This window comes from Azospirillum formosense (assembly GCF_040500525.1).
GTDB classification, from domain to species: domain Bacteria; phylum Pseudomonadota; class Alphaproteobacteria; order Azospirillales; family Azospirillaceae; genus Azospirillum; species Azospirillum formosense_A.
The window spans coordinates 1,213,110-1,326,697 of the sequence record NZ_CP159403.1; the positions used below are offsets into that span (position 1 = coordinate 1,213,110).

98 protein-coding genes, 2 pseudogenes, 2 CRISPR repeat arrays and 1 riboswitch (2 of these 103 cut by a window edge) are annotated in these 113,588 nt (G+C 68.5%); of the genes and pseudogenes, 60 read left to right on the top strand and 40 right to left on the bottom strand.

From position 1 onward, the window contains the following. Positions 1-99 carry the 5' end (the start) of a hypothetical protein gene (locus ABVN73_RS18690; RefSeq protein ID WP_353859761.1) on the bottom strand. 363 nt of this gene lie to the left of the window's left edge, so the window shows 99 of its 462 coding nt (coding positions 1-99); its start codon is at positions 97-99; its stop codon lies off the left edge, out of view. A 133-nt stretch (positions 100-232) separates the two neighbouring features. Between ABVN73_RS18690 and ABVN73_RS18695 the strand changes: the two genes are divergently transcribed. From ABVN73_RS18695 to ABVN73_RS18730, 8 genes are all read left to right on the top strand, one after another. Then, positions 233-610 carry a hypothetical protein gene (locus tag ABVN73_RS18695; RefSeq protein ID WP_353859762.1) on the top strand — a complete coding sequence of 126 codons (378 nt, stop codon included), beginning with the start codon at positions 233-235 and terminating at the stop codon, positions 608-610. Between the two features lie 176 nt (positions 611-786). Further along, the gene (locus ABVN73_RS18700; RefSeq protein ID WP_353859763.1) at positions 787-1,914 is read left to right on the top strand and encodes a helix-turn-helix domain-containing protein; all 1,128 of its coding nucleotides are present in this window, start codon (positions 787-789) and stop codon (positions 1,912-1,914) included. 147 nt (positions 1,915-2,061) lie between these two features. Then, positions 2,062-2,778: a hypothetical protein gene (locus tag ABVN73_RS18705; RefSeq protein WP_353859764.1), complete on the top strand. Its 717-nt coding sequence runs from the start codon at positions 2,062-2,064 to the stop codon at positions 2,776-2,778. After that, positions 2,775-3,158: a hypothetical protein gene (locus tag ABVN73_RS18710; protein WP_353859765.1), complete on the top strand. Its 384-nt coding sequence runs from the start codon at positions 2,775-2,777 to the stop codon at positions 3,156-3,158. The genes ABVN73_RS18705 and ABVN73_RS18710 overlap by 4 nt, the downstream gene beginning before the upstream one ends. Then, a complete protein-coding gene (locus ABVN73_RS18715) occupies positions 3,155-3,394 on the top strand; it encodes a hypothetical protein (protein ID WP_353859766.1) in 240 nt (79 codons plus the stop codon). The genes ABVN73_RS18710 and ABVN73_RS18715 overlap by 4 nt, the downstream gene beginning before the upstream one ends. A gap of 9 nt (positions 3,395-3,403) precedes the next feature. After that, positions 3,404-4,171: a hypothetical protein gene (locus ABVN73_RS18720; RefSeq protein WP_353859767.1), complete on the top strand. Its 768-nt coding sequence runs from the start codon at positions 3,404-3,406 to the stop codon at positions 4,169-4,171. Next, complete coding sequence (locus tag ABVN73_RS18725; protein ID WP_353859768.1) at positions 4,168-4,620, top strand: hypothetical protein; 453 nt, start codon at positions 4,168-4,170, stop codon at positions 4,618-4,620. Before ABVN73_RS18720 ends, ABVN73_RS18725 begins: the two co-directional genes overlap by 4 nt. After that, positions 4,617-7,586 carry a tape measure protein gene (locus ABVN73_RS18730; RefSeq protein WP_353859769.1) on the top strand — a complete coding sequence of 990 codons (2,970 nt, stop codon included), beginning with the start codon at positions 4,617-4,619 and terminating at the stop codon, positions 7,584-7,586. The genes ABVN73_RS18725 and ABVN73_RS18730 overlap by 4 nt, the downstream gene beginning before the upstream one ends. Positions 7,587-7,765: 179 nt before the next feature. Here the strand turns inward: ABVN73_RS18730 and ABVN73_RS18735 are convergent, their stop codons facing one another. From ABVN73_RS18735 to ABVN73_RS18760, 6 genes are all read right to left on the bottom strand, one after another. Then, entirely contained in the window at positions 7,766-8,704 is a 939-nt protein-coding gene (locus tag ABVN73_RS18735; RefSeq protein ID WP_353859770.1) for a hypothetical protein, read from the bottom strand. After that, a complete protein-coding gene (locus ABVN73_RS18740; protein ID WP_353859771.1) occupies positions 8,691-9,404 on the bottom strand; it encodes a hypothetical protein in 714 nt (237 codons plus the stop codon). Before ABVN73_RS18740 ends, ABVN73_RS18735 begins: the two co-directional genes overlap by 14 nt. A gap of 114 nt (positions 9,405-9,518) precedes the next feature. Then, positions 9,519-9,770: a hypothetical protein gene (locus tag ABVN73_RS18745; protein WP_353859772.1), complete on the bottom strand. Its 252-nt coding sequence runs from the start codon at positions 9,768-9,770 to the stop codon at positions 9,519-9,521. Between the two features lie 342 nt (positions 9,771-10,112). After that, on the bottom strand, positions 10,113-13,244 hold the full coding sequence (locus ABVN73_RS18750) for a type I restriction endonuclease (RefSeq protein ID WP_353859773.1): 3,132 nt from the start codon (positions 13,242-13,244) through the stop codon (positions 10,113-10,115). Next, positions 13,241-14,578, bottom strand: coding sequence for a restriction endonuclease subunit S (locus ABVN73_RS18755; protein ID WP_353859774.1), 1,338 nt, complete (start codon positions 14,576-14,578; stop codon positions 13,241-13,243). Before ABVN73_RS18755 ends, ABVN73_RS18750 begins: the two co-directional genes overlap by 4 nt. Continuing rightward, positions 14,575-16,317, bottom strand: a complete 1,743-nt coding sequence (locus ABVN73_RS18760) for a class I SAM-dependent DNA methyltransferase (RefSeq protein WP_353859775.1) — start codon at positions 16,315-16,317, stop codon at positions 14,575-14,577. Before ABVN73_RS18760 ends, ABVN73_RS18755 begins: the two co-directional genes overlap by 4 nt. A 766-nt stretch (positions 16,318-17,083) precedes the next feature. On the opposite strand from ABVN73_RS18760, the pseudogene ABVN73_RS18765 reads away from it, so the two are divergent. Then, positions 17,084-17,833: pseudogene (locus ABVN73_RS18765) on the top strand (IS630 family transposase); the annotation flags it as partial. Between the two features lie 114 nt (positions 17,834-17,947). Here the strand turns inward: ABVN73_RS18765 and ABVN73_RS18770 are convergent. Beyond that, positions 17,948-18,862: a hypothetical protein gene (locus ABVN73_RS18770; RefSeq protein ID WP_353859776.1), complete on the bottom strand. Its 915-nt coding sequence runs from the start codon at positions 18,860-18,862 to the stop codon at positions 17,948-17,950. 483 nt (positions 18,863-19,345) lie between these two features. Further along, positions 19,346-20,350: a CRISPR direct-repeat array (repeat unit 29 nt; unit sequence GGTTCCCCCGCACCTGCGGGGATAGACCC). A 150-nt stretch (positions 20,351-20,500) separates the two neighbouring features. On the opposite strand from ABVN73_RS18770, the gene cas3 reads away from it, so the two are divergent. From cas3 to ABVN73_RS18820, 10 genes are all read left to right on the top strand, one after another. After that, entirely contained in the window at positions 20,501-23,140 is a 2,640-nt protein-coding gene (gene cas3, locus ABVN73_RS18775) for a CRISPR-associated helicase Cas3' (RefSeq protein WP_353859777.1), read from the top strand. 40 nt (positions 23,141-23,180) lie between these two features. Next, complete coding sequence (locus ABVN73_RS18780) at positions 23,181-24,782, top strand: CRISPR-associated protein Cse1 (protein WP_353859778.1); 1,602 nt, start codon at positions 23,181-23,183, stop codon at positions 24,780-24,782. Then, complete coding sequence (locus ABVN73_RS18785) at positions 24,766-25,338, top strand: hypothetical protein (protein ID WP_353859779.1); 573 nt, start codon at positions 24,766-24,768, stop codon at positions 25,336-25,338. The genes ABVN73_RS18780 and ABVN73_RS18785 overlap by 17 nt, the downstream gene beginning before the upstream one ends. Continuing rightward, positions 25,338-26,483: a type I-E CRISPR-associated protein Cas7/Cse4/CasC gene (gene cas7e / locus ABVN73_RS18790; protein WP_353859780.1), complete on the top strand. Its 1,146-nt coding sequence runs from the start codon at positions 25,338-25,340 to the stop codon at positions 26,481-26,483. The genes ABVN73_RS18785 and cas7e overlap by 1 nt, the downstream gene beginning before the upstream one ends. Next, positions 26,480-27,283, top strand: coding sequence for a type I-E CRISPR-associated protein Cas5/CasD (gene cas5e, locus ABVN73_RS18795; RefSeq protein ID WP_353859781.1), 804 nt, complete (start codon positions 26,480-26,482; stop codon positions 27,281-27,283). Before cas7e ends, cas5e begins: the two co-directional genes overlap by 4 nt. Then, positions 27,280-28,056 (top strand): type I-E CRISPR-associated protein Cas6/Cse3/CasE, encoded by a 777-nt coding sequence (locus ABVN73_RS18800; RefSeq protein ID WP_353859782.1) that lies wholly within the window; start codon positions 27,280-27,282, stop codon positions 28,054-28,056. The genes cas5e and ABVN73_RS18800 overlap by 4 nt, the downstream gene beginning before the upstream one ends. Further along, positions 28,050-28,958, top strand: coding sequence for a type I-E CRISPR-associated endonuclease Cas1e (gene cas1e / locus ABVN73_RS18805; protein ID WP_353859783.1), 909 nt, complete (start codon positions 28,050-28,052; stop codon positions 28,956-28,958). Before ABVN73_RS18800 ends, cas1e begins: the two co-directional genes overlap by 7 nt. Continuing rightward, entirely contained in the window at positions 28,958-29,263 is a 306-nt protein-coding gene (gene cas2e / locus ABVN73_RS18810; protein ID WP_353859784.1) for a type I-E CRISPR-associated endoribonuclease Cas2e, read from the top strand. The genes cas1e and cas2e overlap by 1 nt, the downstream gene beginning before the upstream one ends. 49 nt (positions 29,264-29,312) lie before the next feature. Continuing rightward, positions 29,313-30,378: direct repeats of the CRISPR family, unit length 28 nt; unit sequence GGTTCCCCCGCACATGCGGGGATAGACC. Positions 30,379-31,213: 835 nt separating this feature from the next. Next, positions 31,214-32,494, top strand: coding sequence for a formyl-CoA transferase (gene frc / locus ABVN73_RS18815; protein ID WP_353859785.1), 1,281 nt, complete (start codon positions 31,214-31,216; stop codon positions 32,492-32,494). A 133-nt stretch (positions 32,495-32,627) separates the two neighbouring features. After that, a complete protein-coding gene (locus ABVN73_RS18820) occupies positions 32,628-34,784 on the top strand; it encodes an acetate--CoA ligase family protein (protein WP_353859786.1) in 2,157 nt (718 codons plus the stop codon). 1,664 nt (positions 34,785-36,448) lie between these two features. Here ABVN73_RS18820 and ggt read toward each other — a convergent pair. Continuing rightward, positions 36,449-38,065, bottom strand: coding sequence for a gamma-glutamyltransferase (gene ggt / locus ABVN73_RS18825; RefSeq protein WP_353860825.1), 1,617 nt, complete (start codon positions 38,063-38,065; stop codon positions 36,449-36,451). 255 nt (positions 38,066-38,320) lie between these two features. On the opposite strand from ggt, the gene ABVN73_RS18830 reads away from it, so the two are divergent. Then, positions 38,321-39,091, top strand: a complete 771-nt coding sequence (locus ABVN73_RS18830; protein ID WP_353859787.1) for an FCD domain-containing protein — start codon at positions 38,321-38,323, stop codon at positions 39,089-39,091. Positions 39,092-39,109: 18 nt separating this feature from the next. Here the strand turns inward: ABVN73_RS18830 and ABVN73_RS18835 are convergent. Further along, positions 39,110-39,350, bottom strand: a pseudogene (locus tag ABVN73_RS18835) (IS3 family transposase); the annotation flags it as partial. A 254-nt stretch (positions 39,351-39,604) separates the two neighbouring features. Here ABVN73_RS18835 and ABVN73_RS18840 point away from each other — a divergent pair. The 5 genes from ABVN73_RS18840 (at position 39,605) to ABVN73_RS18860 (ending at position 42,803) form a co-directional block, all read left to right on the top strand. Continuing rightward, positions 39,605-40,621, top strand: a complete 1,017-nt coding sequence (locus ABVN73_RS18840) for a calcium-binding protein (protein WP_353859788.1) — start codon at positions 39,605-39,607, stop codon at positions 40,619-40,621. After that, a complete protein-coding gene (locus ABVN73_RS18845) occupies positions 40,618-41,127 on the top strand; it encodes a hypothetical protein (protein ID WP_353859789.1) in 510 nt (169 codons plus the stop codon). The genes ABVN73_RS18840 and ABVN73_RS18845 overlap by 4 nt, the downstream gene beginning before the upstream one ends. A 144-nt stretch (positions 41,128-41,271) precedes the next feature. Further along, the gene (locus ABVN73_RS18850; protein WP_353859790.1) at positions 41,272-41,460 is read left to right on the top strand and encodes a hypothetical protein; all 189 of its coding nucleotides are present in this window, start codon (positions 41,272-41,274) and stop codon (positions 41,458-41,460) included. A 321-nt stretch (positions 41,461-41,781) separates the two neighbouring features. Continuing rightward, on the top strand, positions 41,782-42,288 hold the full coding sequence (locus ABVN73_RS18855; protein WP_353859791.1) for a DUF6790 family protein: 507 nt from the start codon (positions 41,782-41,784) through the stop codon (positions 42,286-42,288). 308 nt (positions 42,289-42,596) lie between these two features. Further along, a complete protein-coding gene (locus tag ABVN73_RS18860; RefSeq protein WP_353859792.1) occupies positions 42,597-42,803 on the top strand; it encodes a hypothetical protein in 207 nt (68 codons plus the stop codon). A 351-nt stretch (positions 42,804-43,154) separates the two neighbouring features. On the opposite strand, the gene ABVN73_RS18865 is transcribed toward ABVN73_RS18860, so the two are convergent. The 3 genes from ABVN73_RS18865 to ABVN73_RS18875 form a co-directional block, all read right to left on the bottom strand. Then, the gene (locus tag ABVN73_RS18865) at positions 43,155-43,571 is read right to left on the bottom strand and encodes a hypothetical protein (protein ID WP_353859793.1); all 417 of its coding nucleotides are present in this window, start codon (positions 43,569-43,571) and stop codon (positions 43,155-43,157) included. A gap of 181 nt (positions 43,572-43,752) precedes the next feature. After that, entirely contained in the window at positions 43,753-44,841 is a 1,089-nt protein-coding gene (locus tag ABVN73_RS18870) for an IS5 family transposase (protein WP_353859794.1), read from the bottom strand. 33 nt (positions 44,842-44,874) lie between these two features. Further along, on the bottom strand, positions 44,875-45,138 hold the full coding sequence (locus ABVN73_RS18875) for a hypothetical protein (RefSeq protein WP_353859795.1): 264 nt from the start codon (positions 45,136-45,138) through the stop codon (positions 44,875-44,877). A gap of 349 nt (positions 45,139-45,487) precedes the next feature. On the opposite strand from ABVN73_RS18875, the gene ABVN73_RS18880 reads away from it, so the two are divergent. Then, positions 45,488-45,760, top strand: a complete 273-nt coding sequence (locus ABVN73_RS18880) for a ribbon-helix-helix domain-containing protein (RefSeq protein ID WP_353859796.1) — start codon at positions 45,488-45,490, stop codon at positions 45,758-45,760. 119 nt (positions 45,761-45,879) lie between these two features. On the opposite strand, the gene ABVN73_RS18885 is transcribed toward ABVN73_RS18880, so the two are convergent. The 7 genes from ABVN73_RS18885 to ABVN73_RS18915 form a co-directional block, all read right to left on the bottom strand. Next, a complete protein-coding gene (locus tag ABVN73_RS18885; RefSeq protein WP_353859797.1) occupies positions 45,880-46,665 on the bottom strand; it encodes a 3-hydroxybutyrate dehydrogenase in 786 nt (261 codons plus the stop codon). Between the two features lie 68 nt (positions 46,666-46,733). Further along, on the bottom strand, positions 46,734-48,713 hold the full coding sequence (locus ABVN73_RS18890; RefSeq protein ID WP_353859798.1) for an acetoacetate--CoA ligase: 1,980 nt from the start codon (positions 48,711-48,713) through the stop codon (positions 46,734-46,736). 47 nt (positions 48,714-48,760) lie between these two features. Then, on the bottom strand, positions 48,761-49,747 hold the full coding sequence (locus ABVN73_RS18895; RefSeq protein ID WP_059399142.1) for a branched-chain amino acid ABC transporter permease: 987 nt from the start codon (positions 49,745-49,747) through the stop codon (positions 48,761-48,763). A 3-nt stretch (positions 49,748-49,750) separates the two neighbouring features. Next, positions 49,751-50,638: a branched-chain amino acid ABC transporter permease gene (locus tag ABVN73_RS18900; RefSeq protein ID WP_014197554.1), complete on the bottom strand. Its 888-nt coding sequence runs from the start codon at positions 50,636-50,638 to the stop codon at positions 49,751-49,753. Between the two features lie 128 nt (positions 50,639-50,766). After that, positions 50,767-51,969, bottom strand: a complete 1,203-nt coding sequence (locus ABVN73_RS18905; protein WP_353859799.1) for an ABC transporter substrate-binding protein — start codon at positions 51,967-51,969, stop codon at positions 50,767-50,769. A 60-nt stretch (positions 51,970-52,029) separates the two neighbouring features. Next, positions 52,030-52,752 (bottom strand): ABC transporter ATP-binding protein, encoded by a 723-nt coding sequence (locus ABVN73_RS18910; RefSeq protein WP_353857368.1) that lies wholly within the window; start codon positions 52,750-52,752, stop codon positions 52,030-52,032. Next, a complete protein-coding gene (locus ABVN73_RS18915; RefSeq protein WP_353859800.1) occupies positions 52,745-53,509 on the bottom strand; it encodes an ABC transporter ATP-binding protein in 765 nt (254 codons plus the stop codon). Before ABVN73_RS18915 ends, ABVN73_RS18910 begins: the two co-directional genes overlap by 8 nt. Before the next feature lie 290 nt (positions 53,510-53,799). Next, a riboswitch (cobalamin riboswitch) is annotated at positions 53,800-54,016 on the top strand. 38 nt (positions 54,017-54,054) lie between these two features. Here ABVN73_RS18915 and cobW point away from each other — a divergent pair. From cobW to cobJ, 6 genes are all read left to right on the top strand, one after another. Further along, on the top strand, positions 54,055-55,113 hold the full coding sequence (gene cobW, locus ABVN73_RS18920; protein WP_353859801.1) for a cobalamin biosynthesis protein CobW: 1,059 nt from the start codon (positions 54,055-54,057) through the stop codon (positions 55,111-55,113). A 162-nt stretch (positions 55,114-55,275) separates the two neighbouring features. Further along, positions 55,276-58,677, top strand: a complete 3,402-nt coding sequence (gene cobN, locus ABVN73_RS18925) for a cobaltochelatase subunit CobN (RefSeq protein WP_353859802.1) — start codon at positions 55,276-55,278, stop codon at positions 58,675-58,677. Continuing rightward, positions 58,674-60,071 (top strand): precorrin-3B synthase, encoded by a 1,398-nt coding sequence (gene cobG / locus ABVN73_RS18930; protein WP_353859803.1) that lies wholly within the window; start codon positions 58,674-58,676, stop codon positions 60,069-60,071. The genes cobN and cobG overlap by 4 nt, the downstream gene beginning before the upstream one ends. Continuing rightward, on the top strand, positions 60,061-60,702 hold the full coding sequence (locus ABVN73_RS18935) for a precorrin-8X methylmutase (RefSeq protein WP_353859804.1): 642 nt from the start codon (positions 60,061-60,063) through the stop codon (positions 60,700-60,702). Before cobG ends, ABVN73_RS18935 begins: the two co-directional genes overlap by 11 nt. Then, a complete protein-coding gene (locus ABVN73_RS18940) occupies positions 60,699-61,439 on the top strand; it encodes a precorrin-2 C(20)-methyltransferase (protein WP_353859805.1) in 741 nt (246 codons plus the stop codon). Before ABVN73_RS18935 ends, ABVN73_RS18940 begins: the two co-directional genes overlap by 4 nt. Continuing rightward, a complete protein-coding gene (gene cobJ / locus ABVN73_RS18945) occupies positions 61,436-62,215 on the top strand; it encodes a precorrin-3B C(17)-methyltransferase (protein ID WP_353859806.1) in 780 nt (259 codons plus the stop codon). The genes ABVN73_RS18940 and cobJ overlap by 4 nt, the downstream gene beginning before the upstream one ends. 161 nt (positions 62,216-62,376) lie before the next feature. On the opposite strand, the gene ABVN73_RS18950 is transcribed toward cobJ, so the two are convergent. Further along, positions 62,377-63,111, bottom strand: a complete 735-nt coding sequence (locus tag ABVN73_RS18950; RefSeq protein ID WP_353859807.1) for a cobalt-precorrin-6A reductase — start codon at positions 63,109-63,111, stop codon at positions 62,377-62,379. A 23-nt stretch (positions 63,112-63,134) separates the two neighbouring features. On the opposite strand from ABVN73_RS18950, the gene cbiE reads away from it, so the two are divergent. Genes cbiE through cobM form a run of 3 tightly spaced genes read left to right on the top strand, consistent with a single transcriptional unit; the run spans position 63,135 to position 65,538 of the window. Beyond that, positions 63,135-64,373: a precorrin-6y C5,15-methyltransferase (decarboxylating) subunit CbiE gene (gene cbiE / locus ABVN73_RS18955; protein WP_353859808.1), complete on the top strand. Its 1,239-nt coding sequence runs from the start codon at positions 63,135-63,137 to the stop codon at positions 64,371-64,373. Next, positions 64,370-64,780 carry a cobalamin biosynthesis protein gene (locus ABVN73_RS18960; RefSeq protein ID WP_353859809.1) on the top strand — a complete coding sequence of 137 codons (411 nt, stop codon included), beginning with the start codon at positions 64,370-64,372 and terminating at the stop codon, positions 64,778-64,780. Before cbiE ends, ABVN73_RS18960 begins: the two co-directional genes overlap by 4 nt. Then, positions 64,777-65,538: a precorrin-4 C(11)-methyltransferase gene (cobM, locus tag ABVN73_RS18965; protein ID WP_353859810.1), complete on the top strand. Its 762-nt coding sequence runs from the start codon at positions 64,777-64,779 to the stop codon at positions 65,536-65,538. The genes ABVN73_RS18960 and cobM overlap by 4 nt, the downstream gene beginning before the upstream one ends. A 5-nt stretch (positions 65,539-65,543) precedes the next feature. Here the strand turns inward: cobM and ABVN73_RS18970 are convergent, their stop codons facing one another. Beyond that, positions 65,544-66,686: a cobalt-precorrin-5B (C(1))-methyltransferase gene (locus ABVN73_RS18970; protein WP_353859811.1), complete on the bottom strand. Its 1,143-nt coding sequence runs from the start codon at positions 66,684-66,686 to the stop codon at positions 65,544-65,546. On the opposite strand from ABVN73_RS18970, the gene cobA reads away from it, so the two are divergent. Genes cobA through bluB form a run of 3 tightly spaced genes read left to right on the top strand, consistent with a single transcriptional unit; the run spans position 66,685 to position 69,486 of the window. Next, a complete protein-coding gene (cobA, locus tag ABVN73_RS18975; RefSeq protein WP_353859812.1) occupies positions 66,685-67,491 on the top strand; it encodes a uroporphyrinogen-III C-methyltransferase in 807 nt (268 codons plus the stop codon). The genes ABVN73_RS18970 and cobA overlap by 2 nt on opposite strands. Continuing rightward, positions 67,484-68,830, top strand: a complete 1,347-nt coding sequence (locus tag ABVN73_RS18980) for a cobyrinate a,c-diamide synthase (protein WP_353859813.1) — start codon at positions 67,484-67,486, stop codon at positions 68,828-68,830. The genes cobA and ABVN73_RS18980 overlap by 8 nt, the downstream gene beginning before the upstream one ends. Further along, positions 68,827-69,486: a 5,6-dimethylbenzimidazole synthase gene (gene bluB, locus ABVN73_RS18985; protein WP_353859814.1), complete on the top strand. Its 660-nt coding sequence runs from the start codon at positions 68,827-68,829 to the stop codon at positions 69,484-69,486. The genes ABVN73_RS18980 and bluB overlap by 4 nt, the downstream gene beginning before the upstream one ends. A 183-nt stretch (positions 69,487-69,669) precedes the next feature. On the opposite strand, the gene bdcA is transcribed toward bluB, so the two are convergent. Continuing rightward, on the bottom strand, positions 69,670-70,383 hold the full coding sequence (gene bdcA, locus ABVN73_RS18990) for an SDR family oxidoreductase (RefSeq protein ID WP_353859815.1): 714 nt from the start codon (positions 70,381-70,383) through the stop codon (positions 69,670-69,672). Between the two features lie 73 nt (positions 70,384-70,456). Here bdcA and ABVN73_RS18995 point away from each other — a divergent pair, with 73 nt between their 5' ends. Further along, positions 70,457-71,056, top strand: coding sequence for a helix-turn-helix domain-containing protein (locus ABVN73_RS18995; RefSeq protein WP_353859816.1), 600 nt, complete (start codon positions 70,457-70,459; stop codon positions 71,054-71,056). 127 nt (positions 71,057-71,183) lie between these two features. Beyond that, positions 71,184-71,633: a carboxymuconolactone decarboxylase family protein gene (locus ABVN73_RS19000; RefSeq protein ID WP_353859817.1), complete on the top strand. Its 450-nt coding sequence runs from the start codon at positions 71,184-71,186 to the stop codon at positions 71,631-71,633. A gap of 16 nt (positions 71,634-71,649) precedes the next feature. Here ABVN73_RS19000 and ABVN73_RS19005 read toward each other — a convergent pair whose 3' ends face one another. Further along, a complete protein-coding gene (locus tag ABVN73_RS19005) occupies positions 71,650-73,095 on the bottom strand; it encodes a PLP-dependent aminotransferase family protein (RefSeq protein WP_353859818.1) in 1,446 nt (481 codons plus the stop codon). A 450-nt stretch (positions 73,096-73,545) separates the two neighbouring features. Here ABVN73_RS19005 and ABVN73_RS19010 point away from each other — a divergent pair, with 450 nt between their 5' ends. Together ABVN73_RS19010 and ABVN73_RS19015 are read left to right on the top strand one after the other, a co-directional pair. Continuing rightward, positions 73,546-75,081: a 5'-nucleotidase C-terminal domain-containing protein gene (locus tag ABVN73_RS19010; protein WP_353859819.1), complete on the top strand. Its 1,536-nt coding sequence runs from the start codon at positions 73,546-73,548 to the stop codon at positions 75,079-75,081. A 7-nt stretch (positions 75,082-75,088) separates the two neighbouring features. Continuing rightward, positions 75,089-77,572 carry a PAS domain-containing sensor histidine kinase gene (locus ABVN73_RS19015; protein ID WP_353859820.1) on the top strand — a complete coding sequence of 828 codons (2,484 nt, stop codon included), beginning with the start codon at positions 75,089-75,091 and terminating at the stop codon, positions 77,570-77,572. Positions 77,573-77,597: 25 nt separating this feature from the next. Here the strand turns inward: ABVN73_RS19015 and ABVN73_RS19020 are convergent, their stop codons facing one another. Next, on the bottom strand, positions 77,598-77,930 hold the full coding sequence (locus ABVN73_RS19020; RefSeq protein WP_014197577.1) for a DUF1491 family protein: 333 nt from the start codon (positions 77,928-77,930) through the stop codon (positions 77,598-77,600). A 66-nt stretch (positions 77,931-77,996) separates the two neighbouring features. Between ABVN73_RS19020 and ABVN73_RS19025 the strand changes: the two genes are divergently transcribed. Then, positions 77,997-79,460, top strand: a complete 1,464-nt coding sequence (locus tag ABVN73_RS19025) for a tetratricopeptide repeat protein (protein WP_353859821.1) — start codon at positions 77,997-77,999, stop codon at positions 79,458-79,460. On the opposite strand, the gene ABVN73_RS19030 is transcribed toward ABVN73_RS19025, so the two are convergent. Further along, complete coding sequence (locus ABVN73_RS19030; RefSeq protein ID WP_353859822.1) at positions 79,433-79,717, bottom strand: hypothetical protein; 285 nt, start codon at positions 79,715-79,717, stop codon at positions 79,433-79,435. The genes ABVN73_RS19025 and ABVN73_RS19030 overlap by 28 nt on opposite strands. A gap of 280 nt (positions 79,718-79,997) precedes the next feature. Between ABVN73_RS19030 and ABVN73_RS19035 the strand changes: the two genes are divergently transcribed. From ABVN73_RS19035 to ABVN73_RS19045, 3 genes are all read left to right on the top strand, one after another. After that, positions 79,998-83,432, top strand: a complete 3,435-nt coding sequence (locus tag ABVN73_RS19035) for a flagellar hook-basal body complex protein (RefSeq protein ID WP_353859823.1) — start codon at positions 79,998-80,000, stop codon at positions 83,430-83,432. Positions 83,433-83,524: 92 nt separating this feature from the next. Then, the gene (flgK, locus tag ABVN73_RS19040; protein WP_353859824.1) at positions 83,525-84,931 is read left to right on the top strand and encodes a flagellar hook-associated protein FlgK; all 1,407 of its coding nucleotides are present in this window, start codon (positions 83,525-83,527) and stop codon (positions 84,929-84,931) included. Beyond that, positions 84,928-86,994, top strand: a complete 2,067-nt coding sequence (locus ABVN73_RS19045) for a hypothetical protein (protein WP_353859825.1) — start codon at positions 84,928-84,930, stop codon at positions 86,992-86,994. The genes flgK and ABVN73_RS19045 overlap by 4 nt, the downstream gene beginning before the upstream one ends. A gap of 42 nt (positions 86,995-87,036) precedes the next feature. Here ABVN73_RS19045 and ABVN73_RS19050 read toward each other — a convergent pair whose 3' ends face one another. From ABVN73_RS19050 to ABVN73_RS19085, 8 genes are all read right to left on the bottom strand, one after another. After that, entirely contained in the window at positions 87,037-87,567 is a 531-nt protein-coding gene (locus ABVN73_RS19050; RefSeq protein WP_353859826.1) for a flagellar biosynthesis regulator FlaF, read from the bottom strand. A gap of 92 nt (positions 87,568-87,659) precedes the next feature. Further along, entirely contained in the window at positions 87,660-88,688 is a 1,029-nt protein-coding gene (locus ABVN73_RS19055) for a glycosyltransferase family 9 protein (protein WP_353859827.1), read from the bottom strand. Positions 88,689-88,705: 17 nt separating this feature from the next. Then, complete coding sequence (gene lptF / locus ABVN73_RS19060; RefSeq protein ID WP_353859828.1) at positions 88,706-89,827, bottom strand: LPS export ABC transporter permease LptF; 1,122 nt, start codon at positions 89,825-89,827, stop codon at positions 88,706-88,708. Between the two features lie 135 nt (positions 89,828-89,962). After that, positions 89,963-91,675 carry a methyl-accepting chemotaxis protein gene (locus ABVN73_RS19065; RefSeq protein ID WP_353859829.1) on the bottom strand — a complete coding sequence of 571 codons (1,713 nt, stop codon included), beginning with the start codon at positions 91,673-91,675 and terminating at the stop codon, positions 89,963-89,965. Positions 91,676-91,827: 152 nt separating this feature from the next. Beyond that, on the bottom strand, positions 91,828-92,553 hold the full coding sequence (locus ABVN73_RS19070; RefSeq protein ID WP_353859830.1) for an ABC transporter ATP-binding protein: 726 nt from the start codon (positions 92,551-92,553) through the stop codon (positions 91,828-91,830). After that, on the bottom strand, positions 92,553-93,542 hold the full coding sequence (locus ABVN73_RS19075) for a branched-chain amino acid ABC transporter permease (protein WP_035677175.1): 990 nt from the start codon (positions 93,540-93,542) through the stop codon (positions 92,553-92,555). The genes ABVN73_RS19070 and ABVN73_RS19075 overlap by 1 nt, the downstream gene beginning before the upstream one ends. Further along, entirely contained in the window at positions 93,539-94,408 is an 870-nt protein-coding gene (locus tag ABVN73_RS19080) for a branched-chain amino acid ABC transporter permease (protein WP_353859831.1), read from the bottom strand. The genes ABVN73_RS19075 and ABVN73_RS19080 overlap by 4 nt, the downstream gene beginning before the upstream one ends. A gap of 98 nt (positions 94,409-94,506) precedes the next feature. Beyond that, entirely contained in the window at positions 94,507-95,460 is a 954-nt protein-coding gene (locus ABVN73_RS19085) for a L,D-transpeptidase (RefSeq protein WP_353859832.1), read from the bottom strand. A gap of 74 nt (positions 95,461-95,534) precedes the next feature. On the opposite strand from ABVN73_RS19085, the gene ABVN73_RS19090 reads away from it, so the two are divergent. After that, a complete protein-coding gene (locus ABVN73_RS19090; protein ID WP_353859833.1) occupies positions 95,535-97,328 on the top strand; it encodes a tetratricopeptide repeat protein in 1,794 nt (597 codons plus the stop codon). Between the two features lie 70 nt (positions 97,329-97,398). Here ABVN73_RS19090 and ABVN73_RS19095 read toward each other — a convergent pair whose 3' ends face one another. After that, positions 97,399-98,673, bottom strand: a complete 1,275-nt coding sequence (locus tag ABVN73_RS19095; protein WP_353859834.1) for an ABC transporter substrate-binding protein — start codon at positions 98,671-98,673, stop codon at positions 97,399-97,401. 114 nt (positions 98,674-98,787) lie between these two features. Between ABVN73_RS19095 and ABVN73_RS19100 the strand changes: the two genes are divergently transcribed. From ABVN73_RS19100 to ABVN73_RS19110, 3 genes are all read left to right on the top strand, one after another. After that, positions 98,788-100,194: a tetratricopeptide repeat protein gene (locus ABVN73_RS19100; protein ID WP_353859835.1), complete on the top strand. Its 1,407-nt coding sequence runs from the start codon at positions 98,788-98,790 to the stop codon at positions 100,192-100,194. Positions 100,195-100,401: 207 nt separating this feature from the next. Next, positions 100,402-101,094: an endonuclease III gene (gene nth / locus ABVN73_RS19105; RefSeq protein ID WP_353859836.1), complete on the top strand. Its 693-nt coding sequence runs from the start codon at positions 100,402-100,404 to the stop codon at positions 101,092-101,094. A 104-nt stretch (positions 101,095-101,198) separates the two neighbouring features. Continuing rightward, positions 101,199-101,441: a DUF1178 family protein gene (locus tag ABVN73_RS19110; protein WP_353859837.1), complete on the top strand. Its 243-nt coding sequence runs from the start codon at positions 101,199-101,201 to the stop codon at positions 101,439-101,441. Between the two features lie 32 nt (positions 101,442-101,473). On the opposite strand, the gene ABVN73_RS19115 is transcribed toward ABVN73_RS19110, so the two are convergent. Next, positions 101,474-102,400, bottom strand: coding sequence for a peptidoglycan-binding domain-containing protein (locus ABVN73_RS19115; RefSeq protein WP_353859838.1), 927 nt, complete (start codon positions 102,398-102,400; stop codon positions 101,474-101,476). Between the two features lie 255 nt (positions 102,401-102,655). On the opposite strand from ABVN73_RS19115, the gene ABVN73_RS19120 reads away from it, so the two are divergent. Next, complete coding sequence (locus ABVN73_RS19120; RefSeq protein ID WP_114861872.1) at positions 102,656-102,916, top strand: hypothetical protein; 261 nt, start codon at positions 102,656-102,658, stop codon at positions 102,914-102,916. Between the two features lie 7 nt (positions 102,917-102,923). Here ABVN73_RS19120 and ABVN73_RS19125 read toward each other — a convergent pair whose 3' ends face one another. Then, complete coding sequence (locus ABVN73_RS19125; protein WP_353859839.1) at positions 102,924-103,361, bottom strand: hypothetical protein; 438 nt, start codon at positions 103,359-103,361, stop codon at positions 102,924-102,926. Between the two features lie 33 nt (positions 103,362-103,394). Next, positions 103,395-104,843 (bottom strand): GH1 family beta-glucosidase, encoded by a 1,449-nt coding sequence (locus ABVN73_RS19130; protein ID WP_353859840.1) that lies wholly within the window; start codon positions 104,841-104,843, stop codon positions 103,395-103,397. 143 nt (positions 104,844-104,986) lie between these two features. On the opposite strand from ABVN73_RS19130, the gene ABVN73_RS19135 reads away from it, so the two are divergent. The 6 genes from ABVN73_RS19135 (at position 104,987) to ABVN73_RS19160 (ending at position 109,341) form a co-directional block, all read left to right on the top strand. Beyond that, complete coding sequence (locus ABVN73_RS19135; protein WP_014197605.1) at positions 104,987-105,181, top strand: twin transmembrane helix small protein; 195 nt, start codon at positions 104,987-104,989, stop codon at positions 105,179-105,181. Positions 105,182-105,202: 21 nt separating this feature from the next. Beyond that, positions 105,203-105,772: a cob(I)yrinic acid a,c-diamide adenosyltransferase gene (locus ABVN73_RS19140; protein WP_353859841.1), complete on the top strand. Its 570-nt coding sequence runs from the start codon at positions 105,203-105,205 to the stop codon at positions 105,770-105,772. Positions 105,773-105,917: 145 nt separating this feature from the next. Next, complete coding sequence (locus ABVN73_RS19145; protein WP_353859842.1) at positions 105,918-106,667, top strand: electron transfer flavoprotein subunit beta/FixA family protein; 750 nt, start codon at positions 105,918-105,920, stop codon at positions 106,665-106,667. Positions 106,668-106,702: 35 nt separating this feature from the next. Next, positions 106,703-107,641, top strand: a complete 939-nt coding sequence (locus tag ABVN73_RS19150) for an FAD-binding protein (protein ID WP_353859843.1) — start codon at positions 106,703-106,705, stop codon at positions 107,639-107,641. Positions 107,642-107,696: 55 nt separating this feature from the next. Then, positions 107,697-108,575: a 3-hydroxybutyryl-CoA dehydrogenase gene (locus ABVN73_RS19155; protein ID WP_353859844.1), complete on the top strand. Its 879-nt coding sequence runs from the start codon at positions 107,697-107,699 to the stop codon at positions 108,573-108,575. A gap of 154 nt (positions 108,576-108,729) precedes the next feature. Beyond that, positions 108,730-109,341, top strand: coding sequence for a DUF4142 domain-containing protein (locus ABVN73_RS19160; protein ID WP_353859845.1), 612 nt, complete (start codon positions 108,730-108,732; stop codon positions 109,339-109,341). Between the two features lie 2 nt (positions 109,342-109,343). Here ABVN73_RS19160 and ABVN73_RS19165 read toward each other — a convergent pair whose 3' ends face one another. Both ABVN73_RS19165 and ABVN73_RS19170 read right to left on the bottom strand, forming a co-directional pair. Beyond that, on the bottom strand, positions 109,344-110,174 hold the full coding sequence (locus ABVN73_RS19165; RefSeq protein WP_353859846.1) for an alpha/beta fold hydrolase: 831 nt from the start codon (positions 110,172-110,174) through the stop codon (positions 109,344-109,346). A 67-nt stretch (positions 110,175-110,241) separates the two neighbouring features. Further along, complete coding sequence (locus tag ABVN73_RS19170) at positions 110,242-110,913, bottom strand: TlpA disulfide reductase family protein (protein ID WP_353860826.1); 672 nt, start codon at positions 110,911-110,913, stop codon at positions 110,242-110,244. 114 nt (positions 110,914-111,027) lie between these two features. On the opposite strand from ABVN73_RS19170, the gene argH reads away from it, so the two are divergent. The 3 genes in view from argH to lysA are tightly spaced (each overlapping or abutting the next) and all read left to right on the top strand, a layout consistent with a single transcriptional unit that may run on beyond the window. Then, on the top strand, positions 111,028-112,395 hold the full coding sequence (argH, locus tag ABVN73_RS19175) for an argininosuccinate lyase (protein ID WP_353860827.1): 1,368 nt from the start codon (positions 111,028-111,030) through the stop codon (positions 112,393-112,395). Next, positions 112,392-112,577 (top strand): hypothetical protein, encoded by a 186-nt coding sequence (locus tag ABVN73_RS19180; RefSeq protein WP_174441325.1) that lies wholly within the window; start codon positions 112,392-112,394, stop codon positions 112,575-112,577. The genes argH and ABVN73_RS19180 overlap by 4 nt, the downstream gene beginning before the upstream one ends. Continuing rightward, positions 112,574-113,588, top strand: the 5' portion of a protein-coding gene (gene lysA / locus ABVN73_RS19185) for a diaminopimelate decarboxylase (RefSeq protein WP_353859847.1). 251 nt of this gene lie beyond the right edge of the window; only the first 1,015 of its 1,266 coding nucleotides appear in the window; the start codon lies at positions 112,574-112,576; the stop codon falls past the right edge of the window. The genes ABVN73_RS19180 and lysA overlap by 4 nt, the downstream gene beginning before the upstream one ends.

Here is a 113,588-nt window from a genome sequence, read left to right on the forward strand (position 1 = left end):
ATAGTCGTACCGGATCGCGCCCATCACGACCGACAACGGCGGCGTCTGCCCCGCCGCGATCATTCTCAGCGCCGCGCGCTGATGCTTATCCATGAACATGTTGTACCCCCTGTGTTTAGCGTGCGCTGTACATTTGCGTCGCAAAAGCGTATCGCTCATGGCTTGCCTAATGTCAAGCCTCGTGTTAAGCATTCGCGACGCAATTGCGCATCAACGCGCTATGGGAGATACCATGGAGGACAGGAAGCTTTCGCAGTGGGGCGTTCGAGGCATTTCGGCGGACCTCGCCGAACGTGTCTCGGCCGCCGCAAAGGCAAGCGGCATGACGCTCGGCGGGTGGGTGACTCGTGCGCTGGAGGCCGCGCTCTCGCAGGAAGGTGGCAAACCGCCACTCGAAGGAACCGACCTACGCGCTGAGGTCGACCAGCTCAAGGAGGAGGTCCGACAACTCCGCATGAAGCACGAGGAAATGGCCTTTGTCCTCACACGCGCCGTTCAACCGACGGCCCCGCTTACGACGAACGCCGGGAAAGGCAGGACCGAAGCTCAAGAGAAGGAAATTCAGGAATTTCGCGACAGCCGGGAGTACGGGAGTCCCGATAGAACTTGATGACCGTGACCACCCTACCGTACAAATGAAAAAGGCAGCCGGCCAGGGCTGCCCTCTTCTGCGCAGCGGCACCACGCTGCGACATCACCGATTGATGATGATTGAGGCGAGTATATCGCCCGGATTGCTGTCGCGCAATGGCTCCCTGCGCTCCACCTAACCTGGAGTGCAAGGCTATGAGTGCTTTTGAAGTTTCAAAACCTCTCTCGATCAACGGGAGCGATACTAGTTCACCGGAGGATTGGGAGGCAATCCAGCCGACCAACTGGCCCCAGTTGTGGCTGTGGCTCGACTGCATCCCGTTCGCCGAAAGGGCCGGTCATCCCCCGGCATCGGGCGCGGTGGTCGCCGTCGCGGCCCGGCTGGCGCGCCACTACAACACCGACAAGGGCACCTGCTACCCCAGCGTCGCGAAGCTCAGCAGGGATGCGTGCGTGTCGTCCACGATGGTCCGCAAGGCCCTCCGGTGGCTTATCTCAGTCAGTCTGATTACGAAGACTGGCCGGGGGAAGGGCATTCATACCCTGTCGAACCTCTACCGGCTGACCTTCCCGGAATGGTGCGTGCAGTTCGACAGTGAGGAGCCGGGGGAACTGAACATCTCCAAGCTGAAGCCCGAGCTGCTGAAGCGCCAGCCCTCCGCCACCCCCCTGCACAGTGTGCAGACCCCCCTGAATATAGTTCACCCCCCTCTGCACATAGTTCACCCACCCCTGCACATAGTGCCGCGTAACGGAGAAGGTAACGTAGAAGGGAAGATTGAAGGGAATGATGAAGCTTCAGGAGATATGACTTATAAGTTGAGTGCCGCCGGGTCGCTGCGCTCCCTGGCGGCACCCGAGATTTCGGGACCGGAGGAAGGGAGTGGGGAATCCTCCGGCCTAAAGGGCGAGGAGCAACCCGCCGGCTCGACCTTGGGTGCGGCTGCGCCGCACCCGGCTTCCGTCTGCCTGCCGCCCGGCCCTTCCGAGACTCCCGCCGGCCCGGCGGGAGTCATCGACCAGGAGGCCGCGCCCCAGGTCGAGCAGCCGGCGGCCTCCTTGGCGCCGCTCTACGCCGACCAGCACGTTCAGATCATCGCCGACGCGATCAAGGCCTGGACGAAGGGCGACCTCTCCAAGCCGCTCGTCACCCGCCCCGGCGACAACTGGCGCCCCGCCGAGTGCCAGAAGATCATCACCCTGCTGAACGAGCAGTACCAGTTCGGCGTCGAGCCGAGCGAGGCGAACGCCGAGGCGATCAAGCCCTTCGTCACGAAGGCGCAGCAGCGCTTGTTGAGCGACAAAATCAAAACAAGGAAATGAAAGAGATAAGGTTTCCATTTATTTATTCATCCGTGAACTAACGCTGGTTGATTCGCAGTATTAATAGCGCAATTCTCAGTCGGCGATTTGACTTCTGACAAGTCGACACCTAAAATTCGCTCCAGGAATACCACCCTGGAGCGGATCATGAACTTCGCCAAGTCGCCCATCATCGGCACGACGAGCGCCCATCACTTCTTCGAGGGCGTGCCGTTCGTCGCCGGCATCGGCCTGCAACCCGTCCCGTCGTCGCAGCTCGCGAGCTGGCGCGTGCGCGTCGGCTGCGAGGCGCTGACGGCGACCGAGGCCGCCGACCAGCTCGCTGGCTTGGTGAGCGAGGCCGTCGCCGAGCTGACGACCTTCAACACCGGCTACGCCAAGCGCACCGCCGACCTGAAGGCGCTCGTCGCCGACGCGGTGAAGCTGGCCGAGCTGCCGGTGGACCCGACCGGCGACCGCGAGGTGATCGAAGCCTACGTCGGGCAGGCCGCCGCGCTGGCCGCCGAGCAGCCGCCGGCCTCGACCGCGCTGAAGGACGCCGACGCGCTCTCCAGGTGGATCGACCGCTGCGAGGGTCTGGACCGCACCCCCATCCAGGCCGCGCTCGACGCTCACGAGAAGGCGCTCGCCACCATCGGCAAGACCCGCGGGATCGCCGAGAAGGCGCTCGCCGACCTCCAGGCTGCGCTCGCCCGGCTGGACGCGCCCGAAACCCTCGCGCGCCTCGCCTCGATGAAGCTCCAGCGCGACCTGTCGCGCGCCTTGCCGGTGATTCAGGAGTTCATCCAAGCCGAGGCCGAGGCCGCCGCAGCCCTGGCCCGCATGCAGGCCGCCGGGCTGAAGCTGAAGGCGCTGGCCCAATGACGGCGCCCCGCTACCTGTCGCCGCTGGTCCGCGCGGTCTTGCGCTATATCCGGGCGGAGTGCGGCATCGTCCCTGTGGGCCTGTTGGCATTCGCCTTCCGGCGATCCCGCCAGCAGATTCATAATCTGGTCGCCCGCGCCGGCATCACGCCCGGCGCCGGCGCCGAGCTGCAAGACGACCTGTTGCGCATCGCTTATCAGGTGGACACCGGGACGAAGCTCACACCGCTGGAGTGGCGCCGCATGTCCCGCCTGATCGAGCAGGAGGCCGCCGACGTGCTCGTTCGGCTCATACCCCGCCCCAAACCGAACCCGGAGTTGGACCGCGCAATGGCCGAGCTGGAGGCCACCCTCAAGACTCAGATGCAGGAGTGGGGATGATGACGCTCTCGAAAGCCGACCAGGACCAGCTCGACGACCTCAAGGCCAAGCTCGACCGCGCGCTGGCCGGGGGAGACGACACGCTCACCGACCGGGAGATCGACCGCTTGGGCGAACTCCGCGCCAAGGAGCGCGCCGGCATCATCGCCGCCGCGGAACAGCGCCAGCAGCGTGACAGCGTGCGCGGAGTGAGCCGGATCGCGCTCGCCCTCAAGCGCGCCCATCGCCGCTCGTAGGGGCCGACCATGGCGTTCGCGGACATCCCGGCTGACGACATCGAGGCGTACCGCGACGGGCGCAAGACGCTCGACGACCTCGCCGCGACCGCGGGCGTCAGTAAGCAAGCCGTTTCCGCCGCGCTCCGCCGCCGCGGGATTCGCCGTGGTGCGTCGGAACCCTCGCTGGCCACCTCGGCACCCGCCAACTCGCAGAACGCACCCACGACGCTCCAGCCGGCCCTGGCGACGGTTCCCTTTGAGGAGCAGGCCGAAGCTCTCGCCCAGCACGCCCGGATCACCGCCGCCAACGCGGTCTTGGGCGTACTGGTCGAGGCCGAGAAGCTCTCGCGGGGCCAGACGTCGCACCTTGGCGCCTCGGCACTGAAGGCCGCCGCCGCCGCGGTCGCCGGATCGCTCGACGTGCTGAGCCGCCTCGGCTTCCTCGACGACGAGCACGCCGAGTTGGAAGCCTTCGACATCAACATCATGAGCGAGGAGCAGGCGCGCGCGCACCAGGACTCGCTTGACCGGGAGGACGACCCGGATGAGCTGGAGGCGCTAGACCCGGTTGACGACCCCGACGACCCCGCCCCGGCCCTCCAGGCGGACGACCTGGAGGCGCTCCGCGTCCCGCTCCAGTCCATCGCCAGCGCCCGCGGCGCCGCCGGCCTCCGCGCGCTGGCCGTGCGCATTGGCGCCCCACCGGGGCGCACCGCCGAAGCGCTGATCGCCAGTCTCCTCCAGCACGCGCAGCAGCACCCCGAAGCGCTGGCCGCCATCCGGGAGGTCGCATGATGCAGACCAGATTGAAGCTCGACCTCGCCCGGCTCACCCTCGACGCGGCGGCCCGGCAGATCATCAGCGCCGCCAAGGCCGAGGCCGTCATCGTCGCGCGTGATGTGGAGCAGACCAGCCGCGCCCGCGCCCCGGAGCTGACCGGCGAGCTGGAGGCCAGCCACCGCACCCAGATCGCCACCGACAACGGCGACCGGCTCACCGTCGCCGTGTCCGCCGGCCCGGCTATCAATCAGGTGACGGGCGAGGATTACAGCATCCCTATGCATGAGGGCCTGCCGCCAACCGGACGCCCGTACAACCTCGGCCCGGTCAGCAGCGCCAAGAACGCCGGCCCCCCGCACCAGGGCGAGGGAGTCGGCTGGAAGTTTCTCGAACGGGCTCTCCAGGATTGCGGCCCCGCGCTCGCCCGTCGCATCGCCGCCGCTATCCGCAGGATCACACCATGAGCATCAACGCCGGTTCCGTCGTCGCTACCCTCGACCTCGACACCCGCAGCTTCCGCGCCGGCATCCGCACCGCCGAGCGCGACCTCGCCGCGTTCCAGCGCCAGATCGGCAGGATCGGGACGGGCAGCGTCACCAACCTGACCCGGAGCTTCGCCGGCCTCAATGCTGTCATCGGCACGCTGGCGCTCGCCACCGTCACCAAGAACGCCGTGGATGCCGGCGAGAGCATGATTGCCCTCCAGCGGCGCCTGGAACTGGTCGCCTCGTCGGTGAACCGGACAGGCCGCGAGACGACCACCGCGGCTGAACAGTTCGAGTGGCTCAGCAAGACCGCCTTGGAAACCGGCGCCGACTTCGACGGCTTGAGCAAGGCGTGGGTGAAGCTCGCCACGACGGCGCACGGCGCGGGCGTGTCGCTCGCCGACCTTCGGGAAGGCATCAAGGGCACCATCGGCGCGGGCGCCGCCATGGGCGTGTCGGCGGACGGCTTGAACAAGGTCTTCAACGCCATGTCGCAGGTTGGCGGCAAGGGACAGCTCTACCTGGAGGAGCTGAAGCAGCAGATGGGCGAGCATCTCCCCCTCGCCATGCAGATCACTGCGCGCGGCCTCGGCGTGACGACTCAGGAACTCATGAACCTGACGAAGAAGGGCAAGGTGAGCGCCGACCAGTTCTTCGAGGCGTGGGCCAAGGGCGCCAAAGAGTTCCAGGGGTTCGGCTCGCTACTCGCCGCGAGCTTCACCGGGCAGCTCCAGAACTTCAAGACGATCTGGCGCACCGAGGTTGGCGGCCTCATGGTCGATTCCGGCATCAATGACGCCCTCGCCGGCATGGCCGCTCAGTTCAACGCCACCTTCGCCCAGATCGTCCAAGACGCGCGCCGCAACGGCGATGGCATCGGGGACGCGCTGATCGACGATGCCGAGGCCATCGCCCAAGCGTTCGTCGGCACCTGGAACGCCGTGGCGCCGCTGGTGGAGAACATCGGCAAGCTGACCGGGGGCGTGTTCTCCGAGGCCCTGAGCGCTTACAACAGCCTGCCCGACGTGGTGAAGCAGTACGGCATCCTCGGCGCGATGCTCCTCGGCGCCAAGCCTCTCCAGATCATCGCCGCGCTGGCCGCGATCAAGGAGGGCGGCAGCGCCCTCGCCGGCCTGGAGGCGCTCATGAAGGGCGATGTGGCGGGATGGTACAAGGAGGCGAACAGCTCCGGCATCGGGCGCTTCTTCACCCGCGACAACTACGACCGGGCCTTCGGCGAAGACTTCTCGCGCCTCGCCATCGACGGTAGCAGCGTGATCGACGGCAAGGTGACGGACGACCGCCGGCAGGCCGTCGTCAAGGAGCGGCTCGCCCTGGAGGAGAAGCAACTCACCCAGCTCAAGGCCCAGCTCGCCGACGCCAACAAACCCTTCGCCGTCGCCGAGGGCAGCACCATCCCGAAGCAGATCGCCGGCCAGCGCAAGGCCCTCTCTGACGAGATCGCGGCGACCGAGGAGCGCCGGGCGATGCTCATGGGCTTGTCGCAATCCATCGCCACCCCGATCCCGTCGCCGACCTTCAACCCGACGACGGGAAGCAAGGAGTGGTCAAGCCTCGCCCTGCCGGACCCGGCCTCGACCTTCGCCGGCATCCGGGAAGGCCGCGACAAGGCCCGGCAAGCCCGAGAGACGACGATCACCGGGATCGACCTCGGTGACGCCGGCAACGGCAGCATGGGCGCCGAGGAGCGCCTCAAGCTCCTCGCCCAGATGGACAAGGAGCTACGCGCCGCGGTGAGGCAGGCGAACCTGTTGCGCGACAGCTTCCTGAAGGCCGGTGACGCGCTGGTGATGATGCACCAGCGCGGCGCCGAGTTCGCTGCCCGCCGGGCCGACGAACAGAAGCGGATCGCCGCCGGCCTCATGGACGAGCGCGAACGCCTCTTCACGCTCACCGAGGCCGAGCTGGCGCGGAAGGCCGTTCAGGGCGAGGTGCTGAAGGTCCAGGAGCAGCAGGAGCGCATCGGGCTTGATCTGGCGCACCTCGGCGATGCCGCCATCGTGGCCGAGACGGACAAGCTGTTCCGCCTCCAGGCGCAGCTCTCCGTCACTCAGCAGCTCCAGAACGCCGCCCGCGAGCTGGCGTTGTACGACGACAAGGCCGTGCAGGACGCCAGAACCCAGCTCCAGCTCACCCAGCTCCGCCTCGACACGAAGGAGATGGAGTCCCTTACCGCGAGCCTATCTCAGCCGGAGTTCCGCGCCGAGACGTTCACCAACGACAAGGCCCGCGCCGATTTGGACATGGCCCGGCTGTACTATGACTACAGCCTCGGCATGGAGGAGCGACTCCAGCTCAGCCGCGCCGAGGGCATCGATACCCTCACCGGAGAGTTCGCCGGCTTCATCTCCAGCATGATGACCGGCCAGCAGACGCTCACCGAGGGCGTTCGCTCCATGTTCTCCAACATGACCAAGTACATGCTGGACTTCTTCGCGAAGTGGCTCGCCCAACAGCTCATGATGAGGGCGATCATGGGCATTGCGAGCCTCTTCGGCGGCGGAGGCGTACCGATGATCGGCCCAGGAACCGGCTTCATCTATCACGAGGGCGGCCTCGTCGGCGCTGGCGGGATGCCGTCGCGCTCCGTGCCCATAAGCCTGTTCTCCGGAGCCCCGCGCTTCCATGAGGGCGGCTTGCTCCGCGGTGAAGTCCCGATCATCGCCAAGCGCGGTGAGGGCATCTTCACCCCGGAGCAGATGGATAACGCCGACAGCATCCTGAAGGCCGCCACGGCGACCGGCGGGACGAGCATCAACGTCACCAACAACATCACCGTCAATGGCAGTTCGGGCAGCCCGGAGCAGAACGCCGACCTTGCCGGCCAGATTGGCCGGCAGATCAAAGCCGAGATGCGCGGTCTGGTGACCGAAGAGATGCGACTTCAGATGCGGCCCGGTGGCCTGCTGCGCGGAGGATACTGAATATTACGCCGAATCGACGCGCCTCACATAAGCCCGGCCGGTTAATATCGCATCGGCCGGGCGCGCAGAAAAGACACTTCCTCAAACTCACCTTCCAAACTTGGCACCCAGCTCATAATGAGCAACATAAACCCGGAAAATTTCATTATATCAAATACACAGCTCTTTGGCATCAACGATTATTCATCATTATAATCATCGCGTTCATAAAATTCAGGAGGCTCCACATAATCGTTTACATCGATTTGGAGAAACTCAACAGGGTCTTCAATTTCTGTCTGCGAATAGATTTGCCCAAAGCCAGCTATCGAAAGCTCATTGTACCCACTCATTCTAAGATTGCAGACATAGCAACGAAATTCTGTTGGAAGAACCCGAACTTCGATTGAGATTCCGTCTTCACTTAGTTTAGGCTCTCCACGATCGGTTACCTGTCCGCCAATAACAGCCTTACTGCCGCAAGACGGACATATACATTCCTTGGTATGGGCACGGCGCGCAGCAAGCTCCACTGCTCTATTTTCGCGCCCCTTATTCTCCTCTTGGTCTTCTGCCGTAAGTTGTTCAAACCATTTTTTTGCATTTGCAATTCTCTGCTTAACTGATTTTTCCGTCTCAGCGGATTGAGCGTCAAGCATTCCCTTCGCACGCGCAGCAAGACCCGCGCCAAGGTAATCTTCCATTGTTCGCCCAAGATGCTCAAGAAGAACTTGGACAAGAGCGTAATGACTCGCTTGCCAATCGCCGAGCGTCGCAGCTTCGAACACTACTTCACCGCTATGAAGCTCAGCATTCCTAGCCTCGATCATTTTCAAAGCGTATTCAGCCTTTTTCTGATCAAAGCGTGTCACGACCTTCATACACCGCCGGACCACCTCGGCCATCGCAATTGATTTAGGCGATCGACTGATATTCGATCCCAAAGCATAAAGGATATTATCAACGTCCGATGCATCGGCAAGCAGAACTGGACTTACCTTAGCCAACGCCGCACGACAAAGAAACTCCAATGATAGGCTAGCCCAAAAAGGAAACCAAGGAGAACTAACATTCTCATCGGAGGCCCTCTGCATATAGAGTTTTGCTTTATTAAACAGAGGCTCTTCATTCCAACTCATAATCCCTCCATGCGATGAAACAACGCTCTAGGACACGAAATCCCTCGGCATTTACTATTTCTGAAATTCCTCGCCCATGCAAGACCTGCCAGTTATCGATCAGCAATGCCCTCCCTCGCTCCCAAAATACTGAGGTTCTCTCGGCATGCTCGGCTAGCCTTGTTGCGTGCGCAAACGTGTTTTCCGAAGCTGTGTTGCCGATTGGCTTCATACAACAAGGATTAAAGCGAATAAATGCCCGCCTATACCCCGCCGGCTGAGAAACGATAGGTGCGTAGAAATATCGCTTAGGCCCCCCTACCAAAAGCATTGATGATGATAAGTTGTCATAAAGTGGAAACTTAGCATTACTCCACCCTACATGCGCAAGAAGTGTAGGGCGCCGACTATGATCGTCAGAAACAGATCGCAACAATACAAATCGCGGCGGTAAGGGCATGGTTGCACCATCGGTGTGCATAGGAAATTCTCCTAGGCCAAACCGTCCTGACAAAGTATTTCGCTTGCCGCTTTCCGCCTCGCGAGGCTGTAGGCGTGCCGTCGCCACTTGACCATCGCCAGCATACATCAATGATCCGATTTGGCGAGCGAAGCTATCTAGAGGTATACAGGGGTCAAGGTCAAAGGTGACCCAGCCGCTTTGAACAGCTTTCTTACGCAATTCATTTGCAATATTAACTCCACTCAAAAGCCACTCCATTTCAATAACTTCCAGAGATTCCCAAGAAGCTCAACACCGAAACCCTAGGCGATCGTTTGAATTAATGAAATACTGAAACATGAAGGCCTCAGCACTGTGAATAAATCTTCTAAACTAGAGGTCCAGCTTGACCTCCACAATTTTTCCATCTTGGATGGTGTAAATTGGAATACCGTTGCGATGAAGCTCCAATATCGCCTTGTCCTTTGCGGCGCTAAAGATTCCCTGCCAGTACAGGGCAAACTCTGAGAGCTTCGGCAGTTCTGCCTGTGCCGAGTCTCGTTCCGAAGTGCAGTTCGCATCATCTGGAGCTTGGACGGTCATCCCGCCTTGGCGGGCGCGGCTAATGCGATAACGCGAGGGCATATCAAGCCTCCTTTGCCTTCGGCTATCATAGCGCACTCTCCACGCTGACAACATGGCCCGATTCGAGGGAGCGGCCAGCGCGACTAATCGCGCTAGCCGGCAAGCTGGGTGAGACTCCGGCCCTTCCTTTCAAGGTATTGAACCCGACCTCCGATTCGGCAATCATAGCAAATCTACAACGATCCCTGGCCACAGTCCACGCGATGCCGCCCATTTTCCCTTAAGTGATTGGCTTGACAAGAGTTTTCTAGTCACAGGTTCGAGACCTGCAATCGACTCCCAGCACAAAGCGATTGGTATTATTAGCTCGCCAACAATATCAGCAGAATTCTTCCTCCAATTCTAATTCGGCGCATGTGCTGGTTGGAAGCTCCGCGAACGCAGGGCCTCGTACAGCTGCGCTGGTCCCATAAGAATGTCACGCAGCCCGTTGCGCACCTTGTCGGAGTCGAGCGCCTGCTTGCTCATGGTGGTGTGGGCGGCCAGCGTGTCCATGATCGCGTTCAGCAACTCGTTCGAGAGGTCGGGTGAGTTGGTGAACTGCTCCTTGGTGTTGTTGGCCGCCTGCTCGATCAGAATCTCAGACTCCAGCAGCTTCCCTTTGAGCACGCTGTTCACGTAGATCAGCTTGTCATCGTCGGTCAGCTCGCCATCGAACAGGCCGTTCACCTTCTCGATGATCTCGCTGAGCCGCGCCTTTTCCTTGTCGTGGACCTCCCCGCTGCCGGGCTCGGACATCGGCACCAACTTGGGGCTGTCGCCATCGCCAAGCGGCTGGGTGCGCTTGCCCCGGTTCCGCAGGCTGTGGTGGGTCAGCGTCACCGCGGTCAGGTCGACGCCGTCGCGCTCCCGGCCGAACGCCAGCAGGGGCAGCAGACGCTTGTAGAAGATCGCCCGCTTCTCGATGGCCGTGTTGCCGTAGTCGAAGATCTGCGACAGGAAGGCATACACGCGCAGGAAGGCGCCGAGGTTGCGCTTGAACAGGACCATGGCGCTGATCTCGTCCTGCGCCTCCTTCTCAGTCCGGGAATCATTGGACGCCCGCGCGACCGCCACCGTCTCCTTCATGATCTTGTAGCGCTTCAGCAGTCGGTCGGCCACGGGCTCCAGGGCGGCGGTCAATTGGGACTGGATCGCGTTCGGGTTCATCTCCACGTCCACCACCCGGTCAACCTCGTGGTCGTCGTAGTAGCCGGCGTCGTCCAGCTTGGCGCGCAGGTCGTAGACAAGGTTGGGGTCGGTGACGCCGGCCAGTTCGGCCGTGTCATGGTAGGTTTTGAACGCCGCCAGGATCTCCTCGGGATCGTTCACGAAGTCCAGGACGTAGGTGGTGTCCTTGCCGGGGTGCGCCCGGTTCAGGCGCGACAGCGTCTGCACCGCCTGAATGCCGGCCAGCCGCTTGTCGACGTACATGCCGCAGAGCAGGGGCTGGTCGAACCCGGTCTGGAACTTGTTCGCCACCAGAAGGATTTGGTACTCGCCCGTTGCGAACGCCTCGCGGATGTCGCGGCCGTTGAGGTTGGGGTTCAGCACCCCGCTGGTTTCCGTGAGGGGATCCGGGCTGGACTCCTCATCTTTCACCTCGCCGGAGAACGCGACCAAGGCGCCGATCTTGTAGTCCTGGGCCTTGATGTACTTCTCAATGGCAAGCTGCCAGCGCACGGCCTCCTTGCGGCTGGCAACCACCACCATGGCCTTGGCCTGTCCGTTCAAGAGCGGCGCTACGTTCTCGCGGAAATGCTCCACGATCACCTGGACCTTCTGGCTGATGTTGTAGGGGTGCAGGCGCACCCAGCCCAGAATGCCCTTCATCGCCTCGCTGCGCTCAACCTCCGCCTCGTCCCACTCGCGGCCGTTGCTGGCCAGCCGGAAGGCCAGCTTGTAGGGGGTGTAATTCTTCAGCACGTCGAGGATGAAGCCCTCCTCAATGGCTTGCCGCATGGAGTAGACGTGGAACGGCGCTGGCAGGTTGCCTTTCCCGGCCGGCTTGTCCAGGTCCGGGCGCCGACCGAACAGTTCCATCGTCTTCGCTTTGGGCGTCGCAGTGAAGGCGATGTAGGTGATGCCGGCGTCGTTGGCCCGCGCTGCCATCTGCGCGGCCAGAAGATCCTCCGTGCCAATCTCCCCGCCGTCCGACAGCTCCGCCAGCTCCTCGGCCGACAGCACCTGCTTCAGCTTGGACGCCGCCTCGCCGGTCTGGGAGCTGTGCGCCTCGTCGGCGATCACGGCGAAGCGCTTGCCCTCCGTCGCGGCCAGCTCCCGCACGGCCTTCAGCGCGAAGGGGAAGGTCTGGATGGTGCAGACGACGATCTTCTTACCACCGGACAGCGCCTTGGCCAGCTCGCCGCTCTTGCTCTGGTTCTCGCCGGTGATCGTCGCGACGACCCCGGTGGTGCGCTCGAAGCTGAAGATTGCTTCCTGAAGCTGGGCGTCCAGCACCGTGCGGTCGCTGACCACCAGCACCGAGTCGAACAGCTTCCGGTGGTCGGCGTCGTGCAGGTCGGCCAGGAAGTGGGAGGACCACGCGATGGAGTTGGTCTTGCCCGACCCGGCCGAGTGCTGGATCAGGTATTTCTGCCCCGGTCCCTCCGCCAGGACGGCCCGCATCAGCCGGCGCGTGGCGTCAAGCTGGTGGTAGCGGGGGAAGATGATGGCGGTGATTCGCTTCTTGCCGTCGCGCTTGGCGACGACGTAGCGGCCCAGGATTTCCAGCCAGCTTTCGCGCGCCCAGACCTCTTCCCACAGGTAGGCCGTGCGGTGCCCGTGGGGGTTGGGCGGGTTGCCGGCCCCGCCCTCGTCGCCCTTGTCGAAGGGCAGGAAGGTGGTGTCGTTGCCCAGCAGCTTCGTCGTCATGCGAACGCGGGAGTTGCTGACGGCGAAGTGGACCAGAGCCCCGCGCGGGAAGTCCAGCAGCGGTTCGGCCATCCCCTGGCCCTTGGGTCGCGGGTTGCGGTCGAAGCGGTATTGATCGACGGCGTCCTCGACACTCTGGGTGAAGTCGCTCTTCAGCTCCGCCGTCGCAACCGGGATGCCGTTGAGGAAGAGCACCAGATCAATGGCGTTCTCGTTGTGCTGGGAGTAGCGCACCTGTCGCACCACCCGCAGCCGGTTGGCGGCGTAGCGGGCTTGCAGCTCGGGGTTCATCGCCAGGGCGGGCTTGAACTGAGCCAGGGCCAATGGCTGGCGCAGGCCCAGCAGCTCCACCCCGGCGCGCAGCACGTCCAGCGTGCCCCGGTCGTCCATCTGCTTGCGGATGCGGTCGAGCAGAACCGTGCCGGCTGAACCTCCGTGGCTCTTGGCCAGCGCCTCCCAGGCTTTGGGCTGGGTCTCCTGCACCCAGGCAAGGACATCGGCCGGGAACAACGCCCGCTGCCGGTCGTAGTCCGGCGCGTCCTTCTGGTCGTACAGCCAGCCACTGGCCGTCAGATGACAGCAAATGTCGTTCTCGAACTCGATTTCCTTGTGCAGGCTCATGCGTTTTCCAGTGCCTCCGAAGCCGAAGAGAGATCATTCGCCAGACCGCGCACATCGATTTTGCCGGTGACAGCGGCGGAGATAAGAGCGGAACGGCGTTCCTTGAGGAGGCCAATAGCATTGCGAGCTTCAGCATCGAGGGCGTCCAACTTTGCGACCTCAGTATCGAGGAAGGCCAGGATTTGCCGCTGCTCTTCTTCGTCCGGACAAGCCACCACCGTTGCGCGAACTTGCTCCAGCCCAAGACCTTGCTTCAAACCATACATCGAGCAGGAAAGCTGCTCTTGACCCGCAACGGAATAGAGGCTGAAGGCGAGGAAGCGCCCTAAGACTGTGGAGGAAGGCCGCAAGAGGCAAACATGTTGGTTAATGTAAGCCTCCTCGATTTCAGAAGGAACGTGGGCAACAGCTCCGGTGCGTGCTCCGGTGATGCAGATGACCACATCATCCCCTTTCAATAGGGCTCTTCCAGCATCCGCATCCTGAGGTGGAACAAGCCTGTTGGGAGCATCCAGAACAACTTCCATAGCCTCTCCAATGTTCTGGCTCTGGAAGAACACCGCTCCCTCGTCCGCCACTAATTCTGACCAACCTCTCGGTCCGGAGGTCACCAACTGAACCAGCCGCTTTACTGGCACCACGTCCCAGTGCCCCGGCACCTCCCCCAGCCACTCCACTCCGCTATCCTTCATCGGGACGCTCGGGGCGAGGCCCTTGGTGACTGCGTGGGAGATGACCGCCTGCCGCTTCTCCTTCAGGAGGTCGACAAGCTTCTCCTGCTCAGCCACCAGCGCGTCGATCTTGCTAATCTCGCGGTCGAGGAAGGTGACGATGGCTGATTGCTCCTGCTCATCGAGAGGAAACGCTACCGCCGTCTTCTCCACTTGCGCAGATGACAAATGCTTGACCGTTGTCGAGAAGGTAACTTTGTTAATGACCTTGAGGGGGAACGGAAGCGTGAATTCCAAGATGCGAGTCAGCAAAGAAGTTTGCCCGCGAACGCAACACATACGCTGGTTCAGAAGCCCTACCCCACCCCCATTCCACCTACCAACGTTGAAGTCGCCATCCATTCCGATGAGAACATCGCTTGACGTAACACTGGCAGCTTCAACGAAGTCTCCACCAACCCGTATTTCCGTTTCAGACCTATTGAGGTCCCGAATACGAATTAAGGGGTAAAGCGCATCCGGACCGAACAGTCCGGAGTCAAAAGGGTATCCATTAATGACATCAGCAACGGACTTGACGCGACAGACTCGCCAATGCGCAGGAACCTTGCCGAGCCACTCGACACCGCTGTCCTTGTACTCGGGATACGCCGGGAACGTCATGCCGTCAGCCCCACGATCATCGCCTTGATGCGGCCGACGACCTGCTTCAGCTCGGCGTCGATCACCTCCAGCGGGCGCGGCGGGGTGAAGACGTAGAAGTGGCGGTTGAAGGGGATCTCGTAGCCGACCTTGGTCTTCTCGTGGTCGATCCAGGCGTCCGGCGCGTGGGGCAGCACCTCGCGCTTGAAGTAGGCGTCCACGTCCTCGTTCAGCGGCACGTTCTCGGTGTCGCGCAGCTTGGCGTCAGGCTGCGGCCTGCCCTTCTGCTTGCCGCGCGTGCCCAGCACGATCCTGTCGGCCGCGTCGCGCTCGGGCCGCTCCACCGTAATAGTGCGGTAGCCGAAGTCGCTGTTGCGGAAGATGCGGCTGATGGGCTTGCCGTCCCCCTCGGCCTCGACGAACTCGCCGAACAGCCGGGTGATCTCGTCGATGTGGGCGTCGGACAGCTCCTTGCGCTTGCTGCCCAGGCTCTTGCGCATCTTCTGCCACATGCCGCCGGCGTCGATGAGCTGGACCTTGCCCTTGCGGTGGTCGGGCTTGCGGTTGCTCAGAATCCAGACGTAGGTGCTGATGCCGGTGTTGTAGAACATGTCCGTGGGCAGGCCGACGATGGCCTCCAGCAGGTCGTTCTCCAGCACGTAGCGGCGGATTTCGCTCTCGCCGCTGCCTGCTCCGCCGGTGAACAGCGGGGAGCCATTCAGGACGATGCCGAAACGGCTGCCGCCCTCCGACGCCGGGCGCATCTTGCTGATGAGGTGCAGCAGGAACAGCATGGAGCCGTCCGACACGCGCGGCAGGCCGGGACCGAAGCGGCCGTTGTAGCCCTGGCTCTCGTGCTCCTTGCGGACCTCCTTCTCCACCTTCTTCCATTCCACGCCGAAGGGCGGATTGGACAGCATGTAGTCGAAGCGCTTGTGCGGGTGCCCGTCGTCGGACAGCGTGTTGCCGAAGACAATGTTGGCCACCTCCTGCCCCTTGATGAGCATGTCCGCCTTGCAGATGGCGTAGGACTCGGGGTTCAGTTCCTGGCCGAAGACGGTCAGGCGGGCCTTGCGGTTGTGCTCCGCCAGATACTCGCCGGCAATGGACAGCATGCCGCCGGTGCCGGCCGTGGGGTCGTAGATGGTGCGGACCACGCCCGGCTTGGACAGCGCCTCGTCATCCTCAATGAACAGCAGGTTCACCATGAGGCGGATGACCTCGCGCGGAGTGAAGTGCTCACCGGCTGTCTCGTTCGACAGTTCGGCGAACTTGCGGATCAGCTCCTCGAACACCAGCCCCATCTGGTGGTTGTCCACCGCGTCCGGGTGCAGGTCGACCTGTGTGAACTTCTCCACCACCTGATAGAGCAGCCCGGCCTTGGCCAGCCGCTCCACCTGGGCGTGGAACTCGAACCGCTCGAAGATGTCCCGCACGGCCGGGGAGAAGGCGGCGACGTAGCTGAACAGGTTCTCGCGGATGTGGTCCTGATCGCCCATCAGTGTCTTCAGGTCGAGCGGCGACGTGTTGTAGAAGCTCTGCCCGGCCTTGCGCAGCAAGAACGGCTCCGGGTTGATGCCGAGCTTCTTCTTCTCCTCGAACTCCGCCAGGACCGCGGCCTTCGTCGGGGCCAGCACGCAGTCGAGACGACGCAACACCGTGAGCGGCAGGATCACCCGCCCGTATTCCGACTGCTTGTAGTCACCGCGGAGAAGGTCGGCGACCGACCAGATGAATGCGGATAAGGCTTGCTGATTCATGACGTTGGCGTTCCTGCGCTTCCCTCCGGTTGCGCTTCAAGAAGCGCAACCGCTGAGAGACTAAGCGAGACACCACTGATAAGTCACTATGGTTATTCATAATTTGCTTTATGTCGCATAGTGGAGATACATACGTGAATATGCATCCCTCTAGGAGAGCAGCATCAGGCAAATTGCCACCCTGATATTCGGCGTGGCTGGATGTTATGTGTCGCGTAGCCGTTTCCCCCCACATCCGATGACGAGGGACGGAAATGCGCGCGTTGGAGCGCTGCTCACCGCTTACGGCCGACGGTAGGGGAATGTGGGTACGTTGTGGCCATTGACGAGGTCACGATGTGGGACCACAATCATCCCCAAGCCGACCGCACAGACCGGGTAAGCTTTTGATCTGCAACAGAAATGGTGGAGCAACGTCAGGCTCCTGGCGCCCCAGCCACCTTAAGCCAATGATTTTGTTCACGTTTTTGGTTTGACTAGGGTTCCGTTCCGTTGTGCACAGGATGTGCGTACGTTGTAAACGAACCCATTGAAAATCCACGATTTCCAATTTTGCACAAAAGTTTCCGGTGCACACCATATGCACACGGATACGCCCGATTTAGCGCTGATTGGCGGTTTCGTGGTGACACGGCGTATCGGCGATATCGCTTTCCCATGGTGTGCGGCCGGCCTGGTTAGAGCCCTTTCAGGAGTTACTGATTCAGGAGGAATTTACGGCGACTGGGATGCGTGATTCACCGTCCTTGGCGGATGGAGGATCAGCATGACCCGAGCCTACAGCCAGGATTTGCGGGATCGCGTGTTGAAGGCGGTGGCGGATGGCCTGTCGGCCCGGAAAGCCGCTGCGCGCTAACAGGTTGGCATCGCCACGGCGATCGTGTGGGTGCGCCGGGCACGCAGCACCGGCGAGACGGCGGCGCGGCGTCAAGGCCCGCCGCATGGCTCGAAACTCGATGCTCATGCGGCGTTCTTGCTCGGTCTCGTCACGGTGACGCCCCACCTCACCTTGGCCGAGTTGCAGGCACGCCTGCGTGAGGAGCGCGGCGCGTCCGCCAGCATTGGCACGCTGTGGCGTTTCTTCGCCGCGCGCGGCATCACGTATAAAAAAACCGCGCATGCGGCCGAGCAGGACCGCGCGGACATCGCCGCGGCACGGGAGGCGTGGTTTGAGGCGCAGCCCGACCTTGATCCGACCAAGCTGGTGTTCCTCGACGAGACCGGCGCCTCGACCAAAATGGCCCGCCTGTACGGGCGTTGCGCCCGCGGCGAGCGGCTGCGCGCCGGCATCCTGCATGGGCACTGGAAGACCACCACCTTCGTCGCCGGTCTGCGCCTGAGCGGCTTCACAGCACCGATGGTGCTGGATGGGCCGATGACCGGGCGGTGGTTCCTGGCTTACGTCGAGCAGGTCCTGTGCCCGACGCTGCAAGCGGGCGATGTCGTGATCATGGACAACCTGCCGGCCCACAAGAGCGCGGCGATGCGGGCGGCGATCACCGCCACCGGCGCACGCCGTCGTTGACGAAACCGTTCGCCTCGATGGCCGCCCGGTCCCACACCACGACCTCGTGGCAGGCCCGGCTCTGTCTGCCATCCGGCGCCTCGACCACGGTTTCCAGATCGAAGGCTAGATTAGCCGCCTTGTCGCCGCGACCTTCGCTGAAGCGCGGATCGCCTTGGACGACGCCTTCCAGATGAACGCGGTTGCAGTCCTGGACTCCACCCCCTCGGCCTCTTCGCCCACGATCTCGCCCATTGCCGCGATCCTCTCCGCCGCAGCGCGGAGAATCGCGCCATTCGTTCCGGTCGCGGTCGCTCCGACCGCGTGCGCCGCGATCCTCCGCGCTGCGGCCATGGTCGCCTCGACCGTTCCGGTCGCTCCGCCCTCGGTCGACCGAGCGGAGCGGTCATCGCTGGAACACTCCCCCGCACGCCCGTCATCGCGCCGATCATCTCCCCGGCGGTCATCTCCCCGGCGGTTCCCGCGGCCGTGTCCCATGTCTTGCCTCCAACTCATAGAATGGACGATGGAGGCAGCGTAGCGACGCGGGGATTGGCCGTTCGAGCACCCACATGCACACCGGCAGCGGACACGCCCGTCCCGCCGTTCCCGGCGTGATTGCGTGGGTGTGCCGGCATGCTCCGGTGGTATCGCGGCGGTCATGCGTTCCACGCGCGCGCGGATGGCGTGCACGAGAAGGTCCGCGTCTCCAGCGGGGAAGGTCCGATCCACAGTGTCGGCCAGAACGGCAAGTCCGTGAGGGCGGGCGGCGCGGTCGCGCAGGGCTTTCGCATCGGTCGCGCCCGCTCGGGCGACCTCCCAGCTCGACACCCCGGGAACGCCGAAGGCCAGCGGGCGATGGGCTGCGTACCAAGCCGCCAGCTTCGGGTCTTCCGAAGCCATTGCGTCGCGTGACCGGGCGGCTGCCGTGGGATCGATGGGGTTGTCGTCCCGACCGGCCTGTGCCCGCTCGATGAAACCGGACCCCCACGCGGCGGTCCAGTTCGGGACGCGGCGCTGCAGATTGCCGAGCTTCTTCATCAGCGCCGGCTCCGCGTCCGGGCAGTCGCAGCGCCGCTCGGCGCCAACATCGAAGCCGCTGGCCCGGGCGTTGCGGGCAAGCGCCGCGCGCAAGGCGTCGAGGACCAGCCCGTCGCGATCGAGGCGCAGCGCAGCGTCGGGTGAATGGTCGAGGGGAACCGTGAAGACCAGACGGCGCGCGGACCCGGTACGACTGCGGCACTCGCCGGCCCCTTATCTCATGGCGCGAGCTGGCAAGGCGCATTTGCAACGCGCCGAATTTCTCAGGGGCCTCGTTTCTTGAGCGACTGACGTGACGCGCTGTGCCGGAGCGTTGTCATGATAAACTATCTGTAAGCATCGCCAATGGCGGCCTCAGTCTTGCATGTTTTGGCGCTCCGCTTGAAGATGTCGTCTCGCACGACGCCTACCTCGTTCGAAACCCGCGGCGGCGACAGCTGGTTCTTTGACATTGTGAACAGAGTCAGTATGTTACTTGGCAGAGGTTCCCCCGCACCTGCGGGGATAGACCCTACGACAGCCCGACGACCCGGTACGACGACAGGGTTCCCCCGCACCTGCGGGGATAGACCCCGCGCCGGCTTATCCATGGAGAAAGCGGCCAAGGTTCCCCCGCACCTGCGGGGATAGACCCGCCAAGGTTCTGTCCGTGGCCGACCAGGCGCGGGTTCCCCCGCACCTGCGGGGATAGACCCAGTCCACGAGGTCGGCGGTCTTCGACCGGCCCGGTTCCCCCGCACCTGCGGGGATAGACCCCGCCGGCCATTGAAGTCCGGTCCCGCCTGAACGGTTCCCCCGCACCTGCGGGGATAGACCCAAGCCTGAGATGGGCTGCGAGATGGATATGCCGGTTCCCCCGCACCTGCGGGGATAGACCCCAGATCAAGTACGCTTTCAGCGGCGTCCCGAAGGTTCCCCCGCACCTGCGGGGATAGACCCTCGTCGCCCTCTTAACGATGGTGGCCGAAATCGGTTCCCCCGCACCTGCGGGGATAGACCCATCTGCCGCCGCGTGAGGTAAAGCGCCTGCCCGGTTCCCCCGCACCTGCGGGGATAGACCCCTAAGTAGCGTGGCTTACGAAGTACAGCAATAGGTTCCCCCGCACCTGCGGGGATAGACCCTCGTTGACCGTGAAAATGCCGGGAGTCACCTCGGTTCCCCCGCACCTGCGGGGATAGACCCCACTTCCTTGCGCCCGCGTGGGTTAGTACGGTGGTTCCCCCGCACCTGCGGGGATAGACCCCCTCCGCCAGAGACAAGCGATTGATGAGGGATGGTTCCCCCGCACCTGCGGGGATAGACCCCTTTCATGGCCGGTGAAACCTACGAGGTGACGGGTTCCCCCGCACCTGCGGGGATAGACCCGCCCAGCGAGGAGGTGATGCCGGCGGTGCTGCGGTTCCCCCGCACCTGCGGGGATAGACCCTCAGCCACTACGGCAGCAGAGACCACAAGGCGGGTTCCCCCGCAGATGTGGGGATAAACCACTGCATGGCCGGGCGATCCCGGTGACTGCGCGAAACAAACATCCGTCGCAGCCCGCCCCGCCGCTCCGCGGTGGAGCAAGTCTTCGTGCGTTGCCATAGCCCCGGTTGAAATGCGATGATGCGACGTCGCTTTCTGATAGGCATGCCGCCGTGCGTGAGCCAAAAAGGGTCAACCATCTCAGCCCATGGGGAAAGCGTGGCAATCAATCGGACGATTGCCACCATCTCGCGCATCACTGCGCCGACGTTGCAGCCTGCTTCGAAGCCATCGTCGCGCTTCCCGTGGTCCGCGCACGGATGAAGGCGGCCGGAGGCGCCCCGCTGTCGCCGCGCGATCGGGCGCGTCTGGCGGCAATCGTTTTTCTCCACGACGTTGGAAAGCTGCACCCGGGATTCCAGGCCAAGGGCTGGTCGCCTGTCGAGCGGTCCCGACACGAAAGGCTGACGCTGCGCGGCCACCTTGCGGAAGGGATGGCGCTGCTGATGCGGCAGGGACCGGCGCGTCTGTGGCAAGCGCTGGGCCTGTCCGATGCCATGTGGTGGGACGACGCTCATCCCTACATCCTCGCCTCCCTCGCCCATCACGGCCGCCCGGTGAACACGCTGCCGATGACGGCCGGCTGGGAACCCTGCACCCTACCCAACGCCACCTACGACCCCGCCGAAGGCGCCCGGATCATGGGAGCGGCGATGCGGGCATGGTTTCCCGACGCTTTTGCCGGCGAAGGCGACGGAAGCAACGACGGCCCGCCCCCCACCCCCAGACTCCAGCACCTGTTCGCCGGGCTGGTGGCTCTGGCCGACTGGGTGGGATCGGACACCCGCTTCTTCACATTCGAGAAGGATTTCCGCGGCGATTACATCGTGACGGCCCGCGAGAAGGCCGCCAAAGCGGTGTTGCGGATACGCCTCGACATCGAATCGCTGCGCCCTTTGGCCGCCGACCGTGCGGATTTCGAGACCATCACCGGCTTCGCGGCCCCCGCCCCTCACCAGCGGGCCGTCGCGGAGGTGACCGCCGATCAGCGCCTCACCATTCTGGAAGCCGAAACTGGGGCCGGCAAAACCGAGGCGGCCTTCTGGCGCTTCGCCCGGCTGTTCGCGGCGGGTGCCGTGGATGGACTCTACGTCGCGCTGCCCACCCGCTCGGCGGCGATCCAGATCCATGGCCGGGTGAACCGCATGCTGGAACGGCTGACCGGGCCGGACGGGCTAAAGGCGGTGCTCGCGGTTCCGGGATACCTGAAGGTCGGCGACGCCGAGGGCGAGGCCCTGCCCCATTGGCGGGTCCGCTGGGACGACGCGGGCGAGCGCGCCGAGGACGAGCTTGCCGCCCGCTGGGCCGCCGAAAGCGCCAAGCGCTTCCTCGCCGCGCCGGTCGCGGTGGGGACGGTTGATCAGGCGATGCTGGCGGGCCTTCAGGTGAAGCACGCCCACCTGCGCGGTGCCTGCCTGTCCCGCTGCCTGCTGGTGATCGACGAGGTGCACGCGAGCGACCGCTACATGACGGAAGTCCAGGCGCGGCTTCTGGAGAACCACCTCGGGGTGGGTGGCCATGCCCTGCTGATGTCGGCGACGCTGGGGTCGTGGGCGCGCACCCGCTGGCTCAAGGCCGGGTCGCTCGGGGGCGGGCAGGCTCCGGATTTCGCCACGGCCGTCGTCGCCCCCTACCCCGCCGTCTGGACGGGCCGGTCGGCGGCGCCGATCGATCCGGGCGGCGACGGCGCGCGGACACGCCGCAAGACGGTCGCGATGTCGCTGCACGCCGGATGGTCGCCGGACCACGCCGCCGGTCTGGCGCTGGCCGCCGCCCGTGGCGGCGCGAAGGTCCTGGTCGTCCGCAACACCGTCACGGCGGCCCTCGCGACGTGGGACGCGATCCGGACGGCGGGCGGCGGCGACTTGCTGCTGCGGGTGGCCGGCGGGCCGGCGCTGCACCACAGCCGCTTCGCCGTGGAGGACCGCGAGGCGCTGGACGACGCCGTGGAAACGGCTCTGGCCCCCGACGACCGACGGCCCCAGGGCGGGCTGATCGTCGTGGGAACGCAGACGCTGGAACAGTCGCTCGACATCGACGCGGATCACCTCGTCACCGACCTTTGCCCGGTGGACGTCCTGTTGCAGCGGCTGGGGCGTCTGCACCGCCGCGCCGGGCTGCGCCGCCCGCCGGGGTTCGACGCGCCGTCCTGCGTGGTGCTGGCCCCGGAGCGCGGGCTGGAGCCGCTGCTGGCCCCGCGTTTCGACAACGGGCTTGGCGCGTTCGAGACGAACGGCGCGTGGTTCGGGGTCTACATGGACCTGTCGGTCCTGGAACTGACGCGGCGCCTCGTCGCCGAGCACCCGGAATGGACGATCCCGGAGCAGAACCGCCTGCTGGTCGAAAGCGCCCTGCACGAGGACCGGATCGACGCGCTGCACGGCGCGCTCGGCGACCGCTGGCGCGGTTATCGGGAACGCTTCCTGGGGGGCGGCGATGCCAAGGCGCAGGCGGCGAAGGCCGTGCTTCTGTCCACGCGCCGCCCGTTCGGCGACGAGGCGTTCCCGGACGACGGCGCCGCGATCCGCACCCGCCTGGGTGCCGAGGGCGCGCGGCTGACCTTCGCGCAGCCGGTGATGGGGCCGTTCGGCCGGGAGATCACCGCGCTGACCCTGCCCGCCCATTGGTCGCCGGGCCTCGATCCCCAGGCGCCCGTGACGGTCGAACCGACCGGGGAGACGCTCCGCGTTGGGGTCGGAGACCGCTGGTTCCGCTACGACCGGCGAGGGGTGGACAGGGAGCGTGCGGCATAAGGGGCATGGCCAAGAAAAGGAATCTGGAAGGACATAACCGATGCCCAACCTGTTGATGGAGCCAATCCTCACCCTGTCCCCCACCGGCCCGGCGACGTTGCCGGGCCTGCTGGCCGCTCTGGCCCGCGACGCGGTGGACGGTTTCCCGGCGCTGCGCCCCCATCAGGACCCGGCATGGCACATGTTCCTGGTGCAGGTCGCGGCCATCGCCCTGCACCGGGCAGGGCGGTCCGAACCGCCGGCCGAGGAGGAAGACTGGCGCGGTCTGCTGCGCGCCCTCACCCCGGATTTTCCCGATGACGAGCCGTGGCGGCTGGTCGTGGCGGACCAGGGCAAGCCGGCCTTCCTGCAACCGCCCATCCCGCCGGGGACGGCGCTGAACAGTGCAGCGGAGACGCCCGACGCCATCGACCTGCTGATCACGGCGAAGAACCACGATCTGAAGCAGGCCGTGGCCCGCGACGCCGGGGCCGAGGACTGGGTGTTCGCCCTGGTCTCCGGCCAGACGGGGGACGGTTACAACGGCGCGGGAAACTACGGCATCTCGCGGATGAACGGCGGCTCGTCCTCGCGCCCGCTGCTGGGATTGGTGCCGGCGGCTCCCGACAAGACCATGAGCCCCCGGCCCGGCGCGTGGTTCCGCCGCGACGTCCGGGTGCTGCTGGCGGCCCGCGCCATCTCCTTGGACGAGCTCGACCCGGCAGCGGAGGCCTTCGCCGGGGAGGATGGGCACGCCCTGCTGTGGCTGTTGCCCTGGCCGGAGGGGGACCAGCTCCGGCTGGCGCAGCTCGATCCCTGGTACGTCGAGGTGTGCCGCAGGGTCCGTCTGTCGCGGGCCGGAGACCGCATCGTCGCCCAGCGGGGGACCTCGAAGGCGGCGCGGGTGGACGCCAAGCGGGCGAACGGCGTCGTCGGCGACCCCTGGGCGCCGGTCCACAGGACCGAGAGCAAGAGCCTGACGCTGGCCGGGCGCGAGTTCCATTACGGGCTGCTGAGCGAGCTGCTGTTCTCCGGCACCTGGGCGCTCCCCCTCCTGGCCCGCCCCGCCCCCTTCGAGCCGGCCCGCACGCCGTTCCTGCTGGTCGCGGCGGCCCTGGCGCGCGGCAACAGCAAGACCGAGGGGTTCAAGCGGCGCGAGCTGCCGCTGGATGGCCGCGTGGCCCAGGCGATGGCCGACGCCGACGGGCGGCTGAAACTCGCCGACCTCGCCAAGCGGCAGATCGAGGAGATCAAGCGGTTCGACAAGGCGCTGCGCGGCGCGCTGGCGGTGGTCGCCGCCGGCGGCGCGTGGGACGGCGTGACGAAGGAGCATTACGCCCACGCCAATGCGGCCTCCGACCGTTTCGACCGCGCCGTGGACGGGCTGTTCTTCCCCCATCTCTGGGCGCGCTTCGACGCCCAGGAGGCGGGCGAGACGGCCACGGAGGCCGCCCGCGACGCCTTCGCGCGCGCTCTCTGGACGGAGGCGCAGTCCTTGTTCAAGGCCGCGCTTCCCGCCATCCCCTGCCACGCCCGGCTGCGTCCGCGGGCGGAGGCGCGGGCGCGCCGCCGGCTGTGGGGCGACACCGAGCTGCGTGCCCATTTCCCCGCCCTGTTCGACGCTCCGCCCCGGAAGGTGACCGCCGATGCCCTCGCTGAATGACACCGTGACGGCGATTGCCACCCGTCTCCTCACTCTCGATCCGGGACCGCTGGCCGAGTTGCGGCGGATGGAGCCGGGCGGGGCCGGAACCCCCGTCTTCTGGCGCCTCGCCGCCGAACAGGATCTGCCACGGGCGAAAACCGACGCCTGGATGCGGATCGTCCGGATCATGGCCATCCTGTCCGACAAGGGGGCGCCGGAGACGCGCAAGCCGCTGCACGACTGGAAGCGCCCGCTGGGCGCCGCGCTGGCCGACGGGGGCGACACGGAGTGGACCCCGCCGCCGGGCGACGATCCGTCCCCCGTGCTGTCGGAGGCGCGCTTCACCCGGTTCCTCGCCCTGCCGCCGGAGGACCGGGGGGAGGCGCTGGAGCGGATGGCCCGCGCGCTGGCCCGCCGCCGCCAGCCCGGCCATGGGCTGGACTGCGCCGACATCGCGAAGCTGCTGCTGTTCGGCGGCGACCCCGCCCCGGTCCAAAAGCTCGCCCGCGATTTCTACAACCGCCTCGATGGTGCCAAGCGCCGCGCCGACAAGGAAAAAGAAGGAACCGCCTGATGCCCAGCCCCCGCTTCCTGCAAATCCACACGCTACACACCTACACCGGCGCCCTGCTGAATCGCGACGACACCGGGCTGGCGAAGCAGCTTCCCTACGGCGGCACCCTGCGCACGCGCATTTCCTCGCAATGCCTGAAGCGTCATTGGCGCATCGCCGACGACGTGCACGCGCTCTCCCGGATCGACGGGGCGGAGGAGGCGTTCCGCTCGCGCGAGCTGGTGACGGAGCGCGTGATCGCCCCCTTGCGCGACCGCTTCCCCCCGGCGGTCGTCGACGCCCTGGAACCGGAGTTCCAGAAGGCCGTCTATGGCGAGAAGGCCGACAAGGGCAAGCGCAGCCGCCAGACCCTGCTGCTCGGCGCGCCCGAACTGGCGTGGCTCGCCGGAGAGGCGGAACGGCTGGCCGCCGGCGCCGCGGACGACGCCAAGGCGGCGAAGGCCGCCGTCGCCGATTGGGCCAAGGGCTTCAAGGACAACATCAGGGCGCTGCGCGAGGCGACGGCGCTTCCCGGCGGCCTCACCGCCGCCCTGTTCGGCCGGATGGTCACCTCCGACCCGGCGGCCAACATCGACGCGCCCGTCCATGTCGCCCACGCCTTCACCGTCCACAGCCAGGAAACCGAAACCGACTATTTCACCGCCGTGGACGACCTCAAGCGGGACGAGGACGACAGCGGGGCCGACACGATCCAGGAGACCGAGCTGACCTCCGGCCTGTATTACGGCTATGTCGTGATCGACCTGCCGGGCCTGATCGCCAATTGCGGCGGCGACGCCGAACTGGCCGGGCGGGTCGTCCACAACCTCCTTTACCTGATCGCCGAGGTGTCGCCGGGCGCCAAGCTCGGGTCCACCGCCCCCTACGGCCGCGCCGAGCTGATGCTGCTGGAGGCGGGCGACCGCCAGCCGCGCAGCCTCGCCGCCGCCTTCCGCAAGGCGATCCCGAACGACCTGGACACGGCCGCCGGGGCGCTGGCCGGTCACCTGGCCAAGCTGGACGCGGCCTACGCGACCGGAGAGGCGCGGCGTCACCTGTCGCTGGCGGAGACCGCCCCGCCCTCTTCCGCGCCGGGCTCGCTGGCCGACCTGGCCGTGTGGGCTCAAGAGCGGACTCTGGAACGGTCCGCCGAGGCGGCGCGATGAGCGGCGGTGCGGCCGGCCCCGAGCCCGGCGCCCCCGAACCCAGTGCCGGGCATCGCTGGCTCGTCCTGCGGCTGGAGGCGCCGTTGCTCGCCTTCGGCGGCGTGGCCATCGACGCGGTGGGGGTGACACGCGATTTCCCGGCGGCCTCGATGCTGACCGGGCTGTTCGCCAACGCGCTCGGCTGGACGCGGACGGAGGCGGCGGCGCATCAGGCGCTTCAGGACCGTCTGGTCTTCGGCGCGCGGCGCGACCGGGCCGGCCCGCCCGGCCCGCTGACCGACAGCCAGAACGCGCGTCTGGAGCCCAGGGAGCGCGGCTGGACCACCTGGGGCCGCCCGGAGGAGCGTGGCGGCGGATCGCTAGGCATTCACCGGCGCCAGCGCGATTACCACGCCGACGCCTGCGTCCGGCTGGTGGCCCGGCTCGAACCGGCGGGCGACACGGCGGGCGGAGCGCCCGATCTCAACGCACTGGCGGCGGCGCTGGAGCGTCCCGCCCGCCCGCTGTTCATCGGCCGCAAGCCCTGCCTTCCCTCCCATCCGATCTGGACGCCGGGAGCGGACGGCACGGTGACGGCGCCCACCGTCCACGCCGCGCTGGCCCTGCTGCCACCCGCCGACGACGCCGACGAACCGCCCTGGCCCGCCCTTTGGCCGGCGGGTGAAGGGCCGGAAAGCGGAGCGGACGTCCACCGCGTGACGGCGCTGGCCGACCGGCGCAACTGGCGCACCGGCCTGCACGGCGGCACCCGGCGGGTGGTCGAGGGCCGGGTCCGCCCGGCCATGGGGACGACGCCGTGACGGACGCCCTGCACCTGATCCGCCTGCCCGTGGACATGCGGGCGCTGGTCCGCTGGGCCGCCGAGCGCAACCTCGGGCTGACCGGCGGCGGCGACTTCGACGATGGCCGCGCCCTTCACCACCTGCTGTCGGAGATGTTCGGAAAAGGCCGGCTCCAGCCCTTCCGGCTCATGGTCGAGCCGCGGGGTCGCCTGGGCAGCCTCTATGCCTATTGCCGCGCCGACGCGGCGGGGCTGCGCGAGGAGGCCGGGGCCGTCGCCCCGCCGGAGCATTTGGCCGTGGTCGATCTGGCGGCGCTGGCCGGCAAGCCGATGCCCGACGATTGGCGGGCGGGCCGCCGGCTGGGCTTCGACCTCCGCGCGCGTCCGGTGCGGCGGCTCCTGACGCCGCTGGCCGAGCCGGGCGGCCGCCCCTTCGCCAAGGGGGACGAGGTGGACGCCTATCTGGTCGAGGCCCTGCGCCGGCCGGCGGACGGCGACGCCCTGAGCCGGGAAGCGGTCTATGCCGCGTGGCTGGCCGATCGGCTGGCGGGCGCGGCGACGCTGACGGCGGTGCGGCTGGACTCCTTCCGGCGCCACGCCGCCAGCCGCAAGGGCCGCCAGGGACGGGCGGCGACGCTGGAGGGCCCGGACGCGCTGCTGCGCGGCGACCTGGAAATCGTCGATCCCGACGCCTTCCGGCTGGCTCTGGAAAAGGGGGTCGGGCGGCACCGGGCTTACGGCTTCGGCATGCTGCTGCTGCGCCCGGCCTCCGGCGGACGGGCGGGATGCTGAGCGGGCGCCTGGGGCTGGAGAAGGCCCGCATCCCCCACGCCGACCGGCACGGCCTCGTCTGGCTCGACCGCGGCCGGCTGGAGGTGGAGAGCGGCTGCCTGCGCTTCGTCACCGCCGGTGGCGGCGATCTGGAGGCGGGAGATTACCAAATCCCGCACCAGGGTGTGTCCATCGTCCTGCTCGGCCCCGGATCGAGCGTCACCCACGACGCCCTGCGGCTTCTCGCCCGGCACGGCTGCGGCCTCGCGGCCATCGGCGAGGGGGCGGTGCGCTTCTACACCGCCCCGCCCCTCCTGCCGGACAGCTCCGCCGCCGCGCGGGCGCAGGTGACGCTGTGGGCCGCCCCCGACACCCGGATGGAGGTGGCCCGCGCGATGTACGCGATGCGTTTCGACGAGATCGTCCGCACGCGCGACATCGAGGTGCTGCGCGGCCGCGAGGGGGCACGGATCAAGGAAAGCTACCGCTTGGCCGCCGAGCGGTACGGCGTCCCGTGGCGGGGCCGCAACTACGACCGCGCCGCTCCGGACTCCGCCGATCTTGCCAATCAGGCGATCAATCACGCCGCCACCACCATGACGGCGGCGGCATCGGTGGCCGTCGCCGCCACGGGAGCGATACCCCAACTCGGTTTCATCCATGAGGATTCGGGCCAATCCTTCGTCCTCGACATCGCCGACCTGTACCGCCACGACGTGACGCTGGACATCGCGTTCGGCGCGGCGAAGGAGGCTATGACGAAGCCCGAGCCGGTCGACCGTCTGGTCCGCCGCCGCGCCGCGCGGCTGTTCCGTCAGAAGGCGGTGATTCCGTCGATGATCGACCGGATCAAGACGCTCCTGCGGCTCTCCAAGTCGGAGGACGGCGAGGACGGCCGCAACGGCGGCGGGGAGGCGGGGTGATGCCCATGGTCGTCGTCATCACGCGCGATGTCGAGGACCGCTATCGCGGGTTTCTGGGATCGGTGATGCTGGAGCTTGCCCCCGGCGTCTACGCCCACCCGCGCATGAGCGCCGGGGTGCGCGGCCGTGTCTGGACGGTGCTGTCGGACTGGCACGACTCGCTGGGCCGGGGAGCCATCGTGATGACATGGGCCGACCGCGCCGCCGACGGCGGACTCGGCCTCGCCAGCCTGGGCAACCCGCCCAAGGACATTGTCACGCACGACGCTTTCCTGCTTGTCCGACGCCCGCTGCGGCGGGGCTGACGACTGGTTCTTTGACAATGTGAACAAAGTCAGTATGTTGCTGGGCAGAGGTTCCCCCGCACATGCGGGGATAGACCCTGGCGTGCCCAGCGGATGACGGAGGTGTTCGGGGTTCCCCCGCACATGCGGGGATAGACCCGCTATGTCAAGCGGGCCGCACGCCTTCGCCATGGTTCCCCCGCACATGCGGGGATAGACCCAAGACGGCCCGCCCCGGCACCAGCGACCGGGGGTTCCCCCGCACATGCGGGGATAGACCCCTTCAGGCGTCGGCCACGTCGATGCTGCGGGCGGTTCCCCCGCACATGCGGGGATAGACCCTGGTGTGACTTCGCCATGTCCCAGCCCGGTGAGGTTCCCCCGCACATGCGGGGATAGACCCTGGTGTGACTTCGCCATGTCCCAGCCCGGTGAGGTTCCCCCGCACATGCGGGGATAAACCCTGGTGTGACTTCGCCATGTCCCAGCCCGGTGAGGTTCCCCCGCACATGCGGGGATAGACCCATCATGGCTGCGGCGTGGTCCCGCTTCACGGCGGTTCCCCCGCACATGCGGGGATAGACCCGCTCTCAAAGCGTCGGTGGACGGGCTGGGAGGGGTTCCCCCGCACATGCGGGGATAGACCCCTCGCGCTGTTCAGCCGGGAAAAGGCAGTCTTGGTTCCCCCGCACATGCGGGGATAGACCCCCTGCGATGACGATTGCGCAGTACGGCATCGGGGTTCCCCCGCACATGCGGGGATAGACCGTAGATGTTCAGCGTGGGGTCGATCAGCACCGGGGTTCCCCCGCACATGCGGGGATAGACCCTGGCAGCACTGCGCCGACACCGGATTTGTCGGCGGTTCCCCCGCACATGCGGGGATAGACCCCGGGATGATACTGGCGACGCCGAATGGCTGCGGGTTCCCCCGCACATGCGGGGATAGACCCTCCCAGGCGGCGTTGTCCTCCATCATCGCGTCGGTTCCCCCGCACATGCGGGGATAGACCCGCCATTGTCGCGGCCACCGCGCCGGAAATGGTGGTTCCGCCGCACATGCGGGGATAGACCCGACGTAGCTCCAGCCCGCCAGGGTGCGATAGCGGTTCCCCCGCACATGCGGGGATAGACCCCAGTGAGGCGGCTTCTCCTTTGCCTTTCTTAAATCCAGCATCCGTGGGAAAATCGCCGTAGGAAACCATCGCTCCATTGCGCGATGATCTCGCCCTCACGTTGCCTACTGCGGCCACATGACTATCCCGGCCAGACCTGCCGGAGACCAGAGGAACACCTCGCCCCTTACTCCACGCTTCGGGACACTACCCACGCTGGCGCTGAAGGCGCTTACCGGTGCGCGAGAGTGCTTGAGTTCGGCTTGGGCCCAAATGCACATCGACGCCGAAACAGGGGCTTCGGGAAACGGGGTGCGCCTCAGGCCAAATCGGGCCGTTTCACTCCCCCAAAATTCTTCTTGACCTCAAGTGAGCTTGAGGTCTTAGCCTGACCCTATTGGATCTGGCATACCAGAGCCGATTGAAGCGCGGACCGCGAAAGGCAGCGATCCCAAGCGCAGCAAGGGAGGCGTGTGTGATCTCTCCAACATCCGTCAACTGGACCATGCTCAACACTCTGCGTGCCATGCCGGGTCCCGAGGCCACAACCCCTCCGGTTTCGCTGTTGGCCATCACGAAGGCCGCAAGCCTGAAGCCGGCCGCTGTGAGGCCGGCACTCTGCGAACTGGTCCGACAGGGCTTCGTCCGGGAGTACGCAACACAATGCGGCAAACAATATGCGAGAACCAAAGAAGGCAATCAAAGAATATTGGAAATAAAGGGCTGGCTTCGATAGTTCCTCGGAGGCCCGCGGGGATCGACGGCCCGTACCCTCCACTCCTGCTCGCTTCAATGACGAACGGTCTGGTAACGCCGCCGGGCTCCGTACGCCTGCGGCTCAACAGGGAGAGACTGCATGGGCAAGGCACTTGACGGCGTGCGGGTTCTGGACTTTACCCATGTTCAGTCGGGTCCGACCTGCACGCAGCTTCTGGCGTGGTTCGGCGCCGACGTGATCAAGGTCGAGCGTCCGGGCGAGGGCGACATCACGCGCGGCCAGCTGCGCGACGTGCCCGAGGCCGACAGCCTCTACTTCACCATGCTGAACCACAACAAGCGGTCCATCACGCTGGACACCAAGAACCCGGACGGCAAGCGCGTCCTGGAGGATCTGGTGCGCATCTGCGACGTGATGGTCGAGAACTTCGCCCCCGGCGTGCTCGAGCGCATGGGCCTGACCTGGGAGCGCATCCAGGAGCTGAACCCGCGCATCATCGTCGCCTCGGTCAAGGGCTTCGGCCCCGGCCCCTACGAGGACTGCAAGGTCTACGAGAACGTCGCGCAGTGCGCCGGCGGTTCGGCCTCGACGACCGGCTTCGACGACGGCCCGCCGATGGTCACCGGCGCCCAGATCGGCGACAGCGGCACCGGCCTGCATCTGGCGCTGGGCATCGTGACGGCGCTCTACCAGCGCACCCAGACCGGGCGCGGCCAGAAGGTGCTGGCGGCCATGCAGGACGCCGTGCTCAACCTCTGCCGCGTCAAGCTGCGCGACCAGCAGCGGCTGGAGCGCGGCCCGCTGAAAGAGTACCCGCAGTACCCCAATGGCGCGTTCGGCGACACCGTGCCGCGCGCCGGCAACGCCTCGGGCGGCGGCCAGCCGGGCTGGATCCTCAAGTGCAAGGGCTGGGAGAGCGATCCCAACGCCTACATCTACTTCATCACCCAGGCGCCGGTCTGGGCGAAGATCTGCGACGTCATCGGCAAGCCGGAGTGGGTCACCGATCCGGACTACGCGACGCCCGCCGCGCGCCTGCCGCGCCTGAAGGACATCTTCGCGACCGTCGAAGAATGGACCATGACCAAGACGAAGTTCGAGGTCATGGAGATCCTGAACAAGTACGACATCCCCTGCGGCCCCATCCTGTCGATGAAGGAGCTGGCGGAGGACCAGTCGCTGCGCGAGACCGGCACCATCGTCGAGGTCGATCACCCGACGCGCGGCAAGTACCTGACCGTCGGCAACCCGATCAAGCTGTCGGACAGCCCGACCGAGGTCACCCGCTCCCCGCTGCTGGGCGAGCACACCGACGAGATCCTGCGCGAGGTGCTCGGCTTCGACGAGCGCCGCATCGCCGAGGTCCGCGACAGCGGCGCGCTGGGTGCCGCCCGCCCGGTGCCGCCCGCAGGCCGCTGACCGCCGACCGGGACACACGCAGCGGCCCGTCAGCGCATCACCGGGGACGCGTTGCGCGAGGCTGCCGCCCCCGGAATCCATCCAAGCTCACCTCCAAGACGTGAGCCGACGAGTTTGCAAAGGAGGAAAGGCCATGACCGCAGTCATCGATCCGCTCCACACCGAGCGTCCAACGGATGTCGTCCGCCGCCTTCTCGCCACCGCCAAGGCCGAGGGGCGCAACGCGCTGACCGCGCCGGAAGCCAAGCAACTCTGCGATGTGTACGGCATTCCAGTGCCGAAGGAAGGCTTGGCGGCGAGCGCCGATGAAGCCGTCTGCCTCGCCGAAGGCATGGGCTTCCCGGTGGTCATGAAAATCGTGTCGCCGCAGATCCTGCACAAGACGGAAGCCGGCGGCGTCCTGGTCGGTCTCCGGGACGCCGACGCCGTCCGCCAAGGCTTCAGGACCATCATGGAGAACGCCCGCTCCCACGCCCCCGGGGCGGAACTGATCGGGGTCCAGGTCCAGCAGATGCTGCAGGGCGGAGTGGAGGTCATCGTCGGTTCCATCACGGACCCGAGTTTCGGCAAGCTGGTGGCCTTCGGTCTTGGAGGCGTGCTGGTGGAGGTGCTGAAGGACATCACCTTCCGCCTCGCCCCGGTCACCCGCGAGGACGCCCTGTCGATGCTCGACGGCATCCAGGCCGCGGAGATGCTGAAGGGCGTGCGCGGCGGCAAGGCGGTCGATCGCGAGGCGCTCGCCGACGTGATCGTCAACGTCTCGCGCCTGGTCGACGAGGTGCCGGAGATCGTCGAACTCGACCTCAATCCGGTTTTCGCGCGCGAGAAGGGAGCCACCGCCGCCGATGTGCGCGTGGTCCTGGATTTCACGGCCAGGGCACCGCGCTATCGACCGTCGCAGGAGCAGATCGTCCGGCAGATGAACCGGATCATGAAGCCCGAGGCGGTGGCCGTCATCGGCGCCTCGGCCGAGGACGGCAAGATCGGCAACTCGGTGATGAAGAACCTCATCAACGGCGGTTACAAGGGCCGGATCTATCCGATCCATCCCAAGGCCGACGACATCCTGGGCTACAGGGCCTACAAGAGCGTCAAGGACGTGCCGGGCGACATCGACGTGGCGGTGTTCGCCATTCCGGCCAAGTTCGTCGCGCAGGCCTTGGGCGAGGTCGGCGAGAAGAAGATCCCCGGCGCCGTGCTGATCCCCTCGGGCTTCGCCGAGACCGGCAACGTCGAAGGGCAGGAGGAGATCGTCGCCATCGCGCGCAAGCACGACGTGCGTCTGATGGGGCCGAACATCTACGGTTTCTACTACACGCCGAAGAACCTGTGCGCCACCTTCTGCACGCCGTACGACGTGAAGGGCAAGGCGGCGCTGTCGTCCCAGTCCGGCGGCATCGGCATGGCGATCATCGGCTTCAGCCGCTCCGCCAAGATGGGTGTGTCGGCGATCGTCGGGCTCGGCAACAAATCGGACATCGACGAGGACGACCTGCTGTATTTCTTCGAGCAGGACGACAACACCCAGGTCGTCGCCATGCACTGCGAGGACCTGAAGGACGGCCGTTCCTTTGCGGAGGCCGCCAAGCAGGTCTCGAAGAAGAAGCCGGTGGTCGTGCTGAAGGCCGGGCGCACCTTGCTTGGCGCGCGGGCAGCCAGCTCCCACACGGGCGCGCTCGCCGGCAACGACAAGGTTTACGAAGACGTTCTGCGGCAGTCGGGCGTGGTTCGGGCGCGCAGTCTGCAGGACCTGCTGCAGTTCGCCCGCGGAATCCCGGTGTTGCCGACGCCGAAGGGCGAGAACGTCGTCATCATCACCGGTGCCGGCGGATCGGGTGTGCTGCTGTCGGACGCCTGCGTGGACAACGGCTTGTCGCTGATGGCGATGCCGCCGGACCTTGACGCCGCCTTCCGCAAGTTCATCCCGCCTTTCGGCGCCGCCGGCAATCCGGTGGACATCACCGGTGGCGAACCGCCGTCGACCTACAAGAACACCATCCGGTTGGGTCTGGAGGATGACCGCATCCACGCGTTGATCCTGGGCTACTGGCACACGATCATCACGCCGCCGATGGTGTTCGCCAACCTCGTCATCGAAGTGAAGGAGGAGATGAAGGCGAAGGGCATCGAGAAGCCCATCGTTGCTTCGCTGGCCGGCGATGTGCAGGTGGAGGAGGCGGCGAGCCACCTGTACGACCATGGCGTCGTGGCTTACCCTTACACGACCGAGACGCCGGTCGCCGTGCTGGGCGCCAAGTACAAATGGGCTCGGGCGGCCGGGCTGGTTTGATACCGGTAAATACCGAAATGGGCTACGGGTCGAGTTCCGGCCTGGCCGAGCGGTTGTCTTCACAGCTTCGATGCGAAAAGGGGGAGCCGCCCAGAGCAGACCCGGGCACCAGCTGACGGCCAGCGGGCATTTTGCCGGGATCGATCGTTGGACCGGAACGGCGCAGGGCTGCGGCAGGCCAAAGGTGAATCACGCGGCTTTGCGATGGTTGAGGAACCCGGCCGCAAGGGCGCTCTCACCATCGCCAAGCCGAGGTGCAAGGGCGGGTTCCACCCGGCGCCGCATGCCGATCGATGCCCAGGCGGTGTGTGATCTTGCCGGCTTGGTGCCAGTTGCGCGCAGCCCTAGGTTTCCCAGAGGGCGGTATCGTTGAGTGACGTCAGCATCAGCGATAATGGAGCCACCATTGTTCGACGCGCTGCGGAGAGTATCATTGGAGAGTAAGGAGCCGACCGGCGTTGGCGCATAAATCGCCGGAAGCTGGCGATGGTGCGGTCTTGGCGGGGATAGAGGCGCCCCGCTGAAGCCGAGACCCGTATGCCGTACAAGGCCAACGAGAGCGGCCGCCACGAGATCCCGCGCGTCCGTTACCGGGTCGAGAACTGGTCGGCCTATGATGCGGGCGGTCCGATGCTTGAATCAAGAGGTGTGGAACGGGGTGACCAACACTGCGCCACACGCCCCGCCCGCTCCATTCCGGAAGGAGCGTTTGAGGCCTGGAGGGTGACCATGGTGATCAACATGGCGTCCGATCCCTGTCTCCCTGCCTTCTGTTGAAGACACTGTTTCCGATCAGGTTCTTTGAAGCGGCGGCGGGAGTTGGTGATGAACCAAGCAAGGCATGAGGTTCCTCGCGGCGGCGGGCCTCACTTTCCAATTTTGTGCAATAGCTTCCGGTGCACACCATGGGCACGCTGACGAACCCGCTTTCGGTTCCTCCAGACCTATTGTGTGATGTCGTTCAAATTGGATCGAGGCCCATGGCTGCGCGTCGGAAGGCAACCGCCTCCCCGGCCGCAGCGGACGAACTGCGCACTGCCGGCGAGCGCACAGATCTCGCTGGCCAATTCGCCGAATCCCGCCCGATTCACCCGCCCGGCCGACCGCCTCAACCGCAAACCGCACCTTCGCCCACCGGACCGCGATCTATCGAATATCCTCTGACCAGACATCCGTCGAGGCGACACCCAGCGCCAGAAGGGCACAGCGCTCGTCCCCGCCCGGCTGGGCGAGCTGCGTTCTGATCATCATCCAGGGCAGGAGTTCCAGGCCGGGCGGGTAAGCGGCGGAGCCGGTTGGCAAAGGTCTGGGCGAATTTGCATCGCCGGCGCCGCACCGTTTGGTCGGACACATAGACACCGCGCTCGGCCAGAAGCAGCTCAACGTCTCCGAAGATGAGCGGAAATGTGTGGTGGAGCCAAACCGCATGCGCGATCAGGTCGGCCGGCGAGCGATGGTGGTGGTGCGGATCCGGATCACCGCGCATTCCACCACCCTGCCAAGTGCCCCTCACGCTTGCCGGAATCCTGACTGCGGCATCCTGAAGGCGGCCGCTGGTCGTGGAGGCGCCAAGCCATGGACGACCCAGCCGTGGACTCATCCACGGCTGGGTCCGCCAAAGCGACCGGTCGTCCAGATCGACAACGACCGGTGCCGCCCCGGCATCAATAGCCGGCAGCCATGCCGTCGCCACGCGGGTCGGTGGCGCCGTACAACACGCCGGTGACCGGGTCGATGAGGATCGCCCCGGCGTGTCCCATCGCGTCCGTATAGTTCTCGATGACATTCACGGGATGGCCGCGCCGTTTCAGATCGTCGACGACGGCGGTGGGGATCCGGCCCTCCAGCTTCAGGTCGTTGGACCATGCACCCCAGGTCCGACCATGTAGCCAGCGCGGCGCGTTGATCGCGTCCTGCGGCGTCATGCCGAAGTCGACGACGCGGGTGACGATGGCCGCCTGGGTCTGCGGTTGCCCCTCTCCTCCCATCGTTCCGTACACCAGGAACGGCTTGCCGTCCTTCATCAGCATCGCCGGATTCAGCGTGTGGAACGTGCGCTTGCGCGGCTCCAGCCGGTTGATGTGATTGGGATCGAGCGCGAAGAAGCTGCCCCGGTTCTGCAGCAAGATGCCGGTTCCCTTCGGCACGATGGCGGAGCCGAAGTCATGGTAGACGCTCTGGATCATCGATACGGCGTTACCGTCCTGGTCCACCACGCCGAACCAAACGGTGTCACCCTTCGGGTCCAGCGGCTTCACGTTGGTGGCTGCCTTGTCCATGGCGATTCGCGCAGCCTGATCCTTGCCGTGCTGGACGGACAGCAGTTCATCAACGGGAATCTTCACGAATTCCGGGTCCGACAGGTACCGGTCACGGTCGGCGAAGGCCTGCTTGGTCGCCTCCACAATCAGATGATAGTGGTCTGCCGATCCCTCTCCCAGCGCCTTCATGTCGTAATTGTTCAGTATGTTGAGGATGGCGAGCGACGCCATGCCCTGCGTGTTGGGCGGCAGGTTGTGGGCTGTAAAGCCCCGGTAGCGCACCTGGATGGGCTGCACCCAATCGGCCTTGTGGTCGGCAAAATCCTTCAGCGTCAGGATGCCACCGTTCGCCCGAAGGTCGGCGACGATCTTCTCCGCGATCGGGCCGCGGTAGAACACGTCGGCGCCACCCTCGGCGATCATCGTAAGGCTGTTGGCCAGGTCCGGTTGCTTCAGCACCTCGCCGGTGGTGAAGGGCTGCCCATCGGCCCGCAGGAAAACGCGCCGGAACTCGTCGAAGCGCTGGAGATTGTGGAACTCCTTGTCCTTGGTGTCGGTGTCCACCTTCGACCAATAGGCAAGGCTGGGCGTGACGGCGAAACCGTCACGGGCGTAATGGATGGCCGGCTCCAGCAGCCTTTTCCACGGCAGGCTGCGGCCCATGGTTTCCTTGGCGTAGCGGTGGGCTTCGTCCCAGCCCGAGATGGCGCCCGGCACCGTGTTGACCGCCAGATAGCCGCGGGCCGGGATCTTTTCCAACCCTTTGCCCGTGTAGAAGGCGATGTCGGCCTGCTCGCCAGCGCGTCCGCTGGCGTTCAGAGCTTTCAACTCGCCCGTCTTTGCGTTGTGGATGAGCCAGAAGTTGTCGCCGCCGATGCTGTTCATCTGCGGATAGACAACGGCGAGCGTCGCCGCCACGGTGATCGCCGCGTCCACCGCGTTGCCGCCGTTGCGCAGCACGTCGAGCCCCGCCTGTGTGGCAAGGTAATTCGAGCTGGTCACCATCCCCTGCGTGGCCATGGGATTGATGCAGCGCGATGGCGTGTCGCAGTATCGGCCGGTGGTGTCCAGGGCCAAGGCTGGTGCCCCGCCGGCGGAAAGTGTGATGCCCGCAACCAGCAGGCTCGCCATTATTGATTTTGTTTCGGCCATCTTGTCCTCCCTTTCGGAACGCCGGGGCGAGTGCCGCCCCGCAGGAAAAAGGGTGGACTCGCTGATAATTGGTTTGCAAAATGGTTTGGTGAAGGCGCTTGCGTTGCGGACGGGAGCGGGACCATGGGCGTGCGATCTCACCGGGCTGCCGACTTGGAGCGGCTTCGGCGGTTTCTTCGGGAGCACGACTGCATGCCGCAGGACCGGTTGCCTCCCGAGCGCTCCCTCGCCCCGCTTCTCGGGATGGGCCGGACGACCCTGCGGGCCTGCCTGGAGGTGCTGGAGGCCGAAGGCCTCGTCTGGCGCCATGTCGGCCAAGGCACCTTTTATGGGCCGCGTCCCGTTCACGAACCGGTGCGGATGTCCCTGCTGGTGACGATGACCTCGGCTTGGGACCTCATGAACGCCCGCCTGACCATTGAGCCTGGGATCGCCGCGGCGGCGGCTCTGCGGGCGACGCCTGCCCAGATCGACGCCCTGCGGGCCTGCATTGAGGAGGGACGCAACGCCCCCGACCTTTTTGCCTGCGAGCGGGCGGACAACCGGTTTCACACCACGCTGGCGCGAACGACCGGGAATCCGGTCCTCATCAGCTTCCTGGAATTCGTGTCGGGTGCCCGAAGCCGCGCGCCATGGCAGCGGGAATGGGGCCAGACCTATCGCCATATCGGCCAGGATGAATTTCAGGGGGAGCACAGCGACCAGCACAAAGCCATCGTGGACGCGGTGGAACGCCACGATGCGGAGCGGGCGCGGGACGCAATGAGCGACCATCTGGCGACCATACAAACCGCCATGCAGTCCGCATCCAGCGAAGGGCTTGGAAGCCGCCGAACGAGAGGAGGCCGCCAACACCTTGGGGCCCCCAAGGCCAGAAGCGCCCCGGTGACGTGATCAGGGGGACATCGCGCGCAGCTTCTCCACCCCGCCCCGATGTCTGTGGTCGGCGGCTCCCCCCTTGCCGGAGAACACCCCGGCCATTTCCCTCGACGGCCTGCTTCCTCCAGGCGTTGGTCGGCGTCTGTTGCACGCCATGCTTGGCAACGCGCCGTGACATCGCCAGTTCGCCCCGGATCGCCTCCAGCGCCACCTTCGCCTTGAACTCCGCCGACGTCTTGAACTCCGCCGACTGCCGTGTCCGTTTCCCCGCCATCGGGTGCGTCCTGCCTGATGAGCGAACCAGGCTTATTCAACGCCCCGGAAAACGGTGACCAGTTCACCTCTCATTCCCCCTCGCCTCGTCAGGGAGAGCACAGGGCCGGATTCCCTTGGCGTAGACCGTTGCTCGGCCACCAACCAGTTCGGGCGTCACCCCACGGCATTAGAACCAAAGATTATGTTCGCCAGCGCGAACGCCAAGCGCCGGTTATCAATGCCAGGGTTTCCGGATCAGGAAGGAGGAGCGCTATGGCCAAAATTCTCGGAACACCCGGAAACGACACCCGCTACGGCACTGACGGCGCCGATACCATCGAATTGTATGCCGGGAACGATACCGGCTATGGGCGGGCCGGCAATGACCGCATCCTGGCGGGCGACGGCAACGACCGTATTTTCGCAGATTGGGGCACCGGTTGGGGCAACGACACCGTCTACGGAGGCAAGGGCAACGACACGCTGTCCGGTGGTGACGGCAACGATCAGGTCTACGGCGAGCATGGCGCCGATCGGCTCTATGGAGACGGTGGCTCCGACACTCTTTATGGCGGGAGCGAAGCCGACAGCCTATGGGGTGGTGACGGCAACGATCGCATCTTTTCCGATTGGGGGCCCGGCTGGGGCAACGACCGCGCCTATGGCGGCAACGGCAACGACACCATTTCGGGCGGCGATGGGAACGACGAACTGCACGGTGAAGCGGGCAACGACCGGCTGTACGGCGACAACGGCGACGACACGTTGAACGGCGGCAGCGGCGACGACATGCTGCATGGTGGAGACGGTTACAACGAGTTGGCGGGCGGCGACGGGGTCGACACGTTGTACGGCGGCGATGTCGGCGGCACGCGCTTTCTCGGTGGTTCCGGGGCCGACTTCCTGCATGGAGGCGCCTCCGACGATCAGTTCTCCATCGATTCCAAGAATGGTGTTGACCAAATGTGGGGCGGCGGCGGGCAAGACCTGTTCGGCGTCGATTACGCGTATGCCTACTCAATCGCTGAAGACGGCGTCGCCGACCAGCTGTCGGCAACCATCAAGGATTTCCAGATGGGCGTTGACTATGTTTTCAAGAACGAGTGGCTGCTGAAGGGCGTAAACCCTGCCGATGGCGGCTCAAGCGTCGAGTTTGTGTTCACCCACTTCGAGAACACCACCCGCTTCAAGCTTGAGGGCCTCGCCTATAGCGATGCGCAGAACTTTGCCATATCGAAGAGCCAGGACGGCGTTACGGCAAACTGGAACGATGCGTTCACCACGTTATGACGGCGATCCGCATTTTCATTCACTGCGCACCGTTGTTGGACGGCGCCACCAGGAACACGTCCGCCGCCCCGGCCCAATCCATGAAGGGCCGAGGCGGCACGATCACTGAAGGGCGAGGCGCGACCTTGGTGATGAGCGGCGCTTCAGTCCGCCTGTTGGTCGATCCCCAATGCGCCTGCCGGCACCGGCCGCCCGGTCGGCAGAGACGCTGCAAATCAGTTGAGAACGGCGCGAAACCACTGCCCGTCATTGGTGTTGGTGAGGCAGAGGCTGATCCAGGCCCGGCATCGGTCTCTCAGATCGACGGAGCACCTGTATGGCTTCCATCCGTCAACAAGTTGCCTGACAGAGGCTGGAACGTCATGGTCGATCAGAAGACACCCCCCACGCGGACCGCCACGCAGGCCCGCCAAGGCAGCGTTGAGCATGTCGGTCGGTATGTGCTCGGGATCGGGCTGCCGCTCGCGATCATCGCGATGATCGCTGTCTACATGCTCGTCTTCTAAGCCGAGCGCTTGCTCACCATCATTCCCATAGTATCCCGGAGGAAACCTGTGAGCATTCAGTGCCGCTGCCTTCTCGTCCGAGAAGGAGACGCGCCTATCTGGAGCGAGAAAGCGTTCCGCTTGCCACCGAGCAGGGGCGACAACGTGCAGTTCGAGGAAAACGGGACACCATTTACCTTCCAGGTCACCGAAATCCTGCACACGCTGTCTCTGGACGGCGTGGATTTTGCGCTGATCCTCACCGAGGTGCCTGGGTCACGGGGCAAGCCCTTCAGGGTTCTGTTCGAAGATCAAACCCGCGCCACCGGCACGTCGTCCAGTTCGGTCGTGTAGCGGGGAGACCGTAAAGGGCCGTTTTCCGGATTTCACGGCGGTGCGCGCCCATCGTTCGGCGAGCGGCGGCACCTTCGCGGCTCCAACGGAGTGCGCCGGGGCATGGCGTTCACGGTTGATATCCTTGATGGATTATGGGGTGGAGTGATCAGGGCAACACCCTGCAAACGTCAGCTTGTGCGCTCGATGCGGTTGCGCACCCCGCCATAACAGATACAGGTGCGAAGGCCACGCCCACATCGGGGTATTTCCGATAGCCTCTTGGAACGAGCGGGACAAACGTCTCAACGTCTGCTTGTCGTCTCTTCCGTGGAGGACGAAATGGACGTCGGCAATTCGATACGAGTCGTTCTGACGCACATTCCTTTGATCACCTTCCTGCTGGCGATCATCATTCCGACCCTCAGCCGGTCCGAACGGACCCCGGAAGGCTACTTGTCCTGGCTGCTGCTGCTTGCCGTCGGCGTCGACGCTCTCTGGGCAGGGCTGTTCCATGTGTTCGCTCCGGAGCGCGCCGCAGCCTTCATCGGATGGACAACGAGCCCGTTTCAGTTCGAAATCGGGATCGCTGACATCGCGCTGGGAGTGATGGGAGTGCTCGCCTTCCGGAAATCGCTCGACTTCAAGGCGGCGGTCGTGACCTACGCATCGCTGTTCTACATCGGGGTGGCCTACGGCCACTTTCATCAGATTTGGGTCGCAGGAAACTATGCGCCCGGCAACGCCGGCATTCTTCTGGTCCTTACCTGCATCCGGCCGTTCCTGCTGATCCTGCTCCTCATCGCGGCTCAACGGAAGGTAGCCCCGGCGCTGGTTCTTGGGAGGTAGGGAGCGGTTGGTGGCGTGCCTGGGCGTCACCCTTTCGTGGCCCGCGGTCGCGCAACGCCCCGTTGACCAATCCGGCCGGCCTCGCCGGTGCCGAGCGCGGCCTTGGTGACTTCCGGCAACAGCACCGGGGGGGAGGGCGGCGTTGATGAGGCCCGCTCCACGCGAGGCATTACCGGCTAGTCATGATTCATTGAGCCTTATGACGCGCAGCCAAAGTGACGCGATGATGGAAGCGTTTTCTTGCTATGGCCGCGTTATCGCAACACGATGACGCTCAACCGAAACTCTGCATCGTATAGGACGTCACAGTGATTGAAAGACTCAAGGAACGTCGCGACGTGTTGCAATTGGAACTGGAACTCAGCACCCGGCGTCTTGCGGAGTTGGAGCAGAGTATGCGGACGCTCAAAGATACGATGGCCCGCATCGCCGGCGCCATTCAAGTGATCGACGAACTCATCGCCGAGACTGAGGCGCACCCCGAGAACCCTCCCGAAGAGAATAAAGACAAATAAGCGCTGCTGAGCACGGTCCGGATCGCGGGTCGCCTCAATCCGGCTCATCCGCCGGGGTGTACGGCAAACCCTCCGTGTGGCCGACAGGCGCGTGGGGGTTGTCGGCGGAGACCTCGGTTCGGCCCGAGCGGCTGACCTAGCGAGTGTCCACGGCACTCTGGTCCATGGCGTTGCAGCCGGGGACCCGATGCTCATTCCGGCTCTGGTCGCCGCGCTGCCGGCGGACCAGCTTCGGGCTGATTCTGGTTATGAGGGTTCCAGACCATGGAGAAGCCCGCCGCGGAGGTCCGGGCGGGCTGGATTCACGGCGCCGGGCAGCGGTGCTGGATTGGTGCCAGGGGCGTCCTCACGTCACGAGCAGGACGCGTCGAACGTCTTTGCAATCTCCAGCGCCGTGGAAGTCGCAGCCACCCCCTTCGCTCCCTTGCACGAAAGCAAAGCCTCAACGTAATCACGAAACCCCGGCTCAGCCTTGCCGGCGATTCCATGCCTCATGAAGTGACGCTGGTATTGGTAGATGCTCGTCCACAACGCGGCGATAACACCCTGCGGATCGACGACGACGGTCAACGGAAGGTCGGAGGCGGATTTCGGCGCCGGAAGGTCGCGGGGCGACGGGTCGCGGCTGTCAAGCGCGACGATGTAGTCCGTGCGCAGCCCCTTTCGCCGCTGGTAGTCCAGGTCGCGTTGGAACGCGCCCTCCAGGTCGGTCTCGCCAGGACGCGGGGAAACGAGCATTACGACAGGCACATCGGGGTGGGCCTTCATGAAGCTCTCCACCGAAGGCCGCTCTGCGATGCACGGCAGGCACCATTCGAACACCTCGATAAACCGCCCCTAAGCGCGTGTTGATGCCGACGAGGGGGCACGCGGCTGAAAAGGCGGCGTTTTTTGGGGACTGAACTCTCGGTTTTGGCTGAAAAGGCGGAAATATGCGGCGGTTTTGGCGCTATACGGGCGCAGTTCGCCCCTCAAGCCAGATCAGGCGTCGGAAATTGTAGGCGAGGTTGGCGAAGCCGATCTTAACCGTCGCGCGCCCCAGGCCGATGGTGCGGATGAACAGCCCCATGCGCGCCTTCTGGTCGGCGAACACATGCTCGACGGCCGAGCGCACTGCCGAGCGGGCGCGGTTGGCACGCTGGTGGGGCTCCGGCATCGGCCGGCCCTTCGGCTTGCGGAAATGCACCATGCTGCGGCGCCCCGCCGCCGTGATGGCCGCTTCGTTGGCCTTCGAGCGGTAGGCACTGTCCGCCCATACCCGGCTGTCGAAAGCGTCCGGGTTGAGCAGGCCCGGCAACTGCGCGCCGTCGTGCCGCGCCGCGTCGGTCACGATGAAGCGCCGGATCAGACGGAACCGGCGGTCGATGGTGATGTGCGACTTGTAGCCGAACGCCGGGATCAGAAGTCCCTCCACCATGCGCGCCTCGGACCCGTCGAGCGTCGGTCCCGGCTTCGCCTTGACCCGCCCCCGCTTCACCGTCCAGCGCGCCTGTGTGTCCTTCTGGCGCGCCTTGGCCGTCGGCCAGGGCGGGTCTTCCCCGTCACGGATCTGGCGCTTTTCCTCCCGGGTCAGCCGCTGCCGGGGCGCCTCCACGATGGACGCGTCGATGATCTGGCCGCCCAGCGCGAAGTAGCCACGCTCCTTCAGAGCCGCGTCGAAGCGGGCGAACAGCCCCTCCATCGCTCCCGCCGTCACCAGCGCCTCGCGGAACAGCCAGATCGTCGTGCGATCCGGAACCCGGTCGCCCAACCCCAGGCCGAGGAACCGCATGAATGACAGCCGGTCGCGCACCTGATACTCGGCCTGTTCGTCCGACAACCCATACAGCGCCTGCAGCACCAGGATCTTGAACATCATCACCGCGTCCAGTGGCGGCCGGCCGCCCCGGGAGCGATCCTTGCGTTCCAGGGCCGCGTCAAGCGTCGGGCGAAACACTTCGAAGTCCACCACCGACAACAGCCGTTCCAGTGGATCCCCGCTCTTGCTCAACTCCGCGTAGCGGTCCTGAAGATCGAACAGCCCAGCTTGACCGGCCATGTCCCGTCCTCCGTCGCCCTCAAGCCAAGGGAATCACCAGAACGCTGGCAACGCTACGGTTTTTCGAGGCGTCCATTCGGCTCCCCGCTTGAAAAGAAACCACTTGCCGCGAAATTCCGTCGTTGAGCGACGCACACCGTCTTCGCCGTGGAATACGTAGATCGGCAGTGTATCCCCCACAGCGAAGCCGTAGGCCGGCTCCGCCGCCGCCGGCGCCGTCATGGCCACAACTGAAAGCAGTGAAAAAACTCCGAAAAAGGCGTTACGCAACGCGGTTGAGGTTGGAAGCGTTCTCATTCTCATCTCATGCGAAATAGGCTCAACTTTCTAGCACGCCCCGTACCGCTGAGCACCATCGCCTGTCGAGCCACCGGCCTGCCGGGAGTCGGGGGTTGGGTGTCGTCGGCCATGCGGGCGCCGGGGCATGACACCGCGGACCTCAAGAAAGCGGCCGCGGCGCGGTCGGAGAAGCGCCCGCCGCGCTTCACCGGGGCCCAACCTCGGACGGAGGGGCAGCGCATCGTGTCCCATACGCCCCTCAAGCGTCGACCTGCGCATTTCATGTGAAGTTCATCACATGTTTTTCCGCCCGAACTCCGCGACGGTTCACACATAAGAGTGCAACGTGTCACGCAGCGGGCATGCCATGTTATCGAAGAAGCTCAGGAACGTCTATGTCGCCGGAAAGCGCACCAGCATGCGGCTGGAGGCCGCCTTCTGGGACGGCTTGGAAGAGATCGCGCAGAAGGAAGGCCTGACCTTGGGCGAGCTGTGCAACCGTCTCGCCGAGCGGGTGGACGCCGTGGACGCGAGCAACCTGTCCAGCGCCGTACGGGTCTATGTGCTGGACTATTTCAGGGCGGCCACGCCGAAACGGGAAGAGAGCGCCTACACCCCGCTGGCGGTCGCGGCGGAGTAGCGCCGGGGTGCGTCATCCGGCGTCCGCCTGACGCCACCAGGGGCGCAGGGAGGCGGACCGGAGAAGGGGCGGCACCCCCGCTCCTTCCAGACCGCCGCCTTGCGATCCGCCACGCGCTTCTATTGCGCGGTCCAGCCACCGTCCATCAGCAGGCTGGCGCCGGTCATCTGCGCCGCTGAATCGGAACACAGGAAGACCGCCAGCCCCCCAAGCTCGTCCGGCGTCACGAAGGCGCCGGACGGCTGCTTGGCGCCGAGCAGTTCCGCCTTCGCCTGCGGCTCCGGGATGTTCTTGGTCGAGGCGATGGCGTCGATCTGCTTCTGCACCAGCGGGGTCAGCACCCAGCCCGGACAGATGGCGTTGCAGGTGATGCCCGTCCCCGCCGTTTCCAGCGCCACCGTCTTGGTCAGCCCGACCACGCCGTGCTTGGCCGCGACGTAGGCCGCCTTGTTGACCGACGCGACATGGCCGTGCACGGAGGCGATGTTCAGGATGCGCCCCCAGCCGCGCCGCTTCATGCCCGGCAAGGCGTGGTGGGTACCGTGGAAGACGGCGGACAGGTTGAGCGCGATCACCGCGTCCCAGCGGTCGGCCGGGAACTCCTCCACCGGGGCGACGTGCTGGATGCCGGCGTTGTTCACCAGCACGTCGACGGAGCCGAAGCTTTCCTCCGCGTGGCGGATCAGCGCGGCGATCTCCGCCGGCTTGGACAGGTCGGCGCCGTGGTAGCCGACGCGCACGCCGAACTCCGCCGCCAGTCCGGCGCGCAGCTCCTCGATGGCGGCGGCGTCGCCGAAACCGTTCAGCATCACGTCCGCCCCGGCTCCAGCCAGCGCCCGCGCGATGCCCAAGCCGATCCCGCTGGTCGAGCCGGTGACCACCGCGACCTTCTGAGTCAAGGTCATGGCTTATCCTCTGTTGTCTTGTTGGTTCGGGTGCCCTCCCCCCGCCCGGGGAGAGGGCCGGATGGCGGTCAGCCTTCCAGTTCCGGGCGCTCGCGGAACTCGTCGAGCGCCATCGGGTTGGCCAGCGCCTCGGTGTTCTTGATGGGGCGGCCGTGCACCGCGTCGCGCACCGCCAGTTCGGTGATCTTGCCGGAGCGCGTGCGCGGGATGTCCTTGACCGCCACGATGCGCGCCGGCACGTGCCGCGGCGAGCAGTTCTCCTTGATGCGCTTGCGGATGGTGTCCTCCAGCGCCTTGTCGAGGGTCAGCCCCTCGCGCAGCACCACGAACAGGATGACGCGCACGTCGCCGTCCCACTCCTGGCCGATGCACACCGCCTCCAGGATCTCCGGAAGCTGCTCGACCTGCCGGTAGATCTCCGCCGTGCCGATGCGCACCCCGCCGGGGTTCAGCACCGCGTCCGAACGCCCGTAGATCACCCAGCCGCCATGCACCGTGCGCTCGATGAAGTCCCCGTGCGTCCACACGTTGGGGAAGCGCTCGAAATAGGCCGCCCGGTACTTCGCCCCGTCCGGGTCGGCCCAGAAGCCCACCGGCATACAGGGGAAGGGCCGCGTGCAGACCAACTCGCCCTTCTCGCCGCTGACCGCGTGGCCGGCGTCGTCGAAGGCCGCCACCGCCATGCCGAGCCCCGCCGTCTGCAGCTCGCCCGCCCACACCGGGGCCGTCGGGTTGCCCAGGACGAAGCAGGACACGATGTCCGTGCCGCCGCTGATCGAGGCCAGATGGATGTCCGTCTTGATCGCCCGGTAGACGTACGCGAAGTTCTCCGGCATCAGCGGCGAGCCGGTCGAGGCCAGCGCCCGCAGCGTGTCGAGCCGGTGCGTGCGCATCGGCTCCAGCCCCGACTTCTCGGCCTGCTGGATGAACTTGGCCGAGGTGCCGAACAGCGTCATGCCCTCGGCGTCGGCGTAGTCGAACAGGATGTTGCCGTCCGGCGCGAAGGGCGAGCCGTCGTAGAGCAGCAGCGTCGCCCCGGCGGCCAGCCCGGAGACCAGCCAGTTCCACATCATCCAGCCGCAGGTGGTGTAGTAGAACACCCGGTCGCCCGGCTTCACGTCGCTGTGCAGCCGGTGCTCCTTGACGTGCTGGAGCAGCGTACCGCCGGTGCCGTGGACGATGCACTTGGGCTTGCCGGTGGTGCCCGACGAATAGAGGATGAACAGCGGATGGTTGAAGGGCACCCGCTCGAAGCTCGGCTCCGCCGCCGCGAAGGGGGCGGTGAAGTCGCCCCAGGTGACGCCGCCGCGGATGGCCGAGACGTCCGGCGTCTCGTTGACGTAGGGAATGATGACCGCGGCCTTGACGGTGGGCAGCTCGGTCAGCACCTGGGCGATCTTGGCGCGGACGTCGTGGCTCTTGCCGTTGTACCAGTAGCCGTCGGGGGCGAAGAGAACGGTCGGCTCGATCTGGCCGAAGCGGTCGGTGATGCCCTGGGCGCCGAAATCGGGCGAGCAGGAGGACCAGATGGCCCCCAGGCTGGCCGTGGCGAGCATGGCCGCCAGAGTCTCAGGCATGTTGGGGACGACGGCGGCGACACGGTCGCCTTTGCCGACACCGGCGGCCTTGAGCGCCTGCTGGAGGCGGGAGACCTCGGCCTTCAGCTCGGCGCCCGACCAGCGCCGCTTGACCTTGTCCTCGGCCCAGAAGACGACGGCCTCGCCTTCCGGCGCGTTGGCGAGCATGTTCTCGGCGTAGTTCAGGCTGGCCTCGGGGAACCAGCGGGCGCCGGGCATCTTGTCGCCATCGACCAGGGCCACGCCGCCGAGGTCGCCCTTCAGCCCGGCCCACTCCCACAGGAAGCGCCAGAAATCCTCCTTGCCGGCGACCGACCAGTCGTAGAGCGCGTCGTAATCGTCCAGCCGCAGCCCGAAGCGGGCGTTCGCGGCCTGCCGGAAGGCCGTCAGATTGGAGGCGGCCACGCGCGCCTCCGACGGCGTCCACAGCGGCTGATCAGAAAGCGATTGACCAGGGGGCGGTTGATCCATCTTGCGGTTCCTGATTTTGGCTTTTTATGCCGTTCGGTTCTTGACGTTCAGCGGCGGCCGAAGCGGGCCTGGAGTTCGCCCACGATACCACGGCGGAAGACCAGCACGCAGACCACGAAGATGGCGCCGATGACCACCGGAACGGGCATGCTGGTGGCGGCCAGATAGCTTTCCAGCGTGACGACGATGGCCGCCCCCACCACCGGGCCGAGCAGCGTGCCCATGCCGCCGAGCAGCGTCATCAGCACCACCTCGCCGGACATCTGCCACGTCACGTCGGTCAGCGAGGCGAGCTGGAAGACCAGCGCCTTGGTCCCGCCGGCCAGCCCGGCGAGGCTCGCCGACAGCACGAAGGCCAGCAGCTTGTAGCGCTCCGTCCGGTAGCCGAGCGACACGGCGCGCGGCTCGTTCTCGCGGATCGCCTTCAGCACCTGGCCGAAGGGCGAATGCACCGCGCGCCAGACCACCGCGAAGCCGACCAGGAACACCGCCAGCACGAAGTAGTACATGGACAGCGAGTTGTTGAGGTCGATCACCCCGAACAGATGCCCGCGCGGCACCGCCTGGATGCCGTCCTCGCCGCCGGTGAACTTGAGCTGCAGCGCCATGAAGAAGACCATCTGCGACAGCGCCAGCGTGATCATGGCGAAGTAGATGCCCTGGCGGCGGATCGCCAGCGCGCCGAAGGCGAGGCCGAGCAGCGCGGAGAAGCCCATGCCGAGCAGGATGCTGACCTCCGGCCCCAGCCCCCAGACCTTGGCGGAATGGGCGGTGATGTAGGCGGCCCCGCCGAAGAAGGCGGCGTGGCCGAAGCTCAGCAGCCCGGCGAAACCGATCAGCAGGTTGAAGGCGCAGGCGAACAGCGCGAAGCACAGCACCTTCATCACGAAGACGGGGTACAGCACGTAGGGCGCGGCCAGAGCGATCAGCAGCCCGATGCCGAGGATGATGGCGTTGCGGGTGCTGTCCTGCCCCGGACGGCGCAGCGCGATGGTCGTCGTCTGGGTGTCGGTCGTCTTGATTTGGGCGGCCATGGCTCAGCGCTCCCGTCCGAAGAGGCCCGCGGGCTTGATGAGAAGGACGATCGCCATCACGACGAACACCACGATGTTGGAGGCTTCGGGGTAGAAGACCTTGGTCAGGCCCTCCAGCAGCCCCAGCCCCAGGCCGGTGACGATGGCGCCGAGGATGGAGCCCATGCCGCCGATCACCACCACGGCGAAGACGACGATGATCAGGTTGGAGCCCATCAGCGGCGACACCTGGTAGATCGGCGCCGCGAGCACGCCGGCCAGCCCGGCCAGAGCGACACCGAAGCCGTAGGTGGCGGTGATCATCACCGGCACGTTGATGCCGAAGGCCTGGACCAGCACCGGATTCTCGGTGGCGGCGCGCAGGTAGGCGCCGAGCCGCGTCCGCTCGATGGCGAACCACGTCCCGAAGCAGACGATCAGGGAGGCGACGACGACCCAGCCGCGGTAGTTGGGCAGGAACATGAAGCCCAGGTTCTGGCCGCCCTTGAGCGCGTCCGGGATCGGATAAGGCTGGCCCGACACGCCGTAGAAGTGGCGGAAGGCGCCTTCCATGATCAGGGCGAGGCCGAAGGTCAGCAGCAGCCCGTAGAGATGGTCGAGCTTGTAGAGGCGCGACAGCATGGTTTTTTCGAGCACCACGCCCAGCAATCCGACGATCAGCGGCGACAGGCCCAGCGCCCACCAGTAGCCGAGGCCGAGCTTCGTCAGCAGCAGCCACGCCACGAAGGCGCCGATCATGTAGAGCGCGCCGTGGGCGAAGTTGATGACGTTCAGCATGCCGAAGATGACCGCCAGCCCAAGGCTGAGCAGCGCGTAGAAGGACCCGTTGATGAGGCCGAGCAGAAGCTGGCCGAACAGGACCTGGGGCGGCACCCCCAGCAAGTCGAACATGACCGTCCCTCCCTGTGTATCGGACTTGTGTTTTTTTGATTGGGTGCATTGGGGTGGGCCCCCACCCAAACCCTCCCCCTGCAAAGCGGGGGGATGCCGGGAGGGGGCCCGTCTAGAAACTCAGACCCTTACTTCACCAGCGGGCAACCGCTCTTGGCCGGATCGAGGAACGCCTGCTCGGCCGGGATCGTCTTCACGATCTTGTAGTAGTCCCAGGGGGCCTTGGACTCGGCCGGGGTCTTCACCTGGGCCAGGTACATGTCGTGGAACATGCGGCCGTTCGCGGCGATCTTGCCGTTCTTGGTGAACATGTCGGCGACCGGGGTCTCGCGCATCTTGGCGGCGACCTTGTCCGGATCGTCGGAACCGACGGCCTCGACCGCCTTCAGATAGTGGCGGACGGCGGAATAGACGCCGGCCTGGACCATGGTCGGCTTGCGGCCGGCCTTGGCCTCGAACTTCTTCGTCCACTCGCGGGTCTGGTCGTCCATGTCCCAGTAGAAGCCGGTGGTCAGCAGCAGGCCCTGCGCGGCCGGGAGGCCAAGCGCGTTCACGTCGCTGATGAACAGCAGTAGGCCGGCGAGGCTCTGGCCCGACTGGGTGATGCCGAACTCCGACGCCTGCTTGACGGCGTTGGTGGCGTCGCCGCCCGCGTTGGCGAGGCCGATCACGTCGGCCTTGGAGGCCTGGGCCTGCAGCAGGTAGGACGAGAAGTCGGCGTTGCCCAGCGGATGACGGACGTTGCCGGCGACCTTGCCGTCGAGCTGCTTGACCATCTTGGAGGTCTCATCCTCCAGCGAGTGGCCGAAGGCGTAGTCCGCGGTGATGAAGTACCAGTTCTTCTTGCCCTGCTCGACCAGCGCGCGGGCCGTGCCGGCGGCCATGGCGTAGTTGTCGTAGGTCCACTGGAAGCCGTAGGGGCTGCAGGACTTGCCGCTGAGGTCGGTCGAACCCGGGCCGGACATCAGGAAGATGCGCTTCTTGTCCTTGGTGATGCCCTGGACGGCCAGCGCGGCGGCGGAGTTCGGCACGTCGGCGATGACGTCCACGTTGCCGGCGTCGATCCACTCGCGCGCCGTGTTGGCGGCGATGTCGGCCTTGTTCTGGTGGTCGGCGACGACGATCTCGATCGGCGCGCCGGCGATCTTGCCGCCGAACTCCTCGGCCGCCAGACGGGCGGCGATGGCCGAGCCTTCGCCGGCGAGGTCGGCGTAGATGCCGGACCGGTCGTTCATCACGCCGATCTTGATCACGTTGTTGGAGACCTGGGCGTGCGCGGCCCCGGCGGTCAGCGCCAGCAGTGCGGTCCCGCAAAGCAACGGCTTGAGCATTTCGAACTCCCTTCGATTGGTTTTGTTTTGCGTGTGTTCAGCAGAGGGGGTTTTGACTGGTCAGACACCCAGATAGGTGTGGAGCTTGTCCATGTTCTGAGCGAGCTGGTCGTTGGGGATCATGTCCACGACATGGCCTTCCTCCATCACGTAATGGCGGTCGGCGATGGTCGCGGCGAAGCGGAAGTTCTGCTCCACCAGAACGATGGTGAAGCCGCGCTGCTTGAGCTTGCGCACCGCCACGCCGATCTGCTCGATGATGACGGGGGCCAGCCCCTCGGTCGGCTCGTCGAGCAGGATCAGGTCGGCGCCCGTGCGCAGGATGCGCGCGATGGCCAGCATCTGCTGCTCGCCGCCCGACAGGCGCGTGCCCTGCGTGGTGCCGCGCCCCTGCAGGTTGGGGAACAGCTCGTAGATCTGCGGCACGGTCATGCCGCCCGACTTCACCACCGGCGGCAGCATCAGGTTCTCGTCCACGCTGAGCGAGGAGAAGATGCCGCGCTCCTCCGGCACGTAGCCGATGCCGAGGCGGGGGATCCTGTGCTGCGCCATGCCGATCAGCTCCTTGCCCTGGAAGCGGATCGAGCCGTTGCGCTTGCCGACGATGCCCATGATCGAGCGCATGGTCGTCGTCTTGCCGGCGCCGTTGCGGCCCAGCAGCGTCACCACCTCGCCCTGGCGCACGTCGATGTCGACGCCGTGCAGCACGTGGCTTTCGCCGTAGAAGGCCTGGAGGTCGCGGATCTCCAGCATGGTGGTCTTCACGGTCGCACCGTCAGGCATGGCCCACCTCACCCGTTCCCATGTAGGCCTCCATGACCTGCGGGTTGCGCGATACGACGTCGTACGAGCCCTCGGCCAGAATCTCGCCGCGGCGGAGCACGGTGATGGTGTCCGACAGGTGGGCGACGACCGACAGGTTGTGCTCGACCATCAGGATGGTGCGGTCGGCGGAGACGCGCTTGATCAGGGCGGCGGTGCCCTCGATGTCCTCGTGGCCCATGCCGGCCAGCGGCTCGTCGAGCAGCATCACCTCCGGGTCGAGGGCCAGCGTGGTGGCGATCTCCAGCGCGCGCTTGCGGCCGTAGGGCAGCTCCGCGGCGGTGTGGCCGATCCAGGGGGTGAGGTTCACCGCTTCGATCAGCTCCTCGGCGCGGGCGTGCAGGTCGTAAAGGCTGGCTTCGGGCTTCCAGAAATGAAAGCTGGTGCCGCGCGGGCGCTGCAGCGCGACGCGGACGTTCTCCAGCACGCTGAGGTGCGGGAAGACGGCGGAGATCTGGAAGGAGCGCACCATGCCGAGCAGCGCCACGTCGGCGGGCTTCATGGCGGTGATGTCGCGCCCCTTGTAGAGGATCTGGCCGCGCGTCGGCGTCAGGAACTTGGTCAGCAGGTTGAAGACCGTGCTCTTGCCGGCGCCGTTGGGGCCGATCAGCGCGTGGATGGTGCCGCGGCGGACCTGGAGGTTCACCTCCTTCACCGCGATGAAGCCCTTGAACTCCTTCGAGAGTCCGCGCGCTTCCAGAATGATGTCGTCGGCCATGGGTGCCGCTTTTCCCTCCCTGTTCGTCCGCGTCGTCTGCCGGTCCGCGTTTTTGGTTGCCCTGATATAAGCACAGAACATGCCAACTGCGAAGCGTTCGAACAAGCTGTTGAAACCGCTCACTTCCTGCCATGAGGCCGAGGGCTGCGCAGGCCGTCCGGGGTGTCAGCTTTCCAGACAGACTGTACCGATCTTCCGACACACCAACGGCGGGGCGGGCGGAGCGTTCCGGGTTCGCCGGCACGGTTTACGGGCGCCAAATGGCCGCTTGCAAATCGGGGGTCCGCCTGCAATTCTGCGCCTCCGACGGTGCCCCGTCCGCCATGAAGGCGCGGGGATAATAGGGAATGCGGTGCGGACCCGGATGGGGTCCAAGGCCGCGGCTGCCCCCGCAACTGTGTGCGGCGAGTCGGCCTCCGGACATGCCACGGGCCGCCAGGCCGGGAAGGCGGGAGGCGCGACGACGACCCGCGAGCCAGGAAACCTGCCGCCGGACCGACACTCATCCAATCCGCCGGGTGTGGCGGAGACAAGGAAGCCAGATCATGACCACCGGCCTGCCGACCGCCGGGAAGACCCCGGCCACCGTCATCACCGGCTTTCTCGGCGCCGGGAAGACGACGCTGATCCGCAGCCTGTTGGAGCAGGCCGGCGGGCGCCGTCTGGCGCTGATCATCAACGAGTTCGGCGACGTCGGCATCGACGGCGAGATCCTGCGCGCCTGCGGCGATCCCACCTGCAGCGAGGACGACGTGATCGAGCTGGCGAACGGCTGCCTGTGCTGCACCGTCGCCGACGATTTCGTCCCGGCCATCGAGAAGCTGCTGGCCCGCCCGCAGCCGCCGGAGCACATCATCATCGAGACGAGCGGCCTCGCCCTGCCGAAGCCGCTCGTCCAGGCCTTCCATTGGCCCGCGATCAAGACGCGGGTGACGGTGGACGGCGTGGTCGCGGTGGTCGATGCCGCCGCCGCCGCGGAGGGCCGCTTCGCCCCCGATCCGGCGGCGCTGGCTGCCCAGGCCGCCGAGGCCGGGCAGCTCGACCATGAGACCCCGGTGGAGGAGGTGTTCGAGGACCAGCTCCTCTGCGCCGACCTGATTGTGGTGAACAAGACCGATCTGGTGGACGCCGCCGATCTGGCGAAGGTCGAGGACCTGATCCGCGCCGCTATGGCGGAGGCCGGCACTGGACGCGAGGCCAAGATCCTGCGCGCCAGCAACGGCAAGGTCGATCCGGTCGTCCTGCTGGGCGTCGGCGCCGGGGCCGAGGACGACCTCGCCAACCGCCCCAGCCACCATGACGAGGAGGAGGGCCACGACCACGACGACTTCACCAGCTTCGTCGTGGAACTCGGCCCGCAGCCCGACCCGGCGGCCCTGGCGAAGACGCTGGAGCGGGTCGCCGCCGCCCACGGCGTGCTGCGCCTGAAGGGCTTCATCGATGTGCCGGGCAAGCCGATGCGCCTGTTGGTGCAGGGCGTGGGAACGCGCATCCAGACCCATTTCGACCGCTTCTGGAAGCCCGACGAGCCGCGCCGCAGCCGTCTGGTGGTGATCGGCGAGACGGGCCTGGACCGCGATGCCGTGACCGCGGCGCTGTCGTAAAAAGCCCTTCCCGTCCTGGGAGAGGGAGGGACCCGCGCGAAGCGCGGGAGGGTGAGGGCCGCACGCGGAGACCGCACCGATCCTCGCCCGCCCCCTCACCCGCCCGCTTCGCGGGCACCCTCTCCCGGGACGGGAGAGGGAGTGTTTGCAAAGCTGTGGCCCATGCACCTACTCGCCGCCCGCCAGGAAGACCTCGACGCCGGCCCCCAGGCCGTGGATCTGGGGCAGAGCCCGGCGGACCTCGTCGTCCTGTCCTTCTCCGACAGCGACCTGACGGCGCTCGCCGCCTGCTGGCAACGCCACCGCGACGCCCTGCCCTCCGATCCGTTGCCGACCCTGCGGCTGGCTAATCTCGCTCGGCTGGGGCACCCGCTGTCGGTGGACCTCTACGTCGAGTCCGTGATCCGCAAGGCGAAGCTGGTCGTTCTGCGGCTGCTCGGCGGGGCGGGCTACTGGCGCTACGGGCTGGACCATGTCGTCGCCGCCTGCCGGGAGTCCGGGGTGGCGCTGGCCGTGCTGCCCGGCTGCGCGCAGCCGAACCCCGCCCTGGAGGGCTACGGCACCGTTCCGGACGAGGCGGCGCAACGGATGTGGCGCTATTTCACCGAGGGCGGGCCGGACAACATCGCCAGCCTGCTGGCCTACGCCGCCACGCTGGCCGGGCAGGAGCGCCCCTGGCGCGAACCCGCGCCGGTTCCGCGCTTCGGCGTCTATGAAGGCTGGTCCCGCCAAGGCGCCGGACCATGCGCGCCGGTCGTCTTCTACCGCTCCCACCTGCTGGCCGGCGATCTGGAGCCGGTGCACGCCCTGTGCGACGCGCTGGCCGCGCGCGGCCTCGCCCCGCTGCCGCTGTTCGTGGCGAGCCTGAAGGAGCCGGACTGCGCCGCCTGGATGCGCGCCACCCTGACCGCCCGCGACGCCGCCGTCGTGCTGAACCTGACCGGCTTCTCGGCGGCGCGCGAGGACGGGTCGCCGCTGGAGGCCAACGGCACGCCGGTGCTCCAGGCCGTGCTGTCCACCACGCCCGAGGAGGGCTGGCGCGGCTCCGCCCGCGGCATGGGGCCGTCCGACCTCGCCATGAACGTCGTGCTGCCGGAGATGGACGGGCGAATCCTGACCCGCGCCATCGCCTTCAAGGCCGAAGGGACGCCGGACCCCGACCTGGAATTCGCCCCGACGTTGATCCGCCCGGTGCCCGACCGCGTGGCCTTCGCCGCCGATCTGGCGGCCGCCTGGGTGCGGCTGGGCGCCACGCCGCGGGCCGGGCGCAAGCTGGCGCTGGTGCTGTCCGACTATCCGGGGCCGGGCGGCGGCATCGGCCACGCGGTCGGCCTCGACACCCCGGCGAGCATCGTCGGCATCCTGGAACGGCTGCGCGCCGAGGGCTACGCGCTGGACGGGCTCCCCGCCGGCCCCGCCGCCCTGATGGAGTCGCTGACCGGCGGGGCCACCGCCGCACTGAGCCTTGAGGACTACCGCCGCCTCGCCCCGGCCGAGGCACGCGCCCGCATCGCGGAATGCTGGGGCGACGAGGAGGCCGACCCGCTCGTTGACGGTGCCATGTTCCGTTTCACGGTCCTCTCCTGCGGCAACGTCGCCGTCGCCGTGCAGCCGAGCCGCGGCCACGGCCCGCTGACCACCACCCAGCACCACGACCCGGAGACGCCGCCCAGCCACGGCTACTTCGCCTTCCACCTCTGGCTCCGCCATGCGCTGGGCGTCCACGCGCTGGTGCAGGTGGGGGCTCACGGGACGCTGGAATGGCTGCCGGGGAAGGCGGTGGCGCTCTCCGCCGACTGCTGGCCGGAGATCGTCGCCGGCCCCCTGCCCTGCCTCTACCCCTTCATCGTCAACAACCCCGGCGAGGGCGTGCAGGCGCGCCGCCGGCTGGGCGCCGTCCTGATCGGCCACCTGACCCCGCCGCCGGTGGAGGCCGGGCTGCACGGCGACCTCGCAGATCTTGAAACGGCCATCGACGAGTATTCCATGGCGACCGGGCTGGACCCGCGGCGGCTGGGCACGCTGCGCCAGACCATCCTGGATCTGGCCTGGAGGTCCGGCGTCGCCGCCGACTGCAACCTGCGGCCCGACGACGACCCCGACGCCATCCTCAGCCGCCTCGACGCGCATCTCTGCGACATCAAGGAAATGCAGATCCGCGACGGGCTGCACATCTTCGGCACCACGCCGGAGCCGGAGCGCCGCGCCCGTCTGCTCGCCGCCGTCGCCCGCTTCGGCAAGGCCGAGGAGGTCGCCCCGGCGCTGGACGCCTGCGGCGAGGCCGAGATGGCCGCCCTGCTGGCCGGGCTGGACGGGCGCTTCGTGAAGCCCGGCCCCGGCGGCTCCCCCGCGCGGGGGCGGGCCGACACGCTGCCCACCGGGCGGAACCTCTACGCGCTCGACCCGCGCGGCGTGCCGACGCCGACCGCCTGGACGCTGGGCTGGCAGGCGGCGGACGCGCTGATCACCCGCTACCTGCAGGACCACGGGGACTGGCCGAAGCGGCTGGTGGTCGATTGCTGGGGCACACCGGCCATGCGGACCGGCGGCGACGAGCTGGCGCAGGCCATGGCGCTGCTCGGCGTGCGCCCGCTGTGGGAGAACGGCTCCGGCCGGGTCACCGGCTTCGAGGTGATGCCGGCCTCCGTCCTCGGCCGGCCGCGGGTGGACGTGACGCTGCGCATCTCCGGCCTGTTCCGCGACGTCTTCCCGCAGCAGATCGCCCTGTTCGACCAGGCGGTCCGCGCCGTGATGGCGGAGGACGAGCCTGACGACGTCAACCCCGTCGCCGCCGCCTTGCGCGCCGACCGCGCCGAACTGGAGACCGGTGGCACACCAGCGGCGGAGGCGGAGCGCTGGGCCAGCGCGCGCGTCTTCGGCGCCGCTCCCGGCGCCTACGGCACGGCTCTGCCCGGCATGATCGCGCGCGGCGACTGGAGCGCGCGGGCCGACTTCGGCGCCGCCTATCTGGAGGGAAGCTGCCACGCCTATGGCAAGGGGCTAGAGGGCGTTCCGCTGCCCGCCCTGTTCCGCCGCCGCATCGGCGGGGCCGACGCGCTCGTCCACCACCAGGACCAGCGGGAGCACGACGTCCTCTCCACCGACGGCTTCATGCAGTATGAGGGCGGCTTCTCCGCCGCCGCCGCCGTGGTCGACAACGACCCGGCGCTCTACCATCTCGACAGTTCGGAGCCGGAGAGCGTGACCGTCCGGACGCTGGGCGAGGAGATCGCCCGCGTCCTGCGCGGCCGGGCGGCCAACCCGCGCTGGATCGACGGCATGATGCGCCACGGCTACCGCGGCGCGGGGGAGCTGGCGGCGAGTGTGGACACGCTGTTCGCCTTCGCCGCGACCACTACGGCGGTGCGGCCCCATCATTTCGACCAGTTGTACGACGCCTATGTGGACGACCGGCGGGTGTGGGACTTCCTGGCGCAGTCCAATCCGGCCGCCGCCCGGCATATCCTGGACCGGCTGACCGAGGCCCTGGAACGCGGTCTCTGGCACCCACGCCGCAACTCGACGGGCGACGATCTGCGCCGCCGCAAGGAGATGTCCGCATGAGCGCGATCACCGAACCGTGCAACGCCCTGCCCCGAAACCCACCGCGCCGGCGCGGCATGTGCCCCGGCGTCCTGGCCCCCATGGAGGTCGGCGACGGGTTGCTGGTCCGCGTGCGCGTCCCGGCGGGAGTCCTTCCCGCCGCCGCGGCGGCGCGGATCGCGGAGCTGGGGCGCCGTTACGGCAACGGTCTGGTCGATCTCAGCCACCGCGGGAACCTGCAGCTGCGCGGCGTCTCCGCGGCTGACATGGAAGCGCTGATCACGGCGCTTCGCACCCTCGGCTACGTCTCGGAGAACGCGGAGAGCGAGGCGGTGCGCAACGTGCTGACCTCCCCCACCGCCGGGCTGGACGGGGCGGCGGTGGGGGACGTGCGCCCCCACGCCCTGGCGCTCGACGCGCGGCTGGCGGCCGACCGGGACCTCCACCGGCTGCCGCCGAAGTTCGGCTGGCTGGTCGATGGCGGCGGGCAGGCCACCCTGTTCGACAGCAGCACCGACGTGCGCTTCGACGCGGTGGCAGGGGCAGTAAACGGGCCATTGTTCCGCGTCGGGTTGGGGGGTGATTTCGAGAAGGCCGCGCTGCTGGGTCACTGCCGCCCCGACGATCTGGTGGAGCTTGCGGCGGCGCTGGCGCGGACCTTCCTGGAGCTTCGCCAGACCCTGGCCGAGCCGCCGCGGCGCATGGCCGGGCTGGTCAGGGCGCTGGGGGTGGAGGCGCTGCGGGAGCGGGTGGGAGCGTGGTTGCTCACTTGCCCCCACCCTTCCCATGCTGCGCATGGGCCCCTTCCCTCCCCCGCTTCGCAGGAGAGGGAGGCTCAATCCCCTCCCCTGCGAAGCGGGGGAGGGTCAGGGTGGGGGCAAACGCCACCCACCCGACTCTTCCTCGGCCCCCAACCCTCCTGGCTGGGCGTCGCCTTCCCCTTCGGGCGGCTCGACTGCGACCGGCTGGAAGCGCTGGCCGCCCTTACCCATGAAATCCGCATTACCCCCTGGCGCGCCCTGCTGCTGGCCGCCCCGCAGGAGGGCACCGCCGAAAAAGCGACAGCCCTTGGCGGCATCCTCGACCATGGCGACATCCGGCTGAAACTCACCGCCTGCAGCGGCATCACCGGCTGCGACGTCGGCACCACCGACACCCACGCGGACGGCCTCGCCATCGCCGAGCGCGCGGCGGGCTTGCTGGAGGCGGTGCGGATGGTGCATGTCTCCGGCTGCGCGAAGGGCTGCGCCCATCCCGGCGCGGCGGATGTCACGCTCACCGCGCGGGAAGGCGTCTACGACGTCGCGCTGAACGCCGCCCCCGGCGGCACGCCCTGGCGGTCCGGCCTGACACCGCCCGAGGCCGTTACCGCCGTGGCCGGATTGTCTGTTGAGGAGTTGTCCCGTGTCCGCTGAGCCGCTTTACGACTACATCCGCGATGGAGCGGCCATCTACCGCCAGTCCTTCGCCACCATCCGGGCGGAGGCCGACCTGTCGGCCATCCCCGACGATCTGAAGCCGGTGGCGGTGCGCGTCATCCACGCCTGCGGCATGGTGGACGCGGTCAAGGACCTGATGTTCTCCCCCGACGTCGGGACGGCGGCGCGGACGGCCCTGCGCGGTGGCGCGGCGATCCTCTGCGACAGCGAGATGGTCGCCCACGGCATCACCCGGGCGCGCCTGCCGGCCGACAATCCCGTTATCTGCACGCTGCGCGACCCGGCGGTGCCGGAGCTTGCCAAACAGGTCGAGAACACCCGCTCCGCCGCCGCGCTGGAGCTGTGGGTGCCCCGGCTGGCCGGCTCGGTCGTCGCCATCGGCAACGCGCCGACCGCCCTGTTCAAGCTGCTGGAGATGATCCGCGACGGCGCGCCGAAGCCGGCGGCGGTGCTGGGCTTCCCGGTGGGCTTCGTGGGTGCCGCGGAAAGCAAGGACGCGCTGGCCGAGGCGCCCTTCGCTCTGCCCTTCCTGGCGATCAAGGGCCGGCGCGGCGGCAGCGCCATGGCGGCGGCGGCGGTCAACGCCCTGGCGAGCGACGTGGAATGAGCAACGAAACGCACAACACCGGCACCCTCTACGGTGTCAGCGTCGGCCCCGGCGATCCCGACCTGATGACCGTCCGCGCCATGCGGACCATCGGCGCCTGCCCGGTGGTCGCCTATTTCTGCAAGCGCGGCACCTCCGGACAGGCCCGGCGCATCGCCGACGCCTGCATCACGGCGGAGCACATCGAACTGCCGATGGTCTATCCGGTGACGGTCGAGCTGCCGCCCAGCCATCCCGACTATGGCCGCCAGATCGAGGCGTTCTTCGACGAGTCCGCCGAGCGGCTGGCCGAGCATCTCGCCGCCGGGCGCTCCATCGCCGCGCTGAACGAGGGCGACGCCTTCTTCTACGGCAGCTTCATGCACCTGTTCCTGCGGCTGGCCTCGCGCTTCCCGACGGAGGTGGTGCCGGGCGTGACCTCGATGATGTGCAGCGCCTCGCTGCTGCCGCGCCCGCTGACCCTGCGCGACGACGTGCTGTCGGTCATCCCCGGCACGCTGGGGGAGGAGGCGCTGCTGCGCGCGCTGCGCAACGCCGACGCCGCGGTCATCATGAAGCTGGGCCAGAACCTGCCCAAGGTCCGCCGCGCCGTGGAGGCCGCCGGGCTGGCCGACCGCGCCTGGTACATTGAGCGGGCGAGCATGGCGGACCAGCGCGTCATGCCCTTCCGCGAGGCGCCGGAGACGGCCCCCTATTTCTCGCAGATCGTCATCCCCGGCGAGGGGCTGCGGCGATGACCGCCGATCCGCAGGCCGGATGGCTGAAGGTCGTCGGGCTCGGCCCCGGCACCGAGGACTGGCTGACCCCGGAGGCTCGGCGCGACCTGGCGGAGGCGACCGACCTCGTCGGCTACTTCCCCTATGTGGACCGGGTGCCGCCGGGGCCGCAGGTGCGCCACGCCTCCGACAACCGGGTGGAGCTGGACCGCGCCCGCCACGCCCTCGAACTGGCGGCGGAGGGCCGCCGGGTGGCCGTGGTGTCGGGCGGCGACCCCGGAATCTTCGCCATGGCCGCCGCGGTGTTCGAGGCGCTGGACGATCCGGCCGCTCCCGCGGCGTGGCACCGCGTGCCGCTGTCCGTCGATCCCGGCATCTCCGCGATGCAGGCGGCGGCGGCGCGGGCCGGCGCGCCGCTCGGCCATGATTTCTGCGTCCTCTCGCTGTCCGACAACCTGAAGCCGTGGGAGGTGGTGCTGAAGCGCCTGCGTCTGGCGGCGGAGGCGGATTTCGTCATCGCGCTCTACAACCCGATCAGCCGCGCTCGCCCCTGGCAGCTCGGCGCCGCCTTCGACGCGCTGCGCGACCTCCGCTCGGCGGAGACGCCGGTGATCCTCGCCCGGGCGGTCGGCCGCCCCGACGAGGCGCTGACCGTCACCACTCTGGGCGCCGTGGACGCGGCGCAGGCCGACATGCGGACCTGCGTCATCATCGGCGCGTCCCACACCCGGCTGGTGCTGCGCGAGGGCGCGCAGCCGTGGGTCTACACGCCGCGCAGCTACGCGGTGCGGGGGTGAGAGCGTTGTCGAAACGGGCCCCCACCCTAACCCTCCCCCGCTGCGCGGGGGAGGGAATCCCCTCCCCCTGCTCTCGGCGGACCAAGGTCCGCCTGACGCGTCAGCGCAAGCTACGCTTGCGCGAGAGCGCAGCGGGGGGAGGCCGGGAGGGGGGCCCGACTCTACAGCCCCTCCAACCACGCCAACGCCGCCGCCGCGTCGTGCACCTCGGCCACGCCGTTGCCGGGCGGGCGTTCGACCATCACCACGGGAATCCCCCGGCGACGCGCGGCTTCCAGCTTCGCTTCTGTGGCGCTCCCGCCGCTGTTCTTGCTGACCACGACATCCACCCGATGCTCCTCCAGCAGAGCGCACTCCCCCTCCAGCGTGAAGGGGCCGCGGTCGAGGATCAGGCGGTAATCCGGCAGCTTCGGCGCGGGTTCCGGCGGATCGACGGCGCGGATCAGGTAGCGCTTGTCCGGCACCGCCTCGAAGGCCGCGACCTCCTGCCGGCCGATGGTCAGAAAGACGCTCTCGCCCAGCGGGCGCAGCGCCTCGGCGGCGGCGGCCATGTCCGGCACGCCGATCCAGCGGTCGCCCGCGCCCGGCTCCCAAGGCTTGCGGGTCAGCACCAGCAGCGGCACGCCCACCCGCGCGCAGGCCGCCGCGGCGTTGGCGGAGATCCCGTCGGCGAAGGGGTGCGTGGCGTCCACCACCGCGCCAATGCCGCTCTCCACGAGATGCGCCGCCAGCCCGTCCGCACCGCCGAAGCCGCCGATGCGGGTCGGCAGGGGCGGCAGGACCGGCTGTTTGGTGCGCCCGGCCAGGGACACCGTCGCGTCGATGCGCGGGTGGCCGCTGAGAAGACGGGCCAGCGCCGTGGCCTCGGTGGTGCCACCCAGAATCAGCGCCTTCATGCTTGTCCTCCTTGGGGTGCGCCATGACCGCCAAAGCCAATAGCACAGGACCGGGGCGTTGGCTGAGCGTCGTCGGCATCGGCGAGGACGGGTGGGACGGCTTGTCGCCCGCCGCCCGCGCGCTGGTGGAAGGCGCGGAGCTGCTGGCCGGCGGCGCCCGCCATCTGGCGCTGGTGCCGGAAGCCGTCGGACAGGAGCGCCTGCCCTGGCCCTCCCCCCTGTCGGACGCCTACCCCGCCCTGCTGGAGCGGCGCGGCCAACGGGTCTGCGTGCTGGCGAGCGGCGACCCGTCCTGGTACGGCATCGGCGCCACCCTGACCGGACTGGTCCCGGCGGACGAGATGCTGGCCATTCCGGCCCCCTCCGCCTTCAGCCTCGCCGCCGCCCGCCTGGGCTGGCCCTTGCAAGACTGCGGCGCCCTGACGGTGCACGGACGGCCGCTGGAACTGGTCATTCCGCATCTGCAACCGGGGGCGCGGCTGCTGGTCCTGTCCTGGGACGGAACGACCCCGGCCAAGTTGGCGGCGCTGCTGACGGCGCGCGGCTTCGGGCCGTCGCGCCTGACCGCCCTGGAATCCATGGGTGGACCGCGCGAGCGCAGCATCGTTGCGACGGCGGACGCGTGGCCGGCGGAGCGCGTGGCCGACCTGAACACGCTGGCGGTGGAATGCGTCGCCGCGCCCGGCGCCCGCGCCCTGCCGCGCACGCCGGGCCTGCCCGACGACTGGTTCGAGCATGACGGCCAGATCACCAAGCGGGAGATCCGCGCCGTCACCCTGTCCTGGCTGGCGCCGCGCCGCGGCGAACTGCTGTGGGACGTCGGCGCCGGCTCCGGCTCCATCGGCATCGAATGGATGCTGAGCGACCCGGCGAACCGCGCCATCGCCGTGGAGCACAAGGCCGACCGCGCCGCCCGCATTCCGGCCAACGCCGCCGCCTTCGGCGTGCCGGGGCTGGAGCTGGTGCGCGGCAAGGCGCCGGACGCGCTGGACGGCCTGCCGGCGCCGGACGCCGTGTTCATCGGCGGCGGGCTGACCAACGACGGGGTGCTGGACGCCTGCTGGGGGGCGCTGAAGCCCGGCGGGCGGATCGTCGCCAACGCGGTGACGCTGGAGAGCGAGGCGCTGCTGATCGCCACCCACAAGCGGCTGGGCGGGCAACTGTCGCAGATCGCCGTCAGCCGCGCCGCCCCCATCGGCGGCTTCACCGGCTGGCGCCCGCTGATGCCGGTCACGCTGTGGCTGGCGGAGAAGCCGCTGTGACGGCGGCTCGATTCATCGCGGCGGGCATCGGTTGCCGGGCGGGCTGTCCCGGCGCCGAGATCGCCGGGCTGATCCGCGCCGCCTTCGACGAAGCCGCGCTGGACGAGGCCGCGCGCCGTTCCGTCCAACTCGCGGCGCCGATGCGCAAGCGCAACGAGTCCGGGATGGCGGAGGCGGCGCGGCTGCTCGCCCTGCCCCTTCAGTTTGTTGACGATTCAGCGTTGGCTGCGGTTCAGAACCGGGTGCAGACCCGCTCCGCCCGCGTCGAGGCCGCGGTGGGTGTCGCCTCGGTCGCGGAGGCCGCCGCCCTGGCCGCCGCCGGGCCGGGCTCAACCCTCCTGCTGCCGCGCCGTTCCACCCCGCGCGCCACCTGCGCGCTGGCGATTTCCAGGGAAGTTTCCGCATGACCGTGCATTTCATCGGCGCCGGACCGGGTGCGCCCGACCTGCTGACCCTGCGCGGGCGCGACCTGATCGCGTCCTGCCCGGTCTGCCTCTACGCCGGGTCGCTGGTGCCGAAGGAGATCATCGCCCACGCCCCGCCGGGCGCCCGGATCGTCGACACCGCGCCGCTGACGCTCGACCAGATCGTCGCCGAGTTCAAGGCGGCGCACGCGGCCGGCCAGGATGTGGCGCGGCTGCATTCCGGCGACCTGTCGGTCTACAGCGCGCTCGGCGAGCAGACGCGGGCTCTGCGGGAGCTGGGCATCCCCTACGACATCACGCCGGGCGTCCCGGCCTTCGCCGCGGCCTCGGCAGCGCTGGGGCGGGAGTTGACCCTGCCGGAGGTCAGCCAGACGCTGATTTTGACACGGACGGAGGGCCGCGCCTCGGCCATGCCGGCGAACGAGACGCTGGAGGTGCTGGGGCGGTCGGGCGCCACGCTGGCCATCCACCTGTCGATCCACGTCGTTGACCGGGTGGTGGAGCGGCTGACTCCGCTCTACGGCGCCGACTGCCCGGCGGCGGTGGTCTATCGCGCGACCTGGCCGGACGAGCGCGTGCTGCGCGGCACGCTGGCCGACATCGCCGCCCAAGTGGCGGACTCGCCGATGGAGCGCACCGCCCTGATCCTGGTCGGCCCGGCGCTGGGGGTGGAGGATTTCCGGTGCAGCGCGCTCTACGACGGATCGCATGTGCGCCGCTACCGGGGGCTGGGGGAGTGAGGGAATCAAGGTCCCGCCCACCCGGACGCGCCCACGATGGTGCCCTGGCGGTCGGTGACCAGCACCTCGACCGCCACGGGGGCGCCGTCCAGCGTCTCCAGCGCCGTGCGTTGCGCCAGCGCCGCCACACGGTCGGCCAGCGGCAGCCCGGCCTCCCTGGCGATGCCCAGGACCTGCGCGGCGGTGTTGGCGGCGCGGGCCTCGGCCACGCGCTCCGGAGCGGCGCCCAGCTCGGCCATGCGGTCGGCCAGCCAGTCGAGATCGACGCTGCCGCGCTTGGAATGGAGGTCGAGCAGGCCGCGCGCCAGCTTGCCGAACTTGGCGAAGCCGCCGCACAGAGTCAGGCGCGGGATCGGGTGGCGGCGCAGGTATTTCAGCGTGCCGCCCGCGAAATCGCCCATGTCGAGCAGCGCGTGCTCCGGCAGGCCGTAGCGCGCGACCACCGCCTTTTCCGAGGTGTCGCCGGTGCAGGCGGCGACGTGGCCCAGCCCCGCCGCCCGCGCCACGTCGACGCCGCGCTGGATCGAGGCGATCCAGGCCGCGCAGGAGTAGGGCACGACGATCCCCGTCGTCCCCAGGATCGACAGCCCGCCGAGGATGCCCAGCCGCGGGTTCATGGTGCGGCGGGCCAGCGCCTCCCCATTCTCCACCGAGACTTCGACGACGACGTCGGGGGCCTCGCCGGCCAGCGCCGCGGCGTCCGCGACCGCTTGGCGGATCATCGCGCGGGGCACCGGGTTGATGGCCGGTTCGCCGACCGGAACCGGCAGGCCGGGGCGGGTCACCGTGCCCACCCCCTCCCCCGCGCGGAAGACCACGCCCTGGCCCGGTTCGGCGCGGCTGACGCGGGCACGGATCAGCGCGCCGTGGGTCACGTCCGGGTCGTCGCCGGCGTCCTTGACCACCCCCGCCGCCGCCCAGCCCTCGCCGCGGTCCGTCCAGGCGAGCGCGAAGGCTGGCGTCTGGCCGCCGGGCAGGGTTACCGTCACCGGATCGGGGAAGTCGCCGGTGAACAGCGCCCCGCAGGCCGCGCGCGCGGCGGCGGTGGCGCAGGCACCCGTCGTCCAGCCCCGCCGCAGCGCCTTGCCGTCGCCGCCACCGCCTTCGCCGCCGTCCACACCGTTTTCCGTCGCTGAGTGCTCGTCCATGACCGCAGAGCCGTCGCCCGACTCCCTTTCTCTTCCTCTGGAACTGGCCGATTTCCGGCCCGGCAGCGTGTGGCTGGCGGGGGCCGGTCCCGGCGACCCCGGCCTGCTGACCCTGCTGGCCCTGCAAGGTCTAAGGCAAGCCGACGTGATCGTCCATGACGCGCTGGTCGGTGAACGGATCATGGCGCTGGCGGCGCCCTCGGCAAGGCTGGAGTTCGCCGGCAAGCGCGGCGGCAAGCCCTCCGCCCACCAGGACGACATCACCAACCGCCTGATCGAGCTGGCCGGCGAGGGCCACCGCGTGCTGCGGCTGAAGGGCGGCGACCCCTTCGTCTTCGGACGCGGCGGCGAGGAGGCGCAGGCCCTGGCCGAACGGGGCATCCCCTTCCGCATCATCCCCGGCATCACCGCGGGCATCGCCGGCCCGGCCTACGCCGGCATCCCGGCGACCCATCGAACGGCCAACCAGGCGGTGATCCTGGCGACCGGCCATTCCTGCGCCGGCGGGCCGGACTGGAGGGCGCTGGCCGCGACGGGCGCGCCGCTGATCCTCTACATGGCCTGGAAGGGCCTGCCCGGAATCGCCGCCGCGCTGATGGAGGGCGGGCGGCCCGCCGATACGCCGGTCGGCGTGGTGACCGACGCGACGACCGAGCGGCAGCGCGTGCTAGTCACCTCGCTCGGCGCCTGCGTCGCCGACCTGGAGGCGAGCGGGATGGAGCCCCCGGCCATCATCGTGATCGGCGAGGTGGTTCGGCTGCGTCCCGTGCTCGACTGGTTGCCGAAGGAGGCCGTCCATGGCTGAGGCCCCTATGTCTGAGGCCGCACCGCGCGGGCTGATCGTCGGGGCGCCGGCGTCGGGCACCGGCAAGACCACCGTCACGCTGGGGCTGCTGGTCGCCCTGAAGGCGCGCGGCCTGCGCGTCGGCGCGGTGAAGGCGGGACCGGACTACATCGACCCGGCCTTCCATCGGGCGGCGACCGGGCGGCCCAGCCTGAACCTCGACAATTGGGCGATGGGACCGGACCTGCTGGATTCGCTGGCCCGCCGCGCCGGGGAGGGCACCGACCTGCTGGTCTGCGAGGCGCTGATGGGCCTGTTCGACGGGGTGGCCGGCGTGGGCGCGACCGGAACCGGCGCCACGTCGGAGCTGGCCGCGCGCACCGGCTGGCCGGTGATCCTGGTGGTCAACGCCAAGGGCCAGTCGCAGTCCGCCGCCGCGCTGGTCAAGGGCTTCGCCACCTACCGCGACGATGTGCGGATCGGCGGGGTGATCCTGAACAACGTCGCCAGCCCGCGCCACCTCGCCCTGGCCGGCGGCGCCATCGAGGCGCTGGGCATCCCCGTCCTCGGCTCTCTGCCCCGCACCCCCGACGTGATCCTGCCCGAACGTCATCTCGGCCTGATCCAGGCGGAGGAGACGGCGGACCTTCAGGAGCGTCTGGCGGCGCTCGGCCGCTTCATCGCGCAGCACGTCGACCTCGACCGGGTGGCGGCGCTCGCCGCCCCCTCCCGCGCGCCGGAGGGGAGCTTCACGCCCGCCCTGCCGCCGCTGGGCCAGCGCGTCGCCATCGCGCGCGACGCCGCCTTCACCTTCGTCTACCCGCATCTGCTGGAGGGGTGGCGCGCGGCGGGCGCCGAGGTGACCCACTTCTCGCCCCTGGCCGACGAGGCGCCGCCCGACGACGCGGACGCCGTCTATCTGCCCGGCGGCTATCCGGAACTGCACGCCGGACGCCTCGCCGCCGCCGGGCGCTTCCGCGCGGGCATGCACCGCGCCGCGCAGGCCGGGCGCCCGATCTATGGCGAGTGCGGCGGCTACATGGCGCTGGGCGAGTCGCTGGAGGACGCGGCGGGCACCACCCACCCGATGCTCGGGCTGCTCGGGGTGCGGACCTCCTTCGCCAAGCGCAAGCTGCATCTGGGATACCGCCGCGCCGTCCTGCTGGGCGACACGCCGCTGGGCCGGGCGGGCACGGCGCTGCGCGGGCACGAGTTCCACTACGCCTCCATCCTCGACCGCGGGGCCGACGAGCCGCTGGTCACCGCCACGGCGGCGGACGGGTCGGACCTCGGGCCGCTCGGCGGACGGCGCGGCAGCGTCTTCGCCAGCTTCTTCCACGTCATTGCGGCGGACCGATGAGCGACCACGCCTTCGCACCGGAGGAGCGGGACGCGCTCTACAAGGCGATCTTCTCCCGCCGCGACGTGCGCGGGCAGTTCGCCCCCGACCCGGTGCCCGACGAGGTGCTGACCCGCGTGCTGACCGCCGCGCACCACGCGCCGTCGGTCGGCTTCATGCAGCCCTGGAATTTCATCGTCGTGCAGGACCCGGCGGTGAAGGCGCGGGTCCACGCCGACTTCACCCGGGCCAACGAGGAGGCCGCCGCCCTCTTCACCGGTGAGCGCAAGGCGCTCTACAGCCGCCTGAAGCTGGAAGGCATCCGCGAGGCGCCGGTCAACCTGTGCATCACCTGCGACCGCGAGCGTTCCGGCCCGGTGGTTCTGGGGCGGACGCACATCCCGATTATGGACCTCTATTCCTGCGTCTGCGCGGTGCAAAACCTCTGGCTGGCCGCGCGGGCGGAGGGCCTGGGCGTCGGCTGGGTCAGCATCCTGCACGAGGACAAGCTGCGCGAGGCGCTGGGCATCCCGGAGCGGATCGTCCCGGTGGCCTACCTCTGCCTTGGCTACGTCAGCCATTTCCACGAGACCCCGGAACTGGAGAAAGCCGGCTGGCGCAGCCGGCTCCCCCTTGAGGACCTCGTCTTTCGCGACCGTTGGGGCGGAACGACCTGAAGCGAATTTTCATTCGCTTCCGATTCACACGGCCTCATTTGCCGGCTCTCAGCGGATGCCGATGGCATCCGCCTGCCGCCAGCGGGAACGATGTTCCCGCGAGAGGCGGGCTTCGGCCGCATGTGCGGCCGGGTCCGGCGTCGCGGTCCAAAGCGGATTGCAATCCGCTTCAACGGGCGGCCGTCAGGCCCCGAAGCCGCCGTCGATGGTCTGGAACGAGCCGGTGATCATCGCCCCGTGCGGACCGGCGACGAAGGCGGTCAGCTCGGCGACCTCGCTGGCGTGGGCGTGGCGCTTGATCGCCATGAAGCTGTGCATGGCCGCGGCCATCGGGCCGTCGGCCGGATTCATGTCGCTGTCGGTCGGCCCCGGCTGGATGGCGTTGACGGTGATCCCGCGGTCCCCGAAATCGCGCGCCAGGCCGCGCACCATTCCCTGGACCGCCGCCTTGGTGAGCGCGTAGGCCGCCCCGCCCGCGAAGGGCATGCGGTCGCCGTTCACCGACCCGATGACGATGATCCGCCCCGGCCCGGTCATGTGACGCGCCGCCTCGACCGCGGCGTGGTAGGGCCCGCGCACGTTGATGTCGATCATGCGGTCCACCGCGTCGGGGTCGAAGGTCAGCGGATCGCCGATCATCACGACCCCGGCGTTGACGACCAGCACGTCCAGCGCGCCCCGCCCGGCCACCGTGGCGATCACCGCGTCGCGGTCGGCGCTGTCGGCGCGGATCGCCTCGGACCCGGTTTCGGCGGCCAGGGCCGCGGCGGCCTCCGCCGAGCCGGCGTAGGTGAAGGCGACCCGCCCGCCGCCCGCCGCGAAGCGCTGGACGATGGCCTTGCCGATTCCCCGGCTGCCGCCCAGCACCAGGATGTTCTTTCCCGCGAAGTCGCTCATGATCGGCTCCTTGAATTAATGTAGTGACCGCTATATAAAATCACCCCAGGGCATCGCGCAAGGATTTTTTATAGTGACCGCTACAAAAAAATCGGAGCCGCGCGGACGGCGGCGTTCCTTCGACGTGGACGAGGCGGTGGAGACGGCGATGCGGCTGTTCCACGCCCGCGGTTACGACGCGGTCGGCGTGGCCGAGCTGGGCGCCGAGTTGGGCATCAAACCACCAAGCTTCTACGCCGCCTTCGGCAGCAAGGCCGGGCTGTTCGAACGGACCCTGCGCCGCTACGCGGCGGGCGAGGCCAACGTCTTCGCGCGCGCCCGGGCGGAGGGCGGCGACGTGGCGACGGTGATCGGACGGACGCTGGCGCTCGCCGCGGAGCTTTACCCCTGCCAGGACGGGACGGCGGGCTGCCTCGTGCTCGACGGGGCGCGCAACAGCGCCGACCCGGAGGCGCAGTCCCTGGCCGATGCGGCCAAGCGGGAAGGCCGCGCCGCGGTCCGGGACTTCATCGCCACCGAAGCGCCGGACCACGCCGACGCGCTGGCCGACCTCGTGTTTGTCGCGATGATGGGGATGTCGGCGGCGGCCCGCGACGGCGCGGACCGGGAACGGCTGGAGCGGGTGGCCGCCATGATGGACCGCGCCTTCCGCCGGGAGCTGTCGGGCGTCTGATGCGGACGGCCCTGCGGGGGGATGGTGCAGGATTTCCGTCACGTCTTGGTCCTTACGGCTGACCGGCGGGAGGCGCAGGATCGGCGGCAGCCGGGAACGTTCCCGCCCCCTTTGAGGATCAACCACCATGTCCCCGCGTCTCGACTATCACGCCACCACCCCCGCCGGCATGAAGGCCCTCGCCGGCGCGCACGGTTACGTCAGCCAGTGCGGGCTTCCGGTCACGCTGATCGATCTCGTGTACCTTCGGGTTTCGCAGATCAACGGTTGCGCCTATTGCATCGACCTGCACAGCCGCGATCTTCTGAAGAACGGCGTCACCATCGACAAGCTGGTGCTGGTGCCGGTCTGGCACGAGGCCGGAACGCTGTTCACCGACCGCGAGCGCGCCGCGCTGCGCTGGGCGGAAACCGTGACGCGGGTGGCCGAAACCGCCGTCCCGGACGTGGAGTTCCAGGCGGTGTCGGCCCTGTTCTCAGAGAAGGAGGTGGCCGACCTGACGATCGCCATCGGCCTGATGAATCTCTACAACCGCCTCGCCATCAGCTTCCGCACGGTTCCCGCCGCGGCCCGCTGAGCGCATTCTTGCAGAGTCAGCCGTGCCGCTTCACCAAGCCGATCAAGCGGCGGCAGTCGTCGGACAGGCGCCGGTCCTGAAGGTTGGTGATGCCCAGCAGCAGACCTTGGGGCCGCGCGGCCTCCGGGCCATCGGCGTACCAGGGCGACAGCGGCACCGGCGCGAGGCCGTCCGCCCGCGCCGCCGCGGCGATGGCGATGTCGCGGCTGCCCGGTGGCAGGAGCAGGCGGACCGACAGGCTACCCGACGCCTCCACAGCCATCGGCGCCTCCGCCCCCACGGCGTCGCGCATGGCCGCCAGGAGCGCCTGCTGGCGGACGGCGTAAAGCCGCTTCATCCGGCGCAGGTGCCGGAAATAATGCCCGCTCGTCATGAAGTCCGCCACCGCCCGTTGCAGTCCTGCGGCCGGAGCCGGGGACAGGCAGGCGGCGGCCTCGCCGAAGAGACCGGCCAGCCCCGGCGGCACCATCAGGAAGCCGAGCCGAAGCGCCGGGCTGATCGTCTTGCTGAAGGTGCCGGCGTGCAGCACCCGCCCATGCCGGTCCAAGGAGGCCAGCGCCGGGGCGGCCCGGCCCTTCAGCTGCAGTTCGCTGAGATAGTCGTCCTCGACGATCCAGGCCCCGGTCCGCGACGCCCAGTCCAGCAGGGCGAGGCGGCGCGGCAAGGTCATGGTCACGCCGAGCGGCGCCTGCTGGCCGGGAGTCACCACGGCCAGACCCGCCGCAGGCGCGCGCGCGATTCCAGCGTCCACATCGATCCCGGCGGCGTCCACCGGCACGGGAAGCACGGTCATGCCGGCGAGGTGAAGGGCGCGGCGGGTCAGGGGAAAGCCGGGTTCCTCCATCCAGGCGGTGGCGCCGTCCAGCCGCAAGGCCCGAATCACCAGGCCGAGCGCGCCGGAATAGCCCGCCGTGATGAAAATCTGCTCCGGCGTGCAGCGGATGCCGCGGGCGATGGCCAGCACGGCGGCGATCTCGCGCCGCAATTCCGGATGGCCGCGAGGATCGGGATAGCCGACCGGAGCCGCCGCCGCGGCCCGCGCTGCCCGCCCGACGATCCGGGACCACAGGGTGAAGGGAAAGGCGTCCTGCGCCGGCACGCCCATCTGGAAGGGCAGCGGCGCCCGCTCGACATAGGAAAACAACTCCAGGAGGGAGGGGGTCTGGACCGGCCCGTCGGGGGACGGCCCCGCTATGGCCCCTTCGGCGACCCGCGTCCCCGCGGCGCCCAGGCCGACCGCAAGCTGTTCGTCGATCAGCCGCTCATAGGCGTCGCGCACCGTCCCACGGGACACCCCGAGCTGCGCGGCCAGATCCCGCCAGGACGGCAGCCGCGCCCCGCCGGCCAGCCGGCCCTCGCGGATGGCGTCGCGCAAGGCGGCATGGATCTGTGCGGACAGCGGAACCTTCGCGGTCCGGCTGAGGGCGATATCCAGAGGTTCCGGCGGCGGCAGGGCGGGCATGGGCCGGAGGATAGCGCAAGCCTGCCCTTCCGCAATCCTCCGTACGCTTTTCGGGCTTCACGCCGGTCGGACCCGGCGCCCGGCACGTCGCGGACGAAAAAAAGGCCGGAGCAATCGCTCCGGCCTTGAGTCTAGGGAGGAAACGCCCCGAGAATGGGCTGGCGGAGAATAGGGGCACCCCTTTCGAACTGGTATTACCAATGTGGAATGGGTGCGGTGCAGCATCCGCATAGGCCGAAAAATCCCTGTAAATACCATGGCCTTTTGGCCTTTCCGCTGCCCGATGGCGTCCAGGTGGTTTTCAGGTGGCGTCCCGGCGTGGAGCGGGGCGATTTGTCATCCTCGGTACAGCTTCACCACCGGCGTGCGAACGCGCATAATCCGTCGCGGAACCGGGGGTGCGGCTCGCGGTCGTCACGACCTTGCGGACGCTGGATGGGGAACGACGGCATGGGATTCGGCAGGGGCGTCTGGCTGCGTCCGGTGGTCGCGCTGGTTCTCGGAATTCTGGCCGGCGGAAGTCCGGCGGGCGGAACCGCGCGGGCGGACCCCACCCGCTTCACCATCCTCTACGCCCACAGCACGACCGAGCTGGAGGACGTGCAAGGACGCGGCGGCATCGCCCGGCTCGCCACGCTGGTCCGGCAGGAGCGGGCGGCGGGCGGCACCGTGCTCGTCCTGCACGGCGGGCAGGCGCTCGCCCCCTCCGTCCTGTCCTTCTACGACCAGGGCGCGCACGTCATCGATCTGCTGAACGGGGTCGGCATCGACGCCATGGCGGCGCTGAACCGGGAATTCCATCACGGCGACGACGTGCTGATGACCCGCGCCTTCGAAGCGAACTTCCCCGTCGTCGTCTCCAACGCCGTGGACCGCCAGACCGGCAAGCCGCTGGACGGGCTCGAGGACCGGGCGATGCTCAACGCCGGACCGCTGCGCGTCGGCGTGCTCGCCGCGGCGCCGGCGCGGACGGGAGAGATCACCCGCTCGCCGCGCACCGAATTCCTGCCGCCGGGACCGGTGCTGGCGCAGAAGGCGAAGGACCTGCGCAGCGCCGGGGCCGATCTGGTGGTGGCGCTGACCGGCGATTCCGGCGGCACCCACCGCGAGGTGATCGCCTCCGGCGCCGCCGACATCGTGCTCTACCAGGACCGCGGGCGGGTGATCGCCGTGGACTACGACGGCAAGACGCTGAACGCGACGGTCGAGCCGCAGGCCGCCTGGGTGCTCGCCCTGGACATCACCGCCGAGACGGTGACCAAGGGCGGCGCCACGAGCACCGTGTGGAGCAGCGGCGTGCGCGCCATCGACACCGCCACCCTTCCCCCCGACCCGGCGCTGGACACGCAGGCCAAGGCCTACCGCGCGCGGCTGGACAGCATGCTGGGCATGCAGGTGGGCCGGCTGGACACCCCCATCGACACGCGGCGCGAGGCGGTGCGCGCCAGCGAGAACGCCTTCGCCAACACCGTCGCCGATTCGCTGCGCGAGGCGATGGAGGCCGACGTGGCGCTCATCAACGGCGGCTCCTTCCGCGGCGACCGCGCCTACGCGGCGGGCACGGTGTGGACGCGCCGGGACATCCAGAGCGAATTTCCCTTCCACGACACCGCCGTTCTGATCGAGGTCACCGGGCAGCAGCTGCGGGACGCGCTGGAATTCGGCTTTTCCGGGATCGAGCAGCTGCAGGGCCGTTTCCCGCACCTGTCCAACGCCCGCGTCACCGTCGACGCGTCGCGCCCGCCCGGCCAGCGGGTGGTGGCGCTGACGGTGGGCGGCAAGCCGGTGGAGCCGTCGGCCCGCTTCCGGCTCGCCACCGGCAGCTACCTCGCCAACGGCGGGGACGGCTATGCAATGCTGTCCACCGCCCCGCGGCTGGTGGACGACCGGGACGCCGATTTCGTCTCGACCATCCTCGCCGGACGGATCGCCCGCACGGGTGCCTTCGCGCCGCAGATCGACGGCCGCCTGACGGTCCGGCGGTAGCTGCGGAATGGACGCAACCGCCACCAAGACGGCCACGCCGCCCACCGACCGCAGCGGCGCCGCGCCGCCCCTGCGCCGGCGGCGGGCGCGCGCCGGCATCGTGCTGCGCATCTCCATCGGCCTGACCATCATGACGATGCTGGTCCTGCTGGTCGGCGTCGTGTCGCTGTCCTCCTTCCAGCTCTTCCGCGGGGAGGTGTCGGTGCTGTCCACCACCACCCTGCCGAAGGTCATCACCAGCGCGGAGCTGCGCGGCTCGCTCCAGAAGCTGGTCGCCCGCCTGCCCGTCCTGGCCGGCGCGGCCACCACGCCGCAGCGCCGGGCCATCTACGACGAACTCATCAGCGAACTGGAATATCTGAGGAAGCTGGTCGAGCGCATGCACGACCTCCACCAGCAGGGGGAACCGGTCGGCGACGGCGACGGCGACGAGTTGCGGCTTCTGGAACAGGCCCAATCCACCTTGCTGATCCTGGCGGCGACGGTGGCCGACCTGAACGCCGAGGTCGGACGGCAGATCGAGGCCGGCGGCCGCCAGGCGGAGGCGATCCGCGCGCTGGCCCAGCTCGCCGACGCGCTGGAGCGGCTGCCAGGGGCGGAACCCGGCACCGGGCCGGCCACGGCGGGTTCGGGCGGCGGCGGGCTGCTGGGCGCCTGGGCGGTGCGGGCGGGCGCGCTGATGGCGCGGGCCGCCGGGGCGATGCAGACCGACCATCTGAACCGCCTGCGGGTGGAGCGGCGCAACGCCGAGAACACGTTGGCCGAGCTGGGCCGGCTGGCCGCCGCCACGCCCGAGCCGGAGGGGGCCGCGATGGAGCGCATCCGGGCCGACCTCGCCGCGATCCTGGTCGCGCCGGGCGGGCTGTTCGACAGCTCCGCCGAGCGGCTGCAGGCGCGCAACCGCGCCCAGGCGCTGTCCGGCCAGTCGCGAGTCCTGGTGGAGACGGTGGACCGCTTCACGCTGGCCCTGTTCGACGCCATCCACGACCAGTCCACCGACCGCACCGGCGATCTGGCGGCGATGATCCAGGAGCGCTCGCGCCTGGTGATGGTGCTGGGCGGCGCCTCCATCCTGCTGGCGATCCTCGTCCATCTCTTCTTCCGGCGCTTCCTGACCTCGCGGCTGGTCGCCCTGAATGGCGCGGTGCTGGCCCGCCTGTCCGGCAGCGACGCGACGGTGCCGGTGGAGGGCAACGACGAGATCACCGACATCGCCTCCTCCATCCGCTACTTCATCGACGAGATCGACCGGCGCCAGATGGATCTGGCCGACAACGAGCGGCGCTTCCGCGACCTCGTCGAAGGTTCGATCCAGGGCATCATCATCCACCGCGATTTCCGCCCGCTCTACGCCAACGATGCCTTCCTGCAGATGTTCGGCAGCAGCCTGGACCGCACGCTGCGGGTGCGCTCGGTGCTCGACTTCATCGCGGAGGACAGCCGCCCGCTGGTCGAGGACAATTACCGGCACATCGTCGCCACCGGCCTGCCCAGCGAGCGGCGGCGGCTGCGCGCCCGCCGGCTGGACGGGTCGGAGCGCTGGATCGAGCTGACCAGCCGCCGCATCGACTGGAAGGGCGAGACCGCCGTCCAGTCCATCGTCGTGGACGTGACCCGCGAGGTCGAGGCGGAGGCGGCCCTGCGCCGGTCACGCGACGCGGCCGAACAGGCGCTGCGCGAGCTGAAGGAGACCCAGGCCAGCCTGATCCAGGCGGAAAAGATGGCCTCGCTCGGCCAGCTCGTCGCCGGGGTGGCGCACGAGGTCAACACGCCGATCGGCATCACCATCACCGGCGCCTCGCAGCTGGCCCTGCAGTTCGAGGAGCTGGCCCGCCAGCTCGCCGCCGGGGCCATCAAGAAGTCGGAGTTCCAGCGCTTCCTGGCCGACGGCGGGGAGATGGCCCGGCTGATCCTGTCCAACAGCATGCGCGCCGCCGATCTGGTGCAGAGCTTCAAGATGGTCGCGGTGGACCAGTCGAGCGACGAGCGCCGCCGGTTCGAGCTGAAGACCTACATCGGCGAGCTGCTGCGCAGCCTGCGCCCGGTCTACAAGGATGTGGCCGGTCTGGACATCGGCGTCGACAGCCCCGACGAGCTGGAGCTGGACGGCTATCCCGGCGCCCTGTCGCAGATCCTGACCAACCTCGTCCTCAACGCGCTGACCCACGCCTTCACCCCGCACCATCCCGGCCGGCTGACCATCGCCGCCCGGCTGCTGCCGCAGGATCAGGTGGAGCTGACGGTGACCGACGACGGGCTGGGCATCCCGTCGGACATCCTGCCGAAGATCTTCGATCCCTTCTTCACCACCCGGCGGGGCAACGGCGGCAGCGGGCTGGGGCTGCACATCGTCTACAACCTCGTCACCGGCACGCTGCGCGGCACCATCACGGTGCAGAGCATTCCCGGCGAGGGCACCCGTTTTACCCTGCGCTTCCCGCGCGTCACGCCGACGGCGGGGGCAAGCGCGGGTAAGGCCGAGCTGGTGTGAACCGGCGGCGCTCCGGAGAGGACCGTCAGCGCACCTCGCCCTCGAACCAATGGCGGCCCTTGCGGTCCTCCACCTCGATCACCCAGACGTCGGGGTCGTAACGGGTCTGACGGGCGATGTAGGCGTCGGCGGTGGCCTCGTCCACCGGCTCGGCGCCGGTGCCGCGCGACCAGCGCAACCGCTCCTCGTCGCGCACCTGGACCAGCACGCTGAAGGTCCGGTCCAGCCGGTTCAGTTTCAGGATGACCGTGCCGCGGCTGGGGTCCCCCTTGCGCAGAACCATCATCGTGACGCCCTCGGCATCGGCGGCGCGGATGTGCGCCATCACCCAGAGATGCGTCGGCAGACGGTCGTCCATGGAAATCCTCGTTCGGGGAAGGTCCGGGGGCTCGCCTTCGGCATGGCCCCGGTGTAGACAACGGACATGGCGACACTCCTGGACGTTCTCGACGCCGCCGTCAACCACCACATGGCCGGGCGCCTCGCCGAGGCGGCGCAGGACTACCGCGTCGTGCTGGCGGTGGAGCCGGCGCAGCCCGACGCCCTGCATCTGCTCGGCGTGGCGGAAGCCCAGCGCGGCGTCCAGGCCGCCGCCGCGGCGCTGATCGCCCGCTCGCTGCGGCTCCGCCCCGACGCGGCGTCGCCCTGGGCCAACCTCGGCGGCGCCCTGCGGGCGCTCGGCGACGCGGAGCGGGCCGAAACCGCGCTGGCCCGCGCCCTGGCGCTCGACCCGGCCCTGGCCGACGCGCTGACCAACCTGGGTTCGGCGCGCCACGCGCTGGCCGATCATCCCGCCGCCCTGGCCTGGCTGGAGCGCGCCGAGCGGCTGCGGCCCGGCCATCCGGACACCGCGCTCAACCGCGGCGTCGTGCTGCGCGACGCGCGCCGCTTCGCGGAGTCCGACGCCTGCCTGGACGCCCTTCTGGCGGCAAGGCCCGACCACGCCGACGCGCATCTGGCCCGCGCCGTCGGCCGGCTGGTCCGGGGCGACCTGCGCGCCGGCTGGGACGAATTCGAGTGGCGCCCGCGCCGCCTGCCCGCCCCGCCCTGGACCGGCGAGCCGCTGGACGGCCGGCGCATCCTGCTGCACGCCGAGCAGGGATTCGGCGACACCATCCAGTTCGCCCGCTACGCCCCGCTGGTCGCCCGCGCCGGGGGCCGGGTGATCCTGGACGTGCACCCTCTGCAGTTCCGTCTGCTGCGTTCGCTGGGACCGGACATCCAGGTGCTGGTGCGCGGCCCCGCCCCGGCGCCGCACGACCTCCACTGCCCGTTGATGAGCCTTCCACGCGCCTTCGGCACCGATCTGGCGAGCATTCCCGCGCCCACCGCCTACCTTTCCGCCGAGGCGGACGAGGTGGCGCGCTGGGGCCGCCGGATCGCCGAGGTCGATGCGGGGGCGGGGTCCGGACCGCGTGTCGGTCTCGTCTGGGCGGGCAACCCGAACCACCGCAACGACCGCAACCGCTCCATCCCCGTGGAGCGGCTGGCCCCGCTGCTCGGCACGCCGGGCCTGCGCCTGTTCAGCCTGCAGACCGGCGACGCCAAGGCGGCCCGGCCCGCCGCCCTGCCCGACCTGACGGCGGGCGTTCGCGACTTCGCCGACAGCGCGGCCATCCTGGCGAACCTGGACCTTGTCATCGCGGTCGACACGGCGACCATCCATCTGGCGGGCGCGCTCGGCGTGCCGGCGTGGCTGCTGCTGCCCTACGCACCGGACTGGCGCTGGCTGCTCGACCGCGCGGACAGCCCCTGGTACCCGTCGCTGCGCCTGTTTCGCCAGCCCCGCCCCGGCGACTGGGAGAGCGTCCTGCGCGCCGTCGCCACGGAGCTGGACGGGTTCGCCGCCGATCGGTCGGCTCAGTTGGCGCCGCAGAAGCAGTCGTAGGGATCGTCCCCGCTCCCGGCCGGAGCCCGCGCCGCGGCTGGCAGCGCCACAGCCGGCAGGTCCATGGCCGGCAGGTCCATGGCCGGCAGGGCGGCGTTGAAGGCGGCCACGTCGAAGGGTCGCGGATCCGGCGGATCGAAGCGGAGCGGCGCGTTGCTGAGCGCGTGCCCCAGAAGGGCCGCTCCCACCAGCGGTATCAGAAGTTGCTGCACGCGGTCCAAGCCGGCCTCCCCCGGCGGCTCCCCACCGGCGTTCATCCCGTTTTCCCTCCCCCGTTCTAGCGCAGCCCCCGTCCGGCCACGCCCTGTCCTTAGGTCATACCGGCGGGAGGGGCGGGGCGACGGGAGCTTTCTTCCCTGCGCCGCACGGGCTGCTAGGCCAATTTTTCCCAGCGCGCGGCAAAATCTGGACCGTCGCGGCCCCCCGTCGGGATTTTCCATACAAGGCAACGCACTAACTAAGGCCGCGCAGTTGGCATCGTCCTTGCTTACCCCAATGGCAACGATTTATGCCCTTTCCGCGTGGAGATCCCTGGCCATGAGCATCTTCGGTTCGATGACCACCGCCGTCCTCGGCCTGAGCGCGCAGTCGAAGGCCCTCGGTCACATCTCTGACAACATCGCCAACGCCTCGACGGTCGGCTACAAGCGGGTCAACACCGCCTTCGAGACGCTGGTGCTGCAATCCAACGAACGGTTGCACGCGCCCGGCGGCGTGACGGCGGCGCCGGTCTTCATGAACAACATCCAGGGCAACCTGACCCAGGTGCAAAGCCCGACCAACGCCGCCATCCAGGGCCAGGGCTTCTTCAGCGTGTCCAAGCTCAGCCGCGGCCTGACCGGTCCCGGCCAGCAGGGCGAAACGGTGCAGACCCAGACCGGCACGCTGAACGCCGACAACGTCTACTACACCCGCGTCGGCGACTTCGAGCTGGACAAGAACCGCTATCTGGTGAACAGCGCCGGCTTCGCGCTGAACGGCTGGATCGTCGACGACGTGACCGGCCAGTTGAAGAAGGACGTGGTGCAGCCGCTCCAGGTCAACACCCTGACCGACAAGCCGCAGTCGACCAACAGCATCACGCTGGGCGCCAACCTGCCGGCCACGCCGACGCCGGGCGTGCCGATCCCGTCCTCCAGCATCCAGGTCTACGACACCCAGGGCAACGCGCGGACCATCCAGTTCAACTGGCGGCAGGACGCCGCCAACGCGTGGCGCCTGGGCATCGAGGCGCCGGGAAGCTCGACGCAGCCGGTCGCCGGCTCTTTCACCGGCGGCGCCGCCTCCATGGCGGCGGGCAGCCAGGTGTCCGGCGTGACCCCAGTGGCCCAGGTCAGCCAAGTGCTGGTCAACGGCACGACGTCCGTCCCGTCCTCGTCGGTGACGATCAGCGGGCGCACCAACTACTATCCGGACGGCACGTCGCAGGACAACATCCGGATCGGTGACACCTACACACTGAACATCAACGGCAGCGCTCCTGTCACGGTCGCGGTGACCGCCGCGAACATCGCGAATTTCTCGAGCTTCACGGACGTTGCGAACGCGCTGGCCAGCGCCGTCAACGCGATGGTGCCGGCTCCCTATACCGCCGAGATCGACGGCAGCGATCCACGCAAGATCCTGGTGAAGAAGCTGGACGGTTCTCCGGTCGAGATCAGCGGCAGCTTCTCCAACGCGGCGCCGCAGCTCAGCACGGTGAGCGGTCCCTCGACCAACCTGACCGGCTCGGTCAGCGGCGACCAGCGCAGCACCTTCACCTTCTCCACCGCCGCCATCGACGTGGGCGACGAGTTCCGCATCACCGTTGCGGGCAAGGAGTTCAAGACGCGCGTCACCTCGGCCAACATCGGCACGCTGGGCAACATCAACGGCGTGGTCGCCGATCTGGCAAGCCAGATCAACGGCGCCGTACCGCCGTTGGGCATCAACGCCCTGATCGGCACAGCCACCGTACCCGCGGGGTCCGCCAACCAGCTCGTGCTGGACGGCACGCTCGCGACGCAGACCTTCACGGCCACTTACGGCGTGACCAACGCCGACAGCCGAAAGAACAACATCACAGCCTCTACCCCGGTGGACTACACGGCGGCCACGGTGACGCCCATCCAGGTCCCCAATCCACCCGCACCCGCACCCGCAGCGGTTGAAATCACGCAGATTTCCTTCCCAACGGCGGCAACCCTGAAAGTGCCGGACCAGTACATCGTCAACGTGCTGGGCACCGAGTTCAAGACGACAGTCTCCTACTCGAACATCAACTCGCTGAACGACATGAAAGGCGTCGTCAACGACCTGATGACGCAGATCAACAACGCCGGCCTTGCGGTGGGCGCCACGGTCAACGCCGCAGGTGACCTGGTGCTGACCGGCACGACGGCCGGCACAGCGCTGGGCGTCAGCGGCAACAAGCTGGACATCACCGGCACCGACAACGTGCGGGTGGGCGACAGCTACACCGTTCGGGTGGACGGCGTGCCCTACGCGGTCTCGGTCACCGCCGACAACATCCTGACCATGGGAACCTACGGCGGCATCGCCAACGCGCTGGCGGCCCAGATCAACTCGGCCCGGCCGCAGGCGCCGGTCATCGCGTCGGTCGTGAATTCGCAGCTCCAGGTTACCGCCCGCAACCCCGGCACGCCCTTCAAGATCGACCAGGAATACAGCTCGGGTTCGGCCTCCAACAACCAGGTAAACGGTCCGACGATCAGCGCACCGACGGACTCCCGCGGCCAGCGCCAGGAATTCTCCTACCCGCAAACGCAGATCGACATCGGCGACGTCTATTCGGTTTCGGTCGACGGAACGCCCATTTCGGTGAAGGTGGACAAGTCCAACTACGGCAACCTCCAGGACATCAACGGCGTCCTGCAGGAACTGGCCAACCGCGTCAACGCCGCAAACCTGAACGTCGTCGCCACCTCGACCGGCGGCCGGCTGACCCTCACCCACAACACCTCGACCACCGGCAAGTTCGAGGCGAAGGCGAGCATCCAGAACGCCACCGGCAGCTCCGGCACCCTGACCGCCTCCACCACCACCTCCAACGTGGCCGGGGTGCGGCAGTCGGAATCGGTGACGCTGACCGGAACGCCGGGCGACAAGGACGCCGAATACACGGTCATCGTCAACGGCTCGCCCATCACCTACAAGACGACGGGCGAGGAAACCTCGATGGAGACCATCGCGGCCAGCCTCGCCAATCTGGTGAACAAGAACACCTCCCTGCCGGTGACCGCCAGCGCCGAGGGCAGCGTGCTGAAGCTCGTCGCCAAATCGGCGAGCGGCACCGCCGCCGACCAGTTCACGCTGGAAACCGCGGCCCAGGCCGGCACCACCCCCGCGCACGTCCTGCTGAACTTCGGCACCGATCCCGGCAACGTCGGCACCATCACCAGCGTCAGCACGGCCAAGGTCGGAACCGGCACGGCGGTGACCTCCGCCAACCAGGGGCTGGGAGCGGACGCCAACGTGACCTTCACGGTGGACTACGGCTTCGGCCCGCAGCAGATCACGCTGAACCTCGGCCAGATCGGCAAGTCGGGCGGCGTCACCCAGTTTGCCGGCAGCGAGATCAACGTGCGCGAGCTGGTGCAGGACGGCGCCTCGCGCGGCCAGTACAAGGAGGTGGTCTACGGCGACAACGGCGACGTGATCGTGAACTACGACAACGGCCGCAGCCGCACCATCGGGCGCATTCCCGTAGTCACCTTCAACAACCCCAACGCCCTGCAGCGCGAGGCGGGCGGCGTCTACATCGAGACGGACGACGGCGGCCGGCCGAACTTCAACGACCCCGACACCAACGGGGCCGGCGCGGTGGTCGCGAACAGCGTGGAATCCTCCAACGTGGACATCGCGGACGAGTTCACCAAGCTGATCGTCACCCAGCGCACCTACTCCGCCAACACCAAGATCGTCACGACCTCCGACGAGATGCTCCAGGAAGTCCTCGGGCTGAAGCGCTAAGCGCGGTTCCGATCCGGCGGGCGGCCGCGTGATCCGCGGCCCGCCCGGCCAACAGCAACCCGCTTTCCCCGTAGACGAAAGGTCCAACGGCCATGTCCCTCTTCGGCGCCCTCGGCAGCGCGACGGCCAGCCTCCGTGCGGTCCAGGCCCAGGTGAAGCTGGTCTCGGACAACGTCGCCCGCGCCGACGACCCCACCCGCACCCGTCACACCGTGACGAACGTGCTGGATTCCAACGGGTTCGTCCTCACCTCCCAGTACCGCCGCGAGGTCGATTCCGCCCTGCTCAGCCAAGTGCAGGACCTGACCGCGCGCGAGGGCTCCTCGGCCACCAAATCCTCCTACATGCAGCAGCTGGGCGACCTGCTGCGCACGACCAGCGGCAAGCCGCAGCTGAACCAGTACGCCGAAGCCTTCCAGACCGCCTGGAAGGCCGTGGAGACCTCCCCGGAAAGCGAGGTCGCGCAGTACCAGCTCGTCCAGGCCGCCGACACCTTCGCGCGCGAGATCAATCGCGTCTCCCAGGGCGTGGAGGACATGGACCGCGAGATCCAGGGCGACCTCAGCCAGTCGGTCGGCGAGGTCAACCGGCTGCTCAAGGAAATCAACAGCATCAACAACAACATCGTGTCGCTGCAGGGCTACGGCTCGGCGGGCAACGAGGTGGCCGATAAGCGCGACGGCCTGATCCGCGAGCTGAGCACCTATGTCGGCGTGCGCACGATGACCCGCCCGGACGGCCGCGTCGCCGTCTTCACCCCCACGGGGCTGGCGCTGGTCGACAGCCAGGCGGCAAATCTTTCCTACGAGGGCGGCAATATCAACCTGACGGTGGGCAATCAAGTCACCAACGTCAACCAGCACCTGAAGGAGGGCAAGGTCGCCGCGCTGATGAACTTGCGCGCCGACGGCTCGACCTCCACCCCGCCGCAGCCGGCCAGCGCCGATCCGACCACCGAGGTGATCCGCAAGCTGCGCTCGCAGCTCGACTCCTACGCGCAGATGTTCACCAGCCCGACCAAGCCCGGCGAGCCCACCAGCTTCCGCGACGCCTACGACCAGGCCAAGACGGTGCCGGGCGAGGAGGGCACGCAGTTCTTCATGGGCAACGACCGCTTCACCATCCACGTGAACGAGAACCTGCTGAACAACACGAAGAAGCTGAAAAGCGCGGCCGTCAAGGACGTGGTCACGGCGCTCAGCGCGACGGGCCGCAGCTTCCAGGCCGACGGGCTGAAGCTGGAGGGCGCGTCCTTCAGCTCCATCACCAGCAACATCACCGGCGGCTGGATGTCCGCCGCCAAGACCGCGCTGGACAAGAGCGCGATGGACAAGGACTCCCGCCAGATCCTGGAGGAGCGCTACCACGCGACGACCGGCGTCAACATCGACGAGGAAATCGCCAATCTGCAGCAGCTCCAGACCTCCTACGCCGCGTCGGCACGGGTCATGCAAGTGGCCAACACGATGTTTGACGCGCTGGAGGCGATCGTCCGATGAGCTCCGTCACTCAAGTCAGCAGCTACGCCAAGTATCTTGGCCTGGTTCGCAACCTGACCAACGGCCAGAACAAGGTGGACACGCTCTCGGAGCAGTTGACCACCGGAAAGAAGTCCACCGACCTCAACGCCTACGGGGCCGAGACGCAGAAGCTGCTGGCCCTGCGCGCCGAGCTGACCCAGCGCGAGTCCTATATCCAGAACATCAACACCGCATCGCCGCGCGTGAAGGCGACCGACACGGTGCTGAACAGCCTGGAGAAGCTCGCCACGGACTGGCAGAGCAGCAACCTGATGCCGTTCCAGCCGGGCCCGGCCACCGTCACCTCCGCCTTCAACGCCAACCCCGACGCGCTGAAGCTGACGGTCAACGGCGACAAGTCCACCTTCACCCAGAACGCCCGCTACACCGTGACCTCCATCCCGTCGAAGGACGGGGTCAACGGCTCGTTCGACGTGACGGTGACCGACGGGCTGGGCGGCAAGACCACCCGCACCATCAACCTGAAGACCGTGCCCCCCAGCGACGGCGGCGGCTACAACTTCAAGATCAATGGCGGCCCCGGCGAGGGCGCGGTGCTGAATCTCAGCTTCGATCAGCTCACCGCGGCGTCGAGCAGCACCTTCAACGTGACCTGGCCGCAGGCCAACGACATGCGCGACCGGGTCGAGGGCGCGCTCCGCGACATCCAGCAGCTCCTGAACGAGCAGTTCGGCGACCGCTACCTGTTCGCCGGCTCGCGCTACGGCACCGAGCCCGTGGGCGACCTGCTGGCCCAGCCGCAGTCCACCCGCGTGACGCTGAACGGGTCGATGGTCAACGCCGACGACTACTTCGAGCTGTCGATCGACGGCAAGCCCTTCGGCTACCAAGTCCAGCCGGGCGATCCGAAGACCGTCACCTTCGTGGCCAGCACGCTCAACAGCCTGATCCAGTCGGCCAACCCGAAGCTGCCGATCATCGCCTCGGCGGCCAACGGCGTCATCTCGCTGATCAGCGAGGACCCGAGCCGGAAGTTCGACGTCAAGGCGCGCGTCCAGAACTCGATGAGCATCGACAATTCGATGACGGCGCCGACCACCACCCAGGCCGCCACCCTGCCGGCGCCCGCCGGCACTGGGCTGAAGCAGATCGACAGCTTCTCCCTGACCGGCGACGGCGTGGACATCGGCGACACCTACGAGATCAACGTCGCCGTCGGCAACCCGGACGACCCCTTCAACCGCAAATACTACGCGGACCACCCGGACGAGCCGGAGGACCTGCCGCCCTACCAGCAATACACGGTCCGCTACACGGTCACCGAGAAGGACTACAACAACGGCGTCACCGACGTGTCGAAGGTGGCCGACATGCTGCGCGCCGAGTTCAACAAGACCAGCCCGGTCCCGCCGGTGACCATCGACCCCGCCGGCAACGGGTCGACCATCCAGCTGACCAGCAACAGCACGATGGATCCCAACCATCCGTCGCGCATCCAGCAGTTCACCACCTCGGTGCGGGCGGTCAACGGCCAGATCGACAACACCATCTCGGTCGCCACGCTGCCCTCGCAGGCCGACGCGCTGACCGACCTGCCCTATGTGGACCCGCCGGACCTGCCCTTCTACGATTCGGAATACATGTCGAACCGGAAGAACAGCAAGGCGTGGGACAAGGCCGCGGTCACCATCGACGACGGCCAGACGCTGACCTACGGCGTCACCAGCGACGACCGCGCCTTCCAGAAGCTGGTCGCCGCCTTCCGCATGGCCCACGTCGCCGCGTCCAATCCCGGCAAGTACGAGGAATACATCACCAAGTCGCGCGAGCTGATGTCCCAGGCCAAGGACGAGGTGCGCTCGGTCCACTCCAAGGTGGCGTCCGACCTCGCCACGCTGGAGGAGAAGAAGACCGCCCACACCACCGCGTCGGCCACGGTGGTCGAGCGCATCGCCGGCATCGAGGGCATCGACGAGACCGAGGTGGCGGCCCGCCTGCGCACCTCCATGAACGCCCTGGAGGCCGCCTACACGGTGGCCGGCCAGCGCCAGAAGCTGTCGCTGCTGAACTACATCGCCTGAGGCGGCGGCTCGCCCCTCCCCCGCGACGAGGGGAGGGAACGGTCACCGAACAAAAAAACCGGCGCCCCGAAGGGCGCCGGTTTCTCTTTTGAAGCGGGTGGCCTCAGATGGAGATCCGCAAGGACTGGCGCGGCGGCTGGCTGTCCGGCGCCGGGACCTGGGCGCCATCGGCGGACGCGCCACCGCCTGCGGAGCGGGCTGCCCCTGGGCGGGCGCGTCGGGGCGGGCGGTCAGCCCGCTGGCCACCGACCGGTTGATGCTGATGAGCGTGTCCAGCTTCGACACGTCGAGATCGATCAGGCGGGCGACCGTCTCGCGATCGACCAGCAGCGACAAGGCGGCGATGTTGGTGCGCACCTCGGGCGGATGACCGCAATCATCCTCGGTCATCGCGGCCTGGAAGATCGTCCACAGGCGCTGGTTCAACTGCAGGGCGGCGCGGAGCGTCTCTTCGTTCACGGGGCTGCGCCCGGCATCGATCAGGCGTCGTGACGCCTCCGCCAAAGCCCAGGCCTCGACATCACGGGGATTGTCGGAGGTCGGCTTGTTCGCGTATGTCGGTGTCGGCTTCATTCCAAACCCTCGGGACAGGCCGCCGGACAGAGCAATGCTGTATCAGGTCCGGACCGGAAGGATTGTCAGCGATCCTTCAATTCTTGTCAACTTTAGGGACCTGTTTCCGGTGATTTGCAAGGATTTGTCACGACTTCACCGCACTCCGGTCCTGCAGTGCCCGTCATTGCGGGGGCCGGCCCCGCCGGCCCGAACAATTCCTCCGCCGCCCGCTCGACCGCGTCCACGGAAATGCCGTCCATCAGGCCGGTGGCCTGCGGGTCGGCCTTCTGGCGGGCCAAAAGTTCGGACCGCGGAACCCGGCTGATCACGGTGCGCGCCGCCACGCCCCAAGGGCCGTAGGTCTCCGGGAAACCCGGCCCGAACAGCCCGACGGTCGGCGTGCCGGCGGCGGCGGCGATGTGCATCAGCCCGGAATCGTTGCCGATGTAGAGCGCCGCCCGGCGCACGCAGGCCGCCGCCGCCATGGGATCGGTGCGCCCGGTCAGGTCGATGGCGCGGCTGCCCAGCGCCTCCAGGACCGGTCGCGCGCGCTCGCGCTCCGGCCCGGCGGCCAGGACGGCGACGCGCCGGCCGGACAACCGGCCGCCGGGGCCAGTCAGCCGCGTTGCAAGCTCGGCGAAGCGGTCGGCCGGCCACTCCTTGCCGGTCCAGTTCGCGGTCGGGCCGATCGCCAGGAACGGCTCCGCCCCACCGGTCAGCAGCCGGTCGGCCTCGGCCTCGGCCGCCGCGTCGATCCACAGGCGGGGCGGCGGCGGCGGCGACAGGCCGAGCACCCGCCCGATCTCCTCCACCTTGTGGAGACGCGGGGCGCGGGCGTGGAAGAAACGGCGCTTCGCCAGGACAAGCCGGCCGACCGCGGAATTGCGCAGGTCCACCACCAGATCCCAGCGCGTGCCGACGCAGGCCCGCCACAGGTCGATCCAATGCCGCGCCCAGGCCCGCTTCGGCATCGGAAGCAGCCGCTCCAGTCCCGGCACCGAGCGGAACAGGGGCGCCGGCAGCGGGCCGCAGGCGATGGTCAGCGCGGCGTCCGGATGCCGCTCCGTCAGATGGGCCAGCAGCCCGGTGGAAAGAACCGCGTCACCGAGACGGTTGGAGGTGATGAACAGGATGCGCAAGACCCGGCCCGCCTCCCTCAGCCCGCCGTCGCTTCGCCGCCGGGCGGCACGCGCCGCCGCAGGTTGCGCGACAGGATCCAGGCGGCCGGCAGCAGCGCCGCCAGCGGCAGCACATACATCAGCGGCACCAGCGCGCTGACCTTGGCGGCCAGGCTGGACAGGCCGAGAACGCCGGCCTGGATGGACATCACCACCAGCACCGCGGTGGTCACCCGCACCGACTGGCCCCGCCGGTTGAACTCGCCCGACAGCAGGCAGGCCAGCGCCACCATGGTGTAGGCCAGCGCCAGCAGGGGCGAGGACAGGCGGTGGTGCAACTCCGCCAGCAGGTCCCGCATCATCTTCGGGTCCTGCGCCATCTGCGGCGACGGGTGCAGCAGCTCGTCGGTGGAGCGCTCGCGGGCGTCCGGATAGCGCTCGGCGTTGGCGCTGCTCAGCACCTTCAGGTCGACCGCGTACCGTTCGAAAAAGAGCTGCGACAGCCGGTTGGTCTTGCGGTCCAGCTCCTGCCGGTTGCCGTTGTAGACGACGAAGCGCGCGCCCTCCGCCCCGGTCAGCATCACCGCCCGCTCGCCCATGATCGTCACCGGCTTTTCCAGCACGCGGCCGTCATGGATGATCACGTTGTGCAGGTTGGCCTCGCTGTCGCGCTCGCGCACGAAGACGCTGAAGCGGTCGCCCACCTCGTTGAACACGCCTTCGCGCAGGAACAGCTGCGAGTAGTCGCTGCGCACGGCGTATTCCATGTGCACCAGCTCCTGGTGGGCGGCGGGCGTCAGCCAGAGGTTCAGCACATAGACGACCACCGTCACGCCGGAGGCCAGAAGCATCGCCGGAGCGGCCAGGGCGAAGGGGCCGACGCCGGCGGCGCGCATCACCACCAGCTCGCTGTCGGTCGCCAGCCGGTTGTAGGTGAACAGCACCGCCCCGACCAGCGCCAGGGGCAGCACGATGCCGAGGAAGGTCGGCACCGTCAGGACGAGCAGCCACAGGAACACCCGCATCGGCGCCCCGGCTTCCACCACCATCTCGATCAGCCGCAAGGACTGGCTCAGCCAGATCGTCAGAGTCAGGCCGGCCGTGGAATAGAGAAGGGCGATCAGAAGATTGCGGAAGAGATAGCGTTGCAGTCGGTTCATGTGCTTGCGTCACGGGGAAGCCCGGCGAGAAGCTGACGGGCTCGGGCGTCCGGGTCAAGTGCTGATCTGGAAACAGACCCGGCGCACCGAACTTTTGCTTCCCGTTGCACCGTTCCCTGTCCGCCGTCCGCCGCGTCAGGCGGTGCGCACCGCGGTCAGGAACACCTCCACCTTGCTGCGCAGCCCGTCGGCCTGATCGGACAGCGATCCCGCGGCCTCCAGCACGTTGCGGGCGGCGCTGCCGGTCTCGCTGGCCGCCCGGTTCACGTCGGCGATGTTGGAGGTCACATCCTGCGTGCCGACGGCGGCCTGCTGGATGTTTCGGGCGATCTCGCGCGTCGCCGCCTGCTGCTGCTCGACCGCCGCGGCGATGGTCGAGGCGACCTCGCTGATTCGGCCGATGGTGCCCATCACGTCGCCGATGGAGGCGACCGCCCCCTCGGTCTCGCTGCGGACCGAGACGATCTTCGCGGCGATCTCGTCGGTGGCGCGGGTGGTCTGGTCGGCCAGCGCCTTCACCTCCGCCGCCACGACGGCGAAGCCCTTGCCCATCTCGCCGGCCCGCGCCGCCTCGATGGTGGCGTTGAGCGCCAGCAGCCGGGTCTGCGAGGCCACCTGGGTGATCAGGTCGATCACCGCGACGATCTCCGCCGAGGCGCTGGCGAGGCTGCGCATCGCCTGATCGGCGCGTTCGGCCTTGTGCACCGCCTCGTCGGCGATGGCGGTGCTGCTGGCGACCTGCCGCCCGATCTCCTGCACCGAGGCGGCCAGCTCCTCCGTCGCGGTGGCGACGGTCTGCACGTTGGCGCTCGCCTGCTCCGACGCGCCGGCCACGGTCACCGACTGGCGGGTGGTCTGCTCCGCCGTGGCGGCGAGCTGGCTGGCCGTCGCCTTCATCTGCACCGCGGCGGCGGAGACCGAGCCGAGCACGGCCGCCGCCTCGCGGTCGAAGCGGCCGGTCAGCTCCTCGATGGCGCGGGCGCGGCGGGCGCGGACGTCCTGCTCCGCGTGCTCGCGCGCCGCCGCCTCGCGCGCGGCGATCATGTTGTCCTTGAAGACCAGGACGGCCTTGGCCATCTGCCCGATCTCGTCGCCCCGCCCGGTGGCCGGCACGGGGGTCGCGGCGTCGCCGTCGGCCAGCCGCCGCATCGCCTCGGTCATGGCGCCGAGCGGCCGCACGATGGAACGGGAGGTCAGCAGGACCGCCCCCGCCGCGATCAGCAGCCCCAGGGTCAGCAGGACCGCCTGGATCATCACAAGACGGTCGGCGCCGTGGATCATCCCCTCCGTGTCGGCCTGCAGAAGGGCGCGCTGGCGCGGGATCAGGCCGCTGGCGTCGTTGGAGCGGGCGTCGCCGACCAGCAGGCTCATCACCTGGTTGGCGCGCGGGATCGCGTCGTCGTTGAGGGAATTCAGCGCCCCCATCTGGTCGCCGATGGTGCCCAGCGATTCGGCCATGTCCTGATCGCGGCGCAGATGGTCGAGCAGCGGCTTCACCGCGTCCCAGGTGGCCTGCACCTGCGGATCGGACCAGCGGGCGGACAGGCCGTCCAGCTCCTGGCGCAGCGCGTCGATGCGGTCCCAGGCGACGTTGCGCTCCTGCTTCAGATCCTCGCGGTTGGTCAGCAGATAGCCCTGCATGGCCGCGTTGGTCGCGGTGACCGCCGCCACGATGCCCTGCCCGGCCAGCGCCGTCGGCATGCGGACATCGGCCACCAGACGGCTGAGCGACTTCCCGTTGTCGGTCAGCAGCAGGCCGGTGCCGACCGTCACCACCAGCACCGCGATCACCGACGCGAAGCCGACGGTCAGCCGCTGGCCAATCCGCAGATTGCCAAGTGCCTTCATTCGTTCCTCCCGTGCAGCACCCTTTCCGGACGCTCGTTTTCTCGACCGTGCGTTGCCGTGCCGGTCGTTGCCCTTATCTAGGAACGAATGATGGGCCAACAAACATTAAAGGAGTGTTTCCGGCGTCACGACGCCGTGTGTCCGATGGCGGGTCAGAGATCCTCGGCGCCCAGGTACGATTCGATCACCTTGGGGTTCGCCACGACTTCCGCCGGCAGGCCGTCGGCGATCTTCTCGCCATGGTCGAGTACGACCACTTGGTCGGAGAGGGCCATCACCGCGCGCATCACATGCTCGATCATCAGGATCGTCATGCCCTCGCGCCGGTTCAGGTCGCGCAGCACCTCGACCATGCGGTCCACCTCGGTCGGGCGCAGGCCGGCCAGAACCTCGTCCAGCAGCAGAAGGATCGGGCGGGTGGCGAGGGCGCGGGCGACCTCCAGCCGCTTGCGGTCCGGCAGGGTCAGGCTGCGCGCCGGGCGGGCGGCCTGATCGGCCAGACCCAGCCGGTCCAGCACCGACCGGGCGTGGTCGCGCGCCGCCGCCACCGACCGTTCGCGGGCCAGCGCGCCGACGATCACATTCTCCTCGACCGACAGCTGCCCGAAGGGCTTGACGATCTGGAAGGTCCGGCCGATCCCGGCGGCGCAGACGCGGTTGGGCTTCAGCCCGGTGATCGGCGCGCCCTTCAGATGCACCCGCCCCTCGTCGGGCGGGAAGACCCCGGCGATCAGGTTGAAGGTGGTCGTCTTGCCGGCGCCGTTCGGCCCGATCAGCGCGACGATCCGGCCCTCCGGTACGGAGAAGCCGACGTTGGAGACGGCCTTCAGTCCGCGGAACCGCTTGGACAGGCCCTCGACCTCGAGAAGCGCCGCCATCACGCGTCCTCCCCGGGGCGGCGGACGAGCCCCAGCCGGGCGGCCAGCCACGGCCACACCCCGTCGGGGCGGTAGACGACGATCACCACGAGCGCCACCCCGTAGAACAGCTGCTTGAGGCCCGGCAGGTCGAAGCCGGTCGCCTCGATCAGGAAGGTCAGCAGCTCGCCCAGCGGGGTCAGGATGAAGGCCCCGAGGATCGGCCCGATCAGCGTGCCGATGCCGCCGACGATGGCCGGCAGGATGATCTCGATGGAGCGGCCCATGGAGAAGACCTGCTCCGGGAACAGGTTGTTGAAGTAGAAGGCCTGGAACACCCCGCCCAGCGCCGTCAGCGCCGAGGACACGGCCACCGCCGCGATGCGGGCGCGGAACAGGTCGACGCCGACCGCCTCGGCCGCCTCCGGCTCCTCGCGCACGGCCAGCCACTGGTAGCCCAGGCGGCTGTGCAGCAGGACCCGCGACAGGGCCAGCGCGGCCAGCACCAGCGCCAGAATCACGTAGTAGAACAGTTCCGGCGAGCCGCGCAGGTTCAGCAGGTCGTTGCCGGCGTCGCCGGCCACCGGGATGAAGAAGCCGCCCGAGCCGCCGAACCACTGCAGATGGTCGAAGCCGATGCGCGCCACCTCGGCGAAGGCGATGGTCAGCAGCGCGAAATGCACGCCGCGCACGCCGAAGCGGAAGCCCAGGAAGCCGATGAAGCAGCCCGCCGCCGTCGCCGCCAGCATGGCCACCCACATTCCCGCCCAGGGGCCGATCCCGAAATGCACGAACAGCGCCGCGCTGGCGTAGGCCCCCAGCCCGACGTAGAGCGCGTGGCCCAGCGACAGCAGGCCGGAGAAGCCCATCATCACGTTCCACGCCTGCCCGACATAGGCGAACCACAGCACCGTGGTCAGCACCGACAGGACGTAGCGGTCGGCGATCATCGGCGCGGCCAGCAGCAGCGCGCCGCACAGCGCCAGAAGGACGATCCCGCGCCCCGTCACGACCGTTTCCCCAGCAGGCCCTGCGGGCGCAGCAGCAACACCACGATCAGCACACCATAGCTGAAGAGGGATTTGAGCGAGGGGTCCAGCAGGAAGCCGGCCATCGCCTCCGAGAAGCCGATCAGCATGCCGCCCAGCAGGGCGCCCGGCAGGCTGCCCAGCCCGCCGACGATGACGATGATGAAGCTCAGCAGCGTGTATTCCGGAGCGAGCTGGGGCCGGGAGTCGACCAGCAGCGTCATCAGCGCCCCGGCGATGCCCACCACCGCGGCGCCGATGCCGAAGGTCAGCGCGTAGAGCCCGTCGATGTTCAGCCCGACGACGCGGGCGCCCAGCGGGTTGTCGGCGCAGGCGCGGATGGCCTTGCCGGTGCGGCTGAAGCGGAAGAAGGCGAACAGCGCCACCGTCACCACGATCGCCCCGGCCCCGGCGCGCAGCCGAACCGCGTCGAGCAGCAGCGGCCCGATCTCCACCGTGTCGAAGCTGTAGGGCACCATGACGTTGCGCGAATCCGGCCCGAACAGCATCAGCATGGCGTTCAGGATGATCGTCGCAATGCCCAGCAGCAGGATGAACTGCATGTGCTCGGGCCGCTCCACGAAGCGGTTGACCAGCCCGCGCTGGAGCAGCCAGCCGAAGGCGAACAGCACCGCCGCCACGACCGGCGCCGCCAGGATCGGGTCGAGCCCGAGCAGGCTGGCCAGCAGAACGGCGCCGTACATGCCGGCGACCATCATCTCGCCGTGCGCGAAGTTGACCACGCGCACCACGCCGAAGATGACCGACAGGCCGAGCGCCGCCAGCCCGTAGACCAGCCCGGTCAGCAGGCCCGACGCGGCGATGTTCAGGTAATAGTCAAACGGCATGCATCATTCGCCCTTGGGAGAGCCCCGGATGGCCAAGCCTGAGCGGCGTAGCAGTCCTTCGTAGTCGTGACAAGTTTCCTGTGCGGATCGGCCGGCGCTCAGCGGCGCTTCGCCTCCTCCAGCCGCACGCTCAGGGCGTCGCGCAGGCAGGCCTCCGCGGCGGCGGCGACCGCCGGGTCCGCCTCCATGCCGCGGCGGACCCAGCAGCGGGCGGTGATGCGGTCGTCGAAGCGGCGCTCCTCCTGGAGCAGCGCGTAGGCGGCGTCGTCGCGGCGCTCCGCCGGCAGGGCGGCGAGATGGCGCTGGTGCAGCCCGCGCGCCCGCCCGTCCAGTGCGGCGAGGTCCGGCACCGTGCAGATCATCCGGCGCAGCGGCGCGCCGGACGTGGCGCAGCGCGGATCGGCCAGGATGGGAAGAGGCGGCGCGACCTTTGGCGGCGGCGCCGGAATCGGTGGCGGGGAAGTCGCCGCGGCGACCGCGACGGCGGGTTGTGGCGACGGGAGGACGGCCGGCCCGGAAACGACTCGGACGGGGGTTCCCACCGGCACGGCCTCGAACAGGGTGGTGATGTCGGCGGGCAGCATGCGGAAACAGCCGCCGCTGGCCCGGCGGCCCACCGAGCCGGGCTCGTTGGTGCCGTGGATGGCGATGGCCGTCCAGCCGAGGTCGAGCGCGAACCTGCCCAGCGGATTCGACGGACCCGGCGGCACCGACGCCGGCAGCGACGGGTTTTCCCGGCGCTGGTTGGCGGTCGGGTGCCAGGTCGGGTTGCGCCGCTTGCGCAGGACCCGGCTGTCCCCCAGCGGAATCGCCACGCCGGGCCGCCCGATGGCGACCGGGAAGGATCGCGGCGGGCGCCCCTCCTCCAGCAGATGAAGCCGGCGCTCGGCCAGGCTGATGACGATTTGCCGCGCCGGAACACTCCCAGCGCTGGTTTCGGCGGTGGTGGCGCCGTCCTGCGCGCGCGGGGCGCCGGGCGAAACGAGCGCCAGGGCAATCGCCAGGGTTGCCGTCGGGACGAGATGCCACAAGAATGTCGCGGTGCGCTGCATGGGAAAAGTTCAGCGCATCCGCCCTAAAAGCGCGTAAACATGCCGTCAGGGACCAAGCAGCAGGAACGCCGACCATGGACACCATCGAACAGACGCTGGCCGTTGCGACCGAACACCACCGCGCCGGCCGCACCACGGAGGCGGAAAGCCTGTACCGCGAGGTGCTGGCGGCGTCGCCCGGCCATCCGGACGCGCTGCATCTGCTTGGCGTCCTCGGGCTGCAGGGCGGGCGGCCGGCGGAGGCCGTGGACCTGATCGGACGGGCGGTGGCCGGCGACCCGACCTCGCCCCTGCTGCACGCCAACCTGGGACACGCCCTGCACGCCACCGGCCAGACCCGCGACGCGGCGCTGAGCTTCGCCCGCGCCCTGACCCTGCTGACCAACGACGGCGAAGGCTGGGGCAACGTCAGCGCGCTGGCCGGGCTGATCCGCCGCTACGACGACGAGACCCGCCGCGCCGCGGCGGCGGAGGTCGACACGGCCTACGCCATGGGCGACGTGATGCGCCGCCATTCGCTGCTGTTCCTGCTCGACGGCGACATCGCCCGGTACGAGGCGCTGACGGACGCCGTCCTGGAAGACCCGATGCGCTTCACCGTGCCGTCGATCCACTACGCCTTCTGGGGCATGGCGATGCAGCTGTTCCAGGGCGCGGCGCGGCGCGGCGACTCCGGCGCCTTCCAGTCCGGGAACCTCACCGACTATTACCGCCTGATGGTGGACGAGACGGCCCTGCGCTACCACCTGCGCCGCCGCATGAAGCGCGCCACGCCGCGCGACACCGTCAAGCGGGTCGCCCTGATCACCAACCAGATGCTCGGCGCCGGCCACCAGCCCACGGCGGACGCCTTCGACTTCGCCCGCCGCCTGCAGGACGAGTTCGGGCGCGAGGTGGTCATCATCAACCCGAACGCCATGGCGATCACCGGCGAGAACGGCTTCGTCCCCGAATATTCCTACAACATCACCGAGGAGTATGAGGGGGAGCAGGTCATCGCCGCCTTCGGCGCGCGGGTCCGCATGATGTCCTTCCCGCAGAAGCGCTTCGACGAGGAGAAGGTGAACGCCATCGTCGATTATGTGGACGGCTTCGACCCCGACGTCATCGTCGCCTTCGGCGGCTCCAACGTGGTGGCCGACCTGTTCTCCGGCGCCCGCCCGGTGATCTGCCTGCCGACCTCCTCCGGCCTGCCGCTGTCCATGGCCCGGCTGGTGCTGGGCTATGGCGAGGCCGACACCGCCGAGGGCTGGCCGGCGGACATGGCGGAACGCTTCCGCCCCTTCTCCTTCGGCTGGACCCTGCCGCCCGCCGGGCCGGAGCGCAGCCGCGCCGATTTCGGCCTTCCCGAAGCCGGGCCGCTCTTCCTCGTGGTCGGCAACCGCCTGGACCAGGAGGCCGGACCGGACTTCCTGGCTCTGGTGGATTCGCTGCTCGACCGCCTGCCGGAGGCCCGTATCGCCGTCGCCGGCGGCGTGGAGTCGCTGCCGCAGCGGATCGCGGCCCTGCGCAACGCCGACCGCGTCCACACGCTGGGCGACCTCGACGACGTGCGGGCGCTGCACCGGCTCGCCACCGCCTATCTGAACCCGCGCCGCCAGGGCGGCGGCGGCAGCGCCGCCTTCGCCCTGGCCGACGGGGTTCCGGTGGTGACCGCCGCGGCGGGCGACGTGGCGACCGTCGCCGGGCCGGCCTTCACCGTGGCCGACGACGCGGCCTATCTGGAGCGCGCCGTCGCCCTGGCCGGCGACGCGGCCTTCCGCGACCGGCAGTCCGCCGAGGCCCGCGCCCGCTTCGCGGAGGCCGGCGACCGCCGCGCGTCGGTGGAGCGGCTGCTCGCCTACGCGCTGGAAGCCCAGACGGCGTAAGGAAACGGCATGAAAAGGAAGGGGACGCGGCCACTCAGACCGCGCCCCCTCCCCTCGAACGCCCCGTCGATCAGGCGCGCTTGCCCCAGCCGGGCATCGGGAACACCGGGTCCATCTCCGCCGAGCCCTTGGGCAGGACCACGGTCGGGCGCAGGTTGCGGTTCTGCAGGCAGGCGGAGATGAGCTGCGTGTTCTGCCCCTTCTCGTCGAAGGTGATGGCCGGGCCGACCATCATCTTGTCCTTCAGGTTGGTCTGGCGCAGCGCCTCCAGCAGGGTGGCCGGCTCCGCGGTGCCGGCGCGCTTGAAGGCGTCGGCGGCGACCAGGATCGCCTCCAGCGTGAAGGCGACGTTGAAGGCGTAGCCCTCGAAACGGTCGTTGGGATACTGCTTCTTGAAGGCCGCCTCGACGCGCTTGGTCAGCTCCGCCTTGGGGTCGTACCAGGGCAGGTTGGTGATGGCGTAGTCGGCGTACTTGCCCAGCACCTTGTAGAACTGCTCGTCATACAGGCCGGGCGAACCGGGGGAGACGATGCCCTTGGGCTCCCAGCGCTGCTTGACCATCTCGCGCACCAGCATGATGGCGTCGTTGGCGCGGGTGGTGACGATGGCGAGTTCGGCGCCGGTCGCCTTGGCCTTGGCCACCTCGACCGCGAGATCCTGGGCCTTGGGGTCGTAGGAGATGTTGTCGACGATGCCGAAGGGCATGTCCAGCTTCGGGAACAGGGCGTCCATCGCCTGCTTCTGCGCCATGCCGAAGGTGTCGTTGGCGTGCAGGAACACCGCCGTCTTCGGGGTGACGCCGCTGACCGCGAACAGGTCCTTCATCAGCGCCAGCCCGTTGGTGACGAGCATGGTCGAGGTCGGGAAGTTGCGGAAGACGGTCTTGTAGCCCTGCTCGGTCAGGCGGTCGGCGGCGGCGATGTTCATCACCAGGGGCACGCCGCGCTGCTCGCAGACCTGCGCCGCCGCCGCGGTTTGGCCGCTGTCGAAGGCGCCGACGATGACGTTGGCGCCGTCGTTGATCAGCTTCTCGGCGCGCGAGCGGGCGACGTCCACGTTCGATTCGGTGTCGGCGGACAGGATCTCGACCTTGTAGCCGAGTTCGCCGAGGATGGCCGGCGCGATCTCGGCGCCGCGCTGGCAGGCCTGGCCCGCCTGGGCGAGCAGGCCGGAGCGGGGCAGCAGCACGCCCACCTTCAGCGCGGCGCCCTGCGCGAAGGCCGGCGCCCGGCCGAAGGCGGCGAGCGCGCCGGCCGAGAGGGCGACCGAGGCCGCGGCGGTGCCGAACTGACGGCGGGTGAGTCCTCCCGTGGACCCATTCTTGCTGATGCGATGATCGTTCATTATCGGGTGTTTCCCTGAGGCGTGGTCCCGGAGCGGATGATTTCCCCGCAATTGCCTTTGTGTCAAAGTGGAATCCACCGGAAGGCGACACACGGACGAAACGGACCCCACCGAATGGCGACCATCGAGGAGGCGCTCGGCATCGCGCTCGACCATCTGAAGGCCGGGCGGCAGGCCGAGGCGATGGACCTGTACGGGCGGATCCTGGACGCCGATCCCGACAACCCGGACGCGCTGCACCGGCTCGGCCTGCTGACCGCGCTGGGCGGCGACCGGGAGCGCGGCATGGCGATGATCGCGCGTTCGGTGGAGCGGGACGGCGGGGACGCCGACGCGCATTTCAACCTGGGCGCGCTGCTCCACGTCGCGTGGCGGACGGAGGAGGCGATCGCCGCCTACCGCCGGGCGCTGGCGCTGCGCCCGGACTTTCCCGACGCCGAGTACCATCTGAGCGAGGCCCTGCAGGCCATCGGCCGCATCGGGGAGGCGCTGGAGGCGTTGGACGCGCTGTTGGCCCGCCACCCGCATTTCGTGCCCGGCTGGCGGCAGAAGGGCGACATCGAGGCCGATCTCGGCCGCCCCGGCGCCGCCGTGTCCTTCTACGAGATGGCGCTCGCCATCGATCCTCGGGACGAGGGGGCGCGCGAGCGGCTGGCGGTCCAGGCGGCAGCCTACCGCGCCCGCCGCGCCATCCTCGACGGGGCCGGGCCGGACGGGCGGCTGGACCTGCGCGACGTCACTGTCCTGGTCCCCTTCCGCGCCGACAGCGCCGACCGCAAGCGCAACCTGCGCTGGATCGTCTCCTTCCTCCTCAAGCACGCCGACACCACCGTCCTGATCGGGGAGGACAAGGCGGGGCCGAGCGACGTCGCCGACGCGCTGGGGCCGGAGCTGACCGCCCGCTGCCGTCACCTGCATCTGATCGGCAACGACACGCCCTTCACCCACAAGGCCCACCTGCTCAACCGCATGGTCGAGGCGGCGGAAACCCCGATCGTCGCCCTGCACGACACCGACGTCGTGGTCGATCCCGTCCAATATGTCCTGGCCCGCGACGCGGTGCGGGACGGGGCGGTCATGGCCTTTCCCTACAACGGGCTGTTCTTCTGGATTCTCGGGCGGGAGGTCCACCGCTTCGGCCACACGCTGTCGGCGGCGCCGCTGAACGCGGTCTGCCCGCGCTTCCCGCTGATGCACCGCGATTCGCCGGGCGGCGGCGCGTTTTTCGACCGGGCGGCTCTGCTGGCGGCGGGCGGCTACAACGAGCGCTTCGTCTCCTGGGGCTACGAGGACGACGAGATCGTCGAGCGGCTGCGCCGTCTGGGCCTGCGGGTCGAGCGGGTGCCCGGGCCGCTCTACCATCTGGAGCACGCGCGGCCCGAGAACTCCACCGACCGGAACCCCTTCATCGACGCCAACAAGGCAGAACTGGAGCGCATCAGGGCCATGGACGCCGACGCGCTGCGCGCCGAGATCGCCACCGGACGCCTGCGCCGCCCGCTGTTCTCCAGCGCCGGGTAGGTCGGTGAGCCGGTCAGCCGGCCTTGTCCAAGGCGAACTGCTCCTTGATGAACCGGGCGGACGCCTCCTTTGCCATGCCCCCGGTCTCCTCTAATTTAAGACATTCTAATTCGTTGAAATTGTACGGTCTCGCAAAGGGAAATGCGGAGCAACCCAGCCCTGCCCGCTGTTTCGGTGTGGCTCCCTTCACCATGCCAGCGACCGATCATGCCCCTGCGCTCCGCGCCCCCTCTCGCCGACAAGGACCCCTTCGACATCGACGAGGCGTTCCGGCGCCTGCGCCAGGCCGTGGCCGGACGCCCGAAGGCCGCCATGTTCGCGTTGCGCGACCGCGGCTACGGCAGCCCCTTCGAGCAGCTGGTCGGCAGCCTGATCTCCGCGCGGACCCGCGACGAGACGACCATCGTGGTGTGCGAGCGGCTGTTCGCAGTGGCGCGGACGCCGCAACAGATGGTCGCCCTGACGCCGGAGGAGCTGACCCGCCTCCTCGACGGCGCGACCTTTCCCGAACCCAAGGCCCGCGACATCCGGGCGCTGTCCCACCGCATCCTCACCGAGCATGGCGGCGAGGTTCCCGACACGCCGGACGCCCTGATGGCCTTCCACGGAGTCGGGCCGAAGATCGCCGCGCTGACCCTGGCGGTGGGATTCGGCATCCCGGCGGTGGCGGTGGACGTGCATGTTCACCGGATCGTCAACCGCTGGGGCTTCGTCGCCGCCCCGACGCCGGAGCGCACCATGGTCGCGCTGATGGAGCAATTGCCCCGCCACTACTGGGTGGAGATCAACGAGCGGCTGGTGCCCTTCGGCAAATGGGTCTGCACCGGCGACCGTCCGCGCTGCTCGACCTGCGCCCTGCTGGCCATGTGCCGGCAGGTCGGGGTGACGACCCACCGATGAGTTGGCCGGGCGCCGGGCTTGATGCAGATCATCGCGCCGTTTCGCGGGATTCCGTCCTTTCCCGGCAACAGCCGTGCCCAAGGACGACCGAAGGAAGCCCGCCCATGATCCTCTACGCCCTGCGCTGCGCCTGCGGCCATGAATTCGAACAGTGGTTCAGGAACATGGCCGATTACGACACCCGAAAGGCCGGGCGCCTGCCCTGCCCGTCCTGCGGCGGGACCGAGGTGTCGAAGGCGATCATGGCGCCGAGCGTCGGCGCGTCCAGGCCGTCGCCCGCGCCGATGCCCGCCTGCAACCCGTCCGGCTGCGGCAACGCCCTGTGCCCGATGTCGCAGATGGCCTGACGGCGGGCGGGGGTGCCCGAGAGGGCCGCGGCCTACCGCCGCCCGCGCCCGCCGCTGCTGAGCGGCGGCAGGGCGCCGGTGGTCAGCTCCTCCCGGCGGCGGCCGCCACCAAAGCTCGGCTCGCGGCGCTGGTCGCGCGGGCCGTCGTTGCGCGGCGCCGGCCGCGAGGCGTTGGCCCGCCCGCTGCGCCACCACGCGAAGCCGATGCCGAGCACCGTCGCGCCGATCACCCCCATCACGCCGTAGCGGGCGCCGTTGGCGGCCCAGGCCGGCAGCATCGACCCGCTGTCCGCCGCCGGCTCGACCACCGGCGCCGGCTGCCCGGACGGGGTGGTCGCGGTGACGCTGGCCCGCGGCGCCGCCTGCGGCACCGGCCCCTGCCCATGCCCCTGGGAAGACGCCGTGGCGGAGGCTGCGGGGGCCGACGAAGCGGGAGCGCCGGACGGTCCGCCCCCGGACGGGCCGCCCGACGAGGAACTGCTGCTGGTCGCGGGCGGGCCGGCGCTGAACTGCGCGCCGCCGCCGACGCTGCCCGCCCCGCTGTCGATCCGCTGGGTGGGCGCGGCGCGGGGCACCACCTCGCGCTGCGGCTCGCGCGGCGCCTGGCCGGGACCGCCGCCGCCGACCTTCTGCTGGGCGAGGTTCCCGACCGTCGCCGGGGCCTTGCCCTCCCGCTCGCTCATCATCTTGGCGATGGTCGCCTTGTCGAGCTGGTTGGTCACCGGCAGCCCGTGGGCGGCCTGATACTTGCCGAGCGCCGCCTTCGTCTCGGCGTGCATCTGGCCGTTGGCCCGCCCGCCGATGTTGTAGCCCTTGTCCTTCAGGATGGTCTGGGCCCATTGGATGTCGGCCGTGGACTGCGCCCGCGCCGGAGCGCCCGCCAGCAGACCGACCGCCAGAACCGGCACCACCACAGCCAACGCGACCGCGCGGCGCGCGCGGTGCGAACCACCCGTCATGACCATCCTCCGTCCGAGACGCCAACCGACCATTGCCGTTCCACTATCGTGGATGCGCAACCGTGTTACCAGATTGCGGCGGATTTCCGGGCGCGATTTTTGTGCGCCTGCGTTGCGGCGGCATCAGGTCCCCCCTTCCCCTTGGCGCCTCCGGAAGGAGCGGCCGATTCCCCATCCGTTACCCGATGCGCGCGCAAAAACGTGGTATAGATCCATACATGGCACCTTACGGGGCGCTTTGCGGGAGGCCATGGCATGGCGACCTTGAGACACGCGATCCTGGCGGGCGGCACGCTGATGCTGGCGGCTTGCGGCAGCACCCCGGCCTACCGGGAATGGACGGCCACGGAGACCACGGCGACCGCCGCCTACGACGAGTGCACCGAACAGGTGGACAACACCATGCGACTGCGCGGCTATCCCTACCGCCCACTGCCCGAAACCCCGCAGTTCCGCTACCGCAAGGAGATCTTCGCGCTGTGCATGCGCCGCAAGGGCTACACCGCCGAGGACTGAGCGCCCGTCACGGCCCCGGCAGGCCGTAGCGCAGATAGAGCAGGCCGCCGATCAGCACCCCGGCCAGCACCACCGCCGCATAGAATTTCAGGGGCAGCGGGACCGTCTCCCGCCGTCGCGGCCCCTTGGCCGTGGTCCTGGCCTTGGCGGAACGGGGCGACGTCCTCGCCGGAGCGGCTTGCCGCCCCGCCCCGGCCGCTCCGCCCTGGTTCGGGTCGTGCAGCTCGATGAGCTTCCAGTTGAATTCGATCCCGTCGCCGCCCGCGCCGGCGTTGTGGTCGAGCTGGATCAGACGGAAATAGGCGCGCGGATTCACCCGCACCATCAGGTTGAAGCGGGCGCGGGCGTGGTCGAGATCCTCCCCGACCTCCAGCGTCTTCCAGCCCTTGCCGCGCGCCTTCTGGATGGCGAAGCGCGTCGGCTGGGCGGCGGGAACAGGCGCCATGATCGCGGCCCCACCCTCTCGCCCCGGCCCCCTTTACACCGAGGTCGGGACGCCCTTCTTGCGGATCACGTCGGCGTACCAGTGGTAGCTCGCCTTGGGACGGCGCTCCAGCGTCTGGCGGTCCACCTCGATCAGGCCGAAGCGGCGCTGGTAGCCCTCGGCCCATTCGAAATTGTCCAGCAGGCTCCACACGAACCAGCCGCGCAGGTCCACGCCCTCCTCCAGCGCCTGATGACCGGCCAGCATGTGGCGGCGCAGGTAGCTGATGCGGTCGTTGTCCTGGACGAAGCCCTTCGGCCCGGTCTGCTCGGGGTAGGCCGCGCCGTTCTCCATCACGTAGACCGGCGGGTTGCCGTACTCCTGCTTCAGCTCGATCAGGATCTCGGCGATGCCGTCGGGCTCCACCGGCCAGCCCATCCCGGTCGTCGGCGTGCCCTCCGGCGGGGAGCCGTAGCCGGTGCCGAACAGGCCCGCCGGGTCCGGCTGCTGGTGCATCCGGCTGTAGTAGTTGATGCCCAGGAAGTCGATGGGCTGGCGGATCGCCTCCAGGTCGCCGGCCTTGACCAGCGGGGCGAAGCCGTCGCGCAGAAGCTCCGGATAGGCGCCGCGCAGCAGCGGGTCGAGGCAGGCGCGGTTCCACACCGCGTCCCACATCAGCGAGGCGGCGTAGTTGGCGTCCAGCCCGCCGACCGGCCAGACCGGCTGCAGCGACAGCACGGTGCCGAGCTGCCAGCCCTTGCCGCCCCCCGCGGCCCGCAGCGCCTTCAGCGCCATGCCCTGGGCGAGGTTCTGGTGATGGATCGCCTTGAAATAGTTGCCCTTGCCGGTCATGCCCGGCGCGTGCCCGCCCCGCCCGTGGCCGAAGATGGCGTGGACGGACGGCTCGTTCAGCATGGACCAGTGCTTGGCCCGGTCGCCGAGCCGCGCGGCGACGAGCTGGGCGTAGTCGGTGAACCAGCCGGCGATGTCGCGGTTGGTCCAGCCGCCGCGGTCCTGAAGCGCCTGGGGCAGGTCCCAATGGTAGAGGCAGGGCCAGGGCGCGATGCCCTTGGCCAGCAGCGCGTCGGTCAGCCGGTCGTAGAAGTCCAGACCCTCTGCGTTGGCCGGTCCGGTGCCGGTCGGCTGAACGCGCGGCCAGGCGACGGAGAAGCGGTAGGCGTTCATCCCCGCCTTCGCCATCAGATCGACGTCCTCGGCGTAGCGGTTGTAATGGTCGCAGGCCACGTCGCCGGTGTCGCCGTTCGCCACCTTGCCGAAGGAGTGGCTGAAGGTGTCCCACACGCTGGGGCCGCGCCCGCCCGCGGTCACCGCCCCCTCGATCTGGTAGGAAGAGGTCGAAGCGCCCCAGACGAACCGGTCGGGGAAGGCGGCCAGCACTTCCGACGGCTGGGCCACCGCGGCGCGGCGCGTCGTCAGAAAGGCTCCGGCCGAGGCCGCCAGCCCGGTGGCCGCCGCCGCCTTCAGGAAACTCCGCCGCCGCATACCGAATTCCTCTCGCCGTCCGGGTCGTCCGCGACAATGTAAGAAGACCGGGCGTCAGCGCAACAGGCGCCTCGCATCGGAATGCCCGTGCAACCGGTTTTGCCGGTGTAGGCGTAACCTGGACCGTGGGGTAGTATGACGCCATGAACGGACTTGTCATGTTTCTGCTGATCGTGGCGCTCGGACTCGTCGTGGCGTCGCTGTTCTCCGGGCTGTTCTTCATGGCGCGCGGCGGACAGGGCGATTCGCGCAAATCGAACCGGGCGATGCGGATGCGCGTGGCGCTCCAGGGCGTGGCGCTCGTGCTGTTCCTGCTCGCCATCCTGACCCACGGCTGATTGAGGACACCCACAGGAATCATGGTCAAGCTGACCCGCATCTACACCCGCGGCGGGGACCGCGGCCAGACCTCGCTGGGCGACGGGCGCCGCGTGCCCAAGCACGACCCGCGCGTCGCCGCCTACGGCACGGTGGACGAGGCGAACGCCGTCATCGGGCTGGTCCGGCTGCACACCGCGGACCAGCCGGAGACCGACGCCATGCTGTCGCGCATCCAGAACGACCTGTTCGACCTGGGCGCCGACCTCTGCACGCCGGAGGCGGAGGACCCGGCCTACCCGCCGCTGCGGATCCTGGAGTCGCAGGTGGACCGGCTGGAGGCGGAGATCGACGCGATGAACGCCGACCTCGCTCCGCTCACCTCCTTCATCCTGCCCGGCGGCTCGCCCGCGGCGGCGCATCTGCATCTGGCGCGCACCGTGGTGCGCCGCGCCGAGCGGCTGATGACCGAGCTGGCGGAGGTGGAGCCGGTCAACCCGGCGGCGGTGAGATACGCCAACCGCCTGTCCGACCATCTGTTCGTGCTGGGCCGGAAACTGAACGCCAACGGAACCGCCGATGTGCTGTGGGTTCCGGGTGCAAACCGTTGATGCAATTCCGCCTCCTTCGCGCTTGCGGCGTGGGCGGCGTTGACAGCCAAAACGTCAACTCCTATGGTCGCAGCGCTGTCACAAGCTGCCCGATTCGGCGCCAGCGGCGAAGGTGCGCCTGCATAATTCAAGAAAAGGGTGGGATATGAAGGTCCTCGTCCCGGTCAAGCGGGTGGTCGATTACAACGTCAAGATCCGCGTCAAGGCGGACGGTTCCGGCGTTGAGACCGCCAACGTGAAGATGAGCATGAACCCCTTCGACGAGATCGCCGTCGAAGAGGCCGTCCGCCTCAAGGAAGCCGGCACGGCGACCGAGGTCATCGTGGTCACCGTCGGCCCGACGGCCGCGCAGGAGACGCTGCGCACCGGCCTCGCCATGGGCGCCGACCGCGGCATCCTGGTCCAGACCGACGCCGAGACGCAGCCCCTGGCCGTCGCCAAGGTGCTCAAGGCGCTCGTCGACAAGGAAGGCCCGACGCTGGTCATCCTCGGCAAGCAGGCGATCGACGACGACTGCAACCAGACCGGCCAGATGCTCGCCGCCCTCTTGGGCTGGCCGCAGGGCACCTTCGCCTCCAAGGTCACGCCGGGCGAGGGCTCGGTCACCGTGACCCGCGAGATCGACGGCGGGCTGGAGACGGTGCAGCTGACGCTGCCCGCGGTCGTCACCGCCGACCTGCGCCTGAATGAGCCGCGCTACGCCTCGCTGCCCAACATCATGAAGGCCAAGAAGAAGCCCATCGAGACGCTGGCCCCCGACGCGCTGGGCGTCGACGTGGCGCCGCGCCTGACCACGCTCAAGGTCGCCGAGCCGGCCAAGCGCAAGGCCGGCGTCAAGGTCGCCGACGTCGCCGCCCTGGTCGACAAGCTCAAGAACGAAGCCCGCGCGATCTGAGGGGCCAGTGCGCCTTGAAGGGAAAGTGATCTGACATGTCCATTCTCGTCATTGCCGAACACGACAACGCCGCGCTGAAGGCGGCCACGCTGAACGCCGTCAGCGCCGCCGCCAAGATCGGTGGGGAAGTCCACATTCTGGTCGCCGGCCAGGGCGCCCAGGCCGTCGCCGAGGCCGCCGCCAAGGTGGCCGGCGTGTCCAAGGTGCTGCTGGCCGACGACGCGGCCTACGCCCACCCGCTGCCGGAGAACGTCGCGCCGCTGGTCGTCGGCCTGGCCAAGGGCTACGGCCATGTGCTGGCCGCCGCCTCGTCGGAGGGCAAGAACCTGCTGCCGCGCGTCGCCGCGCTGCTCGACGTCGCGGCGATCTCCGACATCACCGGGGTGGTCTCCGCCGACACCTTCGAGCGGCCGATCTACGCCGGCAACGCCATCGCCACGGTGAAGTCCGCCGACCCGATCAAGGTCGTCACGGTGCGCACCACCGCCTTCGAGGCGGCCGCCGCCACCGGCGGCTCGGCGACGGTCGAGAGCATCGCCGGGACGGGCGACGCCGGTTCGGCCAGGTTCGTCGGCCAGGAGCTGACGAAGTCGGAGCGTCCGGAGCTGACCCAGGCCAAGATCGTGGTGTCGGGCGGCCGCGGCATGCAGTCGGGCGACAACTTCAAGCTTCTGGAGGCGCTGGCCGACAAGCTGGGGGCGGCGGTCGGGGCCAGCCGCGCCGCGGTGGACGCCGGCTTCGTGCCGAACGACTACCAGGTCGGCCAGACCGGCAAGATCGTGGCGCCCGAGCTGTACATCGCCGTCGGCATCTCCGGGGCCATCCAGCACCTCGCCGGCATGAAGGACAGCAAGGTCATCGTCGCCATCAACAAGGACGAGGAGGCGCCGATCTTCCAGGTCGCCGACTACGGCCTCGTCGCCGACCTCTTCAAGGCGGTGCCGGAGCTGACGGCCGCGCTGGACAAGGCGTAACCGGCCAGTCCTCCTCGGAAGACCAGCGGGCCAAAAGACAAGCGGGAAAGCTCATATGTCCACGATCAAGAAGATTGGCGTCATCGGTGCCGGCCAGATGGGCAGCGGCATCGCCCACGTCTGCGCGCTGGCGGGGTACGAGGTCGTCATCTCCGACATCAGCGCGGAGATTCTGCAGAAGTCGGTGGCCGCCATCTCCAAGAACATGGACCGCCAGGTTCAGAAGGGGAAGCTGACGGAGGCCGACAAGACGGCGGCGATCGCCCGCATCGCCACGGGCTCCGACCTGTCCGTGTTCCATGACGCCGATCTGGTGGTCGAGGCGGCGACGGAGAACGAAGCGCTCAAGCGCGAGATCTTCAAGAAGCTGGTCCCGAACCTGAAGCCCGAGGCGCTGATCGCGACGAACACCTCGTCGATCTCGATCACCCGCCTCGCCGCCTCGACGGACCGCCCGTCCAAGTTCATGGGCATGCATTTCATGAACCCGGTGCCGGTGATGCAGCTCGTCGAGCTGATCCGCGGCATCGCGACGGACGAGGCGACCTTCAACGCGATCGCCGAGCTGACGGCGAACATCGGCAAGACCGCGGCGGTGGCCGAGGACTTCCCGGCCTTCATCGTCAACCGCATCCTGCTGCCGATGATCAACGAGGCGGTCTACACCCTCTACGAGGGGGTGGGCGGCGTCCAGGCCATCGACACGGCGCTGAAGCTGGGCGCCAACCACCCGATGGGCCCGCTGGAGCTGGCGGACTTCATCGGCCTGGACACCTGTCTGGCGGTCATGCAGGTCCTCTACGAGGGTCTGGCCGACAGCAAGTACCGCCCCTGCCCGTTGCTGGTGAAGTATGTCGAGGCCGGCTGGGTCGGCCGCAAGGTCGGCCGCGGTTTCTACGACTACTCCAAGAACCCGCCGGTCCCGACCCGCTGACGCGGCGGTTCCGAACGGACGTTTTGGCGAAGCCCGCCCCGGGAAACCGGGGTGGGCTTCGTGCTTTTGCGGAACCGCTGCGCTCGCGCTCTGTTCGTCCCGCAGGGGAACGGCCCGCAAGGGACCATGTCAAACAGCGGAAAGGATGGAGGCGATGCGGCGCGGCTTCCTGACGGCGATGCTGGTGGTCGGCCCTCTGGCGGCCGGTCTCTCCGGCCCGGTCCTGGCCCAGGCCCCGGGCTCCGTCCCGGCCTCTCCCTCCACCCTGTCGCGGCAGGAGCGCAACTTCATCGCCGAGGCGCTGGCCGACGGCATGGCCGAGCAGGCGCTGGGCAAGCTGGCCCAGGACCGGGCGGAGACGGAACCGGTCCGCCGCTTCGCCCGCCGCATGGCCGACGACCATGGGCTGAAGACCGACCGGCTGGCCGGCATGGCGCTGCGCCACGGCATCCCCATCCCGCGCGAATTGGGCCTGTCCGCCCGCGCCCACATGTCGAGCCTGCGCGACACCCCGGAGGAGGCCTTCGACCGCCGCTACATGGCCGCGGAGGAGGAAACCCATGCCCGCGCCATCAAGCTGTACGAGGCCCAGGCCGAACGCGGCGGCGAGACCGGCGATTTCGCCCGCGACGCCCTGCCCATGCTGCACAGCCATTTCGAGGAGGCGCGGGGCATCATGGCCGAATTGGCGCGCGGCCCGGCCCCGCCGCAGACCCAGGCGCCGCCGGGCGATGTTCCGCCGGGAACGTCGGGGGCGTCGGAGTGAGATTACTGTGCCTGATCGGCGCCATCGCTGATCACGGCCGGCAATGTTCCTAGAAACGACAGCACCGCCGTTCCACCACCGGACGCCCACAGGCCGACATGACCGGCGCCCTCGAGCGCGACGAACGTCTTGGGAGTGTTGGCGCTCTCGAACAGACGACTCGAATGGTCCGTCGGAATCATGCGGTCGAGGGTGCCATGATAGATGAGCAAAGGGGCATTCACCCGACCGATCTTTGAAAAGCTGTCGAACGGATGGCGGAGCAGTGAGCGCACCGGCAGAAAGGGAAGCAGCCGGCCACCGATGTCCGCGATGCTGGTGTAGGGGGCGGCGAGGATCACGGCCTCGACACGCCGTTCCGTCGCAAGCTGGACTGCGACCCCACTGCCCAGCGAGTAGCCGTGCAGGACCACCCGCGCGCCCGCTGCCTCCAGGAAATCCAAGGCCGCCCGTCCGTCGTGATAGAGGCCGGCCTCGCTCGGCTTCCCGGGATTTCCGCCGTAGCCGCGGTATTCCGCCATGAACACGCCGTACCCTGCGTCGATCAGAGCACGGGCGATGTGGCCATTCCACGCCACCGTCTCGCCATTGCCATGGAACAGCAGAAGCGTCGTCTTTCCCAAGGCCGCTGGCGCCTTGTACCAGCCCTGCAGGTCGAGTCCGTCACCGGTGCGGACGGACACAACCGCCATGTCGCCCACGCCGACCTCCTCCGGAGTCTGCGCGAGTGGGATGGCCGGAAAGATCAGGCGATCCTGGGCAACATAAGCCAACAGCAGGGCAACGGCGTAAAGCGTCGCCCCCACGGCCAGGATCGCGATTGGAATTTTCATGCGTCCCCGTTGGGCTGAGAAGGCGACTGACCCGTGACGCGCGGGCGGGGCAGAGGCCGCCGAGCCCTCACCCGCCCGTCTTCACCACGCCGCTGCGGCTGTCGCGGTTCGGGCCGCCGCCGTGGCCCATGTGCTTGCGCAGGAAGGCGATGACCTCCGGCGAATCCCACTCCACCGCCCCTTCGATGCGGCCAAGCTCGCGGCCCTCCTGATCCACCAGCAGGGTGGTCGGCAGGCCGCGCAGCTTCAGCGTCTGCATGGAGGCGCTCGACGGGTCGAGGTAGAGGGCGAGGTTCTTCACGCCGGTCCGCTGGTAGAAGGGCTGCACCTGATCCTTGCCCCCGCGGTCCACCGACAGAGCCACCACCTGGAAGCCCGGCCCGCCCAGTTGCGCCTGCAGGCGGTCGAGCGCCGGCATTTCCTTGACGCAGGGCGCGCACCAGGTCGCCCAGAGATTCAGCAGGACCAGACGGTCCTTGAACTCCGACAGGTCGACCCGGCGCCCCTCCCCGTCCAGGAAGGGCAATTCCGGCACCGGCGCCAGCGGCTCCATGTAGCGGAACTTGTCCAGGCTCACCGCCATCGCTCCGGGCGTCGCTCCGGGAACGGTCGGGCCGGCCGGCTGGTCCAGCGTCAGCACGGCGGGCGGCGGCGGGGCCGACGGGCCGGCCAGCGCCATCCACAGCCCGGCGCTGCCCAGCGTCACACAAAAGATTGCGGTGGCCGCCAAAGTCCGCATACTCACGCTTCCCGTCCTCCCATCCGTATTGTGTCCGCCATGAGCGCCGAACAGCCCAAGCCGAACTCTCAAGACCGCGCCACCCAAGATGGCCCGGCCCCGGCCGCCAGCCAGATGTGGGGCGGCCGCTTCGCCCGCGGTCCCGCCGCCATCATGGAGAGGATCAACGCCTCCATCGGCTTCGACAAGCGGCTGGCCGACCAGGACATCGCCGGGTCGAAGGCCCACGCCGCCATGCTGGCGCGCCAGGGCATCATAACCCAGGCCGACGCCGATGCCATCCGCGATGGTCTGGACCGGGTCAAGGAAGAGATCGACTCCGGGGCCTTCACCTTCAAGGTCGAACTGGAGGACATCCACATGAACGTGGAGGCGCGGCTGGCCGAGCTGATCGGCGAGCCGGCCAAGCGCCTGCACACCGGGCGGTCGCGCAACGACCAGGTGGCGACCGACTTCAAGCTGTGGGTGCGCGACGCGCTCGACCGCGCCGACCAGGGGCTGAAGGCGCTCCAGGCCGCGCTGATCGATCTGGCGGAGAAGCACACCGACACGGTGATGCCGGGCTTCACCCACCTCCAAGCCGCCCAGCCGGTCAGCTTCGGCCACCATCTGCTGGCCTATGTGGAGATGTTCGGGCGCGACCGCGGCCGCCTGCGCGACGCCCGCGCCCGGCTGAACGAGTGCCCGCTCGGCTCCGCCGCCCTGGCCGGCACGCCCTACCCCATCGACCGCTTCATGACGGCCGAGGCGCTGGGCTTCGACCGGCCGACCGCCAACTCGCTGGACGCCGTGTCGGACCGCGACTTCGCGCTGGAGTATCTGGCCGCCGCCAGCATCTGCGGCATGCACCTCTCCCGCTTCGCGGAGGAGATCGTGCTGTGGTGTTCCGCCCAGTTCCGCTTCATCAAGCTGACGGACGCCTTCACCACCGGCTCCTCCATCATGCCGCAGAAGAAGAACCCGGACGCGGCGGAGCTGGTGCGCGCCAAGGCCGGGCGCGTCATCGGCAGCCTGAACAGCCTGCTGGTCGCCATGAAGGGCCTGCCGCTGGCCTATTCCAAGGACATGCAGGAAGACAAGGAGCCGGTCTTCGAGGCCGACGACACGCTGGCGCTGTGCATCGCCGCCATGGAAGGCATGGTGCGCGACATGCAGCCGAACGTGCCGGCGCTGCGCGAGGCGACCGACCGCGGCTTCCTCAACGCCACCGACCTCGCCGACTGGCTGGTGCGGGAGCTGAACATCCCCTTCCGCGAGGCGCACCACATCACCGGGCGCGCCGTGAAGGCGGCGGAGGACAAGCGGGTCGGCCTGACCGCCCTGACGCTGGAGGAGTTGCAGGCGATCGAGCCGCGCATCACCGAGGCCGTCTTCCCGGCCCTGAGCATCGAGGCGTCGCTGGACAGCCGGCGCAGCTTCGGCGGCGCCTCCCCCGTCCGCGTGCGCGAGGCCGTCGCGGCGGCGCGGGAGCGCTTCCTGTGAGGCGCCCGCTGCTGATCCTGGCGACCGCCGCCGTCGCGCTGACGCTGGCGGGCTGCGGCAAGAAGCCGAGCTTCGTCGATCCGCCGCAGGGCAAGGAGGCCGACAAATTCCCCGGCACCTACCCGAACCCGAAGACCGATCCCAAGCCCGGTCAGCCGTCCTCCGGAGCCCGCTTCCCATGAGCGCCTTCGCCTACCGCAACGGCGTGATGCACGCCGAATCCGTGCCGCTGTCCACCATCGCGGCGGAAGTCGGCACGCCCTTCTATTGCTACTCCACGGCGGCGCTGGAGGCGCATTACAGCGCCTACGCCGGGGCCTTCGCGGGGCAGGACGCCGACGTCTGCTACGCGGTGAAGGCCAACTCCAACCTCGCCGTCATCCGCGCCTTCGCGCGGCTGGGCGCCGGCGCCGACGTGGTGTCGGGCGGCGAGATGCGCCGCGCGCTGGCCGGCGGCATCCCGGCGGGCAAGATCATTTTCTCCGGCGTCGGCAAGACGCGCGAGGAGATGCGCGCCGCCCTGGAGGCCGGCATCCACCAGATCAACGTGGAATCCATTCCCGAGGTGGAGGCCCTGTCGGAGGTGGCGGTCAGCCTGGGCGTCACCGCGCCCATCGCCTTCCGCGTGAATCCGGACGTGGACGCCAAGACCCACGCCAAGATCGCGACGGGCAAGAAGGAGAACAAGTTCGGCGTCGACTACGACCACGCGCGGGAGGTCTACGCCCAGGCCGCCAAGCTGCCGGGAATCAAGCCGGTGGCCATCGCCGTGCACATCGGGTCGCAGTTGACCGACCTCGCCCCCTTCCGCGCCGCCTACGAGCGGGTGGCCGCTCTGCTCCACGTCCTGCGCGAGGACGGGCACGACATCACCCGCCTCGACCTCGGCGGCGGGCTGGGCATCGTCTACAAGCACGAGGCGCCGCCGGACATCGCCGACTATGCCGCCATGGTGAAGTCGATCACCGGCAACCTCGGCTGCCGCATCTCCCTGGAGCCGGGGCGCTCGCTGGTCGGCAACGCCGGCATCCTGGTATCGCGGGTGATCTACCTGAAGCAGGGGCTGCACCGCCGCTTCGTCATCGTCGACGCGGCGATGAACGACCTGATCCGCCCCACCCTCTACGAGGCCTACCACGGCATCGTCCCGGTGACCGAGCCCGCCAGGGGCGCCGCCACCGAGCCCTACGACG

Excerpts from the sequence above, each read along its gene's own strand:
- ABVN73_RS18695 (WP_353859762.1), top strand. The coding sequence starts at position 233 with ATGGAGGACAGGAAGCTTTCGCAGTGGGGCGTTCGAGGCATTTCGGCG.
- ABVN73_RS18700 (WP_353859763.1), top strand. The coding sequence starts at position 787 with ATGAGTGCTTTTGAAGTTTCAAAACCTCTCTCGATCAACGGGAGCGAT.
- ABVN73_RS18705 (WP_353859764.1), top strand. The coding sequence starts at position 2,062 with ATGAACTTCGCCAAGTCGCCCATCATCGGCACGACGAGCGCCCATCAC.
- ABVN73_RS18710 (WP_353859765.1), top strand. The coding sequence starts at position 2,775 with ATGACGGCGCCCCGCTACCTGTCGCCGCTGGTCCGCGCGGTCTTGCGC.
- ABVN73_RS18715 (WP_353859766.1), top strand. The coding sequence starts at position 3,155 with ATGATGACGCTCTCGAAAGCCGACCAGGACCAGCTCGACGACCTCAAG.
- ABVN73_RS18720 (WP_353859767.1), top strand. The coding sequence starts at position 3,404 with ATGGCGTTCGCGGACATCCCGGCTGACGACATCGAGGCGTACCGCGAC.
- ABVN73_RS18725 (WP_353859768.1), top strand. The coding sequence starts at position 4,168 with ATGATGCAGACCAGATTGAAGCTCGACCTCGCCCGGCTCACCCTCGAC.
- ABVN73_RS18730 (WP_353859769.1), top strand. The coding sequence starts at position 4,617 with ATGAGCATCAACGCCGGTTCCGTCGTCGCTACCCTCGACCTCGACACC.
- ABVN73_RS18735 (WP_353859770.1), bottom strand. The coding sequence starts at position 8,704 with ATGAGTTGGAATGAAGAGCCTCTGTTTAATAAAGCAAAACTCTATATG.
- ABVN73_RS18740 (WP_353859771.1), bottom strand. The coding sequence starts at position 9,404 with ATGGAGTGGCTTTTGAGTGGAGTTAATATTGCAAATGAATTGCGTAAG.
- ABVN73_RS18745 (WP_353859772.1), bottom strand. The coding sequence starts at position 9,770 with ATGCCCTCGCGTTATCGCATTAGCCGCGCCCGCCAAGGCGGGATGACC.
- ABVN73_RS18750 (WP_353859773.1), bottom strand. The coding sequence starts at position 13,244 with ATGAGCCTGCACAAGGAAATCGAGTTCGAGAACGACATTTGCTGTCAT.
- ABVN73_RS18755 (WP_353859774.1), bottom strand. The coding sequence starts at position 14,578 with ATGACGTTCCCGGCGTATCCCGAGTACAAGGACAGCGGTGTCGAGTGG.
- ABVN73_RS18760 (WP_353859775.1), bottom strand. The coding sequence starts at position 16,317 with ATGAATCAGCAAGCCTTATCCGCATTCATCTGGTCGGTCGCCGACCTT.
- ABVN73_RS18770 (WP_353859776.1), bottom strand. The coding sequence starts at position 18,862 with ATGAAGAAGCTCGGCAATCTGCAGCGCCGCGTCCCGAACTGGACCGCC.
- ABVN73_RS18780 (WP_353859778.1), top strand. The coding sequence starts at position 23,181 with ATGCCCAACCTGTTGATGGAGCCAATCCTCACCCTGTCCCCCACCGGC.
- ABVN73_RS18785 (WP_353859779.1), top strand. The coding sequence starts at position 24,766 with ATGCCCTCGCTGAATGACACCGTGACGGCGATTGCCACCCGTCTCCTC.
- cas7e (WP_353859780.1), top strand. The coding sequence starts at position 25,338 with ATGCCCAGCCCCCGCTTCCTGCAAATCCACACGCTACACACCTACACC.
- cas5e (WP_353859781.1), top strand. The coding sequence starts at position 26,480 with ATGAGCGGCGGTGCGGCCGGCCCCGAGCCCGGCGCCCCCGAACCCAGT.
- cas1e (WP_353859783.1), top strand. The coding sequence starts at position 28,050 with ATGCTGAGCGGGCGCCTGGGGCTGGAGAAGGCCCGCATCCCCCACGCC.
- cas2e (WP_353859784.1), top strand. The coding sequence starts at position 28,958 with ATGCCCATGGTCGTCGTCATCACGCGCGATGTCGAGGACCGCTATCGC.
- frc (WP_353859785.1), top strand. The coding sequence starts at position 31,214 with ATGGGCAAGGCACTTGACGGCGTGCGGGTTCTGGACTTTACCCATGTT.
- ABVN73_RS18820 (WP_353859786.1), top strand. The coding sequence starts at position 32,628 with ATGACCGCAGTCATCGATCCGCTCCACACCGAGCGTCCAACGGATGTC.
- ggt (WP_353860825.1), bottom strand. The coding sequence starts at position 38,065 with ATGGCCACGCAGGGGATGGTGACCAGCTCGAATTACCTTGCCACACAG.
- ABVN73_RS18830 (WP_353859787.1), top strand. The coding sequence starts at position 38,321 with ATGGGCGTGCGATCTCACCGGGCTGCCGACTTGGAGCGGCTTCGGCGG.
- ABVN73_RS18840 (WP_353859788.1), top strand. The coding sequence starts at position 39,605 with ATGGCCAAAATTCTCGGAACACCCGGAAACGACACCCGCTACGGCACT.
- ABVN73_RS18845 (WP_353859789.1), top strand. The coding sequence starts at position 40,618 with ATGACGGCGATCCGCATTTTCATTCACTGCGCACCGTTGTTGGACGGC.
- ABVN73_RS18855 (WP_353859791.1), top strand. The coding sequence starts at position 41,782 with ATGGACGTCGGCAATTCGATACGAGTCGTTCTGACGCACATTCCTTTG.
- ABVN73_RS18865 (WP_353859793.1), bottom strand. The coding sequence starts at position 43,571 with ATGAAGGCCCACCCCGATGTGCCTGTCGTAATGCTCGTTTCCCCGCGT.
- ABVN73_RS18870 (WP_353859794.1), bottom strand. The coding sequence starts at position 44,841 with ATGGCCGGTCAAGCTGGGCTGTTCGATCTTCAGGACCGCTACGCGGAG.
- ABVN73_RS18875 (WP_353859795.1), bottom strand. The coding sequence starts at position 45,138 with ATGAGAACGCTTCCAACCTCAACCGCGTTGCGTAACGCCTTTTTCGGA.
- ABVN73_RS18880 (WP_353859796.1), top strand. The coding sequence starts at position 45,488 with ATGTTATCGAAGAAGCTCAGGAACGTCTATGTCGCCGGAAAGCGCACC.
- ABVN73_RS18885 (WP_353859797.1), bottom strand. The coding sequence starts at position 46,665 with ATGACCTTGACTCAGAAGGTCGCGGTGGTCACCGGCTCGACCAGCGGG.
- ABVN73_RS18890 (WP_353859798.1), bottom strand. The coding sequence starts at position 48,713 with ATGGATCAACCGCCCCCTGGTCAATCGCTTTCTGATCAGCCGCTGTGG.
- ABVN73_RS18895 (WP_059399142.1), bottom strand. The coding sequence starts at position 49,747 with ATGGCCGCCCAAATCAAGACGACCGACACCCAGACGACGACCATCGCG.
- ABVN73_RS18900 (WP_014197554.1), bottom strand. The coding sequence starts at position 50,638 with ATGTTCGACTTGCTGGGGGTGCCGCCCCAGGTCCTGTTCGGCCAGCTT.
- ABVN73_RS18905 (WP_353859799.1), bottom strand. The coding sequence starts at position 51,969 with ATGCTCAAGCCGTTGCTTTGCGGGACCGCACTGCTGGCGCTGACCGCC.
- ABVN73_RS18910 (WP_353857368.1), bottom strand. The coding sequence starts at position 52,752 with ATGCCTGACGGTGCGACCGTGAAGACCACCATGCTGGAGATCCGCGAC.
- ABVN73_RS18915 (WP_353859800.1), bottom strand. The coding sequence starts at position 53,509 with ATGGCCGACGACATCATTCTGGAAGCGCGCGGACTCTCGAAGGAGTTC.
- cobW (WP_353859801.1), top strand. The coding sequence starts at position 54,055 with ATGACCACCGGCCTGCCGACCGCCGGGAAGACCCCGGCCACCGTCATC.
- cobN (WP_353859802.1), top strand. The coding sequence starts at position 55,276 with ATGCACCTACTCGCCGCCCGCCAGGAAGACCTCGACGCCGGCCCCCAG.
- cobG (WP_353859803.1), top strand. The coding sequence starts at position 58,674 with ATGAGCGCGATCACCGAACCGTGCAACGCCCTGCCCCGAAACCCACCG.
- ABVN73_RS18940 (WP_353859805.1), top strand. The coding sequence starts at position 60,699 with ATGAGCAACGAAACGCACAACACCGGCACCCTCTACGGTGTCAGCGTC.
- cobJ (WP_353859806.1), top strand. The coding sequence starts at position 61,436 with ATGACCGCCGATCCGCAGGCCGGATGGCTGAAGGTCGTCGGGCTCGGC.
- ABVN73_RS18950 (WP_353859807.1), bottom strand. The coding sequence starts at position 63,111 with ATGAAGGCGCTGATTCTGGGTGGCACCACCGAGGCCACGGCGCTGGCC.
- cbiE (WP_353859808.1), top strand. The coding sequence starts at position 63,135 with ATGACCGCCAAAGCCAATAGCACAGGACCGGGGCGTTGGCTGAGCGTC.
- cobM (WP_353859810.1), top strand. The coding sequence starts at position 64,777 with ATGACCGTGCATTTCATCGGCGCCGGACCGGGTGCGCCCGACCTGCTG.
- cobA (WP_353859812.1), top strand. The coding sequence starts at position 66,685 with ATGACCGCAGAGCCGTCGCCCGACTCCCTTTCTCTTCCTCTGGAACTG.
- ABVN73_RS18970 (WP_353859811.1), bottom strand. The coding sequence starts at position 66,686 with ATGGACGAGCACTCAGCGACGGAAAACGGTGTGGACGGCGGCGAAGGC.
- ABVN73_RS18980 (WP_353859813.1), top strand. The coding sequence starts at position 67,484 with ATGGCTGAGGCCCCTATGTCTGAGGCCGCACCGCGCGGGCTGATCGTC.
- bluB (WP_353859814.1), top strand. The coding sequence starts at position 68,827 with ATGAGCGACCACGCCTTCGCACCGGAGGAGCGGGACGCGCTCTACAAG.
- bdcA (WP_353859815.1), bottom strand. The coding sequence starts at position 70,383 with ATGAGCGACTTCGCGGGAAAGAACATCCTGGTGCTGGGCGGCAGCCGG.
- ABVN73_RS19000 (WP_353859817.1), top strand. The coding sequence starts at position 71,184 with ATGTCCCCGCGTCTCGACTATCACGCCACCACCCCCGCCGGCATGAAG.
- ABVN73_RS19005 (WP_353859818.1), bottom strand. The coding sequence starts at position 73,095 with ATGCCCGCCCTGCCGCCGCCGGAACCTCTGGATATCGCCCTCAGCCGG.
- ABVN73_RS19010 (WP_353859819.1), top strand. The coding sequence starts at position 73,546 with ATGGGATTCGGCAGGGGCGTCTGGCTGCGTCCGGTGGTCGCGCTGGTT.
- ABVN73_RS19015 (WP_353859820.1), top strand. The coding sequence starts at position 75,089 with ATGGACGCAACCGCCACCAAGACGGCCACGCCGCCCACCGACCGCAGC.
- ABVN73_RS19020 (WP_014197577.1), bottom strand. The coding sequence starts at position 77,930 with ATGGACGACCGTCTGCCGACGCATCTCTGGGTGATGGCGCACATCCGC.
- ABVN73_RS19025 (WP_353859821.1), top strand. The coding sequence starts at position 77,997 with ATGGCGACACTCCTGGACGTTCTCGACGCCGCCGTCAACCACCACATG.
- ABVN73_RS19030 (WP_353859822.1), bottom strand. The coding sequence starts at position 79,717 with ATGAACGCCGGTGGGGAGCCGCCGGGGGAGGCCGGCTTGGACCGCGTG.
- ABVN73_RS19035 (WP_353859823.1), top strand. The coding sequence starts at position 79,998 with ATGAGCATCTTCGGTTCGATGACCACCGCCGTCCTCGGCCTGAGCGCG.
- flgK (WP_353859824.1), top strand. The coding sequence starts at position 83,525 with ATGTCCCTCTTCGGCGCCCTCGGCAGCGCGACGGCCAGCCTCCGTGCG.
- ABVN73_RS19045 (WP_353859825.1), top strand. The coding sequence starts at position 84,928 with ATGAGCTCCGTCACTCAAGTCAGCAGCTACGCCAAGTATCTTGGCCTG.
- ABVN73_RS19050 (WP_353859826.1), bottom strand. The coding sequence starts at position 87,567 with ATGAAGCCGACACCGACATACGCGAACAAGCCGACCTCCGACAATCCC.
- lptF (WP_353859828.1), bottom strand. The coding sequence starts at position 89,827 with ATGAACCGACTGCAACGCTATCTCTTCCGCAATCTTCTGATCGCCCTT.
- ABVN73_RS19065 (WP_353859829.1), bottom strand. The coding sequence starts at position 91,675 with ATGAAGGCACTTGGCAATCTGCGGATTGGCCAGCGGCTGACCGTCGGC.
- ABVN73_RS19070 (WP_353859830.1), bottom strand. The coding sequence starts at position 92,553 with ATGGCGGCGCTTCTCGAGGTCGAGGGCCTGTCCAAGCGGTTCCGCGGA.
- ABVN73_RS19080 (WP_353859831.1), bottom strand. The coding sequence starts at position 94,408 with ATGCCGTTTGACTATTACCTGAACATCGCCGCGTCGGGCCTGCTGACC.
- ABVN73_RS19085 (WP_353859832.1), bottom strand. The coding sequence starts at position 95,460 with ATGCAGCGCACCGCGACATTCTTGTGGCATCTCGTCCCGACGGCAACC.
- ABVN73_RS19090 (WP_353859833.1), top strand. The coding sequence starts at position 95,535 with ATGGACACCATCGAACAGACGCTGGCCGTTGCGACCGAACACCACCGC.
- ABVN73_RS19095 (WP_353859834.1), bottom strand. The coding sequence starts at position 98,673 with ATGAACGATCATCGCATCAGCAAGAATGGGTCCACGGGAGGACTCACC.
- ABVN73_RS19100 (WP_353859835.1), top strand. The coding sequence starts at position 98,788 with ATGGCGACCATCGAGGAGGCGCTCGGCATCGCGCTCGACCATCTGAAG.
- nth (WP_353859836.1), top strand. The coding sequence starts at position 100,402 with ATGCCCCTGCGCTCCGCGCCCCCTCTCGCCGACAAGGACCCCTTCGAC.
- ABVN73_RS19110 (WP_353859837.1), top strand. The coding sequence starts at position 101,199 with ATGATCCTCTACGCCCTGCGCTGCGCCTGCGGCCATGAATTCGAACAG.
- ABVN73_RS19115 (WP_353859838.1), bottom strand. The coding sequence starts at position 102,400 with ATGACGGGTGGTTCGCACCGCGCGCGCCGCGCGGTCGCGTTGGCTGTG.
- ABVN73_RS19120 (WP_114861872.1), top strand. The coding sequence starts at position 102,656 with ATGGCGACCTTGAGACACGCGATCCTGGCGGGCGGCACGCTGATGCTG.
- ABVN73_RS19125 (WP_353859839.1), bottom strand. The coding sequence starts at position 103,361 with ATGGCGCCTGTTCCCGCCGCCCAGCCGACGCGCTTCGCCATCCAGAAG.
- ABVN73_RS19130 (WP_353859840.1), bottom strand. The coding sequence starts at position 104,843 with ATGCGGCGGCGGAGTTTCCTGAAGGCGGCGGCGGCCACCGGGCTGGCG.
- ABVN73_RS19135 (WP_014197605.1), top strand. The coding sequence starts at position 104,987 with ATGAACGGACTTGTCATGTTTCTGCTGATCGTGGCGCTCGGACTCGTC.
- ABVN73_RS19140 (WP_353859841.1), top strand. The coding sequence starts at position 105,203 with ATGGTCAAGCTGACCCGCATCTACACCCGCGGCGGGGACCGCGGCCAG.
- ABVN73_RS19145 (WP_353859842.1), top strand. The coding sequence starts at position 105,918 with ATGAAGGTCCTCGTCCCGGTCAAGCGGGTGGTCGATTACAACGTCAAG.
- ABVN73_RS19150 (WP_353859843.1), top strand. The coding sequence starts at position 106,703 with ATGTCCATTCTCGTCATTGCCGAACACGACAACGCCGCGCTGAAGGCG.
- ABVN73_RS19155 (WP_353859844.1), top strand. The coding sequence starts at position 107,697 with ATGTCCACGATCAAGAAGATTGGCGTCATCGGTGCCGGCCAGATGGGC.
- ABVN73_RS19160 (WP_353859845.1), top strand. The coding sequence starts at position 108,730 with ATGCGGCGCGGCTTCCTGACGGCGATGCTGGTGGTCGGCCCTCTGGCG.
- ABVN73_RS19165 (WP_353859846.1), bottom strand. The coding sequence starts at position 110,174 with ATGAAAATTCCAATCGCGATCCTGGCCGTGGGGGCGACGCTTTACGCC.
- ABVN73_RS19170 (WP_353860826.1), bottom strand. The coding sequence starts at position 110,913 with ATGCGGACTTTGGCGGCCACCGCAATCTTTTGTGTGACGCTGGGCAGC.
- argH (WP_353860827.1), top strand. The coding sequence starts at position 111,028 with ATGTGGGGCGGCCGCTTCGCCCGCGGTCCCGCCGCCATCATGGAGAGG.